93 protein-coding genes and 1 tRNA gene (2 of these 94 running past the window's edge) are annotated in these 83534 nt (G+C 47.7%); 52 read left to right on the top strand and 42 right to left on the bottom strand.

Annotated elements, in window-relative coordinates; all coding sequences use genetic code 11:
• A protein-coding gene (locus CR164_RS04220) for a hypothetical protein (RefSeq protein ID WP_110022660.1) crosses the window boundary here: on the bottom strand, positions 1–369 show its 5' portion. Its footprint begins 936 nt before the window's first position; the window shows 369 of its 1305 coding nt (coding positions 1–369); the start codon lies at positions 367–369; its stop codon lies off the left edge, out of view.
• A gap of 288 nt (positions 370–657) precedes the next feature.
• Here CR164_RS04220 and CR164_RS04215 point away from each other — a divergent pair, with 288 nt between their 5' ends.
• Genes CR164_RS04215 through CR164_RS04205 form a run of 3 tightly spaced genes read left to right on the top strand, consistent with a single transcriptional unit; the run spans position 658 to position 2295 of the window.
• On the top strand, positions 658–1293 hold the full coding sequence (locus CR164_RS04215; RefSeq protein WP_239994456.1) for a MarC family protein: 636 nt from the start codon (positions 658–660) through the stop codon (positions 1291–1293).
• Positions 1294–1325: 32 nt separating this feature from the next.
• On the top strand, positions 1326–1676 hold the full coding sequence (locus CR164_RS04210; protein WP_110022658.1) for a DUF4878 domain-containing protein: 351 nt from the start codon (positions 1326–1328) through the stop codon (positions 1674–1676).
• Complete coding sequence (locus CR164_RS04205) at positions 1639–2295, top strand: YiiX/YebB-like N1pC/P60 family cysteine hydrolase (RefSeq protein WP_110022657.1); 657 nt, start codon at positions 1639–1641, stop codon at positions 2293–2295. The genes CR164_RS04210 and CR164_RS04205 overlap by 38 nt, the downstream gene beginning before the upstream one ends.
• A gap of 29 nt (positions 2296–2324) precedes the next feature.
• Here CR164_RS04205 and CR164_RS04200 read toward each other — a convergent pair whose 3' ends face one another.
• Positions 2325–2981: a flavodoxin family protein gene (locus CR164_RS04200; RefSeq protein ID WP_110022656.1), complete on the bottom strand. Its 657-nt coding sequence runs from the start codon at positions 2979–2981 to the stop codon at positions 2325–2327.
• A gap of 98 nt (positions 2982–3079) precedes the next feature.
• Between CR164_RS04200 and CR164_RS04195 the strand changes: the two genes are divergently transcribed.
• The 9 genes from CR164_RS04195 (at position 3080) to CR164_RS04150 (ending at position 8772) form a co-directional block, all read left to right on the top strand.
• Positions 3080–3502 (top strand): acyl-CoA thioesterase, encoded by a 423-nt coding sequence (locus tag CR164_RS04195; RefSeq protein ID WP_110022655.1) that lies wholly within the window; start codon positions 3080–3082, stop codon positions 3500–3502.
• 9 nt (positions 3503–3511) lie between these two features.
• The gene (locus tag CR164_RS04190; RefSeq protein WP_110022654.1) at positions 3512–4036 is read left to right on the top strand and encodes a DUF3856 domain-containing protein; all 525 of its coding nucleotides are present in this window, start codon (positions 3512–3514) and stop codon (positions 4034–4036) included.
• The gene (locus tag CR164_RS04185) at positions 4037–5053 is read left to right on the top strand and encodes a glycosyltransferase family 9 protein (protein ID WP_110022653.1); all 1017 of its coding nucleotides are present in this window, start codon (positions 4037–4039) and stop codon (positions 5051–5053) included.
• Between the two features lie 40 nt (positions 5054–5093).
• Positions 5094–5864 carry an exodeoxyribonuclease III gene (locus tag CR164_RS04180; protein ID WP_110022704.1) on the top strand — a complete coding sequence of 257 codons (771 nt, stop codon included), beginning with the start codon at positions 5094–5096 and terminating at the stop codon, positions 5862–5864.
• 214 nt (positions 5865–6078) lie between these two features.
• Positions 6079–6480 (top strand): 30S ribosomal protein S6, encoded by a 402-nt coding sequence (gene rpsF / locus CR164_RS04175; protein ID WP_110022652.1) that lies wholly within the window; start codon positions 6079–6081, stop codon positions 6478–6480.
• A gap of 67 nt (positions 6481–6547) precedes the next feature.
• On the top strand, positions 6548–7033 hold the full coding sequence (locus tag CR164_RS04170) for a single-stranded DNA-binding protein (RefSeq protein WP_161953478.1): 486 nt from the start codon (positions 6548–6550) through the stop codon (positions 7031–7033).
• A gap of 33 nt (positions 7034–7066) precedes the next feature.
• Positions 7067–7330, top strand: coding sequence for a 30S ribosomal protein S18 (gene rpsR / locus CR164_RS04165; RefSeq protein ID WP_110022651.1), 264 nt, complete (start codon positions 7067–7069; stop codon positions 7328–7330).
• A gap of 52 nt (positions 7331–7382) precedes the next feature.
• On the top strand, positions 7383–7829 hold the full coding sequence (rplI, locus tag CR164_RS04160; protein ID WP_110022650.1) for a 50S ribosomal protein L9: 447 nt from the start codon (positions 7383–7385) through the stop codon (positions 7827–7829).
• 550 nt (positions 7830–8379) lie between these two features.
• Entirely contained in the window at positions 8380–8772 is a 393-nt protein-coding gene (locus tag CR164_RS04150; protein WP_110022648.1) for a DUF6858 family protein, read from the top strand.
• Positions 8773–8930: 158 nt separating this feature from the next.
• Here the strand turns inward: CR164_RS04150 and pheS are convergent, their stop codons facing one another.
• From pheS to CR164_RS04060, 18 genes are all read right to left on the bottom strand, one after another.
• Positions 8931–9959 carry a phenylalanine--tRNA ligase subunit alpha gene (pheS, locus tag CR164_RS04145; RefSeq protein ID WP_110022647.1) on the bottom strand — a complete coding sequence of 343 codons (1029 nt, stop codon included), beginning with the start codon at positions 9957–9959 and terminating at the stop codon, positions 8931–8933.
• A 24-nt stretch (positions 9960–9983) separates the two neighbouring features.
• Entirely contained in the window at positions 9984–10331 is a 348-nt protein-coding gene (gene rplT, locus CR164_RS04140; protein WP_110022646.1) for a 50S ribosomal protein L20, read from the bottom strand.
• A gap of 39 nt (positions 10332–10370) precedes the next feature.
• On the bottom strand, positions 10371–10565 hold the full coding sequence (gene rpmI, locus CR164_RS04135) for a 50S ribosomal protein L35 (RefSeq protein ID WP_110022645.1): 195 nt from the start codon (positions 10563–10565) through the stop codon (positions 10371–10373).
• Between the two features lie 29 nt (positions 10566–10594).
• A complete protein-coding gene (gene infC / locus CR164_RS04130) occupies positions 10595–11188 on the bottom strand; it encodes a translation initiation factor IF-3 (RefSeq protein ID WP_110022644.1) in 594 nt (197 codons plus the stop codon).
• A gap of 33 nt (positions 11189–11221) precedes the next feature.
• Entirely contained in the window at positions 11222–13201 is a 1980-nt protein-coding gene (gene thrS, locus CR164_RS04125) for a threonine--tRNA ligase (RefSeq protein ID WP_110022643.1), read from the bottom strand.
• 435 nt (positions 13202–13636) lie between these two features.
• The gene (bchZ, locus tag CR164_RS04120) at positions 13637–15046 is read right to left on the bottom strand and encodes a chlorophyllide a reductase subunit Z (RefSeq protein ID WP_110022642.1); all 1410 of its coding nucleotides are present in this window, start codon (positions 15044–15046) and stop codon (positions 13637–13639) included.
• A 100-nt stretch (positions 15047–15146) separates the two neighbouring features.
• Positions 15147–16874, bottom strand: coding sequence for a glycoside hydrolase family 3 protein (locus CR164_RS04115; RefSeq protein WP_239994455.1), 1728 nt, complete (start codon positions 16872–16874; stop codon positions 15147–15149).
• Between the two features lie 105 nt (positions 16875–16979).
• Positions 16980–17498 (bottom strand): HNH endonuclease, encoded by a 519-nt coding sequence (locus CR164_RS04110; protein WP_110022640.1) that lies wholly within the window; start codon positions 17496–17498, stop codon positions 16980–16982.
• Between the two features lie 338 nt (positions 17499–17836).
• Positions 17837–19300 carry an aminomethyl-transferring glycine dehydrogenase subunit GcvPB gene (gene gcvPB / locus CR164_RS04105; protein ID WP_110022639.1) on the bottom strand — a complete coding sequence of 488 codons (1464 nt, stop codon included), beginning with the start codon at positions 19298–19300 and terminating at the stop codon, positions 17837–17839.
• 163 nt (positions 19301–19463) lie between these two features.
• Entirely contained in the window at positions 19464–20267 is an 804-nt protein-coding gene (rnc, locus tag CR164_RS04100) for a ribonuclease III (RefSeq protein WP_110022638.1), read from the bottom strand.
• A 24-nt stretch (positions 20268–20291) separates the two neighbouring features.
• Positions 20292–21536 carry a beta-ketoacyl-ACP synthase II gene (gene fabF / locus CR164_RS04095; protein WP_110022637.1) on the bottom strand — a complete coding sequence of 415 codons (1245 nt, stop codon included), beginning with the start codon at positions 21534–21536 and terminating at the stop codon, positions 20292–20294.
• Between the two features lie 48 nt (positions 21537–21584).
• Entirely contained in the window at positions 21585–21818 is a 234-nt protein-coding gene (gene acpP / locus CR164_RS04090) for an acyl carrier protein (protein WP_110022636.1), read from the bottom strand.
• A gap of 100 nt (positions 21819–21918) precedes the next feature.
• Complete coding sequence (fabG, locus tag CR164_RS04085) at positions 21919–22656, bottom strand: 3-oxoacyl-[acyl-carrier-protein] reductase (protein ID WP_110022635.1); 738 nt, start codon at positions 22654–22656, stop codon at positions 21919–21921.
• A 30-nt stretch (positions 22657–22686) separates the two neighbouring features.
• A complete protein-coding gene (gene fabD, locus CR164_RS04080; RefSeq protein ID WP_110022634.1) occupies positions 22687–23613 on the bottom strand; it encodes an ACP S-malonyltransferase in 927 nt (308 codons plus the stop codon).
• 85 nt (positions 23614–23698) lie between these two features.
• The gene (locus CR164_RS04075) at positions 23699–24685 is read right to left on the bottom strand and encodes a beta-ketoacyl-ACP synthase III (RefSeq protein WP_110022702.1); all 987 of its coding nucleotides are present in this window, start codon (positions 24683–24685) and stop codon (positions 23699–23701) included.
• 99 nt (positions 24686–24784) lie between these two features.
• A complete protein-coding gene (plsX, locus tag CR164_RS04070) occupies positions 24785–25810 on the bottom strand; it encodes a phosphate acyltransferase PlsX (RefSeq protein WP_110022633.1) in 1026 nt (341 codons plus the stop codon).
• 23 nt (positions 25811–25833) lie between these two features.
• Positions 25834–26025, bottom strand: coding sequence for a 50S ribosomal protein L32 (rpmF, locus tag CR164_RS04065; RefSeq protein WP_110022632.1), 192 nt, complete (start codon positions 26023–26025; stop codon positions 25834–25836).
• Between the two features lie 26 nt (positions 26026–26051).
• A complete protein-coding gene (locus tag CR164_RS04060) occupies positions 26052–26582 on the bottom strand; it encodes a YceD family protein (protein ID WP_110022631.1) in 531 nt (176 codons plus the stop codon).
• A 188-nt stretch (positions 26583–26770) separates the two neighbouring features.
• Here CR164_RS04060 and CR164_RS04055 point away from each other — a divergent pair.
• Positions 26771–26842: transfer RNA gene (locus tag CR164_RS04055), tRNA-Asn, on the top strand.
• Positions 26843–27205: 363 nt separating this feature from the next.
• Here CR164_RS04055 and CR164_RS04050 read toward each other — a convergent pair.
• Positions 27206–28165 carry a DMT family transporter gene (locus CR164_RS04050; RefSeq protein WP_204901786.1) on the bottom strand — a complete coding sequence of 320 codons (960 nt, stop codon included), beginning with the start codon at positions 28163–28165 and terminating at the stop codon, positions 27206–27208.
• Between the two features lie 230 nt (positions 28166–28395).
• Here CR164_RS04050 and CR164_RS04045 point away from each other — a divergent pair, with 230 nt between their 5' ends.
• From CR164_RS04045 to CR164_RS03995, 11 genes are all read left to right on the top strand, one after another.
• Positions 28396–29208, top strand: coding sequence for a methylated-DNA--[protein]-cysteine S-methyltransferase (locus tag CR164_RS04045; protein ID WP_204901785.1), 813 nt, complete (start codon positions 28396–28398; stop codon positions 29206–29208).
• 6 nt (positions 29209–29214) lie between these two features.
• Entirely contained in the window at positions 29215–29406 is a 192-nt protein-coding gene (locus CR164_RS04040) for a GIY-YIG nuclease family protein (RefSeq protein ID WP_239994454.1), read from the top strand.
• 357 nt (positions 29407–29763) lie between these two features.
• Complete coding sequence (locus tag CR164_RS04035) at positions 29764–30579, top strand: SDR family oxidoreductase (protein ID WP_110022700.1); 816 nt, start codon at positions 29764–29766, stop codon at positions 30577–30579.
• Between the two features lie 137 nt (positions 30580–30716).
• Complete coding sequence (locus CR164_RS04030) at positions 30717–31721, top strand: AraC family transcriptional regulator (protein WP_110022629.1); 1005 nt, start codon at positions 30717–30719, stop codon at positions 31719–31721.
• A 79-nt stretch (positions 31722–31800) separates the two neighbouring features.
• Positions 31801–32853 carry an META domain-containing protein gene (locus tag CR164_RS04025; RefSeq protein ID WP_110022628.1) on the top strand — a complete coding sequence of 351 codons (1053 nt, stop codon included), beginning with the start codon at positions 31801–31803 and terminating at the stop codon, positions 32851–32853.
• 261 nt (positions 32854–33114) lie between these two features.
• Positions 33115–34812: a 2-isopropylmalate synthase gene (leuA, locus tag CR164_RS04020; protein WP_110022627.1), complete on the top strand. Its 1698-nt coding sequence runs from the start codon at positions 33115–33117 to the stop codon at positions 34810–34812.
• Between the two features lie 142 nt (positions 34813–34954).
• On the top strand, positions 34955–35380 hold the full coding sequence (locus CR164_RS04015; protein WP_110022626.1) for a Fur family transcriptional regulator: 426 nt from the start codon (positions 34955–34957) through the stop codon (positions 35378–35380).
• Positions 35356–36282: a metal ABC transporter solute-binding protein, Zn/Mn family gene (locus CR164_RS04010; RefSeq protein WP_239994453.1), complete on the top strand. Its 927-nt coding sequence runs from the start codon at positions 35356–35358 to the stop codon at positions 36280–36282. Before CR164_RS04015 ends, CR164_RS04010 begins: the two co-directional genes overlap by 25 nt.
• The gene (locus CR164_RS04005; RefSeq protein WP_110022625.1) at positions 36279–37013 is read left to right on the top strand and encodes a metal ABC transporter ATP-binding protein; all 735 of its coding nucleotides are present in this window, start codon (positions 36279–36281) and stop codon (positions 37011–37013) included. Before CR164_RS04010 ends, CR164_RS04005 begins: the two co-directional genes overlap by 4 nt.
• A gap of 21 nt (positions 37014–37034) precedes the next feature.
• The gene (locus tag CR164_RS04000; RefSeq protein ID WP_110022624.1) at positions 37035–37844 is read left to right on the top strand and encodes a metal ABC transporter permease; all 810 of its coding nucleotides are present in this window, start codon (positions 37035–37037) and stop codon (positions 37842–37844) included.
• Between the two features lie 120 nt (positions 37845–37964).
• Complete coding sequence (locus tag CR164_RS03995) at positions 37965–39302, top strand: trehalose 6-phosphate synthase (RefSeq protein ID WP_110022623.1); 1338 nt, start codon at positions 37965–37967, stop codon at positions 39300–39302.
• A 5-nt stretch (positions 39303–39307) separates the two neighbouring features.
• Here CR164_RS03995 and CR164_RS03990 read toward each other — a convergent pair whose 3' ends face one another.
• Positions 39308–40312: a calcium/sodium antiporter gene (locus tag CR164_RS03990; protein ID WP_239994458.1), complete on the bottom strand. Its 1005-nt coding sequence runs from the start codon at positions 40310–40312 to the stop codon at positions 39308–39310.
• A 211-nt stretch (positions 40313–40523) separates the two neighbouring features.
• Between CR164_RS03990 and CR164_RS03985 the strand changes: the two genes are divergently transcribed.
• From CR164_RS03985 to CR164_RS03975, 3 genes are all read left to right on the top strand, one after another.
• Positions 40524–40751: a hypothetical protein gene (locus tag CR164_RS03985; RefSeq protein WP_110022698.1), complete on the top strand. Its 228-nt coding sequence runs from the start codon at positions 40524–40526 to the stop codon at positions 40749–40751.
• Between the two features lie 76 nt (positions 40752–40827).
• Positions 40828–41214, top strand: coding sequence for a fluoride efflux transporter CrcB (gene crcB / locus CR164_RS03980; protein WP_110022621.1), 387 nt, complete (start codon positions 40828–40830; stop codon positions 41212–41214).
• A 51-nt stretch (positions 41215–41265) separates the two neighbouring features.
• Complete coding sequence (locus tag CR164_RS03975; protein ID WP_167392933.1) at positions 41266–41613, top strand: DUF190 domain-containing protein; 348 nt, start codon at positions 41266–41268, stop codon at positions 41611–41613.
• A gap of 213 nt (positions 41614–41826) precedes the next feature.
• On the opposite strand, the gene hemL is transcribed toward CR164_RS03975, so the two are convergent.
• The 6 genes from hemL to ruvX all read right to left on the bottom strand — a co-directional run bounded on the left by hemL (position 41827) and on the right by ruvX (position 47681).
• Complete coding sequence (gene hemL / locus CR164_RS03970; RefSeq protein ID WP_110022620.1) at positions 41827–43122, bottom strand: glutamate-1-semialdehyde 2,1-aminomutase; 1296 nt, start codon at positions 43120–43122, stop codon at positions 41827–41829.
• 141 nt (positions 43123–43263) lie between these two features.
• The gene (locus CR164_RS03965; protein WP_110022619.1) at positions 43264–44736 is read right to left on the bottom strand and encodes a hypothetical protein; all 1473 of its coding nucleotides are present in this window, start codon (positions 44734–44736) and stop codon (positions 43264–43266) included.
• 26 nt (positions 44737–44762) lie between these two features.
• Positions 44763–45620: an NAD(+)/NADH kinase gene (locus CR164_RS03960; RefSeq protein WP_110022618.1), complete on the bottom strand. Its 858-nt coding sequence runs from the start codon at positions 45618–45620 to the stop codon at positions 44763–44765.
• Positions 45620–46483, bottom strand: a complete 864-nt coding sequence (locus CR164_RS03955) for a prephenate dehydrogenase (protein WP_110022617.1) — start codon at positions 46481–46483, stop codon at positions 45620–45622. The genes CR164_RS03960 and CR164_RS03955 overlap by 1 nt, the downstream gene beginning before the upstream one ends.
• 11 nt (positions 46484–46494) lie before the next feature.
• Positions 46495–47076: an orotate phosphoribosyltransferase gene (gene pyrE, locus CR164_RS03950; protein WP_110022616.1), complete on the bottom strand. Its 582-nt coding sequence runs from the start codon at positions 47074–47076 to the stop codon at positions 46495–46497.
• Between the two features lie 176 nt (positions 47077–47252).
• Complete coding sequence (ruvX, locus tag CR164_RS03945; RefSeq protein WP_110022615.1) at positions 47253–47681, bottom strand: Holliday junction resolvase RuvX; 429 nt, start codon at positions 47679–47681, stop codon at positions 47253–47255.
• 245 nt (positions 47682–47926) lie between these two features.
• On the opposite strand from ruvX, the gene CR164_RS03935 reads away from it, so the two are divergent.
• The 3 genes from CR164_RS03935 to CR164_RS03925 all read left to right on the top strand — a co-directional run bounded on the left by CR164_RS03935 (position 47927) and on the right by CR164_RS03925 (position 51905).
• Positions 47927–49360, top strand: coding sequence for an NAD(P)/FAD-dependent oxidoreductase (locus CR164_RS03935; protein WP_110022696.1), 1434 nt, complete (start codon positions 47927–47929; stop codon positions 49358–49360).
• A 332-nt stretch (positions 49361–49692) separates the two neighbouring features.
• Positions 49693–51303, top strand: coding sequence for a tetrathionate reductase family octaheme c-type cytochrome (locus tag CR164_RS03930; RefSeq protein WP_110022613.1), 1611 nt, complete (start codon positions 49693–49695; stop codon positions 51301–51303).
• The gene (locus CR164_RS03925; protein WP_110022612.1) at positions 51300–51905 is read left to right on the top strand and encodes a cytochrome b/b6 domain-containing protein; all 606 of its coding nucleotides are present in this window, start codon (positions 51300–51302) and stop codon (positions 51903–51905) included. Before CR164_RS03930 ends, CR164_RS03925 begins: the two co-directional genes overlap by 4 nt.
• 563 nt (positions 51906–52468) lie before the next feature.
• On the opposite strand, the gene CR164_RS03920 is transcribed toward CR164_RS03925, so the two are convergent.
• The 4 genes from CR164_RS03920 to CR164_RS03905 form a co-directional block, all read right to left on the bottom strand.
• Complete coding sequence (locus CR164_RS03920) at positions 52469–53062, bottom strand: NAD(P)H-dependent oxidoreductase (RefSeq protein WP_110022611.1); 594 nt, start codon at positions 53060–53062, stop codon at positions 52469–52471.
• Between the two features lie 42 nt (positions 53063–53104).
• A complete protein-coding gene (locus CR164_RS03915; RefSeq protein ID WP_110022610.1) occupies positions 53105–53965 on the bottom strand; it encodes a Nif3-like dinuclear metal center hexameric protein in 861 nt (286 codons plus the stop codon).
• Between the two features lie 88 nt (positions 53966–54053).
• Positions 54054–54371 carry a cupin domain-containing protein gene (locus tag CR164_RS03910; RefSeq protein ID WP_110022609.1) on the bottom strand — a complete coding sequence of 106 codons (318 nt, stop codon included), beginning with the start codon at positions 54369–54371 and terminating at the stop codon, positions 54054–54056.
• 102 nt (positions 54372–54473) lie between these two features.
• Positions 54474–54905: a hypothetical protein gene (locus CR164_RS03905; RefSeq protein ID WP_110022608.1), complete on the bottom strand. Its 432-nt coding sequence runs from the start codon at positions 54903–54905 to the stop codon at positions 54474–54476.
• A gap of 238 nt (positions 54906–55143) precedes the next feature.
• On the opposite strand from CR164_RS03905, the gene CR164_RS03900 reads away from it, so the two are divergent.
• A complete protein-coding gene (locus CR164_RS03900; protein ID WP_161953476.1) occupies positions 55144–56082 on the top strand; it encodes a hypothetical protein in 939 nt (312 codons plus the stop codon).
• 142 nt (positions 56083–56224) lie between these two features.
• On the opposite strand, the gene CR164_RS03895 is transcribed toward CR164_RS03900, so the two are convergent.
• The gene (locus tag CR164_RS03895) at positions 56225–56983 is read right to left on the bottom strand and encodes an SAM-dependent methyltransferase (protein ID WP_110022606.1); all 759 of its coding nucleotides are present in this window, start codon (positions 56981–56983) and stop codon (positions 56225–56227) included.
• A 191-nt stretch (positions 56984–57174) separates the two neighbouring features.
• Between CR164_RS03895 and CR164_RS03890 the strand changes: the two genes are divergently transcribed.
• From CR164_RS03890 to CR164_RS03860, 7 genes are all read left to right on the top strand, one after another.
• Positions 57175–58314, top strand: coding sequence for an Acg family FMN-binding oxidoreductase (locus tag CR164_RS03890; protein WP_110022605.1), 1140 nt, complete (start codon positions 57175–57177; stop codon positions 58312–58314).
• Positions 58315–58356: 42 nt separating this feature from the next.
• The gene (locus tag CR164_RS03885; RefSeq protein ID WP_110022604.1) at positions 58357–58662 is read left to right on the top strand and encodes a YidH family protein; all 306 of its coding nucleotides are present in this window, start codon (positions 58357–58359) and stop codon (positions 58660–58662) included.
• Between the two features lie 16 nt (positions 58663–58678).
• On the top strand, positions 58679–59350 hold the full coding sequence (locus CR164_RS03880) for a DUF2461 domain-containing protein (RefSeq protein ID WP_110022603.1): 672 nt from the start codon (positions 58679–58681) through the stop codon (positions 59348–59350).
• Entirely contained in the window at positions 59322–60377 is a 1056-nt protein-coding gene (locus tag CR164_RS03875; RefSeq protein ID WP_146204133.1) for a hypothetical protein, read from the top strand. Before CR164_RS03880 ends, CR164_RS03875 begins: the two co-directional genes overlap by 29 nt.
• The gene (locus CR164_RS03870; protein ID WP_110022601.1) at positions 60374–60898 is read left to right on the top strand and encodes a DinB family protein; all 525 of its coding nucleotides are present in this window, start codon (positions 60374–60376) and stop codon (positions 60896–60898) included. The genes CR164_RS03875 and CR164_RS03870 overlap by 4 nt, the downstream gene beginning before the upstream one ends.
• A gap of 46 nt (positions 60899–60944) precedes the next feature.
• Positions 60945–61484: an HdeD family acid-resistance protein gene (locus CR164_RS03865; protein WP_110022600.1), complete on the top strand. Its 540-nt coding sequence runs from the start codon at positions 60945–60947 to the stop codon at positions 61482–61484.
• A 98-nt stretch (positions 61485–61582) separates the two neighbouring features.
• Positions 61583–62200 (top strand): SOUL family heme-binding protein, encoded by a 618-nt coding sequence (locus tag CR164_RS03860; protein WP_110022599.1) that lies wholly within the window; start codon positions 61583–61585, stop codon positions 62198–62200.
• A 62-nt stretch (positions 62201–62262) separates the two neighbouring features.
• Here the strand turns inward: CR164_RS03860 and nrfD are convergent, their stop codons facing one another.
• From nrfD to CR164_RS03845, 3 genes are read right to left on the bottom strand one after another with little or no spacing between them, the layout of a single operon-like run.
• Complete coding sequence (gene nrfD, locus CR164_RS03855; RefSeq protein ID WP_110022598.1) at positions 62263–63255, bottom strand: NrfD/PsrC family molybdoenzyme membrane anchor subunit; 993 nt, start codon at positions 63253–63255, stop codon at positions 62263–62265.
• 2 nt (positions 63256–63257) lie between these two features.
• The gene (locus CR164_RS03850; RefSeq protein WP_110022597.1) at positions 63258–63824 is read right to left on the bottom strand and encodes a 4Fe-4S dicluster domain-containing protein; all 567 of its coding nucleotides are present in this window, start codon (positions 63822–63824) and stop codon (positions 63258–63260) included.
• 3 nt (positions 63825–63827) lie between these two features.
• On the bottom strand, positions 63828–66044 hold the full coding sequence (locus tag CR164_RS03845; RefSeq protein ID WP_110022596.1) for a molybdopterin-containing oxidoreductase family protein: 2217 nt from the start codon (positions 66042–66044) through the stop codon (positions 63828–63830).
• A 626-nt stretch (positions 66045–66670) separates the two neighbouring features.
• Here CR164_RS03845 and CR164_RS03840 point away from each other — a divergent pair.
• Genes CR164_RS03840 through nqrF form a run of 6 tightly spaced genes read left to right on the top strand, consistent with a single transcriptional unit; the run spans position 66671 to position 72373 of the window.
• Positions 66671–68026 carry a Na(+)-translocating NADH-quinone reductase subunit A gene (locus CR164_RS03840; protein ID WP_110022595.1) on the top strand — a complete coding sequence of 452 codons (1356 nt, stop codon included), beginning with the start codon at positions 66671–66673 and terminating at the stop codon, positions 68024–68026.
• 40 nt (positions 68027–68066) lie between these two features.
• Complete coding sequence (locus tag CR164_RS03835) at positions 68067–69221, top strand: NADH:ubiquinone reductase (Na(+)-transporting) subunit B (RefSeq protein ID WP_110022594.1); 1155 nt, start codon at positions 68067–68069, stop codon at positions 69219–69221.
• Positions 69208–69864, top strand: coding sequence for an FMN-binding protein (locus tag CR164_RS03830; RefSeq protein WP_110022593.1), 657 nt, complete (start codon positions 69208–69210; stop codon positions 69862–69864). Before CR164_RS03835 ends, CR164_RS03830 begins: the two co-directional genes overlap by 14 nt.
• Positions 69855–70484, top strand: coding sequence for an NADH:ubiquinone reductase (Na(+)-transporting) subunit D (locus CR164_RS03825; RefSeq protein ID WP_110022592.1), 630 nt, complete (start codon positions 69855–69857; stop codon positions 70482–70484). Before CR164_RS03830 ends, CR164_RS03825 begins: the two co-directional genes overlap by 10 nt.
• A complete protein-coding gene (nqrE, locus tag CR164_RS03820) occupies positions 70485–71111 on the top strand; it encodes an NADH:ubiquinone reductase (Na(+)-transporting) subunit E (protein ID WP_110022591.1) in 627 nt (208 codons plus the stop codon).
• Positions 71112–71143: 32 nt separating this feature from the next.
• Positions 71144–72373 (top strand): NADH:ubiquinone reductase (Na(+)-transporting) subunit F, encoded by a 1230-nt coding sequence (gene nqrF / locus CR164_RS03815; RefSeq protein ID WP_110022590.1) that lies wholly within the window; start codon positions 71144–71146, stop codon positions 72371–72373.
• Between the two features lie 103 nt (positions 72374–72476).
• Here the strand turns inward: nqrF and CR164_RS03810 are convergent, their stop codons facing one another.
• The 3 genes from CR164_RS03810 to CR164_RS03800 all read right to left on the bottom strand — a co-directional run bounded on the left by CR164_RS03810 (position 72477) and on the right by CR164_RS03800 (position 74452).
• Positions 72477–72977 (bottom strand): universal stress protein, encoded by a 501-nt coding sequence (locus CR164_RS03810; RefSeq protein ID WP_110022589.1) that lies wholly within the window; start codon positions 72975–72977, stop codon positions 72477–72479.
• A 69-nt stretch (positions 72978–73046) separates the two neighbouring features.
• Positions 73047–74174 carry a bifunctional molybdenum cofactor guanylyltransferase MobA/molybdopterin-guanine dinucleotide biosynthesis adaptor protein MobB gene (gene mobAB / locus CR164_RS03805; protein WP_110022588.1) on the bottom strand — a complete coding sequence of 376 codons (1128 nt, stop codon included), beginning with the start codon at positions 74172–74174 and terminating at the stop codon, positions 73047–73049.
• 95 nt (positions 74175–74269) lie between these two features.
• Positions 74270–74452 carry a YqaE/Pmp3 family membrane protein gene (locus tag CR164_RS03800; protein WP_110022587.1) on the bottom strand — a complete coding sequence of 61 codons (183 nt, stop codon included), beginning with the start codon at positions 74450–74452 and terminating at the stop codon, positions 74270–74272.
• A 689-nt stretch (positions 74453–75141) separates the two neighbouring features.
• Between CR164_RS03800 and CR164_RS03790 the strand changes: the two genes are divergently transcribed.
• From CR164_RS03790 to CR164_RS03760, 7 genes are all read left to right on the top strand, one after another.
• Positions 75142–75657 carry an RsbRD N-terminal domain-containing protein gene (locus CR164_RS03790; protein WP_110022585.1) on the top strand — a complete coding sequence of 172 codons (516 nt, stop codon included), beginning with the start codon at positions 75142–75144 and terminating at the stop codon, positions 75655–75657.
• Between the two features lie 49 nt (positions 75658–75706).
• Positions 75707–76540: a glycerophosphodiester phosphodiesterase family protein gene (locus CR164_RS03785; protein WP_110022584.1), complete on the top strand. Its 834-nt coding sequence runs from the start codon at positions 75707–75709 to the stop codon at positions 76538–76540.
• Positions 76533–77537: a GTP 3',8-cyclase MoaA gene (moaA, locus tag CR164_RS03780; RefSeq protein WP_110022583.1), complete on the top strand. Its 1005-nt coding sequence runs from the start codon at positions 76533–76535 to the stop codon at positions 77535–77537. The genes CR164_RS03785 and moaA overlap by 8 nt, the downstream gene beginning before the upstream one ends.
• Positions 77538–77628: 91 nt before the next feature.
• Entirely contained in the window at positions 77629–78573 is a 945-nt protein-coding gene (moaCB, locus tag CR164_RS03775) for a bifunctional molybdenum cofactor biosynthesis protein MoaC/MoaB (protein WP_110022582.1), read from the top strand.
• Positions 78570–79796: a molybdopterin molybdotransferase MoeA gene (locus CR164_RS03770; RefSeq protein ID WP_110022581.1), complete on the top strand. Its 1227-nt coding sequence runs from the start codon at positions 78570–78572 to the stop codon at positions 79794–79796. Before moaCB ends, CR164_RS03770 begins: the two co-directional genes overlap by 4 nt.
• 72 nt (positions 79797–79868) lie before the next feature.
• A complete protein-coding gene (locus CR164_RS03765; RefSeq protein WP_110022580.1) occupies positions 79869–80108 on the top strand; it encodes a MoaD/ThiS family protein in 240 nt (79 codons plus the stop codon).
• 2 nt (positions 80109–80110) lie between these two features.
• On the top strand, positions 80111–80494 hold the full coding sequence (locus CR164_RS03760; protein ID WP_110022579.1) for a molybdenum cofactor biosynthesis protein MoaE: 384 nt from the start codon (positions 80111–80113) through the stop codon (positions 80492–80494).
• Here CR164_RS03760 and CR164_RS03755 read toward each other — a convergent pair.
• Genes CR164_RS03755 through CR164_RS03745 form a run of 3 tightly spaced genes read right to left on the bottom strand, consistent with a single transcriptional unit; the run spans position 80451 to position 82866 of the window.
• Positions 80451–81773, bottom strand: coding sequence for a BatD family protein (locus CR164_RS03755; RefSeq protein ID WP_110022578.1), 1323 nt, complete (start codon positions 81771–81773; stop codon positions 80451–80453). The two genes, CR164_RS03760 and CR164_RS03755, sit on opposite strands and share 44 nt — an antisense overlap.
• Before the next feature lie 9 nt (positions 81774–81782).
• Positions 81783–82583 carry a pyrroline-5-carboxylate reductase gene (proC, locus tag CR164_RS03750; RefSeq protein ID WP_110022577.1) on the bottom strand — a complete coding sequence of 267 codons (801 nt, stop codon included), beginning with the start codon at positions 82581–82583 and terminating at the stop codon, positions 81783–81785.
• A gap of 13 nt (positions 82584–82596) precedes the next feature.
• On the bottom strand, positions 82597–82866 hold the full coding sequence (locus CR164_RS03745) for a SemiSWEET transporter (protein WP_239994452.1): 270 nt from the start codon (positions 82864–82866) through the stop codon (positions 82597–82599).
• A gap of 152 nt (positions 82867–83018) precedes the next feature.
• Between CR164_RS03745 and CR164_RS03740 the strand changes: the two genes are divergently transcribed.
• On the top strand, positions 83019–83534 hold the 5' portion of the coding sequence (locus CR164_RS03740) for a bile acid:sodium symporter family protein (protein WP_110022576.1). Its footprint extends 396 nt past the window's final position; only the first 516 of its 912 coding nucleotides appear in the window; the start codon lies at positions 83019–83021; its stop codon lies off the right edge, out of view.

The following is an 83534-nucleotide window of genomic DNA, read 5'->3' as shown; positions in this document are numbered from 1 at the left end:
CAATGGAGGGTTGAAGACAGGATCCGAGCCAGTGACTACGATTGATTCCTTTGCTGTATTGCTGTTTGCATCGAACATTCCTTCAATGCTGTAATCGAAATATCTGATAGGTCCGGCCTCTTGTTCCGAGGAAAGGATCGCTTGTCCGGTACCTTTGAATGCGTAGATTCGTGTCCCGTTTTTGACCGTTACTTCAAGTTCAGTCGGGGAGTTCCACGATGCAGACCATACCGGGGCTTTTCCTTCTTTGTCAAGGCTCATTGCCTGGGTGATGTACGGCATGAATGCATATGAAAAAATCGCACAGACAGTGCAGATTGTCCATAGGACCGCATTGCGGAGCACCAGAGGCGGGTGAGGAGAAAACATGGTAAAACTGTTTGCATTACTACGGCTGCATACCATAATAATGTATACATTTTATACGTGTAATACTTTAGGACACCACTATTAATATGCAGCGCATCATGATTACTTCGTTGATCGGTGCTCAAAATTCTCATGTACACTGTGTCATTCCCGTTTCGGTGCTACGTTCACCTTGTACTCATGCCGCTTGCGACAATTTTTAGTGATGCCCTTTAATGCATTGAAAAACCATAAGAGGCTGAAGGCCTGTTTTTTCGATATTTTATATTTTCTATCATGCATGATCTTTTGAGTCATACTCTGGTGATGATCGGTGGTTATTTTGCCATCATGAATCCGTTTGCCAATACGGCAATATTTACTGCGGTTACAGCAGGTATGGATGACCGTTCGGTTAAAAAAACGGCTTTCAGTGCTGTGGTAACGGCTTTGGGTATTGTTTTAAGCTTTATCCTGCTTGGCCGGATCATTTTCGATTTTTTCGGCATTACGCTTCCTGCGCTACGTGTTGCGGGTGGAATAATGGTTTTTTTTATCGGTTTTGACATGATGCACGGCAGAACATCGGCGGCTCATGCTCCTGCCAGTGATAACTCACCGGCAGAGCAGGGGCAGAATATCGGTATAAGCCCGTTGGGAATACCGATACTTGCCGGTCCGGGCACAATTGCAGTTTCAATGAGTTATTCCGCAACGGGAAATGTGCAGGAAATTGCCATCAACGCTCTTGTTTTTTCCATTATGTGTATGGTAACCTATGTTTTTTTCCTGCTTGGTGAAAAAGTTGAGCAGAAACTGGGACAGGAAGGGCTGAAAGTCATTACCCAGCTTATGGGTTTGATTCTCTCTGTCATAGGTATCCAAATAGGACTCGAGGGCATATTCGGTGCAATTTCACTGTTTGAACAGCACCATGCATCATGAGTCGATTGTAGAATCATCAGAATACGTTGATTATGATACATCCGCTTTTGTCGCGCATTGCTTTATTTGCTTTTTTGTTTCTCATGAGCTGTGGAGACAGTCCGCAGTCTGTTGCGAAAAATTTTACGGAGAATCTGGCGAAAGGCAGAATTTCCGAAGCAAAGAAATATGCGACCGAACCGACAGGTGAAATGCTTGACTTTGCCAGCAAGATCGGGGCTATGCCGGTCAACCCCGGTTTTACGTTCGTTTATGTTGAAAAAAACGTTGATGGTGACAAGGCAACGGTTGTGTACAGGGAGTCAGTGGATGGGCCTGATGAGCGCATTAACCTGGTGAGAATCGATGGTGAATGGAAAGTTCACATGCAGACGCCGAAGTAGCTGGTTATTGCTGCTGACGCTTATTGTGATGTTTTTTCTTCCATTGCAAACGGCAACCGATGAACTGGACCGTTTGAAGGGAAACATGCCAGGCGGGTGTATTGAATCACTGGCCGGTATTCTTGATGAAGGTGATATTATTTTTCGTTACGGAAACGGGGTCTGGTCTCCTGTCTTTAGGAATGTATCCTTGACCGAGAAAAGATTTTCTCACGCGGGGGTGATCATTGTGGAAAAAGGGCGGTTCTGGGTTGTCCATGCATCGGCACACGAGATGAACGGTGTGGGCTATGTATCGAAGGTGTCGCTCGAGCAGTTTCTTGCTGTTTCTTCGGATTACGCTGTTTATCGTTTTGGAAAAGAAAAAAATGTTCGGTGGCGCATAGCTGAAAACGCCAAAAGTTATATCGGACGTCCATTTGATTCCTCGTTCAACATTGCTGATAGAAACAGAGTGTATTGTACCGAGTTGGTGATGCATTCGGTTAATGACGCTGTCGGCTATAACGCTATTTCCCCGACAGTGGTCAACGGTGTTTCGCTTGTCGCTCCGGATGACTGCTATGAAGGCCGTGGTTTTTTTGCGGTAGCTGACAAGCGATTGTCTGGGAAACTCTGAGAGAGAGGTAGCAAGATCGAATACTCTTTTCAGGATTGTTTTTTCAACGCGGCTTTTATGCCGAGGCCGATTTCCTGTGCTGAGGTGACAGCTTCCGGTTGCTTTTCAAAAGCTCTCAGGCCGACCGAGGCAGTTGTCGCACCGGGTCCGTAGAGCATGGTGATGCCTGTCATGCTGCAGCTATTCCCGTTTCCGCAGGTCAGGCAAGGTACATTGCCTTTTATACCGACGTTGCCGAGATAGTTCATGCCCTCTTCCATCATAAAAAACTGAACGGCATTCGCTCCCAGCATCCCGGCAGGAGGCAGTCCTTCGGCATTTTCCGGGACACATGAGGAAATGACCGAAGCACCGGGTTTTCCTTTTAAAAACCCATGATTGTGCCGTAGAGGATACATGCGCTCCAAGAAGGCTTTTGTGCGTGAATCAAGTGTGGAATAAGGAGTGAAGCCCCCTATGACCAGGGCATCAGCCTCCTTGACGAGCTCAACGAAGAAATTACCGTCATCTTTGATGACACAACGATTTGTTTTTACACAACCGAGGCATGCATTACAGGGCGAGACAGTGTATTCGCTCAATTTGTGAAATTCATGGTCGATACCCGATGCTGAAAGAACGGCTTTAACGGCTCTGTCGGTGTTACTGTCAGCAATAGGAGAGCCGGAGATTCCTAAAATTTTCATTGATCACTGCTTTTTTGAAATACTACGGATCGAACTATTTTACAAAGCATGAACGATAATGTTTTTTTATTGTATTAACAATTATTAACGCATTTTCAATGCAATCATACAACTTCACGCTTTCCATGAGCGTTCGTGATTACGAGTGCGATATGCAGGGGATTGTCAATAACAGTGTCTACCAGAACTATCTCGAACATGCCCGCCATGAATATCTTAAAGCGGTCGGGATGGATTTCAAGATGTACGCACAGGAAGGGATAAACCTTGTTGTCGTAAGGGCTGAACTCGATTATAAATTTCCGCTTGAAAGCGGTGACAGATTTTTTGTCGGAGTGAATATGGTGAGAGAATCAAGGCTGAAGTTCGCGTTTTATCAGGACATTTTTCGGGAAAAGGATAAAAAGCTTATCCTGAAAGCAAAAATTACCGGAACTGCCCTCAATCAACGAGGCCGACCGGCAATTCCCGAAGAGCTTGATGCTGCTCTTGAACGCATTTCTACTACGATAATCGCTTAAAGAGTTCTTATGAAACCATTGAAACAGGTGGCTCAGGCGTATATGGCTCTGAGTAAAGGGGAAAGAGGTTTGCAGGAAGGTGCTTTTGAAGAAGCTGTTTCAGAGTATCAAAGGGCGATGGCCGTTACTCGTACAATTCCTCAAGAGGAAGTTTTCGATCATGAGGGGTTCGATGCTCTGTGTCATGCAGGTCTTGCCAGCGCATTGGGGAAGTTGGAGCAGTATGAGGAAAGTCTGGCATCGGCCGATAAGGCATTGCATTATTTCAACCGTCGGGGTGAGCTTCATAAGGAAGCTGGGAAGCAATGGATCGCTGCTGTCATGAGTCGCGCATTTGCGCTTGCGAGAACCGGTAGGTCAGGCGATGCGCTGAAAGCGTTTCATACGGTGAGTGAAATGATTGCCGATCGGAAAGGTGATTGGCCGGAGAAGGAAAAACTTCAGAAAACGGTTTCCGATAACATCGCCATGCTGCAGGCTTCCATGCCGGAGGACAAAGCAAAACGTAAAGCATGGTGGGAGTTCTGGTCCTGAATGGTCTTGCAGAAAGGAACAACAGAGAATATCAGGACAATTCTGGTCATCAGGTTCAGTTCGATCGGTGATATCGTTTTGACCACCCCTGTTCTGCGTCGCTTGCGGGCGGCTTATCCGGAAGCGTCAATCGATTTTTGCATCAAATCTCCATTTGTTTCCCTCGTGGAAGGGTCTCCGTATTTGAATGCCGTCTATACGTCCGATGCTCCACCACGCGGTCATTATGATTTGGTTGTCGATTTGCAGAACAACCTTCGTTCACGTTCATTGGTGCAATCGATTTCATACCATCAGCTTTACCGGTATCACAAGCAGAACTGGAAAAAACTGCTGCTTGTCAGGACGGGTCTCAACCTGTTCGGCACAGCCGAGTCCGTTGTGGACCGGTATATGGCAGCAATAGAGGACAGACAGATAGCTGGTGATGACAAAGGCTGCGAGTTATGGCTCAAGGAAGATGATCGCAACTTTGCGGCTTCGGTGGGCAGCGGAAACGAGCGTCGGCTGGCTGTTTGTTTCGGGGCTAATCATCTGACCAAGCGATATCCTCCGGGCAAGTTCGCTTCGGTTATTGAATCACTGCTTTCGGAACTGAAGCTGAGTGTTCTTCTGCTGGGAGGAACAGAAGACGTGGAGCAGGCTGATGAAATTCTTGCAGCACTCTCCGTGAATGCGGTGTCGAGAGTCGTGAATCTTGCCGGAAAATCTTCACTGACGGAATCTGCGGCGGTGCTGGAGAGCTGTGATGCTGTGTTGACGAACGATACCGGCCTTATGCACATGGCATCCGCTTTCGGAAAACAGTTGTTCGTGCTTTTCGGCTCTTCGGTGGGTGAGTTCGGGTTTCTTCCCTACCGTACATCTTACTGCATGTTCGAGGTGGCCGATCTGCCATGCCGTCCCTGTTCACATATTGGCAAAGATCACTGCCCGAAAGGTCATTTCAAGTGTATGATGGATATACCGGAACAAGCGGTGGCTGAAAAGATCTCTGATTATTTCAAAAATTTGTAACATACGTTCGAATGTATGTGCAACGTGAACTGATATGCTCATGAAGATAGCTACCTGGAACATCAACGGTATCCGGGCACGTAGGGATAGTTTGCTGGCATGGATCGATGAGAAAAAGCCTGATATTATCGTGCTCGAAGAACTCAAGGCTCAGGTGGAGACTATTCCCGAAGAGATTTTGTCGCTGAATGGATATACTAAATATTGGAACGGCTCGACATTCAAAAAAGGATACAGCGGTGTCGGTTTTCTTCTTAAAGAAGGAAGCCATAGCGATTGCCGTTTTGACATACCCGATTTTGACCGTGAAAATCGAACCGGGGCGGTTCACTACACGAACCTTACCGTTATCGGGACCTATGTTCCCAGAGGTGACGGTGATGCTCATTATGCGGTAAAACTCGATTATCTTTCCGATTTGAGCACTTACATTCAGGGCCTTTTACAGGAAGGTAGACAGGTGATTCATACAGGGGATATCAATGTGGCTCATACAGAACTCGATGTTCACCACTCCCAAAATAAGCCGGGAGCCGTAGGACTTCGGCCTGAAGAAAGAGCCGCTATCGACCGGCATCTTGCAGTAGGCCTGCACGATATTATGAGAGAACGGTTCCCGGACAAAAAGGATATGTTTACCTGGTGGCCATATTGGAAGGGCGCGAGAGAAAGAAATCTCGGGTGGAGAATCGATTGTTTCTACCTTTCGGATGAACTGGTAGATACTGCTCGGGAGGTGAGCATCGACCTCGATGAAAAAAGTTCAGATCACGCACCGGTTATCCTCGAACTCGGATATTCCATTGGCTGAAAGTTTTTTCACGGTGTATTTTGCTGCTCTGACAGCATATCAGGATCAGGATTTATTCTCTTGTTGGAATAATGACGAAAATCATTTACTTTTAAGGTTCAAATTTGCAAGTGGTGTTCATGAAACGGCATGAATCCAAGGGACAGGGATGCGCAATACCTGGTCCCCGCCATTTGTTAGAGTCAACATAATTGCCAATAAGTTGCTTTGCGCTATGGAAATGAAAAAACTTTACGAATGTACCGTGATTATCAATGGCGGGCTGGAAGATGACGGGATTGCCGCCGCCATGGATGAGGTAAAAAAAGTCATCGCTGAAAACGGTGGTGATATTGAAAATGTGCTTGAAGTCGGGAGACGGAAAATGGCCTACCCGATTAAAAAGCAAACGATCGGTTCCTACGCTCATATCGAGTTTCAGGGGAACCCTTCAGGCATAGCAGCCATTGAAAAAGCTTTCCGTTATGACGACAACATCCTGCGTTTTCTGATCGTGCATTTGAGCACTCCCCTACTGGAAATGCGCAAAAGGGTTGAGAAATACAGTGTAGTGATCGGCAGCCCTGAGGACCAGAGTGAAGAGGAGCAGCAACAGAATCCTGCTGCAAAAAATTAGCATCCCTGGCTCAAAGTCTACAGTTAACTATGAATCGATACCTTTTGGATAAAACGGAGGAATGGTTATGGCTGATTTGAAAATGCCTGAAATCAATAGTGTTGTCATCGCCGGTAATTTGACCAAAGACCCTGTTTTTCGTCAAACGAATTCGGGCGGTACACCTGTTGTGAATTTCTCGATTGCCTGTAACAGGCGTTTCAGGGACAGCAATCATCAATGGCAGGAAGATGTCTGTTATGTTGGTGTCGTTGCCTGGAACAAACTGGCCGAGAGCTGTCGTGACAACCTGAAAAAAAGCGCAGCTGTACTCGTTGACGGTGAACTGCAGAGCAGAACATGGAAAGCCCAAGACGGGTCATCGCGGACAGTGGTTGAAATCAAGGCACGGAGAATTCAGTTTCTCAACAAACGAAAGAAGTCCGAAGGTGAGGAAGAGGACTCTTCTGGTTTTATCGAAGATGATTTTCATGCTAGTGAAAGCGTCGATGAGAGTATTCGGAATGACGAGTCCGGCCACGTATACGAGTATAAATATCTCTCTTCCGAATAAGGAAGGAAAAATCTGACAAATTGTAACGAGAGAATGAAACAGAGACGTACAAATACATCGATGAGCAAGTCGATAGGTAATGCGCTTGCCTCCAAGAAAAAAGTATCAAAGAATCAGGTTGTTTTTTTTGACTACCGGGATGAAAGAAAACTGAAACGCTTCATCAACGATCAGGGAAAGATTATTCCGCGTCGCATTACAGGATTATCCGCAAAAGAGCAGAACCTTCTCACCCATTCGGTTAAATGGGCAAGGTTTCTTTCTATTATTCCCTATGTTGCGGACGAGTACAAATAAGGTGGTTAGAGAATTTTGTTTAAACATTTATTGAAATTGAGGAAGCAAAGCTGTGAAAGTTATTTTAAAAAAAGATATTGTAACGCTTGGTGACGCCGGTGAAGTCGTGGAGGTGAAAAACGGCTATGCCAACAATTATCTTATTCCGCAGGGGATAGCGCTCAGAGCTACCGAAGGCGCTCTCAGGGCGCTTGATACAGAAAGAAAACAGCAGGCTAAAAAAATCGAACAGCAGAGAATCGCTGCACGTGAGATAGCGGATAGATTGCAGCAGTTGAGTCTGAAGGTGTCTGCTAAAGCCGGAGAGTCCGGGAAACTTTTCGGTACGGTTACTTCAGGGGATATTGCTGAGGCGCTGAAGAACGAAGGGGTTAGTGTCGACCGCAGAAAGATAAGCCTTGAGGCCCCGATTAAAGCGTTGGGGAATTACGAGGTTGGGGTAAAGCTTTTCATGGATGTTTCCGCAACGCTTAAGGTTACCGTAGAGGCTGAAGGATAAGCTTTTTGCTCACCGAAAAGCTCGAAAAAGGATATAAGTCGCCGTACAACGATATCAATCGTTGTACGGCTTTTTTGTTTATGTCGAGAAATGATATAAATTGCTGTGCTAAAGTCGTAATAAGTGGTGTATAAGTGAAGTGTTAAATTTAATTGAAAAATGAATGAAGAGTGTCAACCCCCTATTGTTGAAAGCCAAGGAAGACGCGGGGGACTGTCCCCATAATCATATCTGTCTGGAGGGTAAAAGAGAACATCTGTGCAAAGTATGCGCTGAGTATGGTGATAAAGTTCTTTTTTTACAGAATGGCTTCCCTCAAAAAAATAGTTGCCCCTACTTTTATACTTTTGGTGATGATGGAATTTGTACCTGTCCGGTCAGGTATGCGCTATATAACGAATAGACGTGTAGATAACGGGTATGTCTGATCGCATATTTTTTTGTTCATTTTGCCCCGGATACTATGCGATAATACGTTATATGGTTTTATTTTATCCTTGTAGTGTCAACTGCAGGAAGCATATCACAAATTCTTTTGGGGAGTAACACCATGAGGCAAGCTCTATTTCAGGAAAAGTACCCAATCTACACGCTGGAAATCGACAAGTCAGAAACCTCCTATGGCTCAGTCGACGAAATTCTGGCTTTTTTCAAATCTAAAATCGATGCCCATCCGGTTGTTTCGTATATCGGTGCATTTGATCATTATGCGCATACAAAGTCATTGAAAGACGGAAAGATCAGCGACCAGATACTTGGTGCTAAAAACATTCTTTTCTGTTTTGGAAAAGAACTGCCGAGCCCTTGTGTGCTTTCGGTACGTCCACGCTCGATAGGGGTTGCCGAAATGGATGATGCGTTTGTCATAACCTTTCTCGAGGCTCCGAATCCCATGGCTAACAAGGCTATGGAAGATTGGGCGCTGAGCATAAAAGATAAGTAGTCGAAAATGCTTATGACGTGATTGGTAAAAAGAGGCAGACTCAAAAGGACTGTTTCGCGACTATCGGTCGCCATGCATACGCGCTTCCGGAAGAGAGTCACGCCGCTCCGTGAAATCCAGAAAAACTGTTTCACGGGGCGGTATGGCTTTTATGGAGATTACTGAGAGAATTGCTCGAGCATTCTGACGTCGTTTTCAAAAAGAAGGCGAATGTCGTCGATTTTGTATCGTAAGAGCGCGGTGCGGTCGACTCCCATGCCAAATGCGAAACCGGAATATTCATCCGGGTCGATCGAGCAGTTTCTGAGTACGTTCGGATGAACCATTCCGCATCCCAGAATTTCAAGCCAACCGGATTTTTTGCAGACACGGCAGCCTTTGCCGCCGCAGAGGTAACAGGTAACATCGACCTCGGCCGAGGGTTCGGTAAACGGAAAGAAGCTCGGTCTGAAACGAAGTTGTACAGTGCTGCCGAACATCTGCTTCGCGAAAGAATAGATCGTTGCTTTCAGGTCGGAAAAAGAGACGTGTTTATCGATATACAGCCCTTCGAGCTGATGGAAGACACAGTAGCTGCGTGCACTGATGGCTTCATTTCTATATACCTTACCAGGGCAGATGACCCTGATCGGAGGTTTTTCATCGAGCATGACCCTGATCTGTACCGGTGAGGTATGTGTCCGGAGGAGAAGATTATCTTCCCCATCGTTTCTGGTAATGAAAAAGGTATCCTGCATATCCCTCGCCGGGTGGTTTGCAGGAAAATTCAGCATGTCGAAATTATAACTGTCTCGCTCAAGTTCCGGACCGGTTGCTATCGTAAATCCCATGGACCGGAAGATTTGTTTCATGTCTCCCAGAACTTTCTGCACAGGATGTTCGGAGCCGGAGTACTCTTGCCGGCCGGGAAGGGTAAGATCGAGATGCTTCTTTCCTGTGCTTGACGATGGAGTATCGAGCTGCTTTTTCTCTCTATCGTACTTTTTTTCGGCAGACAGTTTCAGCTGATTCAGCAGTTGTCCAAAAACCGGGCGTTCGGTTGGTGAAACGTTTTTCAGTTGATTGAAGAGTTCGGCTATACTGCCTTTGCGCACCATGAACTGGAGACGAAATGCCTCCAGTTGTTCAGTACTCTCAATGATGAACCTGTCAATCTCCCGCTGTAACGATTCTATGCTGTTTTTCATGGAATGTAGTAGCTGCTTACAGTCTTAACCTATGGCTGATTTAACGATCTGGCTGAATGCGGCTGGATCCTTTACGGCAATTTCAGCCAGTGCTTTGCGGTTGATGTCGATATTTTTCTTGTTCATCGCATCCATCAGGCGGGAATAGCTTGTACCGTTTTCCCTGGCTGCTGCGTTGATGCGCATAATCCAGAGTGCACGGAACGTTCTTTTCTTGACCCTTCTGTCACGGTAAGCATACTGTTCCGCTTTGTCGACAGCATGTTTGGCAACGGTCAGAATATTGCCGCGTGAACCCCAGTATCCTTTTGCCTTCTTTAATATCCGTTTTCTTCTTGTGCGTGATGCAACTGCATTTGTAGCTCTTGGCATCGTAGTCTCGATTTAAATGTTTAACAATAGAACTCTGTATTAAGCAAGGATCATGCGCTTAATCTGCTTTTCCTGAGCTTTGTCTACCAGAGTTGACTGATGTAGACGTCGGGTTCTTTTTCTGTTTTTCTTTTCCAGATTATGCGACCCGTTCATTTTTTCGCGTTTAACTCGCCCTGATGCGGTTGTTTTAAACCTTTTGCAGGCGCCGCGATGTGATTTCATTTTAGGCATGGTCGTCTCGTTTTGTTATAAGTGTATGCTTACTGTTGTGATTCCTTGTTCATTTTAGCCAGCTGTCTCTCGTAGACTTCAATTTTTTTCTTGTCCGGCTCAAAATAGACAAACAGTCGTTTTCCCTCGAATTTGGGAGTGCCTTCGCGATTGCTGACGTTGCTGAGTCGTTCCGTCAACCGTTCAACAAGTTCGAAACCTTTGTCTTTATAAATAATGGAGCGTCCGAGAAAAACAACAGTTGCCCGGACCCTGTTGCCCTTGCGAAGAAACTCTTCAAGGTGTGCCGCTTTGAAGTCAAAATCGTGTTTGTCGGTATTGGGATGAAACCGAAGCTCTTTCAATGCGGTTGGTTTTGATTTTTTCTTTCTGTCCTTGTCTTTTTTGTCGAGTTTGTACTGAAGTTTGCCATAATTATCAAGCTTGCAGACGGGTGGTGTCGCAGTTGGCTGTACTTCTATGAGATCAAGCCCCTCTTCTTCTGCAAGTTTCAAGGCATTGCCAGTTCTCATGATCTCCTGTGATCCGTCACTGAAAACAACCCTTACCTCAGGTGTTCTGATTTGTTCGTTGACCCTGTAGGTTACTTTCGGCTTTTGAGGAGTGCTTCTCTTTTTTCTCATACGGTCTCGATTAGTTTGAATAACGCTGTTGATTCAAGATTTCTCTTTGATTTCTGTTTTCAGCTTTTGCAGCAAATGCTCGATCGTTAGGTTCCCCTGATCGCCTTTTCTGTGGCGGCGCAGTGAAGTTTCCCCGGAATCAGCTTCTTTCTGCCCGATGATCACCATATAAGGGATTTTACCTACTTCTGCCTCACGAATCTTTTTGCCTATTTTCTCGCTTCGCAGGTCAAGTTCGGCACGTATGGCATTGTCGAGCAGTGCTTGGTGAACAGTGCTGGCATAATCGTGAACCTCTTCGGTGATCGGCAGGACGGCCACTTGAACCGGGGCAAGCCACAAAGGAAAGTTCCCGGCAGTATGTTCAATGAGAACACCGATGAATCGTTCCATGGAACCGAAAGGAGCTCTGTGAATGATTACCGGTCGATGCGGATGTCCATCGCTGCCGATATAGGATAGATCGAACCTTTCTGGCATCACGTAGTCAACCTGGACGGTGCCGAGCTGCCATTTTCTTCCAAGTGCATCACGGACGATGAAATCAATTTTAGGCCCGTAAAAGCTCGCTTCACCGACACCGATGATGTAATTGATGCCCATTTTATCGGCGGCTTCCCTGACATCCTGTTCTGCCTGCTGCCACACATCTTCTGTTCCACCGTATTTTTCAAGGTTTTCCGGATCATGAAGGGAAAGCCTGATTTCAATGTCATCAAAACCAAGTGTAGCAAATACGAATTTCGTGAGGTCGATTGCGTTGCAGATTTCGTCAACCAACTGGTCCGGTCTGCAGTATATGTGCGAATCGTCCTGAGTAAACCCGCGAGCCCTGATCAGCCCGTTCAGCTCACCGGACTGTTCGTGGCGATAGACCGTGCCGAACTCTGTCAAACGTATCGGAAGCTCCCTGTAACTACGGAGTTTTGAACTGTATATCATATGATGATGAGGACAGTTCATCGGTTTCAGCAGATACTGTTCCTCCCGGCCCAGATCGTCTTTGTAGGTGAGGGGAGGAAACTGTGAATCACTGTAATACGGGTAATGGCCCGATTGTTTGTACAGCTCTATATTGCCGATATGTGGTGTGTAAACGGGTACGTACCCACGTTTTCTCTGTTCTTCGCGAAGGAACGACTCGAGTTCGCTGCGAACAATAGCCCCTTTCGGCATCCAGATCGGCAGGCCGCTGCCGACTTTCTGGGAAAGCATGAACAATTCCAGCTCAGCCCCGAGTTTGCGGTGGTCCCTTTTTCTTGCCTCCTCGATGTTAGCAAGATGTTGTTTCAGGAGCTTTTCAGAGGGAAAAGCAATGCCGTAAATTCTCTGCATGCTTTCTCTTGAAGCATCCCCCCGCCAGAACGAAGCGGAAATGTTGGTCAGCTTTACCGCCTTGAGCTGAGAAGTGTTTGAAAGATGTGGTCCGCTACAGAGGTCGGCAAAATTTCCCTGGTGATAAATAGAGACTCTTGGCGTATCTTTGAGCGTGTCTTCCAGAATCTCCACCTTATAAGGGTCATTTCTGGTTGAGGTGAAGTATGTAATAGCATCTTCTCTGGAGAGATCCTCACGGCGAATTTCGAGCGAACGCCTGCTTATCTCCAGCATTCTTTTTTCGATGATCTCGAGATCGCTTTCCGTGAAGCGGTGTTCAGAAGCGATATCATAGTAGAAACCCTGCTCAATCGCCGGTCCTGCACCGAATTTCGAGCCAGGGAACAGTTCTTCAATAGCTTGCGCCATGATATGGCTCGCGCTGTGCCAGAAGATCTCTTTCCCGATATTGTCAGGATGATCGAACGTTATGATCTCTACTTCGGCATTTTCAGTAATTGGAACAGAAAGGTCGATGGGTTTGCCGTTGACCTTTATGGCTAGCGCATCCTTTGCCAATTTGCGTCCAATTGATTGTGCTATATCGTAACCGGTTACTCCCGAGGTAAATGAACGGTTTTTACCGTCAGGAAACGTAATGGTTACCGCAGCCTGTACGTCTATGTTGTCGGACATGAATTCTTCTGTCTCTATCAATACTCTTTGAAGAAGTCTGTGTTTGAACAGCTTCTTTCCTGATTTCAGGATAATCCAGCCGCTTTTAGTCAGTGTATTGTCGATAGGGAGGGCTGTTTTTCAGCATTTTTACTGCTGCTCGTTCCCAAAACGACAAGAAGTCAGGGATGTTACGAATAAATAGTCACAATTCAAAATTGTGCCGCCTCGGAAAACCTGCTGCGCGTTTCGATTGCTTCGTTGGTTCCGACAAGTCGGAATCGGAATCCTCATGTACTTTGTGTACAATCCGGTTCCTGTGCTCCGTCCGCCTTGCACTCATAACGCTCGCGACGGTTTTTCGAGGTGGCATTTATCAGGATGAACAAGGAGTAGCGCACTTCGTGCGCAGAATTAAGGAGCCAGAATCAGGAACTCGTCACTTGTTACTGGTCACTACTTCAACATCTGCAACAGATCGGGAGTGACGGTATCTTTTCCCTGCTTTGTGGCAAGCGTTTCCGCTTTTTTCTTCAACTCCCGGCCGAAAGAGATCTGGCTTATGAACGGGGCTTTCGCGACAATGGTTTTGAGCAAGGCGTTTGCTTCTTTGGTCCACAATATTTTTCTGGCTGGTAAGCTATCGTCCATTGACTTTTTGGTGATAGGAAGGAAGGTGAACAAGGTGTCGTAGAGTGCGTTAACGATTTCCTGAATGATGTAGACCGCACCGCTATGTCCCATAAAGGGCGTACCTAAAGCTCTACGGACGATCGGTCCCGGGAAACCTGCCGGAATGAACCGGGTTTTTGCGTCAAGTTCTGCGAGATAGATTTTATCGACAATTCGACCGAACATAAACTGTGGCTGAGTGGTGGATAACTCTTCACGAAGCTCATTGTTGTCGGTTTCAGCCGAGTCATGGCTGAAAAGGCATTGCATTCCCATTTCTTTTCCAAGAAACTTTGCAAGACCTTCAGCATAGGTCCGGTCAGCGGCAACGCCGAAACGTATGGTAGGAAACCATTCTGATTGCGGGCCTCGCCAGAGATCCCATAATGGCTGCAATGTCGTGTGTTTTTCCTCGATGAAAAAGGCTTTCGCTTGAGCTTGGTTACCTGTTAGAGAGCCGAGGTTTTTAATGAACTGTTCCGTTTCGCCGAGGCCGAAAGGTGCTTGAAGAACAGGTCTGCCAAGCAAATCAGCCAGTGTTTTGCCATACTCCTTGTACATGACGACAATGACTTCGGAATTTTTGAGCCCCGAGATATCGTGCAGGTTGCTTTCAAACGGATAGACATGTTTGATGGATGCTCCACATCCGATGATAAGCCGTTTAAGTTCTGCAAGATCGGACGGACTGTTGAAACAGCCGTACGATGGGCCGATGATGCTCACGGCGCCAGGCTCGATTTCGGCAGGTTTTGTATCGTCAAAGTTTTCATAGAGCCAGGCAAGTGCCCTGTCCCTGCCCTGCCATTCGTTGCTGCCGAGAGAGTTCGATGCAAAAAAACGGATATCCGGATATCTGTGTTGCAGCATCTTTTCATGATCACTGCCGATCATTTCGCTTTCTGCACTTGAAACAAGGATCATTTGTTTTTCTGTATCGCCAAGCTTTTCAATGACACTGATGACCGATTCCGAGCTGCCGGAAGACGCAATTTCTTTTTCAGTCAGGCTGGTAGGGGTAAAATTTTCCAGATAGGGAATCGCGTCGGTATAGTCCATTACCGCAGCTCCAACCAGATTGTAACAGCCTACAGGAGCGTCGGCGATAACGTGTACATCCTGAAGAGCACAGAAGGTATTGACCGCTCCCCAGTAAGCGCTGGCTGTGGATTCATCCCGGATTGTTTTGGTCATGGCACTGAAACTTATCGTTTTTGAGGCTGAACGATAATGTAGTAAAAAAGCTTGTAGGGTCCGACAGCACCGTTATCACAGTTCTTACAAGGAAAAATGATTACGGAAGATTTGTCGTAAGTGATATTGGCAGTTTCCCTGCCGGTGTAATGTCTCCTTTAAGAAGCCTGATGGCTGCGTCTTCACTGAGTTCGGATGAAGAGTAGGTGCATATGTATGCGGGCATACCAGGGAATTGGTTGATGAGGTAAGGGGTACCGAACGAGATCATAATCAACGGACGCTTCGACGGGAGGTCTCGGGTCAGCTTATTGATAAAATCCTGTTGCCGGCCGCTTAATTCCAGGGATTTGGCTCCTGAAAGTACTTCGACATAGGTTGAGACGATTACTGCTGAGGCACGCTTGGCTTTATCAATGGCATTCCGGTAATCAAGCGAGTTTGCATCTGCTCCTATGCGTATCGTTTTTGCAAGAAAAGTCCGCCGCATTTTTTTTGAGAATGTTTCCCCTGAAAGAGAGTGCCGCTTGTTTTCTAAAATGATATGCAGGATGTTATCCTTCTTTTTTAGCGGCAAAGCATCCTTGTTGTCCCTTACAACGGTGATCGAGCGGTTCGCTATGGTTTCGGCAAGTTGCCGGTGGCTTTGTAAACTTATCTGCTGCGGGATACCGTTGAGGTTGACCAGGCGGTTTTGGTCAAGACCGAGCCATCGCTTTGCGAGAAGAATCCGGCGTACCGATTTATCGATTTGCTTTTCAGAAAGTTTGCCGTTTCGTACCGCATTGAGGATTGTATTGTGCGTCAGTTCCGGGTCTGGTGAGAAAAGAAGCAGGTCATTGCCGGCTTCGACTGCGCGAAGAGAAATGTCTTCAAGGGTGTAGTTTTGATAGAGCGCTTTCATGTTCAGCGCATCGGTGACGATGAGCCCTTCGAAATCCAGTTCCTTTCTCAGAAGTTTCGTGACGATCCTCCATGAAAGCGTAGCCGGAGTCATGTTGCCTGTGATTTTTGGAACAGCGAGATGGCCGGTCATGACGCTCATCACTCCATGCTCGATGGCGGCTTTGAATGGTTTGAGTTCAACGTTGTCAAGCCGTTTTTTGTCAGCTTGTAAAACAGGAAGGTTGACATGACTGTCGACCGTAACATCACCATGGCCGGGGAAATGTTTGGCTGTGGCGATCATTCCTTTCGATTGGAGTCCGTCGATGAACGCCTTGGTCATTTCTATGACTAAGGGAATATTGTCGCCATATGAGCGTGTGTTGATAACCGGATTTAGCGGATTGATGTTCAGGTCGACGTTTGGAGCATAGCTCTGATGAATACCGAGAGCTTTGGCTTCCCTGGCGATAACTTCTGCCATGCGATGAACGAGTTCGGGGTTCGCGGTTGCCGACAGGGCCATGTTCGGGGCGAACTCTGTCGTGCCCTCGATTCTCATGGCCAAGCCTTTTTCCATGTCTGCGCTAATTAGCAATGGACGGGGTGCGATTAGCTGAAAACGATTGGCGAGAACAGCTGCATCATACGTATTGCCCTTGAGAAACATCACTCCGCCAACCTTTCCCTCTTTGATAAGAGCGAAAAGTTTCCGGTATTCCTTGTTATCAGCGCTCTGGAATTTGGCAGGACTGTGAGCGATGAGCATCTGTCCGATTTTTTCAGAAAGCGTCATCTTCTTCAGCTGTTTTTCAACCCACTTATCCTTTCGGCTGAATATTTCCTGTGCCGTGGCTGTCGTGTAGGCAGGTGTTTCCTCTGCATAAACGCTATGACAGAGAGCGAGAGCGGGGATATGAAGCAGCAGAAGTACTGCAACCATTATATATCGTATCAGCATAATGAAATATATCAGGGATTTTTTTCCTTTATAGGTTCACCTGATCGAACGATTGAACTGCGGTAAAAATTGTGGTGATCTCTCTATTCAGGAAGATGTCATGAAAAGATACGGTTTCCAATCTTCAGATACTGCAGTAATAAACTTGCGCATCAGCATGATGTGGCTGGGCCGTATAGGCTGCTTCATCGGAAGCATGCCTGCTTCCTGAGGGGTGCGGTTACCTTTTTTTGTGTTGCAGGGACTACATGCGGTAATAAGGTTTTCCCAGGTATCTTCGCCTCCCTTCGATCGGGGGACCATGTGATCGATCGTAAGAGGTTTGTCGGTTCGACCGCAGTACTGACATTGAAAATTGTCTCTTCTGAAAATATTCTTTCTGTTCAGCATGATTTTTTTATACGGTAACCGGACATAAACGGTTAACCGTACGATGCTCGGCAGGGGAAATGATCGGGATACGGTACAGACAAACTCTTCCGGATGATGGGCGACAGTGACAGCTTTTCCGCAGAACAGCAGCACAATCGCTTTTTGTGCATCACAGATGCTCAGAGGTTCGTAGCTACTGTTCAGGACAAGTACTTTTGTTCTGCGTAAGTGCATGGCTCGGTTGTTTGTAAAGTATACGCCCATATTCCGAAATTGTCAATACTCCGAAGTCACATTTAGGTTAAAAGAGGGGAGATTGGTAAAAGGGTAACGGGTAATAGGGACAATGGAATAATTCTTGTAGGGGCAGACCTGTGTGTCTGGCCGAGCGGCGTTTGGATTTCGATACCGACAGGGGTCGGTATCGAATACGTTTTAATGAGTGCTTGATATCCCTACAAGTCGGGATTGAGGCTTGATAACCGTATAGCTCTGTAGGGGCGAAAAATTTTTCGCCCCTATCGGTGTCTGTGATTATGAAAACCGGAGATTATGCTGTCATTCTGCCTTGCTCAACAGCCGAAACAGCAAACGTTAAGTTTTCTCGATGCCTGGGCTTCGTCAAGTCTTTTTACCGGGGTTTTGACAGGAGCGTCAAGGACGAGATCAGGGTCATTTTCTGCTTCGTCGGCGATTGCCAAGAGGGCGTCGGCAAAAGCATCGAGCGTTTCGCGCGTTTCGGTTTCCGTAGGTTCGACCATGAGCGCTTCGCTCACGATGAGGGGAAAGTAGATTGTCGGGGCATGAAAACCATAATCGAGAAGCCGTTTGGCAATATCGAGGGTTCTGACATTATGTTGTTTTTTCTGTCTGTCGCCTGAAAGACAGAATTCATGCATTACCGGTTTCGGGTAGGGAAGTTCGAACTTTTCAAGCACCCGGGAAAGAAGGTAGTTTGCGTTGATAATAGCATTTTCGGAAACCCGGCGCACGCCATTCGCTCCAAGCATTCTGATGTAGGTATAGGCGCGAACAAGAACTGCAAAATTGCCATAGAAGTTCATCATGCGCCCGATGCTGTCAGGCTTGTCTGGATTCATGGTATAAACGGTGATTCCATTCTTTTCTGTTTTTTCTATAACCGGTACAGGCAGGAACGGAACTAGTTTATCGCAAACACCGACCGGTCCGCTTCCCGGGCCACCGCCACCGTGAGGTGCTGAAAACGTTTTATGCAGATTATAATGAACAATATCAAAGCCCATATCCCCAGGCCTGGTGATGCCCATCAGCGCGTTCATATTGGCGCCGTCCATATACAAAAGACTGCCGTTTTCATGGACCAGCTTTTCAATGGCGAGGATATCGTTTTCAAAAAGTCCGAGGGTGTTTGGATTGGTGAGCATGAGTGCCGCGACGTCCGGTGTGAGTTTTGTTTTCAAGTCTTCAATGTCCGTTCGGCCTTCGGCGTTGCTGTTAACTGAAACGATTTCGTAATTCGCGGTTGCTGCCGATGCAGGATTTGTCCCGTGTGCGGAGTCGACAACCAGCAGTTTACTTCGCCGGGATCCCAGCGATTCATGGTATTTTTTAATCAGAAAAATGCCGGTTAATTCACCATGCGCTCCTGCAGCCGGCTGGAGGGTAACCGCTGCCATACCTGCTATTTCCCGCAGCATCTCACTCAGTTCGTACATGAGCCTGAGAGAGCCCTGCGCGGTGTGTTCTGGCTGTAAAGGGTGCATTGATGTGAACCCTTGAAGGTCTGAGGTGCTGTCATTGATTTTCGGGTTGTATTTCATCGTACAACTGCCGAGCGGGTACATGTTTTTATCAACATGGTAATTGAGGTTCGACAAGCGTATGAAATGACGAACAACTTCACTTTCGGGAAGTTCCGGAAGATCTGCAGGTTCTGATCGTAGAAAGCGTTCGGGAATCAACTCTTGAACAGGTTTTGACGGTAGATCGGGAGTACCGAAACAAACGCCCCGGCGTCCTTTTCGGGAAAGATCGAAAATGAGTTTTTCTTTCATTGCACTGATACAAGTTGAAAAGAGTGGTGGTACATGAACTCTTTGTAAACCCTGAGCAACATTGAACGCTTGACGCGCCAGCCAGGGTAACATATAGATGACATTCAATATATGCTTAAACTGTACAGAAAAAAAGCCGGGAAGGGTACACCGACAAAGGTTTTCAGCCGGTGCCTGTTTCGAGCGTCGCCAAGGCTTCTTTTGCTGCAGACTGCTCGGCATCCTTTTTTCTTCCGGCGGTTCCTCTACCCAAAGGTTTGCCGTCACAAGATACCTCGATGGTAAACAGCTTTTCATGTTCGGCACCTTCTTCCGAAACAACTGCATAGACCGGCGGCGCAAGCTGCCGTGACTGGGTATATTCGATCAGGCGGCTTTTGTAGTTGTGTTCGACGGCATCGAGTTTTTTCAGATCAACATGGCTGATGACATGTCTCTGGATAAAATTTTTCGTTTCAGCAAGGCCCATGTCAAGATAAATTGCACCGATGAGTGCCTCGAAGGCATCTGCTAACGTTGATTCGCTCGAGCATATTTTACTTTTATCGGCGGATTCTCCGATAAGCAGGTGCTCAGAAAGAGATATTTTCCTGGCAAAACCGGCAAGCGATTTTCGATTGACGATTTTTGCCCGATTGCTCGACAGTTTTCCTTCATCGCTGTCGGGAAAGCAGGTATACAGGTGTTCGGAAATGATGAGATCGAGGACGGCATCGCCAAGAAACTCGAGGCGTTGATTGGAATCGGCAGGCTCGGCCTGGTCATGAACTATCGATCTGTGGGTAAGTGCGGTGACATATACTTTGGAATTGGAAGGGGGATATCCCAAAAGCTTCTTGAACCAGGCTATGGTGGTGTCCTGAATCGTTAGAGAACCGTTTTCAGTATTGCTTTTGGTACAGGATTTATCATCACCTTGAGAGCGATGAAAAGCGAATGAACCGAGTTTTTGCCAGAACTTCTCCATAAGCAGGAGATGATTTACAGAGACCTAAATTTTTCTGAAAATCAGTGTTGCGTTGTGGCCTCCAAAACCAAAGCCATTGTTAAGTACGTATTCGATTTTGCGTTCTTTCGGATTGTTCGGGGTGACATCCAGATCAACCTCAGGATCAAGATTTTCAATATTGATCGTTGGGGGCACAATCTGATGTTCCATAGCCAAAAGACAGACGATGGATTCTACAACACCTGCTGCTCCGAGCAAATGACCCATCATCGATTTTGTGGAGCTGATACCGACCTTGTAAGCATGTTCGCCGAAAAGCTTCTTGATAGCTATGAGTTCTGCAATATCACCGCGCGGTGTAGCCGTGCCATGAGTATTGATGTAGTCGATCGCATCGGGCGTGATGCCTGCTTTGTCAAGAGCGCCGTTCATCGCGTTCAAAGCTCCAGCGCCTTCAGGATGAGGAGCTGTAAGGTGATGAGCGTCTGCCGAGGCACCAACACCGGCAAGCTCGCCGTAAATTTTCGCTCCGCGGGCCTGAGCTGATTCAAGAGTTTCAAGGATCAGCGATCCGGCCCCTTCTCCCATGACAAAACCATCGCGGTTTTTATCGTATGGGCGGGATGCCTTTTCAGGATGCTCGTTAAATGTTGAAAGTGCTTTTGCTGCGTTGAACCCGCCTACGCTCATCGGAGTAATGGCGGCTTCCGAACCACCACATACCATATAATCCGCCATGTCGAGCTGCAGGAGCATCCACGCATCGATGATTGCATGCAGTGATGTTGCACACGCCGAGGCGGTTGCATAATTCGGGCCCATCAGCTTGTTTCTCATCGAGATCTGCCCAGCTGCTATATCGGGTATGAGCATCGGTATGAAGAAAGGACTGATCCTGCGGGGTCCCCTGTCGAGAAAGGCACGCATCTGTTTGTCATGGATCGTCATCCCTCCGGTTCCTGAACCGTGAACAACTCCTATTCTTGCAAGGTCTATAGCCGAAAGGTCAAGCCCTGAATCTTTCAGGGCCTGTTCTGCAGCTACCACGGCGTACTGGCTGAAAGGGTCCATTCTCGAAGCGGATTTCGAATCCACATAATCCTCGGCTTTGAACCCTTTAAGTTCACAGGCAAAACGGGTTGAAAAGCCTGTCGTGTCAAAATAGCTTATGGGTGCGGCAGCGCTTTTTCCCTGGTGTAAGGACTCCCATAGTTCTTTTGTTGAAAAACCAAGAGGGGATACTACTCCGACACCTGTTACGACAATACGTTTGCGTTCCTGACCCATTTCAATTATTTAATGTTAAGCCTGTAAATTCCGCTGCTGCAGGGAGTGTCACTTGTTGACGATGTAGTCGATTGCCTGCTGTACAGTGCTGATTTTTTCTGCATCTTCATCAGGAATCTGAATGTCAAATTCATTTTCAAGCTCCATGATCAGCTCAACAGTGTCAAGTGAATCAGCTCCCAGATCGTCGGCAAACTTTGATTCAAGTTTGATCTGATCTTTGTTGACACCCATTTTGCTTACGATAATGTCGTAAACTTTGTCTTTGATTTCCGCACTCATTGTATTTCCTCTCTAGATTAGGTTTTGGAATTATTCGTTTTCATTAAAAACAATTAAAAAAATGTCCGGCAATATACAAATCAGAGTGGCCTCTGCCAAATCACATAACCATGCCACCGCTGATGTTTATGACTTCACCTGTAATATAGCCCGCTTGGTCGCTTGCAAGAAAAGACACGACGCCGGCAACCTGTTCTTGAGTACCGAACTGTTTCAAAGGAATGGCATTGAGCATGCTTTCACGAACGTCATCAGAAAGCGCATCGGTCATTTTTGACGTGATAAAGCCTGGCGCGACAGCGTTAACTCTGATATTTCTCGAGGCAAGTTCTTTGGCTATGGACTTTGTAAAGGCTATGACACCTGCTTTCGAAGCGCTGTAGTTCGCTTGTCCCACATTTCCCGCAATACCGATAATCGAGGCAATATTGACGATTGCGCCAGAGCGCTGTTTCATCATGGTTCGGCTAACGGCCTTGGTGCAGTTAAAGGTGCCTTTCAGGTTCACCGCAAGCACGGCATCCCAGTCGGCTTCACTCATACGCATAAGCAAGCCATCACGGGTTATACCGGCATTATTGACAAGGATGTCTATGGTTCCGCATTCGGATGCAATCTCCTGGAATACCGATTGTGTTGTATCGTGGTTTGTGACGTCGAGCTCTTTACAGCTAACTTTTCTGCCGGTTTTCTTCACGGCAGCGGCTGTTTCTTCGAGCCATTCCTTCTGCAGGTCGCAAATGATAATATTCGCTCCTTTTGTGGCAAGGTCTAAAGCTATTGCCTGGCCGATACCTCTTGCCGCTCCTGTGATAACGGCGTTTTTTCCTTCAAACATAATTTTTTTCCGGTTGTTTATGTCTTGTCATTACTGTTCTTGCTTCGTTGCGAGGCATTGAGCTACCTGATTCGCATTATCAATGCCACTGATGGTGACTGACCGGTCGATTCTTTTCACCAGACCCTGAAGAACTTTTTGCGGACCGATTTCAATAAACGACGTTATACCTCCCGCAATCATTGCTTCAACCGATTGAGCCCATCGAACAGAGCTTGTCAGTTGCAGCACGAGGTTTTTGCGTATCTCGTCGGCCATTGTGATCGGCTGTGCTACAACATTCATGCAAACGGGAATGCGGGAATTGTTAATGGTGATTTCGTCAAGAGACGCTTTCAGTTCCTCTTCAGCGGGTTTCATGAGAGGAGAGTGGAACGCTCCTGAAACAACAAGTTCTTTTGCCATTCTCGCACCCATTGACGGAGCGAGCTCGACAGCTTTTCTTACTGCCCCGATCTCTCCGGAAATCACTATCTGGCCTGGAGAATTGAAGTTTGCAGCCTGAACGACTCCTGAAGCCCTGGTCTCTGCGAGAAGATCTTCGAGAGCTTCGTTGCTCATGCCGATGATTGCCGCCATGGTTCCGGGGTTGAGTGTTCCGGCATTCTGCATGAGTTCTCCCCGTTTTGAGACAACTCGGAGGGCATCTTCAAAACACATCGCACCGGCGAAGCACAGTGCGGTATATTCTCCAAGGCTGTGACCTGCAGTCATGGCAACATCTGTATTGCTAAGAAGAGTGGCGGCACAGATGCTGTGAAGAAAGATTGCCGGCTGAGTATAACGTGTCTCACGAAGAACCTCCTCGCTGCCGTTGAACATGATGTCGGTGATGGAGTAGCCGAGAATTTCATTTGCCCGCTCCATCAGGTTTCGGGCTTCGGGATACTGCTGGAAAATATCTTCGGCCATGCCGCAATACTGTGAGCCCTGGCCCGGAAATACAAATGCTTTCATGAAACGTTTTCTCTGTTACAAATAATATATTTGACAATGTATATCCTCTACCGGATAAAACAAGTGAGGCACAGATGGCCCGGGTTTATAACCATTTGATGTAAATGCCGCCCCAGGTATATCCCGCACCGAAGCTGACGAGAATAAGGTTGTTTCCACTCTGAAGCTTGCCTTCCTCATGGAGCTCTGCGATACAGATTGGTATGGTTGCCGCTGAAGTGTTGCCGTAACGGTCGATATTGATCGATACCTGTTCCAGGTCAATTCCCATGCGTTCTGCAGTTGCCTGAATGATTCTCTGATTCGCCTGGTGCGGTATAAGGTAATCTACATCCTCTGCGGTAAGGTTGTTGCGGGTCATGAGTTCCGTCGCAACATCTGCCATGGCAACAACTGCTGATTTGAATACCTGCCGTCCATCCTGTTGCAAATAATGAAGTTTCTGGTCTACGGTTTCATGTGTCGTGGGGTTTAGACTTCCTCCACCGGGCATACAGAGGTTGGCGCCCCCTCTACCGTCAGAGTAGAGCCTGGAATCGAGCAGGCCGTAGTTTTCATCTGTTCCCGGCTCGATCAAGACTCCTGCGGCACCATCACCGAAAAGAACGCAGGTTGTTCGATCGGTATAATCCATAACGGCGGACATTTTTTCTCCACCTATAACCAGAACTTTTTTATGAGTTCCTGCTGCTACAAACTGTGCACCGGTGTTGAGGGCGTAAATAAAGCCGGAGCAAGCGCCCGAAAGATCGAATGCCCAAGCATTCGAGGCGCCAATGTTTTTCTGGACAAGACATGCCGTCGAGGGAAACATCATATCGGGAGTCATGGTCGCTACAATGATCAGATCAATTTCATCGGCGGAAATACCCCTTTTTTCGATGAGCTGCAAAGCAACCTCGCTGCACATAAACGACGTGGCTTTTTCAGGATCTTTCAGTATTCGTCGCTCACGTATCCCTGTCCGGGTACGAATCCATTCATCACTGGTATCAAGTATCTGTTCAAGGTCATGGTTGCTTAAAACGCTTTCAGGAAGATATTTTGCGGTCGCGGTGATTACTGCTTTCATATACATTGACGTTAGAATCTAAAGGAAGTCTTCCTGATTATGCAGGCTGTAGTGTTTGATAGATTACAAAGGCTCTGGTGCTGTTCTGCCGAATACCGGTCACTTTTCCGCCAGAGCTTCGGCAATATGCTGGTTTACCTTTTTGTCGATCATGTGTTCGGCCATAAAAATCATGTTCATGATCGCCTTTGCCGAGGAGCGTCCATGCCCTACAATCGAAATTCCATCGACTCCGAGGAACGGTACCCCACCGAACTTTTCAACATCGAAAGGCAGGAACATGGCCTTGAAGGCTGTGCCGACGAGTTCGGCCGCTTTCAGATCGAGCTGACCGGATGCAACCAGTTTTTCGATGGACGGTTTGAATATGGAGCTTAAAAAATGAGGAATGCTTTCCCCGAACTTCAACAAGGTGTTGCCGACAAGGCCATCACAGACAATCACGGAAGCCTTGGATGAGAGGATGTCATTTCCTTCTATATTACCAATGAAGTTGATCCTGTTTTTTTTATCGGCTTCCTTGAGGAGGCTATAGGTCTGTTTCAAAAGGTCCGAGCCCTTGTTTTCCTCTTCGCCGATATTCAGGAGACCGGTGGCAGGTTTTTCCATACCGGCGGCGTCGCGCTGATAAATGGTCAGCATTTCGGCAAACTGAACGAGATGTTCCGCTTTGCAGTCAACATTCGCTCCGACATCGACAACATTGGTCAGGCCGGGAGAGAGTCTTGGAAAATAAGCTGCAATGGTAGGTCGAAGGACGCCGGGAATACGTCCGAGAACAAACAGTGATGCGGCCATGAGCGCCCCGGTATTTCCTGCGCTGACAAACCCATCAGCTTTCTTCTCCTTGCATAGTATCAGACCTCTGACAAGTGATGAATTCTGCTTGGTTTTGACGGCAATAGCCGGAACATCACTCATTGTGATCACTTCGGGGGCATGCATGAACCGCAGGTTGAGATGCTTTGTGTCATACTGATCGAGCAGAGGTTCGACTTTTTCTTTCTGGCCAATCAACAAAACTTCCAACCTGTTTCCCGCTTCCTGAAGAGTCTTTATCGTTCCTTCTACAACGCATTCCGGAGCGTTATCTCCACCCATTGCGTCAACGGCAATTGTCAACATCTTGGAGTTCGGTTATGTTATGCTCAGCTGTTCGAAGATTTTTTTGTTACCGATCTGCCACGGTAATGACCGCAGTGACGGCAGGCGCGATGAGGAAGTGTTGGTTCGCCGCAATTCGGGCAAACTACGGTTTCTGCAGCTTTACTACGAGCAGTAAACTGAGCGCGCCTTTTATCCCGTCTTGACTTTGATACTTTCGATTTAGGTGTCGCCATAACAATAAGTGTTTATTACAAAATTCTTAGTGATATTTGTTCTTCAGTTTTTTCAACGATTCTTGCCACGGGCTTTCTGCTTGCGGCTCATCTTCAGGACTGTCTGGTTCATCATCATGATACACCGAACATTCAGGGTTACCTGTGCAGACAACCTTCAGTGGCTTCGAAAGAAGCAGGGTTTCGCGAACGTCTTCAGTAAGGTCCAGACCGGATGCGTTTCTGTCGAGTATCCGGAAATTTTCATCAAGACCCTCCGTATTGCTGCCGGGTTCATCGAAAACAAAGAATACCCTGTATGTTCCGGCTACTTCTTTTTTTAATGGCGCAAGGCAGATGTCGCAGGTTAGTTCCGCAACGGTTTTCGTTACAATATCGACAATGATTTCGTTGTCGGTTTTATTTGCAACTACTTTTACATCGATTTCATTGCAGAATCCCGGCTCTGCAAGTTCAGGGTTTTTGAAGTCCGAAGCCTTGCAGGTGAAGTCATACTCATATATACCTTCGCTTAGCCCGGCGATTCGTATCTCAATCACGCCCTTCTCCTTGCTCATCGTATCTTGTGCCCTTTGTAATAAAAGAACCCGAATTTACAAAATCTTACCGGTAAAAAGAAAAAAACGAGAGTATTCTTCGGTTTTTTTGATTTTTTAAGCTGAAATAGCAGAAATTCGGTTTGTGAATATTGAAAAGAGGTGTATATTATTCACCCTCGAAAGAGGCGACTGAAAAACATAGCCATTCCGCGATAGCTCAATGGTAGAGCATCTGGCTGTTAACCAGAGGGTTGTAGGTTCGAGTCCTACTCGCGGAGCACAAGGATAAGGGAGGTATTGTGAAAAGCAACATGCCTCCCTTTTTTTATTTAAAATCAGTAGGGCATCTGGCTGTTATCCCGACAAGTCGGGATGTAGGTTCGAGCCCTACTCGCGGAGCAAAAATTCTATCCGCTGAAATCAGAGGCTCTTATTTAACGCAAAACCCCGCGGGGATCAACCCACGGGGTTTTGTCGTTTCTGCTCTGTCTTCTCCGACTTACGCCATCGGGCTCATCCTTTCCAATTTTCCCATAATCGATTAATCTCAGGTATATTGAGGAGTTAGTAGTGTCCTGCTCTGATTGGGTACTACAGGCAATATTCCATAGCCAGTCCTTTTGAGGGATTAAAAATTTCTTTTATATCTTATAATACCAAGCCGTTTCTTTGCGCTTAAACCTTTTCAGTAAGCGTCCATCAATCGCGATCAAGCCAATAAATATCAGGCCCATCCCAACAAATGCATTCCATTCCAGTCGTTCTCCTAAAACCATGATACCAAGTAAGATGGCACTTAAGGGTATCAATAAGGTAACCAACAGGAGATTTGTCGGTCCAGCAGTGGCCAATATTCTGAAATAGATAATGTAAGCCAGCGATGTGCTGATAGCAGCCAATCCAAAGAGCGCTATCATTGTATAGCCACTAGGCGATAGATGCCATGGTTGATCAATAAACAGCGCCATAGGGGTCATCATAATCGTAGAACCACACAGCATTCCGGTAGCTACGACAAGCGGGCTGAGGCCTTTAAAACGACGCCCATAAATTGCCGCATACGCATATGAAAAAGCGGCTCCAAGAACGGCAAATTGCCCGAGCATTTCAATACCAAAGTTGCGTAGTGAATCGATTCCGATCAATACTGTGACACCTACCCAGCCGACCAATACACCAGACATCCGGTTCGTTGTCAGTCGTTCTTCCTTTGTCAGAAAGTGGGCAAGGATAACGCTAAATATTGGTGTTGTACCATTTAGTATACTTGCAAGACCGCTACCTATATGGGTTTGTCCCCAGACAATCAGGCTGAAAGGAATCAAATTGTTCAGCGCACCCATGACGATAAAGCCACCCCACAAAGCCAGCGATGATGGCATTGTATTCCCTTTTACATATATGACGACCAGAAGAATAACCGATGCGAGGGCCACCCGGCAGAGTACTATAGTGAAAGGTGGGAAGTCTTTGACGGCCACACCTACAAAGAAAAAAGAGCCTCCCCATAGAATTGATAATAAAACGATAAGAACCCATTCATGAAATCCCATTACGTGGTTAACTGCTTCGGACATTCGTACACTTTTCTGTGCTTTCATGTATCCCCCCGATTAATTGTCTTAGCCTACCAAACTTGTCACATTGTTTGCGTGCTTCAATAATACGTGTTTGCGGGGGAACGCTGCGACCCGAATGTTGCTGAATTTTATAGCAAGATTCGGGTGGGTGTCTTTGCTATAGTTCAGTATTATGATGGTGGGTTAGCAATGAAAAAGGTTTGAAATGAATACATATGATTATTCGCAGCAGTCCGAGGACTTCCAACGGATTGAACAAAGCAATTCAATTCATCGAAGCAAATTTTAAATCTCAACCGACCTTGGATCAGATGGCGAAGAGCGTTCATTTAAGTAAGTATCATTTTCAAAGGCTCTTCAAGCGGTGGGCTGGGATAAGCCCGATCCAATTCATGCAGTTTATAACGCTTGACTACACTAAAGAAAGATTGATCGAGTCGAAAAACCTACTTGAAACCGCCTTGGATGCAGGTTTGTCAGGTCCTAGTCGCCTCCACGATTTATTCATTACCTTCGATGCGATGACGCCGGGCGATTTTAAAAAACAGGGTTCAGGCTTACAGATTTCGTATGGTGTCTGTGATTCGCCTTTAGGTGAGTGTCTGTTGGCAACCACTCAGCGGGGGATATGTTTTTTTGGGTTTGTAGAGTCGGGAGAACGATCCGAAACATTGGGTCAGTTGTTCGATACATGGCCAGGTTCCGAGTTTATTGAGAATCCGACGGCCGTTTGCCCAATCGTTAATGATATATTTAAAATTGATCGACAGAAAAGCGTACACCCGTTTAATTTGCAGATCAAGGGAACCAATTTTCAAATCAATGTATGGAGGGCCTTGTTAAACATTCCCATGGGCTGTATTGTAAGTTATCAGGATGTCGCTTCGTATATTGGCCATCCCAAGGCCTTTCGGTCAGTTGCCAGCGCCATTGCGATCAATCCTGTAGCCTACCTCATCCCTTGCCATCGTGTGATTGCAAAATCTGGGAAAATTCATCAATACCGTTGGGGAGCAGCGAGAAAAAAGGCTTTGATCGGATGGGAAACAGCAAGATCAATATAAAAACCTTTGCGCTGCATATTCTGGGATCGGGAAGCGCGGAACGTTTATTACGTCGGCGTTTCTTCTGATCCGACTCGTTGCCTTGAATTTCACAATAGCCAGGAGACGAGGTTTACCGCTCGTTATCGGCCGTGGAAAATGATTTTCATGAAACGTTACCCCGACGCAGTGAAGCGCTCGCGATTGAAAGGAGGATAAAAAGCTGGGAAAGTAAGTTGATGATCGCCCGAATCGTTTCGGGTGAAATCAAGATATAGCATGCGGGAGTTATACCGGCGAGTCGGGATGTAGGTTCGAGACCTACTCGCGGAGCATAGAGAAGGAAGTGCATTTCATACTGTACTTCCTTTTTTTATTTCCCCTCACTTTCCATACGGCAGAGCACGGGTTCCACACGTACTTTTCCCCTTCCAAAATTGTTGGCGCTTTTGGTGATTCTGTTGGCGCGATTGGATTGTTTTTGCTACGTCTGCCTGCGTTATACTGAGCATAAAAGGAGAAGGGGCACGTCAGTGCAGCCTGCACATCATGCAAACAATAAGTAAAATGAACAACATGGCAAACACAGTCTTGATCACCGGGGCGAGCAGTGGCATCGGAAAAGCGACTGCAATTTATTTTCATCAGAAAGGGTGGAACATCGTTGCCACCATGCGTACTCCCGAGAAGGAAGAGGAGCTAACGACGCTCGATCATGTATTGGTGGAAAAACTCGATGTAACGGATGTTGACTCCATCAATAACGCCGTCAACGCGGGTATAAAGGCGTTCGGCAGGGTCGATGCGCTGGTCAACAACGCAGGCTATGGTGCTTACGGGCCTCTGGAGGCTTTTCCAAGGGAGAATATCGTTCGTCAGTTCAATACCAATGTCATTGGATTGCTGGATGTGACAAAGGCGATTCTTCCTCATTTCAGGAATAATGGGAGCGGAACGCTGGTCAATATTTCCTCTATAGGTGGAAGGATGACATTTCCCTTAGGTGCATTGTATCATGGGACCAAGTTCGCCGTTGAAGGAATATCCGAGGCATTGAGCTATGAGTTGTCGCAAATCGGCTGCAAAGTCAAAATTGTGGAGCCTGGTGCTATCGCAACAGATTTTGCCGGTAGATCGTTTGATTTTCAAAATGACGAAAGTATAGCCGAATACCAGGAGGTCATCGGTCAACTCATGAAAAGCTTTGAAACTGTTTTCAGCAGGCATTCCGAGCCAATAGTTGTGGCCCGGGTGATTTATGAAGCGGTAACCGATGGCTCGAACAGGTTGCGTTATACCGCCGGGGAGGACGCGGTCGAAATTCTCGAAAACAGAAAGAATCTCGATGATGAAAACTTCATTGCAGAGATAAAAGCACAATTCGGGTTGTGAGGTGCTTTTCGTTACCATGTAGGTAAGGAGCACTTTCTGTGCTCCGTTTGCCTTGTATTCGTATCGCTGACAAGAACTGAACGATACCCGGATCAAGGGCGTACTGTGAGAGTTTTAAAAAAAGAGAGGATTGGCATATGTCGGGGAGTAACGTTTTTACCGTAAGTCCGGGATGGAAAATTCTTCTGAGTGATCTCGGGATCCATCCGATCGAGGTACTTCGAAGAGCAGAGCTGCCCGAAGATCTTTTTTCACGGCAAAACGCAGTTCTGGATACCTACGAGTATTTCAGATTCTGGTATGCATTGCAGGAATCGGCAAACGACCCGCGGCTTCCGCTCAGGATAGGCGAGGCTCTCTCTGTCGAAGTGTTCGACCCGCCGGTTTTTGCCGCCTTGTGTAGTCCCGACCTCAACACTGCCTTGCAGCGAATTGCCCGTCATAAGAAGCTGCTTTGTCCAATGGCGTTGCATATCGATATCACTGATCAGTCAACCGTGCTGGAGATAGAATGGCTGGATACCGCCAATGAACCCCCGGCGTCACTTGTTGCCGTCGAGTTGGTTTTTTTCGTACAGTTGGCTCGAATAGCCACAAGGCAACAAGTGTATCCTCTTGATGTTTTTGCACCGTTGCCGTTGGTGCCGGAAGGTGACTACACGAGGTATTTCGGTGTTCCGGTTCGGCAGGCAAGACTTCCAAAGATTATTTTCAGTGCGCTGGATGCGCAACAGCCATTCATGACGTCGAACGAGAAAATGTGGGAGTTCTTCGAGCCGGGATTGAAAAAACGGCTCTCGGAGCTGGAAGATTCTGCGACAATCGCTGAGCGGGTTCGTGCAGTCTTTTTGGAGCTGCTTCCCGGAGGATCTCCTTCTGTTGAAGCGGTATCGAAGAAACTGTTTATCAGTACGAGAACTCTGCAGAGAAGGCTCAAGAAGGAAGGGATGAGTTTCCAGGAACTGTTACACAAGACAAGGGAGGAGCTGGCGACATATTATCTGAAAACTTCCAGGCTATCAGGAGCTGAGATTTCATTTCTTCTCGGTTTCGAGGAGCCGAATTCATTTTTCAGGGCATTTCATATCTGGACGGGAGTAACTCCTGAAGAGATGCGTAAAACACTGAAAGATGGCTATTGATTTTAATGGTTATTCTCTATACTATGCGGATAGTTTCGTGTACTCAATGTTGTACAGGTATCGATAAACGGAGTTTGTTATGCGTAATGTCGCTTTTGTTTTGTCTCTCTTACTGCTGGTTATCATCTCGGGATGTGGGGTGAAGATCACGGAGCCGGATGTAAAGCCATCTGCTGGAAATATTACTTATTCTGGAACCATTCCCTGTTCCGACTGCCGGTCGAAGCAGCTTACCGTTACACTCTTTGATAACAAAACGTTTCGCATGAAGCGTGTTTCCATCGGTGTTCAGGGTGGTGGAAACAAGGTAGAATATGATCTTGGCCGATGGTCAAGGAAAGGCAACCGCCTGGTGCTGGATAACGGGCAAAAGTGGCCGCTGCAGTTTCGCTATGTATCCGGCAAAGAGATAACAATGCTTGACCAGAGGGGGAATGAAATTGTTTCAAAGTTGGATTACAGCCTTAGAAAAAGATCGTTTGTCGATATGCTGGCCGGTCCGATGACGATGAATGGCATGTTTCTTTCTACGGCGGGTACCTTTACATTCAAAGAGTGTAAGACCGGGAAAAGTTATCCGCTTGTTTTCGAGTCGTCGGATGCTTCTGTCAAAAAGCGGTATCTGGCATTACGACCTGGAGCGGGCAAGCCTGTACTGGCTACTCTGAAAGGAAGGTTTGTCATGCGAAAACCCAGTGCCAACGCGGCGCCGCGTGAACATATTATCGTTCAGAAGTTCAAGCGATTCAGCCCGGGGGGAACCTGCAAAGACCCGGGGCATCCTGCAGTGATGCTTCGTGGGACATCCTGGCGTGTGATATCCATTGCCGGCAGTCAGGAGGTATTGAAGGGCGTGAGAAAAGTGCCTAATCTCGTGTTGTCGCTCTATGGTGGCAGCATCAAGGGGTTTTCCGGTTGTAACAGCCTTATGGGGACGTATACGAAAGGTACGACGACACTTTCGTTTTCGAGGTTGTCGACAACTCGTATGGCATGTCCAGGCAAGTCGGGCGAAGTCGAACAGGCATTTCTTGGTGCGCTCAGAAAAGCATCGGGATGGAAAATAACCGGAAAAACGCTTGAACTTTTCGACAAGCGGAACCGCTTGCTGATGCGTTTGAAAGCAGGCTAATCTGCCAACGGAATCATCGATGGAACTATGTAGCAATGTCTCCGGTTGCAGGATACAATGGTTTTTGTATATTTAAACATGAATGGAATGACACTACATACCCTACTACTATCAACAGGGCTTCTTCTATTGCACGAAGAGGGTCGTGGGGAAGGTGTGTTTTAAAATATTCCATAAAAGAATAGTTTCGGCATTGGAAGCCACCAGCCTCACGAAGGTTGGTGGCTTTTTTCGTTATGAATGAAAATTAAAAATGGGAAAATGGCAACTATGAACTATGAAAAGTATGAGCCTTATCCGGCGGTGGACATTTCGGAGAGAACGTGGCCTGATAACAGGATTATCAAAGCACCTCTGTGGTGCAGCATTGATTTGAGAGATGGCAATCAGGCACTGCCGGTTCCGATGAGCGTTGAAGAAAAGCTCGATATGTTTAAACTGCTTGTTGATATCGGGTTTAAAGAGATAGAAGTTGGTTTTCCATCCGCTGCTGTGGTCGAGTTCCAGTTTGTCAGAAGGCTGATCGAAGAAAACCTCATTCCTGATGATGTGACGATACAGGTGCTGACACAGGCAAGGGAGCACCTCATTCGTAAAACATTCGATGCCCTCGAAGGGGTGAACAACGCAATTGTCCACCTGTACAATTCAACCTCCACCGTGCAGCGGGATGTTGTTTTCAGAATGGATCGTGAAGAGATAAAGAATATCGCTGTCCGGGGAACCAGACTTGTGCGGGAGCTCAAGGAGGCTTCCGGGAACAAAGGTATACGGTTTCAGTACAGTCCCGAAAGTTTTACGGGAACCGAACTCGATTACGCGCTCGATGTCTGTCATGCTGTTATGGATGAATGGGGGGCATCGGAGGACGACACGATCATCATCAATTTACCTTCGACAGTCGAGATGTCGACTCCGAACATTTTTGCCGATCGTATCGAGTGGTTCTGCAGGAACATCAAAGACAGGCGTGCGGTGATTGTCAGTGTGCATACGCACAACGACCGCGGAACGGCTGTTGCATCGGCTGAGCTTGCCGTTATGGCCGGAGCCGATAGGGTAGAGGGCGCGCTTTTCGGCAACGGGGAAAGATGCGGCAATCTCGACATTGTTACTATGGCGTTGAACCTCTGCACGCAAGGCGTTGACCCGGAGCTGGATTTGTCCGATCTCTCGTATATCCGTGAAGTTTACTGCAGGACTACACGAATGATTGTTCATCCACGCCAGCCCTATTCCGGAGAACTGGTTTACACTGCTTTTTCAGGGTCTCATCAGGATGCTATCAGCAAAGGCATGAAAGCATTTAAGAGATCAGGGAAGAATCTGTGGGATGTGCCTTATCTGCCTATTGATCCGAAGGATGTAGGATGTTCTTACGAAGCTATAGTCAGAATCAACAGCCAGTCCGGGAAAGGGGGGGTTGCGTACATTATGGAAAATGATTTCGGTTATGAAATTCCCAAATGGATGCAGCCTTCTTTCGGAGCTGTTGTTCAGTCAAAGGTTGATCAGAACGGTAAGGAGCTTCTGCCGAAAGAGGTTCTTGATCTTTTTCATGACGAGTATATCAGGTTGCATGAAACCTATTCCATGAAAAAATGCACAATCAACTGGGAGGACAGGGATCTTGAGCGTGATGACGAAGTATCGACAACCATACAGTGTGTTCTCGATCGGGGTGGTCATGGTATTGCTTTTTCAGCATGGGGAAATGGTCCGGTCGATGCTTTTGTACGAGGGGTGAACCAGCATACCGGTCTTGATTTCAGCGTCGATGAATATGCGGAGCACGCGATAGGGCACAGCGCCGACGCAAAAGCGGTAGCTTACGTAAGAATCAAGGATATCGGCGGGCGTGAATCAATTGGGGCTGGAATTGATTCCAACATCAGTCTGGCTTCGATTAAAGCCGTGTTGAGTGCGGTGAACCGGCTTGAAAATCAAGTCAAAAGGTAAAAAGGCGAAGTGCACATTTGCGCCATTGGCGCATGAAAGCAGGTTCAAACGGCTGTTTCACGGTGGAATGAGGCAGCCGCTTTTTTTTATGTATTGAATAACGCTTTATTTTCTCTAAATAGAAATTGTTTCTATTTAGAGAATGGAAGAACTACTTGACAAGCTCAGGGCTGCGGGATGTAAAGTGACCCTACGCCGTAAAGCCATTATCGACCTTTTTCTCAAAAAGGGGGGAGTGCTCTCACCGCAGGATGTTCGGAGAATCTTGAGAGAAAGTATCGGACAGTGCGGGCTTCCGGGAATATACCGGAACCTCGAAACGATGGTGGCATGCGGCATTTTGTTCAGGATCGTGACCTTTGGCGGTGAACGGCGCTATGCGCTTTGTAACGCTGATAAGCCGGATATGCATCATCACCATATTGTCTGTGTTTCGTGCGGAAAGATCGGTGATGTCTCGGACTGTATGTACAGGGATGGAATGAAGATTGACGGGTTTACTCTGCTCAGCCATGTTGTTCAGTTAAATGGATTATGTGAAAAATGCGAACAGGAACAAAACAGATAATCAACGGTGTCAAGGTTGTGGCAATGGCATGCGTCATGCTGTTTGCCGTCAACCTCCAGGTGCTCTACGCGGGCGTGAAAAAAGATAGCACAAGCAAAACGGAAGCAAAGAAAATGCGGGTTGTGACATCGATAGTACCGCTTTCGTTTTTTGTGAAACAGATAGGAGGAGAGCATGTCGATGTCACCGTCATGGTGCCGCCGGGAGCGAACCCGCACACGTATGATCCCACACCCGGTCAGATGACTGCTCTGGGGGATGCCGGTATGTTTGTCAAAGCAGGTTCGGGAATTGAGTTCGAGCTTGACTGGATGAAGAAGTTCACGGCGTTAAACCCTCATATGGTGGTTTGTGATGCTTCTCGGGATTACAGATCGAGGACGATGCAGGGGCATGGCGGGGATCATGTTCACGAAAAAATCGATCCTCATTTCTGGCTATCGCCTCAGAACGGCATTCTGATCGCCAACAATATTGAGCGTTGCCTTGCTACGCTTGATCCTCAGCATAAAATCGAGTATGCTGAAAACCGGCGAATGCTCGAAGTGAAGCTCGGGGAGCTTTCTGTGGAGATAACGCAAAAACTTGAAGGAATGAAAAACAGGGCATTCATGGTGTTTCATCCTGCATGGGGGTATTTTGCCGACGAGTTCAACCTGAAACAGATTGCCGCCGAGAAAGAAGGAAAGGAGTTGACCCCGAAAACAATGCAACAGGTTATCGGTCAGGCTAAAAAATATGATATCAAAGTTGTTTTCGTATCACCCACATTCAGTTCGCTTCAGGCTGAAACTATCGCTCGTGAGATTGGGGGCGTTATCCAGCCTGTCGATCCACTGTCGGGTGATTATATCGACAATTTGAGGCAGGCGGCAGAAGCTTTTGTGGCGAGTATGCAATGAACCATGAAATTGTAACGCTGAACGACGTATCGGTCAGCATCGGTGGGACCAAAATTCTGGAAAAGCTGTCCTTGAAGGTCTTTGAGAAAGAATTTTTTGGGATTGTCGGCCCGAATGGAGGTGGGAAGACAACTCTGCTGAGGGTGATTCTCGGTCTGCAAAAGCCGACAGCCGGAAAGGTCAAAGTTTTTGGCAGGGATCCGGCGATATCGAGAAAGCGCATCGGTTATGTCCCGCAGCGCCTGTTTTTTGACAGGGACTTTCCGATAACCGTTAGTGAAACGGTGCTGATGGGAAGAATTTCCTCAAGGGGATTGTTCAGGGGTTATGGTAATGAAGACAAGGTGATGGCTAGGCATGCTCTGGAAACGGTAGGAATGGCTGGTTTGGAAAAGCGCCAGGTTGGAGGGTTGTCCGGCGGGGAGTTACAGCGTCTGCTTATTGCAAGGGCACTTGTCGGCCAGCCCGAACTGCTCTTGCTCGATGAACCTACCGCAAGCATCGATCCTGAAATGAAAACATCCATTTATGACCTGCTGGACAGCCTGGTCAAGTCCATGACCATCATCATGGTTACCCATGATACAGGCGCCATTAGCCAGCATGTTTCAAGAGTAGCCTGCCTGAACTGCAGGTTAGGAATGCATGAGCATGGCAGTATTACAAAGGAGGAACTTTCCGGTATGTACCACTATCCTGTCGATATTGTCAAGCATAAAGGAGAAGATTGAAAGCGTTTAACAGGCTAAGCCATGATTGAAATTTTCCGGTACGAGTTTATGCAGAATGCTGTTTTGGCAGCTCTTCTGGCAAGCCTTGCCTGCGGTATAATCGGTTCCTATGTTGTTGTCCGGAAAATCGGCTTTATAAGCGGTGGAATAGCACATGCGGCGTTTGGCGGTATCGGTATCGGTTATTATCTGGGGATCAATCCCCTGCTTGGTTTGATTCCGTTCAGCCTTTTTTCGGCGCTGGGTATCGGGTTGCTGAGTAAAAAGACAAAAGTCGCCGAGGATACCGCAATCGGGGCATTCTGGGCGGCCGGTATGGCCGTCGGGGTTCTCTTTATCGGGCTTTCACCCGGATATGTGCCGAATCTTTTCAGCTATCTTTTTGGAAGCATTCTTACCGTACCACGGTCGGATCTCCTTATGATCGCCGGCCTCGATCTTTTTATCGTCCTGGTCGTCTTTGCCTGTTACAAGGAGTTCCTTGCCATTTCTTTTGATGAGGAGTACGCTGAAGCCTCGGGTGTGCCTACCATGTTGCTCTATCTGCTTCAACTCTGTCTCATTGCGTTAACGGTTGTTGTGCTTGTAAGGGTGGTCGGTATCGTGATGGTAATCGCCTTGTTGACCATTCCGCCTGCAATTGCTCGTTATTTCAGCAGAAACCTTCTCGTGATGATGGTTCTTTCATCTTTTTTCTGTGCGTTCTTTACACTTTCGGGTTTATGGATGTCCTATATTTTCGATGTGGCTTCGGGGGCTATGATCATTCTTACGGCAGCAGTTACCTTCATGATTGTCGCCGCAGGTAAAAAGCTCTCCGGTAACAATTGACCACTGTTTCCACAGGTGTAGGTAGTCGACCGCCGTATACCTTTGTGGATTTTTTTGATCATAGCACTGAAATGTGCATATTTTCCCTGGAGTTCATGAACGCAACAAGTCGCTGTTCCCATGAGAAGTCCTGATTCCACCCCTTCTACTTTCATTGAAAAGGGACAGGGCTTTTCCCTGCCTACAAAAGAGTATTCCATTCCGGATATCGATATCAGTCTACAGCCGATCCACTCGTTCAAGGATCTTTTTCATCTCAAGGCTCTGACCAGGATAATCCGCCTGCCTATCGTAAAAAACATCTTTTCAGCAAGGGTTATCAACCCGCGTTCCATCGAATCCCTGAAAAACGCTCGCCGTTCCCTTGAAGATGTGTATTTCAGGGATTATGAGACAAGCATCATCCATATCGATGATATACACTCCATCAATGTGGATCTCTCTTATGAAATCAGGGAGCTGAAAAAAGATACCTATTACCTCGAGCATGGTGAGGATTCCTTTATCGATTATATCAGCAAGTTGTACAACAACTTTGATGGTCATGTTATGAGAGGGCTGGAATTTCTCGACAATTTACATTTCAACTGCTTTATAACCGACAGGGACGGAACTACCAATAACTATTGCGGTCATTACCGTTCATCCATTCAGCCGGTTTACAACGCGATCTTTCTTTCCCGTTTTGCTTCCTTGTGCACGGAAAATCCCATTTTCATCACATCCGCACCGCTGAGAAATTTCGGAATTATCGATGTTTCGGTCAATCCGGACAATGTATTTATCTACGCAGGTTCGAAGGGGAGAGAGTTTCTCGATCTCGATCTTGTTGAACACCGGGCATTCATTGATCCAGCCAGACAGGTCAAGCTTGATGAGTTGGCCGCTAAAGTCAGTGAACTGGAGAAAAAAACAGAGTTTGAAAAGTTTTTTTATGTCGGATCAGGGCTTCAACTGAAATTTGGCCAACTCACCATCGCCAGGCAGGATGTTGCAAACTCGATTGCCGAGGAGGACTCGCTTGCCTTGCTGCAAAGTATCTCGGATATTGTACGTGAAATTGATCCTGACAGCTCGATATTCAAGATTGTCGATACCGGTAAAGATATCGAGGTCATTCTGACGGTCAATGGTCAAAATGGAGTAAGGGGGTTTGACAAAGGCGACGGGTTGAAATTTATCGATGACCAGATCGATCTTTGTCTCGATAAGGGACCACATCTTGTCTGTGGCGATACGGCGTCTGACCTTCCCATGCTGGAAGCAGTCCTTGAATATACGGATGATGTTTATGCTATATTCGTAACCAGGGATATTGCTTTGTCGAGAAAAGTTGTACAGCTTTGTCCCAATACCCTTATCGTTCCCAGCCCCGATATTTTGCTCACCATTCTGGGGGTCGCTGCGCTGACAATGAAGAGGAGAAAAGGTCGTAAATCTCCGGGGATTTTTCTCTGATCGGGCTACTGTCCGAACAGCCACCAGTAAAATAGGACATACCCCGACAGGAGAACCAGGCCCGAAATACGGCCGATCTTGTTTCGCCTGTAACTCATCGGAAAGAGGAGCAGGCCGAAAGCGAGCATTACAAAGTACTCAGTGTGGGGAAAGCGACCGGAAATGCCGACGCCGTGAATGACGGGTTCGAGGACGGAAATGGGCTTTATCAGGCCGACACCTCCCAGTACGAAAAGAATATTGAACACATTGCTGCCGATGATATTGCCAACCGATATTTCGCTTTGTTTTCTGAATGCGGCGACTACCGACGTGGCCAGTTCAGGCAGAGAGGTCCCGAGTGCGACGATTGAAAGCCCGATATAGAGTTTCGGAATACTGAACTGTTCGGCTATCCATACTGAACTTTTCACGAAAGACCACGCTCCGAATGACAGCAGGATACTTCCTCCAAGAACCATCAAAAGGCTGATCGATAGAGAGTATATTTCCAGTTCCTTATCTGCTTCCTCAAAAGAGTCTTCGGCTGTTTCAGTTGTTTTGTAAAGAGAAAACAGGTAACCGGCGAGCAACAGCAGCAGCAAGCCGCCTTCTGACCTTGAAATAGAGCCGTCAAGGGAGAGCATGTAGAGCAGCGTGCTGATCCCGAAAAGAAAAAACAACTGGTTACGAATGTTCTGGAAGGCGATATGAATAGGGAAGATCAGAGTGCTCAATCCGAGGATCAAACCGATGTTGGTGATGTTGCTGCCGATGATGTTTCCAAGGGATATTGTTGCTGAATGTTCGACAACGTTGGCGAAAAAGCTGACAACAAACTCCGGCATCGACGTTCCATAAGCTACAACCGTCAGGCCTATCACAAAGGGTTTGACCCCATAACGCATTGCAAGGTTGCTGCCGCCTTTTACCAGCCAATCAGCGCCGAGGTAGAGCAGGTAGGCACTGAAAAGCAGCGCGATGACATTGCCGGGAAGACCTAAAAAACTTGTATAGTCAGGAATCGTCACGCGTTGCAAACAGATGATAGGCGCCTTTGTTGATAAAACTGGTGTATAGTATAACCCTAAAAAATGATAAATTTAAAACACGTCTATTAATTTGTTGTGTGCCTCAGACGTATTTCATCGGACTGATAAAAGACGGTACGCTGACAACGATAATAGAGGTGTCTTTTTACAACAGTCAATGTTTGCCAACACACAGCATGACCGTATGATTATGAAGCCGATAGTGTACTTTATCGGGGCAGGGATATCCATACTGCTCTCCATATACATTTTTATTTTCGGAACATGGGCCAATCATGAGATAATGGCTGTTTTTATCAGCACGTGGGCTCCGACAATAATCGGTATAGGAATTTTCAATACTCTTTTGGGCATTCTTGACGAGATGTGCTGTGCACACAAACGTATCGAGGATCGTCAGACGAAGCAGGAGAACTGAAAGGCCTCCCGCAGTTTTTGGTGGACAGTCCGCAAGATGTTGCCAGCAACCGGAATCGGAAGAGATATACATATTCATGATGGAACGTTATGCAGCTCTGCTGCTTGTCGGTGCAGGGGGATTTGCCGGAGCGGTTGCAAGATACCTTGTTGCTCTTCTGCTGCCGTTTATAGGAACAGGTTTCCCTTTTGGTACACTCACCGTCAATATGGTCGGATGTCTGTTGATAGGATTTGTCAGTGAACTGTCGATTACCTCGTCGCTTGTTTCTCCTGAGCTACGTCTACTCCTTGCAACGGGATTCTGTGGGGGATTTACGACTTTTTCTTCCTATATGTATGAAATCGCATCCCTGTTGCGGGATGGAGAAATGCTGTATGCATCGATCTATCTGTTTGGAAGTATTATCGGTGGCATTTTCTGTCTTTATCTCGGTATGCAGCTTGCAAAGATGTGGACATAAAAGCAGTGACAAGTGACGAGGTACTCTCATTCATTTTTTGTTGATAACCCTATGATTGAATTTGAAAACAGGCAGTTGTTGCGGGTCTACATGGGGGAGCAGGCGAAATATCATCATCGTCCGCTCTATGAAGCGGTTATTGCCGAAGCAAAGGAACGGGGGATTGCCGGTGCAACGGTGTTTAAAGGAATTCTTTCATACGGTATGAGCGGTACGTTGCGTACGACCAAAATTTTTGAGCTTTCGCAAAGTCTGCCCATTGTGATTGAAATTATGGATACTCAAGAGCAAATCGAAAAGTTTCTGCCGGTTGTCGAGGATCTTGCAGCGGAATCCGGAGCACATGTTTATGTAACACTTGAAGAGATACGTTCAACGGTTATCTTGCCAGGGAAATAGTTTTTGTCGGAGCACGGCATCCTATTTCTCAAAAGTCATTCCAAACGGGATGAGGTGCCCATAAGGTCTTTCGCCAAAAGATGGATCCCCGGGTAAAACCTGTGAAATAGTTGTTTCGGATTTCACAGGTCTCACCCGGGGATGACTTCATAGAGACAAAATACAGGCTACAGATAGCCTCCACTGTTTTCGTTTTTTTCCGAAACCGGTGGGCTATGCTTCAGCGGCCTGAAGAGCGACGTAGTTCGCCTTGATTGTTTTTTCCAGATCCTCGTCGCTGTGCGCAGTGCTGGTAAACATTGCTTCGAACTGTGACGGAGCAAGGTAGATGCCCTGATCGAGCATGGACTGGTAGTACCTTGAGTATTTCTGAAGATCGGAGGCAACCGCATCGTCATGGTTTTCAACTGGCTTGTCGGTGAAAAACAAACATGCCATGGAGCCGACACGATTTTGGGTATAGTTCAGGCCGAGCTTACTCATGTTGTTCCTGAAGCCTTCCTCGAGAACAGCCGCTTTTCTTTCGAGCTCAGGATAAGGATTCTCATCCTTGAGTACCGACAGGGTGGCAAGACCGGCAGTGATTGCAAGAGGGTTGCCTGAAAGCGTTCCCGCCTGATAAACATCACCGACAGGAGCAATGTGTTCCATAATTTCGCGTTTGCCGCCGAATGCGCCAACCGGAAGGCCACCACCGATGATTTTACCCATGGTTGTCAGGTCCGGCGTAATGCCGTAGAGTTCCTGTGCTCCTCCAAGCGCTACTCGGAAACCGCACATGACTTCGTCGAAAATCAGAACGATGCCTTCCTGTGTGCAGTAGTCGCGGAGGTCCTGGAGAAACTCTTTTTTGGCGGGAATCACGCCGGTATTGCCGGCAACAGGCTCGATAATGATTGCGGCAACGTTGTCCTTGTTTTCGCTGACCAGCGCTTTAACCGAGTCGATATCGTTGTATTTGGCGTTCAGGGTATCGTTGGCGGTGCCTTTAGTAACACCAGGGCTGTCGGGTGTACCGAGAGTCAGGGCGCCGGAACCCGCTTTGATGAGGAAACTGTCGCCATGACCGTGGTAGCAGCCTTCGAACTTGATGATTTTGTCACGACCGGTATAGCCGCGTGCAAGGCGAACGGCAGACATGGTTGCTTCGGTTCCGCTGTTGACCATGCGAACCATCTCGATCGACGGAACGATCTTTGTCAAAAGTTCGGCGATTTCAATCTCGAGCTCGATCGGTGTTCCAAAACTTGTGCCGACCTTGGTCAGGGTGTGTTCGAGAGCTGCGGTAACTTTGGGATGCATGCTGCCGAGAATGAATGGACCCCATGAGCCGACGTAATCGATGTACGTGTTGCCGTCGACATCGGTCATGTAGGCGCCTTCGCCATTTGCCATGAAGACAGGTGTACCGCCGACTGATTTGAATGCGCGAACCGGGGAGTTTACCCCACCGGGAATGAACTGTTTCGCTTTCTCAAAAAGTTCTGCTGATCTGGTTAGTTGAGGCATATTTACCAATCCGGTTAAAAATTACAAGAAAACAAAATGGGTTTATCAACAAACACTCAAGATAGAAATCCTCGCGAAGATATGAAACCTTGAATATTATGGACGGGGATTTTTAATAACTTCGGCACCCCACCGCTTCGATTATGGGTGGACGCCATTGATGAACGCGGCGGTTTCAGCGAGGGAGCACAGGCCAACGATATTCGTGCCGTGGTTCGGTTCGATATGAATATCCCCTTGATAATTCCGGTTTTTACGAAGTGCCTGTTCCAATGCCTCTATCTTGCCCAGCAAGCTGTAGGCCGCCGATTGCGGTGTGGAACAGGATACCGGTGGATTGCTGCTGCCGTGGGAAAAATAACCTTCGGGAATGACGGATTTCTCGGGGTAGCCATGCCAGTGCGTCATCGATGCTCCTTTTTTGGCAAGTGCTTCGGGAAACTGCCACGAAGGCCGGATCTTTTGAAGAATACTTGAAATAAACGTATTCCCAAGGGCATGGGAGAGAATGGTCAGAGTATCGAACGAGGGTCTCGATATCGTGGTGTTCGGAAGTCCTTGAGGGGTCATGAGTGTGATCGAGCCCTTGTCAAGGCTTAGTGCTACCAGGTCTATATCGGGGTTCAGACTTGTTTTTCTGCATCCGGAGCGGGTAGTTATGACTTTAACGGGAACCGGTTCGATAAGGAACCATTCGTCCATTACCAGGACGGGCACATAGTGCTTGTTTTCCAGTGAGAGCAGCGGGGCATTTTTCAATTCCGATTCGCTTACCATGCATCCGGATTCTTTCAACAACAATGCGGGTGGGGCTGAGACCGGCTGTTGGCGGGCAAAGAAACCGTAACTCATGCCACTGCGCTGATCGAGGTAGCGAGCGACAATTTTTCTGTAAAGAGGGCTTCTGTATTGCAGGGTTTCGCGTGAGGTATGGGTAAGAAGATAACGGTTGGAGCTCCAGCGTTGGCTGCATACCGCAAAATCTTTGACGATCTCCTGCATGTCGGTCAATCCGGCTTTGAGTGCGCCCGGTTTGTGGTCAAGATCGGAAGATTTTGGAGGAACGACCTGGGCCGATAGTTTTGGTACCAGTGTCTTCCGCACATCGGAAGGAAGGGGACATGGTCCTTCAAAACTGACGACACCACCATTCATCGTGCAGATGGTCCAGCTCTCTTCTGTGACGTAAATGCTGAGGTGAACCATGTCCCAGGCAAGTTTCCCGACAATCCTGTCAAGTTTGTCCTGGGGGGAAGATGCCTCCGTCAGAGGGGGGGATTCATCATGAATGCCGACGATTACATTGTTATAAAGGGTGGATAAACGGTTGATGGCGAGCTGTTCATCGCTGAACACTCCTGGAGCAATGACAACGACCCCTGGTTTAAATGTCCCGTCGGAGCGGCAGGCTTCCTGTTCGCTAAGTATCCGTATACCGAGAACCTTGCAGGCGTTCAAGAGTTCTGAGGTAAAGCACTCCAGTCTCGGGGAGCTGTTTTCTGCGGACAAGAGCGTTATACTGAGCCTGGCGCACATATCGGCGGTTGTAAGAGGTATGGTTGGATCGATGCCGAGCAGGTGACCAAGCGAGGCAAGGGAGATACTGTTACTCATGAAACTCTGGATGGTAGACGGAATTATCAGGTGCCCGGTTTATGCTCGCGTCCCCAAAGCAACTTGCTTCTGAGAATCTCGCAGTAATTTCTTTTTTCGTTGGCCACAAGATTGATCATTTCCTTGGATTTCTTCACGGTTATAACATCGCCGGGCATGAGCATCTTTCTCACATGGCCGTCGCAGTTGAGGGGAAACGCTCCGCCGGGCGCATCGACGGAAATCTCGATGGTTTTGTCGTCACTGATGACAAGAGGCCTCACGGTAAGCATATGCGGGCAGATAGGCGTAATGACGAATACATTTGATTTCGGTGCGATGACCGGGCCTCCTGCGGAAAGGGAATAGGCGGTTGAGCCTGTAGATGTGGCTATGATAATGCCATCTGCGCGATACGCGCTGAGCTGTTCTCCGTCAAGCTTTATGATAAATGCCGGAATTCTCGGATAAGCACCTTTTTCAACAACGACATCGTTGAGAGCGGTGAACCGTTTGATGCTGTCACCAAAGGGAACCTGCGCCTCGAGCTGTGTACGGTCATGAATGGTGTATGTTCGATCAAGCACTTTTTCAATGGCACTGTACATCTCTTCCTTGCTGAACTCGGCAAGGAAACCAAGATGGCCGACATTGATGCCGATAACAGGTTTTGTGACCGAGTAGTGAGAGGTGAAAAGCAAAGTGCCGTCACCGCCGAGGGAAATGAAAACATCACAAAGCTTGTTCAGCTCTTCAATTTCGGCAGCATTTCCCACACCGAGTTTGGCTGCTGATTTTGCGTCGAAGACATAGTCGAGGTCCCGCATTTCAAGCCAGGTGATGAGTTCTCTGGCAAGTACAACCGCCTCGTCACGGTTTATGTTGACTACGATGGCGAATGTCATCAGCTGTTGTTGTTGGTAAGGTTGTCATAGAGTGTGTTGGCTTTTTCGAACCGTTCCCTGACCTTGTTTGTCCTGTTGGCTCGGATATCATCGGCGAGTTGTTCAAGTTCCCGGCTGAAGCTGTCGAGCTCCGACGCGATGTTTTCACGATTTGTCGCTATGATGTCTTTCCAGATATCCCAGGAGCTACCAGCGAGGCGGGTCAGTGTCGAAAAGCCGGGACCGCTTTTATCGATGTCGTGTTCGCAATGATTGATCAAGGCGGTTGAAAGCAACTGGGGCAGGTGACTGACCGTTGCTACGATTTTGTCATGTTCTTCAGGGGCCATTACAACAATCCGGCATTTGATCGATCGCAGGAGTTCCTGGAGATTACCAACGTCCGGGCGTGAAAGAGTTTCTTCATCAGCGCAAAGTACAACGGTTTTTCCGGTAAAAAGTTCATCATGACTTGCATGGTATCCCTGCTGCTCTTTTCCGGCAATAGGGTGCATTCCTATAAAGTCAATCCCAAGCTCCTCAGCCCGCCGTGCTATGGCTGCTTTTGTGCTTGAAACGTCACTGACAAGAGTGGGGTTTTCAACGGTTCTCTTGATTTCATCAAGCAATGATATATTTGTTTCGACCGGGGCGGCGAGGATGATGAGATCGGCCGCGTAAAGCGATTTTTTATCGGTTTCGAAACGATCGAGGCCCAGTTCTTTTATATGATCGATATCCCGATCGTCGAAAGAGGGGTCGTAACCCTTGAACAGGATACGCTGTTTTAAGGCAAGGGGCGATTTTTTCAATGCTCTCAAAACCGAAGCTCCTATCAATCCAAGGCCTATGATTGAGATGGTGTTAATACAGGCTGTCTGCATACCTGTTTTTCTTAGCTGTTTCGAAGGCTGCGGCTGCCCGGTGCATCGAGCGGAATCTTGGCTGCACAAAGCGGACAGCTGTCCGGCTCATAGTTTTTTACTTCAAGGGTGAGCAGGGAGAACTGTTTTTCAGCAAGCGTTACCGTTCCGTTGCTGCGGTCAACTACAGAACCGACTCCGGCAACGCGGGCTCCAGCGCCTTGTACAACCTCGATAACCTCTGCGACTGAACCGCCTGTCGTAATGACGTCTTCGACCACCAGCACTTTTTCGTCGGGAGAAATCGTAAAGCCTCTTCTCAGGACCATCTTACCCTCTTTTCTTTCGGCAAAAATTGTTTTTACCCCTAATTGCCGGCCGACTTCGGTTCCTACGACAATGCCGCCTACAGCGGGTGAAATGACGGTATCGATATCCAGGCCGTTGAAAGCCTCGATTATGTTTTTGCATATTTCAGTAAGGTACTCGGGGTACTGAAGGACCTTTGCACATTGAAAATACGTGTTGCTGTGCAGACCGGAGGTGAGTTTGAAGTGCCCTTCGAGCAAAGCCCCGGAAGATCTGAATATATCAAGTAATGCAGGTGTACTCATAGGTGCGGGTGTTGATTTCTACAGTTGATATTCGAAAGTTTCTGGCGGATTTAAAAAAAACTCTTAAAAGTGGGTTCAATATATTTTATTTTTTTACTTCGTATAAGCGGTATTGAAACACTCGGCCCAGGGTAAAATAATACAAGCCGTATCGAAATGCTAAATGGATAGCGAAGTCAGCCACTACTTTCAAGATAGGTTTGCAACAACAAGCAGGCTGCGGCGCAGTCAAGCCGTCCTTTTTGCTGCCTTTTTCTTCTGCTGAGGCCTGACTCGACAAGCAGTTTTCCGGCATGTCTCGATGAGCCGTGTTCATCGATGGTTTCAACTGGGAGGTCGGGAAAAACTTTTTTCAGTTCCTCTATAAAACAATCGACTACGCCGGTCATCCGGTTTTTTGTACCGTCGCTGTTAAGAGGATAGCCGACAATGATTTTTGCGGCAGGATCGTTGAGGAGAAGAGAGGAGAGGACCGTGGTGATTTTTTCAGGGGGAAACGTACCGACGGGCTGGGCAAAATTTCCGAAAGGATCGCTTTTTGCAAGCCCTATCCGTTTTGTGCCGTAGTCGATTGCAAATATTCGCTTTTTTGTCTTCTCTCCCACAGAAATGCAGCTGCCGGTTCAGGATTTCAAGGTCGTTTTCTTTACGGTAAAGGTATTAAAAAAAATAAGGTTTCCCGGAAACGGATCGGAATACCTTTATAACTCTTTGACTATATGGGTTTGCAGTGTTGGGTTTATTTTCTATCTTCTCTCGCAAAAATCAACTGAATTCATTTTAATTATTTTTTAACAATTGCAACATCCTTTACAGGGTGTTCAGCGAGAATAACTGGAGAAAACAGGCGATGGCAAAGGTTGCGATCATTGGTGCTGGATTCGCAGGGCATACTGCTGCAATGTATCTTGGAGATGCTATAGGCAAGGAGCATGAAATCACGGTTATACACAAGCTTGACTTTTTTGGTTTTGTCCCTTCGTGGGTGTGGCTGGGCATAGATGCCGTAAAGCCTGAAGAAACCACTTTCAAGTTAAAGCCGATTTACGACAGGTTCAATGTGAATTTCATTCAGGGGAAAGTAACGTCAGTTCATCCTGACGAGAATTACGTTGTTGTCGATCAGGCAAATGGCGGGGGTGAAGCGAGCGTCGACTATGACTATCTCATAGTCGCTACAGGTGCCCATATGAATTATGCCGCTACACCCGGCCTCGGACCGGACAAAAATACAGAATCTATCTGTCATTTCGATACCGCCATCAAGGCTCGTGACGCATATCTCGAGCTGGTCGAAAGAATGAAGCGAGGTGAAAAACAGCGCCTGGTTATCGGTACGGGCCATCCAATGGCTGCCTGTCAGGGTGCGGCGTTCGAGTATATCACCAACATACATACCGATCTTACTCAACGTGGTCTCAGGGATAAAGCCGAGCTTGCCTACCTGAGCAATGAACCGGCAATCGGCGATTTCGGCGTCGGTGGTATTAACGTTGTAAAACGTGGAGGAAGAATTGCCCGGGGAGGAGATCTTATCGAGGATCTGATGGATGAGTTCGGACTTGAAAAATCGGTTCGGCGAGGGGTCAAAGAGGTAGATGAGAAAAAAATCTACTGGGAAGATTTCGAAGGTAATTTCGGAGAGGATGAATACGATTTTGCCATGCTTATCCCGCAGTCTCGAGGTGTAACCTTTCCTTTCTATAACAAGGAAGGAGAGGATATTTCCGCTTATGTCACCAATCCGGGAGGGTTTATTCTCGCCGACGGTATTTACGGGTTGAGCTATGATGAACTGGTGAGAACACCTGATGCATGGCCGGCAAACTATCAGAATCCGCTGTACAAAAACATTTTTTCCGCCGGCATCGCGTTTGCTCCTCCGGGACCGATATCCGTTCCTCATACCACGAGAAACGGTATGACCATTACTCCCGGTGCGCCGAGAACAGGTATGATTTCAGGTGTTATCGGAAGAATTGTGGCTTTGAACGTTATCGATCTGATCAAGGGTGGACGAATGACTCACCGTGAACGCATGTCTGAGATGCTTGCGGTCTGTATTGCATCGAACGGTAAGTCACTCTGGAAAGGGCAGGCGACCACAATGATCATTTATCCTGTCGTTCCAGACCATACCCGTTATGACAACAAGGAAGGAAGGGATCTTTTTGTTACCAGAGTTGAACGCGGACTTGCGGGTGCATGGTTGAAGCAGATGGTAGAGACAACCTTTATGCACAAGTTCAGAGGTCGTATAGGCTGGCAGCTTATCCCGGAGTAACCACGAGAATTTTTAAACACGTTAAACCTGAGGCAAACCATGAGACCGACAAAGTTTGATCGATTCAAGATGAAGAACAAAATATACCAGTTCTGGCGGTTTATTGTGCTGAACATCAAGATTCTCAAGGCAGTTGATCACAGTAAAAGAGCCTGATCGAGTATAGAAATACAAACCGTGATTCCTACGAAACGCATGAGGGAAAGTGTTCCCTCATGCGTTTTTTTATTGTGCTCAACAATTGTTAAGTAATTGTTTTTTATGAGGATATGCATACATTAACGTTGTGGGGACAGTTTGGTCTGTCAGTACGTAAACAAACACCGACCACAATGAAAAATTTGTTGAGAGCCGGCTTAAGCTCGGTTGTTATCTATCTCTTTGCTTTTTCACATCTTTCTGCAGAGACGTTCCACCCTCCCGTCGATTCTCTGCTGCTTTCGACAGCGGATCACACAAAGTTCGAAGAACTCAAAAAGGAGTTCAAAAACGGTCCCGAAGTTACGGAAGCCTGCTTGCAGTGTCATACGGAAGCAGCCAAACAGGTCCATCGAACCAAGCACTGGACATGGGAAGTGCTTATGAAGGATGGAAAAATGCTCGGAAAGCAGCATGTTGTCAACAACTTTTGCATATCGGTTGAAAGTAACGAACCCCGGTGCACTTCTTGTCATATCGGTTATGGCTGGAAAGACCGGACATTCGATTTCACCAGCGAAAAAAATGTAGACTGCCTGGTTTGCCATGACGGTACCGGTACCTACAAAAAATTTCCTTCCGGAGCGGGTCACCCACCCTATGAGGACAAGGTTTTTGGCGGCAAGACTCCGTTTAAAAAAGTTGATCTCTCTTACGTTGCGCAGCACGTTGCCAACCCGGATCGCCACAACTGCGGTATCTGCCATTTTGAAGGCGGGGGCGGTGATGCGGTAAAACACGGTGACCTCGACAATTCTTTGCTCGATCCTACGGAAACACTGGACGTTCATATGGCTTCAGGCGAGAATGAACTCAATATGACCTGTACCGACTGTCATAAAACGGAAGGGCATCAGGTTCCGGGGAGCCGCTATGAACCGACGGCGAGGGATGTTCATGGTTTCGATTACCCGTTGCCCGACGATTACCCGACAACCTGTGCATCCTGTCACGGCGTCGATCCTCATCAAAATTACAAGAAACTCAATGATCACGTCGATAAGGTTGCCTGTCAGACCTGCCATATTCCTGCCATTGCAAAAGAACGGCCGACCAAGGTCTGGTGGGATTGGTCGAAAGCGGGAAAGCTTGATGAAGAGGGGCGCCCTCTGGTCAAAAAAGATTCTACAGGACATCTTGTCTATTTGGGTAAGAAAGGCCTGTTCAAATGGGCGAAAGATATCGAGCCGGAGTACCGATGGTTCAACGGAGAGATGAATTATGTGACATTTCTTACCGAAATAAACGATTCCGGAGTTGTTGCCATCAATCATCCCGATGGTGAACCGCGCGATACTCTTTCACGAATCTGGCCATTTAAGGTGCATAGGGGAAAGCAACCCTACGACCCTCAACTCAAGCGATTCGTGAAGCCAAAGTTGTTCGGCCCCAAAGGAAGCGGAGCCTACTGGTCTGATTTCGACTGGGATACGTCGATTGCCGGGGGAATGGAGTATGCCGGGCTGGAGTATAGCGGTACGTATGATTTTGTAGAAACCGAAATGTATTGGCCAATTTCGCACATGGTGTCTCCAAAAGAAGAGGCTCTCAGCTGTGTGGAGTGTCATTCCAGGGGCGGACGGCTTGAAAAGCTTGCAGGATTTTATCTGCCGGGCAGGGATGCCAACGGATTTGTCGAAATTCTCGGGTTGCTGGTAATCGTTTCATCTCTGGTTGGGGTATCCATTCACGGTTTCATGAGGTTTGTTTCAAATAAACGCAGAGTGCAGGATGGTGAAGTATGAGAAAAGTCTATCTGTACGCAAGGTTTCAGCGGTTCTGGCACTGGATGCAGGCATTGATCATTTTTTCATTGCTCGTGACCGGGCTCGAGGTTCACGGTCTTTTCCAGCTTATGGGATATGAAACCGCATTTAATGCCCATAATGCGTTGGCATGGGGGCTTGTAACGTTTATTGTGCTGGCATTTTTCTGGTACATAACCACCGGGGACTTTCGTCAGTACCTTAGTGAAGGGAACATCCTCGACAAAATCTTCATGCAGATCCATTACTACATGATCGGTATTTTCAAAAACGAACCGCATCCGTTCAAGAAAAACGAAATATCCCGTTTAAACCCGCTACAGCGTATAACCTACCTGATGCTGACCCTTGTCGGGCTGCCGTTACAGATCCTTTTCGGATTCGCCTACTTCTACATCAACGAACTTGTCGCGCTCGGGATGAACCCCGACTGGATCGAGCCCATTGCGGTTATTCATACTCTGCTCGCTTACATGCTGATCGGCTTCGTCATCATGCATGTCTACATGACCACCACCGGCCATACTCTCACCTCCAACATCAAGGCCATGGTTACGGGATGGGAAGAGGTTGACGAGTGAGGAAGAGGAGGAGGAAAGGCAAAAGTGAGAAGGCAAAGGGCAAAAGGGCTAGCGTTGTTTTGCAGGAAGTTGTCTCATTAGTCCTGTAATTAATCTTTATGCAGTCATCCTCGGGCTTGACCCGGGGATCCATCTTCCAAAGAAAGTCAGTATGGATGCCGCATCGAGTGCGGCATGACTTTTTACTGGAGATGTATGCATGGTGACCGATAGTCGTGAAGCAGTGCTTTTGAGAAAGCCTCTTTGCGTTAGGGCGAATGGTTCTATTACCATCCAAAACTTCATACAGGCATAGGTATGAAGGTAATGCTTTTTCTGAAGGTTATCACTTCTTCAAGCATGGAGGGGATAAGAAACGTTAGGCTGGTTCTCGAGAAATGGGTAAAGAGAACGGCGTCATTCCAGCAAGGCACCCCGAAGAAGGTCCATCATAAGCTCAAGGTTTAGCTGTTGAATAGCAGAGACATACTCGTCAAAACGTTTTTCGACGATTTTCCAGTCGAATTGGTTATATCCTGCATGTATTGAGTCGTCCTGAAGAGTTTGACATTAAAAAAAGAGAGTCAACAAAAGTTCATGACTGTTTGACGAACCTTTGAACAGAAGCCGGTTACTTGTTTGTCGTTAAGACGCTCTGCATTATATAAAGAGACCATTTTGAATTGACTTGACGGAGCGCATGCGCCAAGAATCGCCCTTTTGAGAACTTTCCTGACAGGCCGGCCCATTAAGAGAAAATCTACCCACCACCCTGAGCCAAGTGTTGTAATAGCTATTGTCGTACGGAGATTCGATAACTTAGGCTTGATTGGCCCAAACCCGGGCGCATGGTCGTAAGCGATCCCCGGGGCCCAAACCCGATCGAACCATCCCTTGAGAATAGCAGGAAATCCATACCACCATGTTGGAAAAACAAAAACAAGTAGCTCTGCGGAAGTTAACCATTCAATTTCTTGACTGACACTCTCCTTATCGTATACGTTAGCGTAATACGTTTGACGTTCTGCTGCGGTAAGGCATGCATTAAAATTCTCTTTATATAAATTTTGCACGATTACCGAATGGCCAGACTCTTTTAGCGTTGCAACAACCGTTTCCCCGAGTATATGACACAAGCTTTTTTGTAAAGGATGAGCTGTGACTACCAAACATTTCATGTTATCAAGATTTCTGAACCAAATGGATAAATTTTTTTGATTCTAAACTGCTTCCAGCAGGAGTTCGTCTTCACAGTACTCGCAGCAGATGCCATAGGTTTCGAACAATTCGGTTACGGCGAGCATGGCTGGTCTTTCGGTTCCGAAATGTGTCCCGCCGATGAGATTGAGTTTGAGCCTGGTGTTCAGTTCGTGAAACGCCCTGTTCAATTCCTGAAACGACGGGACGGCCCACCGGTTTTCCACCGTTCCCGTCAGCAAAGTGTCGCACCCGGCGTCGTAAGCGTATTGCAGCAGGTCAGGAAGGTCTCCGCCGCCAGCTGCCACGGCCACTTTTTCAACAGCAGGCCTGTGCTGCTGAAGGGTCAGGTAGGGCCTTTGCAGTTCTTTGCAAACACGTGACGCAAAGTCCTGAAATCCGGTTTTCGTTACGTGGCCGACAAGGGCTGTCGGTGCGCCGAAGTAGTCGTAAAAAAAGTGTTCGACGGTAATACCGGTCAGTTCCGCCAACGCAATCGAGGTGCCATACCTGGCATGCGTGTCCAGTGGGGCATGCGCCACATAGAGAGAATGTCCCGCCCGGCAGAGCGCTTCCATTGTCTCGGGAGAAATGGGCTGAAGCCCCCTTTCATCTTCGTAGTAATTGAAGTGATGATGGGTGAACAACAGGCAATTCCTTTCCCGGAGGATTTTTTCCACAACCCGGTCCGAGACAAAAACAGCGGTATACGCCTTTTGAATGATGTCACCACCTTGCAGCATAAGTCCTGTCCGTTCTTCAAGAAAGGCTGGATGAACGTATCGCCTGTTCGAATCGGTCACTGCCCATTCGACAAGGTCTTCAGTGTTTTCTGCAATGCGGAACTCGATGTCGAGTTTCGAAGTCAACGTCAGTAACTTCATGATGCAGTCTCTCCTGTACAGCTGTTCTGAGATCAGATCGGCATTGTAGCTGTTTCTAAATATAACGGATTTCGGGTTCCTGGTGGGTTCACCGATAATCCTTTCTCGGAGGACTGAAAAAATCGAGGATTTCTCCTGGTTCGATAGCTTCAAGGGCATGTTCCGTGTCGGAGGGAACCGTATATGAATCGCCGGGACCGATTTCGTACTTGGCATCCTCAATGATGAGTATGTATTTTCCGGATATAACATAACCGCTTTGTTCGCTCGGATGCTTATGGAGCGGTACCTTGTTTTCTTTTTTGTACAACATTTTCGTCACCATGGATTCCTTACCATGGGAGAGCATGAGAAAATCAACTCCCGCAAAACTCCTTTGTTGTGCGTCTTGCGGTGTTACGATCATAGCTGTTTCGAGTAGTTTTTGTTCTGAGCGGTTTTATCTTTCTTGCACGTGAGGTTGCTATAGGTTCGATGTTTCCAAACCGGTCTTCGCGCGTATGGTTGTTTAATACAATCCAAGTCGTCCGGCTTCGTCGTGGGTTATTTCCTTCCAGTCTTCTACATTGACCGGATAGGTACTGTTGAGGCTCGGTAATTCCCTGAGATCCAGATACAGGCATACTTCGAGTGAAACGTCGAGACGCATGTCCATCAGCGCACCGATCTTGCATGCGACGCCCGTGCATCCGCCGAAATTCTTCAGGCTGGCGGCATCTGATCGATGCCATTTGTTGTTCCTGCGATACCCCAGGATGATTGCCTGAATCAGATCCCACCGGTCGAACTTTCCATAATCCTGAATCCGGTTGATGCTGGATCGGGCAATGGTGAAAAGCGGCTTGTCCCAGGTTATGATCATCCAGTCCTGGTAATCCTTCCTTTTTTCATCGATGTGCACCGTTGTGCAGAAACTGTGTAACAGAACCTTCGGTATCATGTGTAGCCTCCTTGTTATTTGATTTATCGAGCGAGTTGCAAAACCGGAAATGGTCTCAATACTGGCAGGAGCATCATCGTCGGAGTGTCATTCCATTTTTCAACCGAACAGGGCGTGTTATTGCGGCGGAAGATCGTCTGATACCGTTAACATAATATAGTGCATGTGCTTGCGTGTGGCACAAGATTAATTGACAGCACCCGTTGAGCGCCTATCGAAAGAGGCATTCGTTTGATTGATGGGCCTGCAATTATGGTGTATATTAAGCTTTGCTTGGTATGTATTTCATAAATCATTTCGAACTATCACCATGATTGGCAAAACAGTTTTGCTTTTGATCGTTATGCTTGCAGGAATCGCTGATTTTTGCTTGGCGAAATCTTCTCAAACTGCCGATTATAGTACAGCGGAAGGAGAAGAGTTTGTGTTTGCAAAAACTTACCCTGGAGGAGAAAAATACGGTTACCAATTGTGGCACAAGCAACTAACAGGCTATAGGGGCACGAGTCTACCCTATGAAGAATATGTAGGGCGAAAAGGGAAAATTGAGACTACAATTACGTATGATCCCAGCCAGTCTCGCTTTATCAGTGAGAAGTCTAAATCTAAATTTCGAAAGGCTGTGCTGGAAAACGGAGAGGTGGTCTATGCTTATCTGGTTTCCAATTCACTGCCTGATAATATTTACTTGACCGAAGAAGTGAATCGGGCGCGATCTCTCATCGGTCAAAAAATATGGGTGAACAATTCGAGGGTTGTTGGTTCACAGGTGTTGATTACGCCGGATGAAAATCTATCATACCCGACATACAATGCCGAACCTTTGACCGTCGTTGATATTTTCATGAGTGTGTATGGGCACAGAAGAGGCAGAGGGGCTTTCTCGATGAGAGTAAGAAAATCGTCAGGTGAAGAGGGCTTGATTAAATTTTACGATAGGTATTTTTACACCTCGAACCCGATTCCTCCAGGCACGTCACAAAAGGTGCGCCGGGCCATCGAAAGACAGGAAGTTACCATGGGGATGACGAAAAAAGAGGCGGTGCTCTCTTGGGGAGAACCGGAAAAAGTCAATAAAAGTGTAGGATCCTGGGGGGTACGTGAGCAATGGGTATACGGGTATAACTACCTCTATTTCAAAAATGGAAAACTGACAAGTTGGCAGACGACAAACTGAAACTTTCAATGAGAACCGGGCTTTCGACCCGATAGCGTGGAAGTAACTACAGGATACCCTCTCTTCGTTCTGTTGTTTCAATTGCCGCGCAGATATCCCGGCAAGCAGGAAGACGTTACCGGTAAGATCGAGGTTTACAGTGCTACCTTTGTTGTAGAACAAAAGCGATGCATTCTACATATTCATCGAGAATATTGGATTCCCGAATCTGGTTTAAATAGAACCTGTCGAACAGTCTGCATTTATCGGGATGCTGCTTTTTCAAATGTTCTATCCTTTTCTTGATCGATCTATTGTTTGCTTCATTTTGTCGTCGGATATATTCTCTATTCCACTTCAGTCGGGCAATGATTCGTAGCCCTGAATCCTTTATTGCCGAATAGAGCGCTTCTTCCGAAGAATATTCCGTTCCTTTGTATCTTCCATCGTGAAATGCCGTCTCGTAGATGATCGATCCGTTCTCATGTATCTTTTTCGAAAGAACCTGCAATGTTTTTGTGACTGAGCCAAAAGCATCGGAATCATGACCATAAATCACAACATCGTACTTTCCAGGAGCGGCAATTGTCTCGCACATGTTTTCTTGTCTTAATACGACGGTTCCGGAGAGTCGATTTTCCCGGATTCTGGCGTTTCCTTCTTCAATAAACTCGGGGATGATATCAATGCCTGTGTAGTTGCCTGGAAAAGTTTTGGCTAATTCGATGACAGTTGCTCCTTTTCCGCATCCCAGATCAATAATTTGACTGTCCTCCCTCAGCGCAACGTGTTGCGTCATGATCTTTATGACAGCATCAGGGTTTCCGCCTAATGTCCATAAATCCTTGAAGATAAGAGGAATAAACGGAGTGATATTCTCGTCTATGATATCCAAAGATGTGTTGAACTCACTCTTTCTCATTTGTCCTTGTTTGCGGTCATGCAGAAATTGGTCAATATAAACTTAAAAAGTTGGGTATGCCCATTATCCAATTAACAGGATAGGAAGATTTAACATTTCATTATTTCTTGAAATCTGTATACTTAAAGGAGGTTGATAAAGATCCTGTCACCGGAACGATCGGTGACCAGAACCTTTAATGTACTTTCTCTATGTCCCTTTCGCGCAGGAAGTTCCTTGTACGCTCCGTGCAGTGTATTGTCGCCTGCGGGCTTTTTCCTGGTTTGTCGGCATGTGACGGAATAACCAGGGAAGAAGTGACGAACGGTTCGGTTTATGATGAACTGGTATCCCTGATAGGCAGGGAGCGTACGGAAATTCTCTGGTATGCTTCTTTTGCTCCAAGCAGTCATAACGTCCAGCCTTGGACAGTTTCCATCAAAAACCCCGATAACTGGGTTATCGGATCAGCCGAGGATCGCTGGCTCACGGAGGTCGACCCCCAAAATCGGGAAATGCTGCTTTCTATCGGAGCGTTTCTCGAGAATATGGTGACAGCTGCAAGGGCGCATGGTTTTCAGGTGAATATTCGCTTGCTTGCAAGAAATCCTTTCGATCCCGAGCTGTTGTCAATCGAACTCCAGAACGCTCAACGGATGGAATATCCTCTTCAGCGTCTTCTCGAACGGAGAACAGTACGAACCGTTTTCAAAAACGAAGACATTGATTCACAGGATTTTTCATTTCTCGTCGGCGGAGAAGAGGGTTTTCATTATTATCCTCGCTACTCGACACAAGCTGTATGGCTCGATGAGGCTTCTGTGGCAGCAACCAAGCTGCAGATCGAACGTGAAAATGTCCAGGAAGAACTTTCCCGATGGATACGGTGGTCGGATGCAGATGCCAGCAAGTATCGCAATGGTCTTACCCCGGAAGCAATGGATATCACAGGGCTTGCCGGATGGTATGTAAGAAATTTCTACGGTTCGAGGGATGTGTTGGGTAAGGACTTTCGGTCGGCTACAGTTGAACGTGTCAAACAGCAGGTTGCGCAAAATGGTGGTTGGATCGTCATTACGTCGGAAAATGACCGGATTTCAACCCTTATTGAAACCGGCCGCTGTTTTGAACGGATGTTTCTCAGGGCAAGAGACTGCTCGGTCGGTGTACACCCGATGTCCCAGGCCCTTGAAGAACCTCTCTGGTCGGAAAAGGCTGCTGAAATGTTGAGGCTGGACAAACCGCCCCAGTTTCTTCTGCGAGTCGGCTATATAAGGGATTATCCCCCTCCAGTAAGTTTGAGGATGCCCCTTGATGATTTTACGAAATTGAATGAGAACGGAAAAGTATAGAGCCACTGGCTTCGGGCGGGTGGCTGGAAAGCCAATGAAGGTATGAGGAAATCACTGTATTCCAGGTTTGATGATGATGAACTGATTCTTCGTGATGAGCTTGCCATCGATCGCACGTTGCTGGCCAATGAAAGGACATTGCTGGCTTATTTGCGATCGGGTGTCGCCTTGGTTATCGCCGGAATTTCCATTATGCACTTTGCCAACGAGATGTGGTTTTGGGCTGTTGGAGTCGCGTGTATACCGTTCGGTGCCGTTACAGGTGTTGTCGGCGTGATACGATACCGCCGTATCGGCAGGTCGATCGATGCGGTGCGAAGGCAGTCTCCAGCAAGTAGAATAAAATAACATATGGTAGAACGATATGGATGTAAAGAACTCCTTCACATTTCTTGAAGCGTTGCGGAAAAACAACAACCGGGAATGGTTTCAGGCGAACAAATCGTTTTATGACCTCGCCAGGGGAGAGGTTGAGCAGCTTGTTGCGATTCTGATTCCGATTGTCAGAGGGATCGATCCCGATGTCGATGTGGTCAGTCCTAAAGAGTGTCTGTTCAGGATATTTCGCGATGTACGGTTTTCGAAAGACAAATCGCCATACAAAACCAACTTTGGTGCTTTTATCGCAAAGGGGGGCAGAAAAAGTCCGTATGCGGGCTGTTATCTGCATATAGAGCCTGGTGCGTCGTTTGTTGGGGGAGGTGCGTACATGCCGGAGTCGCACTATCTCAAGGCGATCAGGAGCGAGATTTTTGAAAACACTGGCGAATATAAAGCAATTATCGAGAGTCAGGAGTTCAGAAAGTTCTATGGCGGGATGTACGGAGAGAAGCTGAAGACCGCCCCGAAAGGATTTCCGAAAGATTTTCCAGATATCGATTTACTGAAAAACAAGCATTACGCCGTCACACACAGGGTCGAGGATGATTTCTGGTTTTCGGACTCTCTTGTCGATGATGTGACGGGGATGTTTTCTGCTCTGTATGGTTTAAACAGGTTTCTCAATAATGCAATCAGCAATGCAGATAAAGGATGACGTCATTCACTGGCTTCTGGAAGATGACAACCCCCCGATACGCTACCTGACTCTGACCAAGCTGCTGAACCACACGGAAACAGACTCGGAAGTGCGACACACCAGAGCACGTTTCATGGAGTACAATGTAACGCAAGGGATCCTCAGGCATAGTAGGGAATTTTGGGAAAGTGACGATCGGGCATACTGGAAATACACCGGCAAGTATTGGCAATTAATTTTTCTTGGCCAATTTATGGCAGACGGAAAAGATCCGCGCATTGCCGAAGGAACGCATGATATATTGAAGAAGCGCAAGTGGGTGATGAAGAGCGGAGGTCAGTGTCTGACTGCCAGTCTGCTCACCGCACTCAGGCGTCTTGGTTATGGCGGTCATCCTGTAGTCACCGAGGAAACCGAGGCATTGGCAAAGAGAATTGTCACGGATCGTGGAATAAAGTGTTCAGCGATGGTTTGTAGCTTGCTGCCACATTGTTACATGGCTGTGCCGAAAATTTTGCTGCTTTTTGCGGAAATACCCGCTCACAAACGTTCAGCAAATATAACCCTTGCGATAGCGCTTCTCGTAAAGATATTGCTGGAAAACGAGATTTATGTTTATGTGCCATCAACTCGAAAAGAGTGGAGGAAAATTTTAGATAAGGCGCCAAAACGTGCTGATCTACCGGAAGGAGAAACTGTCAAAAACTGGATAATCAAACAAAAAGCTGCATTCCTTGACTCACATGATGTAGGGGCAAGAATAGCGAAACCAGGATGGGTCAATTTTGGCTTTCCACTCCATTATAACTCGGACATATTGGAAGCAATGTACGCAATGGCCCTCCTTGAAACACCAATGACTCCACAACTGAAAAGACCGTTGGAGATCATCAGAGATAAAATGACTCCCGACGGTAGATGGTTAATGGAAAACTCTTTGAATGGAAAGATGTGGGTGGATGTCGAAGAAAAAGGAAAGCCCAGTAAATGGATTACTTATTTTGCACTGTTTGTGCAGAATCATTTTAAAATGGAGCAATCATGAACTGGAGCGAACTGCTGACACAAGAGATCGAGTCAACCTACGCAGTCACGAAAGGGCTGTTTGAACTGACCGATGATGAAATGCTACAGTGGAAGCCCGCTACGGGAAGCAACTGGATGACCACCGGTCAACTCCTTAAACACATCACTATTGCCTGTGGTGGAAGTATGCGCGGATTTGTTACCGGCGACTGGGGTTTGCCTGAGGGAGTCGATGTGCATAGCCTGTCCACCGAGGAGATGCTGGCTCCTGCTGAAACAATGCAGGCGGTTGGGAGCGTAGCTGAAGCGAAGAAGCTGTTGGAGGAAGACGAGCGGCTTGCGCTTTCTCTGGTGTCGGAATGCAGCGAAAAAGATCTTGACACAAAACAAACGACAGCTCCCTGGGATCAAACCGAGTTGATACTTGGCCACCGCCTGCTTCAAATGGTCGATCACCTGAAAGTGCACAAGGCACAGCTGTTCTATTACCTGAAACTTCAGAACAAAGCGGTCCATACCGGTAACCTTTGGGGCATGTAAAACCATCGTTAACCGTCCGGTTCCGTTTTTGAAAGGAGAAACCATTATGAATGAAGTTCAAACCGGTAAACCTTCTGAAATCTGGTGGCTCGTTCTGCTGCGTGGAATCGTGCTGAGTTTGTTTGGGTTACTGCTTGTTACGGCAACAGGGGCAGCCCTTTCAACCCTGGTGCTTTTTCTTGGAATCTACTGGTTCATCCATGGTATTTTTTCTCTCGTCAGCATTTTTACAGGTCGCTCGTCACTGCATTGGGGTTTGCTGTTGCTGGATGGCTTGATAGGTATTTTTGCTGGTGTTTTTGTACTGAATCACCCGCTTTGCACAGCTTTTTTGATTCCGACCACACTCGTTGTTATGCTTGTGGTTTTTGGCTTTATCATGGGATCGATAAATCTGCTTCAGGGCATAAAGGGGGATGGAGCCGGAGCGATTATTCTTGGTATAATCAACGTTCTTTTTGCTCTGTTTCTGCTTTCTCATCCCGCACTGGTCGCCATGTTTGCTTCTTTTTTACCGATTACCATAGGGGTGCTTGCGATTATCGGAGGTGTTGCACTTCTTTTCAATGCATTCAGCATGCGTTAAAATCAAACCTTTTTCCAGTTCCTGTTGTTGACTATGTATCGGAAAAACAATCAAACAGTCGCTCGGTTCAGGGCGAAAAAACAGGAGGAGGAATAGAGATGAATATCGTTTTGTTGCTGCTATCGAGCTTTTTGCTTGCCGGTTGTTCTGTTCTGGGGAAGCGGACAGCGGAAGAGGCGCAGTATACAGTATTGAGAAGCGAAGGGGTGTATGAGGTTCGGCAATATCAGCCGATGATTCTTGCTGAAACGGCAATGGAAGGAGATTACCGGTCGACAAGTGGAAAAGCATTCAGTAAACTGGCGAGTTATATTTTCGGTGGCAACAAAGCGGATTCGAGTATTGACATGACAACACCTGTTATTCAGGAGCAGCGGAGTGAAGAAATCGCGATGACAGCTCCGGTAATTCAGCAAAAGTCAGGGGAAAAATGGGTGACAGCATTTGTCATGCCCCAAAAATACACCATGGAAACCATTCCTAAACCCCTTGATGAGGATATTGTGCTGAGAGAGGTACCGGAGAGGAGAGTCGCTGCAATCCGCTATTCCGGCCTTCATTCCGAAAAAAATATTTTAAAATATTCGGAAAAACTCAACGAGTGGATCGCTCAGAACGGATATCGTCCGGTATCGGGACCAAGGATGGCAAGTTTCGATCCTCCATGGACATTGCCTTTTTTGAGGAGGAACGAGGTGCACATCGATATTGAATGATGCAAGAAAGAGGCTGTATCAGTTTTGTTTCTGATACAGCCTCTTTTTGTACGGGTGTTTCTTCACATGAATGTGTGATAAGTTTGCCCTGCAAAAACGATAAGGAAGCGAAGTATCAAACCGCCCATCAGTACAAGAACAGGGGCGACCAGGGGATACTTGATATGTACTCCTATAGCTTCAAGAAACTCGAGGAACATCGGTACGATAAGCCCCAGTGCTACAAAACCTCCCCAGAACCACAGCATATACGACATGCCTGCCAACTGGTGGTCACCAGCGATCAGGTGCATCATGGCTCCGCTTGTATTGGCCGGTCCTGTAATGCCTCCGAGGACGAAAAGGCCGACAATTATCATCTCGATCCAGAGGGCATTGGCGTCTATCTTGCTGTAGATCGGTTTTTCATGTTTTGGAGCAAAAAGAAGCAAGAGTGCTGCTGCACTTGAGATACCGGAAACAAGAAAAAGCATTCCCAGAATAGAGCTTGACCAAAGAGGACGTGCGTAGAAGAAAGAGAGCATAATTCCGGTATAAATGCCGATACCGATCCCGATGTGAGCATTGAGAAGTGCAACAATGGTAAGATGATCCTCGGTCCAGTCGATGAGTTTATTGACGATCCCGATGTTCAGATTGCGCAGGAACTGTTTGTTAACCAGCATAGCCTGTAATACGGCCATCGGGAAAAAAGCGATCAGTATCCAGCTTCCGGCCGACATGGGTGACGTAGGCTGGACAGTGGTGTAGAACGCCCAGACATAGAACTTGTTGGCGAGATCGAGAAAAAGAAACAGCATACCGATGCCGAGCAATATAGGGGCAAGTGCCGAGCCGAGCCTGATAGCGAGGCAAGGGCAGCCTTCCCCCTCGTCTTGTGGGCCGATGCCAAAATGTCGCTTGGCTACGATCATTACTGCGGTGATGATGAGCAATCCTCCAGCAAGTCCGCCGAGAAAAAGATAGAGCGGAATATGCCATTCCCAAATGTGCAGATGTGGAATCACATTCGGGTTCATTTTCGTCGATATGATTTCCGTCGTTGTTTCTGTCATGATTATGCTCCGGGTTTGTTCCTTGCTGAAATCCAGTAGAGGCTCGGTTTAGTACCTGCATGTTCTTTTTGCCGGTAGACCTCCTTTCCGTTCATCATCTTCAATGCCTCTTCTTCGTGATTGTTCAGATCCACGAGGTTCAGGCTGGTCGTCGGGCAAACCGAGACGCATGCGGTTTCAAGACCTTTGTCGATCCTGTGCTTGCAGAGTGAGCATTTGTCTGCAAAGCCTTCAGGATGGACGTACCGTGCGTCATAGGGGCATGCGGCAAGACAGGCCTTACAACCGGTACAGCGTGAGCGGTTGATCTGAACGGTTCCATCTTCGGCGTAGTGGGACGCTCCGGTCGGGCAATAAATCACGCATGGTGCTTTTGCACAGTGCTGGCAGCGTTCCGAACGGTTTTCCATGCTGAGCCTGGGATAGGTGCCATTTGTTTCCTGTACGACCCAGTCGCGACAATAGCCTTCCGGTATGCTGTTTTCTGACTTGCATGCATAGACGCATGCAGAACAAGCGACACAAACGCGTGTGTCGATAACCATTCCGTAATTTTTCTTATCAGCCACAGGTTATGCCTCCTTGATAAAAGTCACAAAATTGTTTTGAAAGCCTACGGCGCCGGTGCTTTGATCAATGTCAGCCTTTGAGATAAGCTGGTTATGGGAGGCACCTTTTTTGTAAGCCCATTTCAGTTTTTTATAATAGTGGCCGTAGCCGTGAACCATATACACCGAATCTTCCCTGATACGTTCGGTAACCTTTACTTTTATGGGGAATTCCGATACGATACCGGCCTGATTTTTCAGATGCACATACTCTCCATGTGATAGAGCGTGCTTTTGGGCTATCCTGGGGTTGACCCAGATTTCGTTTTCTCTCGCTGTCGGCAGTTCGTTCAGAAAACGGTTGTTTGCAGTACGTCCGAAGGTCAGCATCGGTTTGCGCCCTGTCAGGATCCTGTAGTAACCCTGTGGAGGTTCGGGATGCTTGATGTACTTTGGAACGGCATCGAAACCGGCTGATTTCAACTGTGCAGAGGCAAGCTCTATTTTACCGCTTGGGGTTTTGAAGGTTAATTTTTCCCCGGGTTTGCGGTAGAGGTTGGTTGGTTCACCGACGAGCACACCTGTTTTTTTGACTTCCTCGAGCGAACTGCCGACTTTGTTCAGCCGCTTGTCGAGATAGGTCTCGACACTGTCTTCGAAAACACCGTGCAGCTCGAGTTTTTCAGCCATCATTCTCGCGATTTCATTGCCGGGCTTACTGTCGAACATCGGTTCCACCACAGGCTGGCGCAGCGAGACAAACGGTGTCCGGTAAGGCCTTCCGCCGTCGAGGTCATCATAGCGTTCAAGATAGGTACATTCCGGAAGCACGATATCTGCATATCCGGTGACTTCCATCGGCAGTGTATCGACAGCGACCATGAAATCGAGTTTCTGCATCGCTTCGATTGCGGTTTTCCGTCCAAGGGTAATGGTTTCGGGAACGTTCACCCCATAAACAAACCAGGCTCTTACTTCTTTTTCAAGCGTTTGCTGAACTACCTCGTGGGAGGTAATGGAGTTTTCCGGCTTGGTTTGTACAAAAAAAGGATACTTGCTCCAGACGTCTTTCTTGAAATGAGGATGGGGATGAGCTTCGGGTTTCGGCAGCTTGAATTTTTCATATTTGACAACACCGCCGGGCATTTTGTAATTACCGGTCAATGCATTGAGTATGGCAATGGCGCGTACCCGTTGTGTTCCATCGGCGTACCACTGTGTTCTTCGTCCTGGATGGACTGCCGCTGCCGGAGCGTAGCTTGCAAAAGTTCTGGCAATTTCACGGATTTCATCTGCCGGAATGTCGGTGATGGTTGCCGCTTTTTCAGGAGTCATGTGCTGGATTTCAGCCCACAGCTCATCAAATCCTACGGTGTTTTCCGCAACGAATTTCTTGTCGTAAAGCTCTTCGCTGATGAGGACGTTCATGAGAGCCTGCATCATGGCGATGTCCGTTCCGGGTTTTATCGGCAGCCATTTTTCGGCTTTTCCTGCAAGTGTCGAGAATCGGGGATCGAACACTACGATTTTGAGGCCGCGGCGAATACCCTCAGAAATTTCCTGAACGGCGGTGTTATGCATGTTTTCGCCGTAATGAGTACCGAAAAAGAGCAAATATTTACTGTTCATCATATCGATGCCTTCAGGAGTGCCGGTGCCGTGGCCGTAGGTCATGGTATAGCCTTGAAGACGCGGTCCACAGCAAAAATCGTATGATGGCTTCGCAAATTTGTTCACACCGAACGCTTTGAACATCTCCTTGAAAAAGGTGTAACCATAACCATGATGAAGCATTGCAATGGCTTCGGGGCCATATTTTTCCTTTATCTGGTAAAGCTTTTCGGCTGTATAGGTGATGGCTTCATCCCACGAGGCTTTGCGGAGACTGCTTTTGCCCCCTTTTCGTTCTCTGATGATCGGGTGAGCGAGCCTGTCGGGATCGTAAATCTGCCCGATTCCTCCTGTGCCTCGCGGACAGAGTTTTCCGTTGCTGAGCGGATGGTGCTCCGAACCGGTGATCTTGTAGATTTTACCGTTACGCACGTGTGCTGCAATACCACAACGCCAGAAGCAATGTTCGCAGAATGAATGAACAACTTCTTCCCTGTCGTCTTTCGCAAAGGCAGTGTTTGTGCTTGACAAAGCCTGCCCGACCTGACTAGAAATCGCAGCGGATCCAGCTAAAAACAGAGACGATATCTTTAAAAAATCTCTGCGGTTCAAATCATGACCATGGTTCATGTTCAAGGTCTCCTGATGCTAATGTTTGTTTTCCGGCCAGGCGAGTTGCCTGGGAAAAGTTTCTGCTCTCCGGTATACCGGGTTAGCAATGAGAATAGTGCTGTTGAAATATTTGAATGATACCGGCTCAAGGAATGGATTACTTCTTACTTTCGTAAACGCAATCTTGTCCTTCGAACTGCTAACAAGAATTAATAATAAGAAGGGTGATTATTCACTCTTCTTATTATCCACAATTATATCTGTGCAGAATGATTGAAAAATTTCAGCCAAGAATATATAACATATGTGAACGTGTTGCAAAAACAAAAGATTTACAATATTGTTATTCACTTAAGGTGTTATTTTAAAAAGACTTACTTTTTTGTTCGATCTATGCTTTTGCTATATCTTCTTTTGCTTTTGATTATAACGATTGTTATTTTTTTATATATATAATTATATGATTGTTTATTGATTTTCTCTGTGAATGTTATGTCATTTTTTTGCTTGATAAGATGGATTTGGGATATTTTTGACGTGTAGCGTTGGATTGACGATCATAGTGAAATTTTTTCTTTTCCTAAACGGTTGATGTGCATGATTGATTTCGAAAGGATTATTTTACATCAAGGCATTGGTATGCTATGAAGGTAATTCGACTGAAGAAAGGTCATAATCTTGCGATTGCCGGCCAGCCGGAAAAACTTCTGGTCAATGCAGGGCAACCTGCTCGTTTGAAGATCAGGCCGTTGGATTTTCGCGGGATCAAGCCGAAACTGCTGGTCAAGGAAGGCGATCACGTCAACACCGGGACTCCGGTGTTGTACAACAAAATCTTCCCTGATATGTTCGTGACCGCACCGGGGGCCGGTCGGGTTGTGAACATTGTTATTGGGGAGCGGCGTGTCGTCAAAGAGATTGTTATCGATCTCGACCGAACCGAGTCATTTGAATCGTTCGAACGTTTCAATGAACAATCGGTTCCCACTCTTTCACCCGATACGATAAAAAAGCAGCTGCTGCGTTCAGGTCTCTGGCCGGTTATCCGGCAACGTCCCTTTTCCTCTGTGGCGGATCCCGAAAAATTACCGAAAGCCGTTTTCATACCGGCAACGCCAACGGCACCTTTCGCTCCGGATACGGATTATCTCCTCGAGCAGGATACTACAGGATTGCAGATGGGCCTGTCGGTCCTGAAAAGGCTTACGGGAAAGCCGGTTCATCTCGTTGCCGGAAATGACAGCTCGAGTACAGCGCTTGGCGGTGCTAAAGATGTTGTTCTCCACCGTTTCAGCGGACCGCATCCTGCAGGAAATGTAGGTATTCATATTCATCACATTGCTCCTATCAGGAACCGTGACGATATTGTCTGGTATGTGTCACTGCAGGATGTTATGCGGGTCGGCCGTTTTTTCCTCAAAGGGATTCTGCCGGTTGAAAAAATTGTCACCGTCGGGGGGGAATCGGTGGAAAAAAGGCACTATATAAAGATCCGGCAGGGTATGATGCTTAAAGATGTCCTGTGGGGAAACCCGGTTGAACGGGGTGCCCGGCTGGTTTCCGGAGACTTGCTTACCGGTTTGCAGTGTGTGGCAGAAGATCCGCTTGGATTTTATCACGACACCGTTTCGGTTATACCGGAAAGCGCCCGGCGTGATTTCTTCGGGTGGCTTGTGCCGGGGCTCCATAAATATTCTTTGACCAATCTCTTTTTATCCCGCCTTGTCAACAATCGGGGAACGCATCTCGATACCCGTATGCACGGCAGTAAGAGAGTTATTATTCCTTTCGGTAATATCGAGTCTGTTCTGCCTATGAATATTCTTCCCACATTTCTGATAAAGATGATTCTTGCCGAAGATATTGACGAGATGGAGAAGCTGGGAATCTATGAGTGTGACCCTGAGGATTTCGCGCTGTGCTCCTTTATCGATGCATCGAAAATGGAGGTTGCCGAGATTATTCGTCAAGGGCTGGAATATGTAGAGAAAAACGGTTAGTGTAGAACGGTATGCAGGAATAATCGTTTAATATAGGACTATGGGCGTTTTGAGAAAGTTTCTCGATCGTATCGAGCCGAGTTTCAGCAAAGGGGGAAAGTGGGAAAGATTGTTTCCCCTGTATGAAATGGTCGATACCATATTCTATGTTCCCGAAACAGCCACCACCGTTGCACCGCATGTCAGGGACGCCGTGGACATGAAGCGTTCGATGTTTACGGTGATTATTGCACTTATGCCGGCCCTTGTTTTCGGAATATACAATACCGGTTATCAGGCTGACCCTGGGGCTGGTTTCCTGCAGAATGTCCTGACAGGGGGAAGTGCGGTCGTGCCACTGATCCTTGTTTCGTACATTGTCGGTGGTTTGTGGGAAGTGCTGTTTGCGGTTGTCCGCCGCCATGAGGTCAATGAGGGTTTTCTCGTTACCGGCTTACTGCTTCCAATGACTCTGCCTCCGGATATTCCTCTCTGGATGGTCGCCATGGGTATATCGTTCGGTATAGTTATCGGCAAGGAAGTAACGGGCGGGACCGGATACAACATATTCAATCCGGCTCTCGTTGCTCGTGCTTTTATCTTCTTTGCTTATCCGGGGGAGATGAGTGGCGACCCTGTCTGGTCTCTTGCTGACGACCTTACCGCTGCAACACCTCTTGCAGTTGCCGCGTCAGTGCCAGGAAAAGACGCTGTGTCACTGGTGTCGGAGGCTGGCTACTCTTTCAAAGACATGTTTGTCGGTCTTATTCCCGGCTCGGTCGCTGGAACCTCCACGCTCGCGGCTCTTGCCGGAGCTGTCGTTCTCGTTGTCTCGAAGATAGCCAACTGGCGCATCATGGCAGGTGGTCTTATCGGTCTTGTAGCGGCAGCGATACTGGCGAACCTCCTCGCTCCCGCTTCGGAGAACACCATGCTTACCCTCTCTCCGCTTTATCATGCGGTGATGGGCGGCTTTGCGTTCGGTTTGATTTTTATGGCAACCGACCCGGTCAGCGCTGCCCAGACCGACAAGGGCCGATGGATCTACGGAGTGTTGATAGGGGTTCTTTGTGTGATGATCCGGGTTTTGAACCAGGCTTTTGTCGAAGGTATCATGCTTTCTATTCTGCTTGGAAATGCATTTGCGCCGATGATCGATTACTTTGTGCTGCGGCAGAACATTGCAAAAAGACAGAAGGCTTATGCGAAGCAGTAACAGCTATACATATTTTTTCGTTATAGTGATGGCCATTATTTCCGCGCTGCTGCTCTCCGTCATGAAAATAAATTTGCAGGAACGGCAGGGATTCAACAAGGCGTTGGATACCAGGAAGAATGTCCTGAAGACCGTTGGGGCTCTCAGTCCCGAAATGAGCGACAGTGATGTTGAAGAGCTCTACATGTCGAAATTTACCAAACAAACCTTTCTCGACGGGAGTGGAGGCGAGAGGGAGTTTTACACCTATGGTTCACCGGAGCGTCCCGAGGGTTATGTGTTTCCGGTATCGGGAAAAGGAGTCTGGTCGACAATAAACGGCTTTATAGCGCTTGAGCCGGACAAGAACACCATAAAGGGGATATCGTTTTATGATCATGGGGAAACGCCGGGTCTGGGCGGCGAGATTGAGAAGGATTTTTTTGCTCGCAGGTTTGTCGGCAAGAAAATCTTTAAAGACGGTGAACTGGTATCTGTGACCATTGCGAAAAACAAACTGCTCGAACAAAGCGAACATGCAGTTGACGGGTTGAGCGGTGCATCGTTGACAACCGGATCCATCAATCGTTTTTTACGTGATGATCTGACGGAGTATCTGCCGTTACTGAGAGAATCCGCTGAAGAGGAGGCGTTATGGCGATAAAGAAAACACTCGATACGTTTGCAGGACCCTTGAGCCGAAGCAACCCTATTACGACCCAGGTTCTCGGGATATGTTCGGCTCTTGCCGTTACGGTTAAAATGGATACGGCACTGGTGATGTCCGGTGCTCTCATTTTTGTGTTGGTAGGTTCGAATGTGATTGTATCGGCGTTGCGGGATGTGATTCCCTCCAGGGTCAGGATTATCGTTATGCTCACTGTTATTGCAACCCTCGTCATTTTTATCGATGAACTTCTCAAAGCCTACCTTTACGATATCAGCAAGCAGCTGAGTATTTTTGTCGGTCTGATTATCACCAACTGTATCGTTCTGGGCAGGGCCGAGGCCTTTGCTTTGAAAAACACCATGTGGGAGTCGTCTCTTGACGGCCTCGGTAACGCCATGGGGTATGGCTTGATTCTTCTCTTTGTATCGGCAGCAAGAGAACTCTTCGGGAGCGGCTCACTGCTTGGTTTTCAGGTTATTCCGGACTTTCTGTATGTCGAGAACGGAGGGTGGTATGTGAACAACGGTCTTATGTTACTTGCACCTGGAGCCTTTATTATTCTCGGTCTGCTTATCTGGCTGCAAAGAACAGTAAACGGTTATACGGAGGAATAGATGGACGCCTTATCCCACTATCTGAGTCTTGCTGTTGAAACGATATTTATCAAGAACATCCTGCTTGCCTACTTTCTCGGGATGTGCTCCTTCCTTGCCATATCGAAAAAAGTCGAAACCTCGATCGGTCTCGGATTTGCTGTCGTGTTTGTCAACGGGATCACTGTCCCTGTAAACTGGATGATCAGTCACTACTTACTGGAAAAGGGGGCCTTGCAATGGACCGGAATTACCGGAATGGAGGAGGTGGATCTGAGTTTTCTGACATTTATCGTCTTCATTGCAACCATAGCAGCGATGGTGCAGCTTGTGGAAATGACGCTTGACAGGGTCAGTCCCACGCTTTATCAGTCTCTTGGTATCTTTCTGCCGCTGATAGCTGTTAACTGTGCAATTCTCGGTTCTTCGCTTTTTATGGTCGAACGGGAATACGACCTTATGGAAGCTGCGGTGTTTGGCACAAGTGCAGGAGTCGGTTTTTTTCTCGCGATCGTGACACTTGCAACCATGCGTTACAAACTGAAATACTCCAATGTACCGAAAGGACTTCGGGGGTTGGGTATAGCAATGCTCCTGACAGGGCTGATTTCCATGGCATATATGTCGTTTTCCGGCATTGACCTTTAGTGACCTGTTTAACCGATTCAAGATTCAAATCAATGCTTGTTGCTCTTTCGGCTGTTCTGGTTTTTGTTGCGGTGGTCATTCTGCTTGTTGCCTTGCTGAATACCGCTGCCAACAAGCTGCTGCCACAGGGAAAGGTTGCGATTACCATCAATGACAACGATGAGAATACCCTGTCAGTCAATGCCGGTCGCAGCTTGTTGTCTACATTGTCGGATGAAAAGATTTTCATCCCTTCTGCGTGTGGCGGGGGTGGAACCTGTGGCATGTGCAAATGCCGGATTACCGAAGGAGGAGGGCAGGTGCTGCCTACTGAACTGAATCACATTTCCCGCTCGGAGGTCAAGCAGGATATTCGACTATCCTGCCAGGTGAAAGTCCGCGAACCGATGAAAATATATCTCCCCGAAGAGATATTCAGTATCCGCCAATGGGAATGTACGGTTCGCTCCAACCGTAGTGTAGCGACATTTATCAAAGAACTTGTCCTTGAACTTCCTGAAAAAGAAAACCTCGAGTTCAAGGCAGGTGGGTATATCCAGATCGATATCCCGGAATACCCGGACATACTGTTTTCGGAGCTTAAAATCGCGGAAGAGTATCGGAATGACTGGGATAAGTACAACATGTGGCAGCTTGTAAGCCGGAACGAAGAGGAAACGTTCAGGGCTTATTCCATGGCCAATCATCCGGCTGAAGGCAATGTCATCATGCTGAATGTTCGTATTGCAACACCTCCTCCCAGTCTCATGGACAGTGCGCCGCCGGGAGTGGGTTCTTCTTATATTTTCAATCTCAAGCCGGGTGACCGGGTGCGCGTTTCCGGCCCTTATGGAGAGTTTTTCATCCGGGACTCGGAAAGGGAAATGGTGTATATCGGAGGGGGGGCCGGAATGGCTCCGATGCGTTCTCATATCTTCCATCTTTTTAAAACATTGAAAACCGGTCGCAAGGTTTCTTTCTGGTATGGTGCTCGGTCCCGTAAGGAGATGTTCTATGATGATGAGTTCAGGGCTATTGCAGACGCGTTTCCGAACTTTACCTACCATGTCTCGCTTTCAAATCCTTTAGCCGGAGATAACTGGAACGGATTTACGGGTTTCATCCATACGGTGCTGTACGAGAACTATCTCAAGGATCATGAAGAACCCGAAGAGATCGAGTACTACATGTGCGGTCCTCCGGTCATGGTTTCTTCTGTAGAAACAATGCTTTACAATCTGGGGGTGGAGAAAGAGATGATATCGTACGATGAGTTTTCCTGATAAAGCCATTTTGGAAGTAAGCGGTTTACAGGGCTCGTAAGCGGTATGTCTTACAGCATGGTTTTTCGTTTTTTCATCGTATTCTTGGTTCTGACGTTCAGTTTCAGGCTTCCGGTTTCTTGCCTGCTTTTTTCGGTACAATGATTACCGGAATGCCGGAATCGCTTACCACTCCCGAACAGACGGTGCCGACGATAAGCTGGTAGAGGGTCTTGTGCCCATGTGAGCCGAGCAGAATAAAGTCGGCTTGCTCTTTTTCGGCATGTTCGATGATTGTTTTGGCGGCATTTCCATGTACGATCGATAAAGATGTTTCTATCCCCTCTTTGTCGAGGAGGTCGGCGATGTTCTGCAGTTTCTTGAAGTTCTTATGATGGAGTATCGGTACGGCATCGCCTTCTTCGGATGAATCGGGTTCATGGTAGTATTTTTGCGGGGGCTGGTAGTGGGGTTCGATCGTCGGATGAAACTCGATGTCCTGCTTATCCTCGTCGATGACATGCAGCAGGGTGACGCTTGCCGATGAAGCGCAGACGAGTTTCCGTATGGCTGCAACAACATTGTCTGTTACATCTGAAAAATCCAGAGCTGCGAGTAGTTTCATGATCGCTCCCTGTGTTCGATATGCTACGATTCAGTATCGATTGTTAGTCTATGACGCCAGTAAATGGATCTACTGCGTTTTTCCCCGCATTGAAAGAGACTCGATGACCTGCTTCCGTTCTTCAGGAGTGTTAATGTTATGCAGGCTGCGGGGATCTTTTATTGAAAGGTAATGAATGCGAGAATCTTCGAGAAATGACCGCAAGGAATTGTTGCCCGTTGCATGCCGAAGGATAAGTGGCAACCTGCTTTTCGGTTCATATATTGTGCAGAGCGGTTCGGGTTTTCTTCCGGCATGATGGTATGCCGTTGCAAAAGAAAACGGGTTTCGTTCGACAACGAGTTCACCCAGAAGAGTGTGATCCAGAAATGGCAGGTCGCATGCCGTAACAAGCCATGAGGCCTCGGGAAAACGTTTTTGAGCGGAAAGCAGTCCTCCGAGAGGACCGATACCCAAGTAACTGTCAGGCACAAGGGGGATGCCATACTTGCTATATGAGTTCTGCTGATCGTATCGGCAGGACAGGTAAACCTCTTTGCAATGTTTCAACAGCATTGCTGCCGTGTGTTCGATCTGCACCTCTGTATGGTAGGTGAGAAGGGCTTTGTCCTCTCCCATTCGTTTGCTTTCCCCCCCTGCCAGCACCAGTCCGAACAGCTGCCGGTTACTGACCATGCCATGAAAAAAAGTGAGAATAAACTCGGCGATTTCTTCGGTGCGGTCCCGGTGAAATACAGGAAGACCGTATGCATCGGGAATCGATGCCGGATCGGGAGCTATCAGTGCGATAACATTTTTCAGCGTTTTTTTTCCGAGCAGATCAAGTATCCTGTGATCGCGATCAACGACAACCAGTTTCGGTAAAGGGAGTTCCTTCAAGCCCTCGACAAGGAGAAAATCAGCGTGAAGCAGTCCTGTTTTTTCCAGGAGAGGATCAGAACCGGCATTACTGACCAGAGCGTGTCTTTCAGGGTCGGACAGCATTACTGTTGTCGCTCCGGATTGACTCACGACGAAAGAGTCCTTACCCTCACGGTCGATATCGAAACGGTGGCAGCCATGCTTATAGTATCCGACTGAATAGCTTTTGCTGAACAGAGAGACAAGACGGGATATCAGCGTTGTTTTCCCTGAGTTGGAAAATCCACAAAACGCTATTTCAAATGGGTGAAATGTAACATCCGGCGTAATGTTCATGCAGACATTCCTTTAGCGCCACGTTTTGGACTCTTTCCCTCGGGTCGCAGGGAACTCTTCAACCGGCCAACGGGTTTTATTAGCTTTCAAGCATGTTATACCTGCGGCTGACGGCGCTGGATTTGTTGCTGGATCAAGAGAAAAAGTGCTGCAACAACGCCGGGAACCCAGAATAGAGCTGTTAAAAGTCCCACAAGCATAATCGTTCCCACTTCTCTGTCAAGAATGGCGGCTGGGGGGCAGATGACGGCAAGGATCCATTTACGAATATCTATCATGGTATTCTCCGGGTTAATGGTTATTTTTTCCAAAATTTAATACTTCTCGGTGCAACAAGCAATGGTAAATGCGTTATTCTCTGTGAAATAGCCGAGGGGTTATCTGTGTTCTTGCATATTAGCGGTAAAATTTTAAATTACTACCCCCCGGTCGTGGAAATACTGGAAAGTGCGTTGATCATATTCAGAGATATCGATTCTGGATTTTTAACATAAACAAGATATAGTTTGCATAAGAAATTTCATCCTGAGATGGTTTCGGATGATTTCAATCAGGTCCTTGAGGAACCGAACTTTAATAATCCGAATACCTCTCCAGACCCACCAAGTCCTTACGCTGACCTTGAGAAAAGGTATCGAAAGAACAAATTCAACAAGAAAAAAAACTACTATCCCGAACTTTTCGGTACTCAGGGGGTGGATCTGTCGGAAAGGCCGAGCAATTCAGGAAACAAGGTCAGGAAAAAAAAGGCTTCAAAGCCTAAAAGAAAGCCCTCATCCAAAGCCAACCGCCTCAGACAGGGAAAGCAGAATCCTAACACTTAAGACTGTATCAACTTTTGGTGTAGTACATTGTCAGGCTGAAAAGATTGGCTGGAAACGAAGGATTGTATTTGAAATCTTCTCTCAATACTTTTAGCTTTTCATGAGAAGAGGAATTTCCATTTCCATTTATAAATAACCGCAACATGTTGCTTATTAATCGTTTTATTGGCCTTATTGAGGATCATGCCGAATCACTTTCGATCAAGTGGGTCGAAGAGGTGCGTTCCAATTCGCTGACCGGCGGTTACGCGAAGTTATCGAAAAAAGATCTACATGACAGTGTCTTTGGCCGTTTCAGAAAACTCGGAACATGGGTGGCGAAGCAGGAAAATATCGATACGGAGATCGCCCAGAACTTCTGTGAAATAGGTGAAGCGCGTGCTCAAGCCGGTATAAGGTCCAGTGAAATGGTGTACTCCCTTATTCTCGAGCGGGACATGCTGTTCCAGTACATCAAGGATCAAGGCATTATTACGGAAGGCATCGATCTCAACCGTGCCCTTCAGTTTGGCGAACAGCTTAACTATTTCTACGACAAGGCTATTTACTTCGCTCTTGTCGGTTATGAACGGGTTGCCTGTTCAGCTGAAACTACCGATGGAGACAGTGAGTTCAAAAAGACGGTCGAGGGCTTCAAGCACTGGTTGATTCGGGAGTGATCCGCATTTTCAATACAAAATTATTCAGGGGCTCCGTGAGCCCCTTTTTATGTTACACCATTTCTTGGAAATTCATGCCCACCGGGGAGCCCGCTCGTTTTTTCCGGAAAACACCATTCCTGCGTTTTTAAAGGCTGTTGAACTTGGGGTAGAGGCAATCGAGCTCGATCTCTGTGTTTCCGGAGATAACCAGGTGGTTGTTTCCCACGATCCCTATATGCAGGCCGGGCTTTGTACTGCACCAAATGGCAGGGTGTTGACAAAGAGCGATGAAAAGCGGTACTTGCTCTATACCATGAAGTATGCTGATATTGTCCGTTTTGACTGCGGACGGCCTTCAGCTGAATTTCCCGGTCAGCAAGAAATTTCCGCAGTGAAACCGCTGTTAGCCGATGTTTTCCGTCTGGTTGAGCGTTATGGTAAAGAATTGTGTGAGGAGCGCGGAATGATTTACAATCTTGAGGTGAAGTCCCGGATAGATGGTGATGGTGTCAGGCACCCTGCACCCGGTGAGTATGCAGAGCTTGTTGCCGCTGTTATTGAACAATCGGGTGTTGCTTCACGTACCAGAGTGCAATCGTTCGATGCTCGAATCATCGAGGAGATAGGGAAGTTTTTACCGTCACTCGCTCTCGGGCTGCTGGTCGGGATGGGACAGGATCCGGAAACAGAACTCGACAAGCTAAGGTTTAAACCGGATTACCTCAACCCGTTTTTCCCGATGGTTGACGCTACCCTTGTCAAGAAACTTCATGACCGGGATATCGGCATTGTTCCCTGGACGGTAAATTCACCTGAAGAGATGAAAGCGCTGGCGGCTATGGGGGTTGACGGCATTATTACCGATTGCCCTGAGCGTGCTGTGGAGGTTTTACATGAATGAAGCAAGGGAAAAGATGCCGGCGCTGGTAGACCGCTATAACCGTGGCGTTCGGTATGTGCGTGTTTCGGTGACCTCGCGCTGTAACCTTCGTTGTGTCTACTGCATGCGTGAAGAGCATTGTGATCGGACTGTGGTGGCTGAAGAACTTGATTATCAGGAGATTTGCCGGATAATCGAAGCGCTGGCAGCATTGGGTGTCAGAAAAGTCCGCTTTACAGGGGGTGAGCCTCTCTTGCGTGACGATATCGTCGATCTGGTGCGTTATGCAAAGGCTGTAGACGGAATAGAAACTGTCGTGCTGACTACAAACGGTGTCTTGCTCGGTCAATATCTCGACAGGTTTCTCGAAGCCGGTCTCGACGGTATCAATTTCAGCCTCGATACCTTTGATGAAGACCGTTACAAAGCGATTACCAGAAGAAACCTTTTAGCGGATGTTCTGGGAAATCTCGAATCATTGCTTCGCCATGCCGATATGCTGCAAGTGAAGATCAACGTGTTGTTACTGCGAGGCATCAACTCCGGTGAACTCGGCAGGTTTGCCGATCTGACTCGCCAATGGCCGGTTACCGTCCGGTTTATGGAGCTGATGCCTTTTGACGATCATCAGATATGGCGTACGGGGAAGTTCATGGGAGCGGACAAGATACTGGAGGTGCTCAGTGACCTATACCCGGCTCTGGAGTCTACACAAGGGCACGCTACAGAACATTTCAGCTTTCATCTGCCGGGAAGCCGGGGGAAAATCGCTATTATTCCGGCATTTACCCGTAATTTCTGTAGCCAATGCAACCGTTTGCGGATCACATCGTCCGGCAGAATCATGAGCTGCCTTTATGCCAAGAATGGTGTCGATATACTTGCTGCTTTACGCGACGGTGCCGATAACGAGCAGCTTGAAGCTCTCTTTCAGAAGGCTCTCGATATGAAGCCGAGAGATGGGAGAGAGGCTGGAGGAAAGGCTCCGAGAACCAGCATGTCGGAAATAGGGGGATAAATAGCGGTGAATGGGCGTTACTGTTGTACGCGGTTACGGTTTTCCAGGGGCAGAAAGAGCAGAATAACAACAAATCAACAAATGGACAGACATGCCAGAGTTTTCGCATCTCGATGAGGATGGCAACGTAAAGATGGTCGATATATCGATGAAGCCCGGTACCATGCGTACGGCTCGTGCTTCGGGGTACATCACCATGAAGCCTGAAACCCTGCTTCTTTTGAAAGAGAACGACTTGCCGAAAGGCAATGTGCTGGTCACCGCCAAGATTGCAGGCATACAGGCGGCCAAAAGGACGTCCGGTCTTGTGCCGCTTTGTCATCAGCTCAATCTTGCCTGGATCGATATCGATTTTACCCTTGAAGCCGATCGCATCGCAATTGCGGCAACGGTGAAAACCAAAGAAGCGACCGGTGTTGAAATGGAGGCATTGACAGCCGTGACGGTTGCGGCACTTACTGTTTACGACATGTGCAAGGCGGTTGACAAGTCCATGGAGATCGGGGGCGTCAAGCTTGAGATGAAGACTGGGGGAAAAAGTGGGGTATCGACCGTTTACAGGCCTCGTACAGCCATACTTGTGGTTTCGGATTCCATTGCTGCCGGTAGATCGGTGGACAAGTCCGGCCAGATATTGAGAGAAGGATTCGAGCAGGCGGGCTGCCCCGTTGAAGGATGCAGGATCGTGGCTGACGAGCCGGCCGATATAGCTGCTGTTGTAGAGGAATGGGTTCGGGAAGAGCTTGAGTTGGTGATTACCTGTGGAGGAACCGGGCTTGGCCCGAGAGATGTGACTGTCGAAACACTGCTGCCGAAATTTACGAGAAGGCTGCCCGGTGTCGAACAGGCGCTTTTTCAGTGGGGCCAGGGTAAGATAAAAACGGCAATGCTCTCCCGGCTGGCAGCCGGTACGATTGGGGCCTCGGTTGTTATCTGTCTGCCCGGAAGCGTGGGCGCGGCGAAAGATGCTCTCGAAGTTCTTGTGCCGGTACTGTTCCATGCATTCGAGATGATGCAGGGGGAGGGCCACAAATGATAACCGTCAAGGAAGCACATGAGAGGATCGCCGTTTCGGTTAAAAAACTGCCGGTAGAGGAAAAACCCCTGAACTCGGCTCAGGGGCAGGTGCTTGCAGAAGATATTTGCGCGGGGTTTCAACTGCCGCGTTTCGACAATGCAGCCATGGATGGGTTTGCCGTGCAATGGGAGGATATACGCGATGCCTCGCAAGAGCATCCTGCGGTACTGAAGGTAACCGAGGAGATAGCTGCCGGTGCACAGCCCGGACTACCGGTTGTTGCGGGAAGCTGCGCCCAGATCATGACGGGAGCTCCGATGCCGAAAGGTGCCGATACGGTAGTTATCTTCGAGCACACAAGCGGATTTGGAGGTTCGGAGGTCAAGGTCTTCAAGGCGCCCGAGTTTTGTGCCAATGTGCGCTATGCAGGGGAAGAGGTCCGGCCGGGAGAGGTGCTTTTGAAGCGAGGTGAGCGCTTGACTCCCGCTGAGCTTGGAGTGCTTGCAGCGTTCGGCAGATCGGTTGTTCCTGTCTATCGCCGTCCCAGGATCGGAATCATTACGGTCGGTGATGAACTTCGCAGCCCGGGGGAGCGGCTTGAAGGAGCGGCTATCTATAACAGTAACGGTTATTCACTCGGTTCCTGCGCTATAGCGGCAGGGGCTCAAATCTCCGGACAGTGGCAGGTTCCCGATGATGTCGCTGTTATTCGCGAGGCCCTTGTGGAGGCACTGTCGGCCAGCGATCTGCTCGTCACCGCTGGTGGGATTTCGACCGGGGAGTATGATTACATGCAGGAGCTGCTTACCGGTCTTGGCATAGAGCAGGAGTTCTGGAAGGTTGTCCAGAAACCGGGCAAGCCTTTCTTTTTCGGTAAGGGAGACGATGGAAAAATGGTTTTCGGGCTGCCGGGCAATCCTGTCTCGGCGCTGGTATGTTTTCTCGAATACTGTATGCCGACGCTTTCAGCCATGCAGAACAGCGGGTATCACGGAAAAATAGAAGCTGAGCTGGTAGAGCCGTTTCCTGCCGATAAAAAACGGTACCGTTTTCTGTTCGGCAGGATATGGCAGAAAAAGGGCAGGCTTTTTTGCAAGGTCAGCCCGAAAATCGAGTCGCATATGATCACTTCGCTGGTCGGTGCGAATTGCCTGATCGAAGCTCCGGCTTCCTTGCAGCCGTTGTCTGCCGGAAATGCCGTTACCTGTAATGTATTGCCCTGGAGCTCCCTCGATGAATAAGGGTGGCTTGAAATGCCTGAAACAGTTTTTCAGGATGCTTTGCCGAACGGTTTCAAATGAGATTTCTTCACTATGGACATAACCGTAAAATGTTTTGCAGCCGCACGTGATGTTCTCGCCCGCGGTGAGTTTCATATGGAAGTTCCCGAAGGAACAACCATCGAGGTAGCGGAACAGGAAATCAGGAAACTTTCTGCACAGCTTGCCGAAATGCCATTCATGCTCGCTCTCAATATGGAGTATCCTGCAGAAGGTACCCTGGTGAAAGAGGGGGATGAACTGGCGATTATTCCACCAGTCAGCGGAGGGTAGTCATGGTATCGGTGAGCGTAAGCGGAAAACGAATCGACGGCTGGAGCTTCGATCTCCAGCCCGATCCTCGGGTTGGGGCCGAACTGGTTTTTAACGGACAGGTTCGAGGTATTGAAAAGGATGAGAAGATCGGGGCGCTTGTGTATGAGCAGTATGAGGGAATGGCGCAGAAAGAACTTGAAAAAATCGGCAGAGAGGCCGTTCAAAGGTTCGGTATCATCGATATCCACTGCGTTCATCGTATTGGAACCATTCCGGTAGGAGAAGCTGCGATTGTCGTTTTGATTCGTTCGGTGCACCGCCACGAAGCATTCGACGCCATGAGCTGGTTCATGGATGAGCTCAAGAAGTCCGTTCCGATCTGGAAGGTCGGGAGCGTACAGTAGTTGAGAGGGTGTTGCACTTCTGCCGTAGGTTTTCGAGTTCTTCTGCATCGGGTTCGCCGGGTGCGAACTCCAGTCTGTCGAGTTCATCGAGCAAAACAAGCAGCTTTGCCAAAAAAGTGTCATCGACTCCCTGTTTTTCCATCGCCTGCGTCAGCTCCTTTCTTGTGAGACCCTGAACGTCGAAACCGTAACCTTGTTTGAGTATCGCAGATAGTTGTTCGCGAAGTTCCTGCGGCGAATGAGCGGGTTTCGGATTACTTTTGCCGATAATGAAGCGCCTTTTCAGCAGAAGATACAGCAAGACGACAACAACTATGAATGACAAGGTGAAGAGCAGGTTGTAGAAAACGGCTGGCACGTTTCTTTCAGGGCTTTTGTCCTGAGTGGTCGATGCTGCAGCGTCAGGGGCTTTCGCAGTCTTTTCAGCGGTTTCAGGCAAGATAGCCAGGGTGAGCTTGTTCGATTCTACAGTAACATAGGTTTTTCTTTCGGGATCGAACGACGTGAAGGAGAGCGGGGAAAACGTGAATGTGCCGGGTTTATCGGCTTTCAGAACAATCGTTTTCGTAAGGCGTTCGGGTGAGTCGGCGCTCGTCGGTTCGGCTATCGTTTCAAGCACTGAAAACCCTTCAGGCAATGACCATGGAAGAGCCGGAAAAGTCTTGAAATTCCCCGTACCGGTCAGGGTGCCCGTTAACTGCAGCGTCTTGCCGGCGTGGATGGTGTCCCTGTCTGCTGAAGCGGTGACGTCGAGTATCCCCACGGCACCGCTGAAACCCGAAGGTATCGGTTCAGGAAGGGGATTGACATCTATGGTTACTTCAGGAGCCATAAGAGCGAGAGAGTCATCCGGTTCCGGAGGGGAGTCGATGGAAAGGCTTTTCGGAATGATGCACAAGATGCTGTAGCCGGTTATGCTGAATCTGCCGGCTTGAAGGGGAACAAGCGTCATCTGTTTGATGACGGCGTTTCTGTAGAGTGTATCCCCGATGCGTTGTGGTCTGCTGGGGATCAGTTTCCCCAAAGCAGTTTCTTCAACCCATATTCCTTCCTGTGAGGGTTCGGCGGTGTCCAGGATTTTCGGAGCGATTCCTGTGAAGCTGAGCGTATAGGTAAGCTCTACCGCTTCTCCGGTGAACGGTTTGTCGTTGCTGATATGTGCGGTGAGGAACAGCTCCTTTTCCTCATTGTCTGTGCGGCTGGTTGCCGAACTGCTGCCGGTTCGGATGACGCAAAGCAGCAGCAGCAGAATGAGCCCCCTGTATACCAGCGGTTTCACGGTTTCAGGCTATTGTTTCAGTTCAACCGACCGTTGTGCAGCAGCTGTTACGGTATCGATCATTGCTTGCCGGACATTGTGGGCTTCCATCTGGTGCAGCCCGGCCTCGGTTGTTCCGCCCGGTGTGGTAACGTCTTTGATGAGTGCCGCAGGTTTTTTTTGGCTTTCGAGCACCAGTTTTGCAGCTCCGAGCATGGTTTGTGCACTGAGGGTTACGGCCTCATCGTCTGAAAGACCGCATTGTTTCCCCCCTTCGGCCAGTGCGTCGATGATGTGAAACATGTAAGCGGGACCGCTGCCCGAGACGGCAGTGGCGGCATCCATATGTATTTCATCGAGTACCGCTACCTTGCCGATTGCACTGAAAATCTTTTCCGCTTGAGCGAGATCTGCATCGGTAGCGCATTTTCCCCTGCTGACCACCGTCATACCTTCTCCCACGAATGCCGGAGTGTTCGGCATTACACGAATGACATGCATCTCCTCGAGGGAGCGTGTCCTAATGAACTCCGAGGTAATACCGGCAGCGACGCTTATGAGAAGCTGGTCCGGCCTGAGCTCGCGGCGAAGCTCTTCGAGCACGGTTTCTATCTGATAGGGTTTTACCGCAAGGACGATGCAGTTGGCCGATTGTACAAGCTCGCTCATGGAATTTTTCCGGGTGATGCCGAACTCCTTGCAGACCGCATCGGCAACTGCCGGATCTTTATCGTATCCTGAAATTTCATTGTTATTGTCACGCACGAGTCCTGCAATGAGGGCTTTTGCGATTCTTCCGGTTCCGATAAAACCGATTGTTATTGTGTGCATGTTCTTGTTCGATTTATTTGAAGCGCAGTTTAAAAACAAGGATCACCAGCATGAGCACGAAGGTTATACCGTTTGCGATCATCATCGGCAGACTGTGGTTCGCATAGCCGTAGCAAAACCAGAGAAAAACACCGAAAGTCATTAAGAGCGCCCATAGCAGGCTGATGTCCCGTGTTTTTTTTGAACGGAAAACTTTCAATGCCTGAGGGAGAAAGGCAAGGGTGGTTAAAAACCCGGCAGCATACCCTATATATTCAATCTCCTGCATATATATCGTTGTCATTGCGTTTGGCGTCTTTGCAAAAAGAAGATACGAATGGCTCGGGGATTTACCCACCGGCGATAGTATGGTTTTTCAGGACGTATTATTTCATGCAGGATACTACATTATACAATCTTGTCATATCCCGGATTTCCACTACCAAAAATGGGTTTATGAACATAGTGAACCGCCATTTTCTTACCATTGCACTGTCGGCATCGGTCATTGCTCTGGTTCTACCTGTTTCGTTTCTCTGGGTCAAGCCGTTGATACCATTCTTGCTTGGACTCATCATGTTCGGAATGGGAACGACGATCCGGCTCCATGATTTCAAGGATGTCTGGGAAAAAAGGCGTGTTGTTTTCCTCGTTGCGCTGTTGCAGTTCACCCTCATGCCAGGACTTGGCGTGATCATCAGCCGCCTGCTGTCACTGCCTGAGGAGGTCATGATCGGCATGGTGCTTGTCGGTAGCTGTCCTGGAGGAACCGCATCCAATGTCATCGTCTATCTTGCCAGAGGCAATGTTGCTCTTTCTGTAACCATGACCATGTTTTCAACAGTGCTTGCGCCGCTGCTTACTCCCGGGATAATTTTTCTGCTCTTGAACAGATCGGTCGACATTTCCTTTATGGCACTGTTTCTATCGGTTTTTCAGATTGTTGCCATCCCCCTTGCTGCAGGGTTGTTA

The organism is Prosthecochloris marina (assembly GCF_003182595.1).
In the GTDB taxonomy this organism is placed as follows: Bacteria; Bacteroidota; Chlorobiia; order Chlorobiales; family Chlorobiaceae; genus Prosthecochloris; species Prosthecochloris marina.
This window is presented reverse-complemented; position numbering and strand designations above follow the sequence as displayed.

Excerpts from the sequence above, each read along its gene's own strand:
- CR164_RS03840 (WP_110022595.1), top strand. The coding sequence starts at position 66,671 with ATGAAGGTAATTCGACTGAAGAAAGGTCATAATCTTGCGATTGCCGGC.
- CR164_RS04075 (WP_110022702.1), bottom strand. The coding sequence starts at position 24,685 with ATGAAAGCAGTAATCACCGCGACCGCAAAATATCTTCCTGAAAGCGTT.
- CR164_RS04015 (WP_110022626.1), top strand. The coding sequence starts at position 34,955 with ATGGAAGAACTACTTGACAAGCTCAGGGCTGCGGGATGTAAAGTGACC.
- CR164_RS03880 (WP_110022603.1), top strand. The coding sequence starts at position 58,679 with ATGGATGTAAAGAACTCCTTCACATTTCTTGAAGCGTTGCGGAAAAAC.
- fabD (WP_110022634.1), bottom strand. The coding sequence starts at position 23,613 with ATGAAAGCATTTGTATTTCCGGGCCAGGGCTCACAGTATTGCGGCATG.
- CR164_RS03835 (WP_110022594.1), top strand. The coding sequence starts at position 68,067 with ATGGGCGTTTTGAGAAAGTTTCTCGATCGTATCGAGCCGAGTTTCAGC.
- CR164_RS03935 (WP_110022696.1), top strand. The coding sequence starts at position 47,927 with ATGGCAAAGGTTGCGATCATTGGTGCTGGATTCGCAGGGCATACTGCT.
- rpsR (WP_110022651.1), top strand. The coding sequence starts at position 7,067 with ATGAAACAGAGACGTACAAATACATCGATGAGCAAGTCGATAGGTAAT.
- CR164_RS04115 (WP_239994455.1), bottom strand. The coding sequence starts at position 16,874 with ATGGTTGCAGTACTTCTGCTGCTTCATATCCCCGCTCTCGCTCTCTGT.
- CR164_RS04010 (WP_239994453.1), top strand. The coding sequence starts at position 35,356 with ATGCGAACAGGAACAAAACAGATAATCAACGGTGTCAAGGTTGTGGCA.
- crcB (WP_110022621.1), top strand. The coding sequence starts at position 40,828 with ATGATGGAACGTTATGCAGCTCTGCTGCTTGTCGGTGCAGGGGGATTT.
- CR164_RS04025 (WP_110022628.1), top strand. The coding sequence starts at position 31,801 with ATGCGTAATGTCGCTTTTGTTTTGTCTCTCTTACTGCTGGTTATCATC.
- proC (WP_110022577.1), bottom strand. The coding sequence starts at position 82,583 with ATGCACACAATAACAATCGGTTTTATCGGAACCGGAAGAATCGCAAAA.
- CR164_RS03865 (WP_110022600.1), top strand. The coding sequence starts at position 60,945 with ATGAATGAAGTTCAAACCGGTAAACCTTCTGAAATCTGGTGGCTCGTT.
- CR164_RS03830 (WP_110022593.1), top strand. The coding sequence starts at position 69,208 with ATGCGAAGCAGTAACAGCTATACATATTTTTTCGTTATAGTGATGGCC.
- CR164_RS03870 (WP_110022601.1), top strand. The coding sequence starts at position 60,374 with ATGAACTGGAGCGAACTGCTGACACAAGAGATCGAGTCAACCTACGCA.
- CR164_RS03895 (WP_110022606.1), bottom strand. The coding sequence starts at position 56,983 with ATGAGAAAGAGTGAGTTCAACACATCTTTGGATATCATAGACGAGAAT.
- acpP (WP_110022636.1), bottom strand. The coding sequence starts at position 21,818 with ATGAGTGCGGAAATCAAAGACAAAGTTTACGACATTATCGTAAGCAAA.
- rpsF (WP_110022652.1), top strand. The coding sequence starts at position 6,079 with ATGGAAATGAAAAAACTTTACGAATGTACCGTGATTATCAATGGCGGG.
- nqrF (WP_110022590.1), top strand. The coding sequence starts at position 71,144 with ATGCTTGTTGCTCTTTCGGCTGTTCTGGTTTTTGTTGCGGTGGTCATT.
- pheS (WP_110022647.1), bottom strand. The coding sequence starts at position 9,959 with ATGAAAAACAGCATAGAATCGTTACAGCGGGAGATTGACAGGTTCATC.
- CR164_RS03905 (WP_110022608.1), bottom strand. The coding sequence starts at position 54,905 with ATGATACCGAAGGTTCTGTTACACAGTTTCTGCACAACGGTGCACATC.
- gcvPB (WP_110022639.1), bottom strand. The coding sequence starts at position 19,300 with ATGAAAGAAAAACTCATTTTCGATCTTTCCCGAAAAGGACGCCGGGGC.
- CR164_RS04110 (WP_110022640.1), bottom strand. The coding sequence starts at position 17,498 with ATGCACTTACGCAGAACAAAAGTACTTGTCCTGAACAGTAGCTACGAA.
- bchZ (WP_110022642.1), bottom strand. The coding sequence starts at position 15,046 with ATGACCAAAACAATCCGGGATGAATCCACAGCCAGCGCTTACTGGGGA.
- mobAB (WP_110022588.1), bottom strand. The coding sequence starts at position 74,174 with ATGAACATTACGCCGGATGTTACATTTCACCCATTTGAAATAGCGTTT.
- rpmI (WP_110022645.1), bottom strand. The coding sequence starts at position 10,565 with ATGCCTAAAATGAAATCACATCGCGGCGCCTGCAAAAGGTTTAAAACA.
- plsX (WP_110022633.1), bottom strand. The coding sequence starts at position 25,810 with ATGTTGACAATTGCCGTTGACGCAATGGGTGGAGATAACGCTCCGGAA.
- rnc (WP_110022638.1), bottom strand. The coding sequence starts at position 20,267 with ATGGAGAAGTTCTGGCAAAAACTCGGTTCATTCGCTTTTCATCGCTCT.
- moaA (WP_110022583.1), top strand. The coding sequence starts at position 76,533 with ATGAATGAAGCAAGGGAAAAGATGCCGGCGCTGGTAGACCGCTATAAC.
- rplT (WP_110022646.1), bottom strand. The coding sequence starts at position 10,331 with ATGCCAAGAGCTACAAATGCAGTTGCATCACGCACAAGAAGAAAACGG.
- CR164_RS03890 (WP_110022605.1), top strand. The coding sequence starts at position 57,175 with ATGTCCCTTTCGCGCAGGAAGTTCCTTGTACGCTCCGTGCAGTGTATT.
- CR164_RS03915 (WP_110022610.1), bottom strand. The coding sequence starts at position 53,965 with ATGAAGTTACTGACGTTGACTTCGAAACTCGACATCGAGTTCCGCATT.
- CR164_RS04150 (WP_110022648.1), top strand. The coding sequence starts at position 8,380 with ATGAGGCAAGCTCTATTTCAGGAAAAGTACCCAATCTACACGCTGGAA.
- thrS (WP_110022643.1), bottom strand. The coding sequence starts at position 13,201 with ATGTCCGACAACATAGACGTACAGGCTGCGGTAACCATTACGTTTCCT.
- CR164_RS03965 (WP_110022619.1), bottom strand. The coding sequence starts at position 44,736 with ATGAGTAACAGTATCTCCCTTGCCTCGCTTGGTCACCTGCTCGGCATC.
- CR164_RS03760 (WP_110022579.1), top strand. The coding sequence starts at position 80,111 with ATGGTATCGGTGAGCGTAAGCGGAAAACGAATCGACGGCTGGAGCTTC.
- nqrE (WP_110022591.1), top strand. The coding sequence starts at position 70,485 with ATGGACGCCTTATCCCACTATCTGAGTCTTGCTGTTGAAACGATATTT.
- fabG (WP_110022635.1), bottom strand. The coding sequence starts at position 22,656 with ATGTTTGAAGGAAAAAACGCCGTTATCACAGGAGCGGCAAGAGGTATC.
- CR164_RS04200 (WP_110022656.1), bottom strand. The coding sequence starts at position 2,981 with ATGAAAATTTTAGGAATCTCCGGCTCTCCTATTGCTGACAGTAACACC.
- fabF (WP_110022637.1), bottom strand. The coding sequence starts at position 21,536 with ATGGGTCAGGAACGCAAACGTATTGTCGTAACAGGTGTCGGAGTAGTA.
- CR164_RS03925 (WP_110022612.1), top strand. The coding sequence starts at position 51,300 with ATGAGAAAAGTCTATCTGTACGCAAGGTTTCAGCGGTTCTGGCACTGG.
- CR164_RS04005 (WP_110022625.1), top strand. The coding sequence starts at position 36,279 with ATGAACCATGAAATTGTAACGCTGAACGACGTATCGGTCAGCATCGGT.
- CR164_RS03920 (WP_110022611.1), bottom strand. The coding sequence starts at position 53,062 with ATGAAATGTTTGGTAGTCACAGCTCATCCTTTACAAAAAAGCTTGTGT.
- moaCB (WP_110022582.1), top strand. The coding sequence starts at position 77,629 with ATGCCAGAGTTTTCGCATCTCGATGAGGATGGCAACGTAAAGATGGTC.
- CR164_RS04185 (WP_110022653.1), top strand. The coding sequence starts at position 4,037 with ATGGTCTTGCAGAAAGGAACAACAGAGAATATCAGGACAATTCTGGTC.
- CR164_RS03790 (WP_110022585.1), top strand. The coding sequence starts at position 75,142 with ATGTTGCTTATTAATCGTTTTATTGGCCTTATTGAGGATCATGCCGAA.
- CR164_RS04035 (WP_110022700.1), top strand. The coding sequence starts at position 29,764 with ATGGCAAACACAGTCTTGATCACCGGGGCGAGCAGTGGCATCGGAAAA.
- infC (WP_110022644.1), bottom strand. The coding sequence starts at position 11,188 with ATGAGAAAAAAGAGAAGCACTCCTCAAAAGCCGAAAGTAACCTACAGG.
- CR164_RS03960 (WP_110022618.1), bottom strand. The coding sequence starts at position 45,620 with ATGACATTCGCCATCGTAGTCAACATAAACCGTGACGAGGCGGTTGTA.
- CR164_RS03860 (WP_110022599.1), top strand. The coding sequence starts at position 61,583 with ATGAATATCGTTTTGTTGCTGCTATCGAGCTTTTTGCTTGCCGGTTGT.
- CR164_RS04030 (WP_110022629.1), top strand. The coding sequence starts at position 30,717 with ATGTCGGGGAGTAACGTTTTTACCGTAAGTCCGGGATGGAAAATTCTT.
- hemL (WP_110022620.1), bottom strand. The coding sequence starts at position 43,122 with ATGCCTCAACTAACCAGATCAGCAGAACTTTTTGAGAAAGCGAAACAG.
- CR164_RS04170 (WP_161953478.1), top strand. The coding sequence starts at position 6,548 with ATGGCTGATTTGAAAATGCCTGAAATCAATAGTGTTGTCATCGCCGGT.
- CR164_RS04210 (WP_110022658.1), top strand. The coding sequence starts at position 1,326 with ATGATACATCCGCTTTTGTCGCGCATTGCTTTATTTGCTTTTTTGTTT.
- CR164_RS03765 (WP_110022580.1), top strand. The coding sequence starts at position 79,869 with ATGGACATAACCGTAAAATGTTTTGCAGCCGCACGTGATGTTCTCGCC.
- CR164_RS03955 (WP_110022617.1), bottom strand. The coding sequence starts at position 46,483 with ATGCAGACAGCCTGTATTAACACCATCTCAATCATAGGCCTTGGATTG.
- rpmF (WP_110022632.1), bottom strand. The coding sequence starts at position 26,025 with ATGGCGACACCTAAATCGAAAGTATCAAAGTCAAGACGGGATAAAAGG.
- CR164_RS04050 (WP_204901786.1), bottom strand. The coding sequence starts at position 28,165 with ATGAAAGCACAGAAAAGTGTACGAATGTCCGAAGCAGTTAACCACGTA.
- CR164_RS03900 (WP_161953476.1), top strand. The coding sequence starts at position 55,144 with ATGGGCCTGCAATTATGGTGTATATTAAGCTTTGCTTGGTATGTATTT.
- CR164_RS03985 (WP_110022698.1), top strand. The coding sequence starts at position 40,524 with ATGAAGCCGATAGTGTACTTTATCGGGGCAGGGATATCCATACTGCTC.
- CR164_RS03810 (WP_110022589.1), bottom strand. The coding sequence starts at position 72,977 with ATGAAACTACTCGCAGCTCTGGATTTTTCAGATGTAACAGACAATGTT.
- CR164_RS03995 (WP_110022623.1), top strand. The coding sequence starts at position 37,965 with ATGAGAAGTCCTGATTCCACCCCTTCTACTTTCATTGAAAAGGGACAG.
- CR164_RS03825 (WP_110022592.1), top strand. The coding sequence starts at position 69,855 with ATGGCGATAAAGAAAACACTCGATACGTTTGCAGGACCCTTGAGCCGA.
- CR164_RS03875 (WP_146204133.1), top strand. The coding sequence starts at position 59,322 with ATGCAATCAGCAATGCAGATAAAGGATGACGTCATTCACTGGCTTCTG.
- CR164_RS03975 (WP_167392933.1), top strand. The coding sequence starts at position 41,266 with ATGATTGAATTTGAAAACAGGCAGTTGTTGCGGGTCTACATGGGGGAG.
- CR164_RS03885 (WP_110022604.1), top strand. The coding sequence starts at position 58,357 with ATGAGGAAATCACTGTATTCCAGGTTTGATGATGATGAACTGATTCTT.
- CR164_RS04195 (WP_110022655.1), top strand. The coding sequence starts at position 3,080 with ATGCAATCATACAACTTCACGCTTTCCATGAGCGTTCGTGATTACGAG.
- leuA (WP_110022627.1), top strand. The coding sequence starts at position 33,115 with ATGGCAACTATGAACTATGAAAAGTATGAGCCTTATCCGGCGGTGGAC.
- pyrE (WP_110022616.1), bottom strand. The coding sequence starts at position 47,076 with ATGAGTACACCTGCATTACTTGATATATTCAGATCTTCCGGGGCTTTG.
- CR164_RS03770 (WP_110022581.1), top strand. The coding sequence starts at position 78,570 with ATGATAACCGTCAAGGAAGCACATGAGAGGATCGCCGTTTCGGTTAAA.
- CR164_RS04205 (WP_110022657.1), top strand. The coding sequence starts at position 1,639 with ATGGTGAATGGAAAGTTCACATGCAGACGCCGAAGTAGCTGGTTATTG.
- CR164_RS03800 (WP_110022587.1), bottom strand. The coding sequence starts at position 74,452 with ATGATAGATATTCGTAAATGGATCCTTGCCGTCATCTGCCCCCCAGCC.
- CR164_RS04060 (WP_110022631.1), bottom strand. The coding sequence starts at position 26,582 with ATGAGCAAGGAGAAGGGCGTGATTGAGATACGAATCGCCGGGCTAAGC.
- CR164_RS04180 (WP_110022704.1), top strand. The coding sequence starts at position 5,094 with ATGAAGATAGCTACCTGGAACATCAACGGTATCCGGGCACGTAGGGAT.
- CR164_RS04190 (WP_110022654.1), top strand. The coding sequence starts at position 3,512 with ATGAAACCATTGAAACAGGTGGCTCAGGCGTATATGGCTCTGAGTAAA.
- CR164_RS03910 (WP_110022609.1), bottom strand. The coding sequence starts at position 54,371 with ATGATCGTAACACCGCAAGACGCACAACAAAGGAGTTTTGCGGGAGTT.
- CR164_RS04000 (WP_110022624.1), top strand. The coding sequence starts at position 37,035 with ATGATTGAAATTTTCCGGTACGAGTTTATGCAGAATGCTGTTTTGGCA.
- CR164_RS03785 (WP_110022584.1), top strand. The coding sequence starts at position 75,707 with ATGTTACACCATTTCTTGGAAATTCATGCCCACCGGGGAGCCCGCTCG.
- CR164_RS03845 (WP_110022596.1), bottom strand. The coding sequence starts at position 66,044 with ATGAACCATGGTCATGATTTGAACCGCAGAGATTTTTTAAAGATATCG.
- CR164_RS03745 (WP_239994452.1), bottom strand. The coding sequence starts at position 82,866 with ATGACAACGATATATATGCAGGAGATTGAATATATAGGGTATGCTGCC.
- nrfD (WP_110022598.1), bottom strand. The coding sequence starts at position 63,255 with ATGACAGAAACAACGACGGAAATCATATCGACGAAAATGAACCCGAAT.
- CR164_RS03930 (WP_110022613.1), top strand. The coding sequence starts at position 49,693 with ATGAAAAATTTGTTGAGAGCCGGCTTAAGCTCGGTTGTTATCTATCTC.